Source organism: Microbacterium sp. (genome assembly GCF_041641055.1).
Classification (GTDB): Bacteria; Actinomycetota; Actinomycetes; order Actinomycetales; family Microbacteriaceae; genus Microbacterium.
The window spans coordinates 1-100,179 of record NZ_JBEPZB010000013.1; the positions used below are offsets into that span (position 1 = coordinate 1).

At 69.1% G+C, this 100,179-nt stretch carries 96 protein-coding genes, 3 tRNA genes, 1 other RNA gene and 1 pseudogene; 70 read left to right on the plus strand and 31 right to left on the minus strand.

All coding sequences use genetic code 11. The features are described from left to right. From ACESK8_RS09835 to ACESK8_RS09850, 4 genes and pseudogenes are all read left to right on the plus strand, one after another. Window positions 1-376, plus strand: a pseudogene (locus tag ACESK8_RS09835) (50S ribosomal protein L1); the annotation flags it as partial. A gap of 158 nt (window positions 377-534) precedes the next feature. Beyond that, window positions 535-1,344, plus strand: a complete 810-nt coding sequence (locus tag ACESK8_RS09840; protein WP_372968428.1) for an amino acid ABC transporter substrate-binding protein — start codon at window positions 535-537, stop codon at window positions 1,342-1,344. Between the two features lie 3 nt (window positions 1,345-1,347). Beyond that, window positions 1,348-2,013, plus strand: coding sequence for an amino acid ABC transporter permease (locus tag ACESK8_RS09845; RefSeq protein WP_372968429.1), 666 nt, complete (start codon window positions 1,348-1,350; stop codon window positions 2,011-2,013). Continuing rightward, the gene (locus tag ACESK8_RS09850) at window positions 2,000-2,821 is read left to right on the plus strand and encodes an amino acid ABC transporter ATP-binding protein (RefSeq protein WP_372968430.1); all 822 of its coding nucleotides are present in this window, start codon (window positions 2,000-2,002) and stop codon (window positions 2,819-2,821) included. The genes ACESK8_RS09845 and ACESK8_RS09850 overlap by 14 nt, the downstream gene beginning before the upstream one ends. 16 nt (window positions 2,822-2,837) lie before the next feature. Here the strand turns inward: ACESK8_RS09850 and ACESK8_RS09855 are convergent, their stop codons facing one another. After that, a complete protein-coding gene (locus tag ACESK8_RS09855) occupies window positions 2,838-3,500 on the minus strand; it encodes a LysE/ArgO family amino acid transporter (protein ID WP_372968431.1) in 663 nt (220 codons plus the stop codon). Between the two features lie 70 nt (window positions 3,501-3,570). Between ACESK8_RS09855 and ACESK8_RS09860 the strand changes: the two genes are divergently transcribed. The 6 genes from ACESK8_RS09860 to ACESK8_RS09885 all read left to right on the plus strand — a co-directional run bounded on the left by ACESK8_RS09860 (window position 3,571) and on the right by ACESK8_RS09885 (window position 7,788). Then, window positions 3,571-4,446, plus strand: coding sequence for a LysR family transcriptional regulator ArgP (locus ACESK8_RS09860; RefSeq protein ID WP_372968432.1), 876 nt, complete (start codon window positions 3,571-3,573; stop codon window positions 4,444-4,446). A gap of 248 nt (window positions 4,447-4,694) precedes the next feature. Next, window positions 4,695-5,318, plus strand: coding sequence for a SipW-dependent-type signal peptide-containing protein (locus tag ACESK8_RS09865; protein ID WP_372968433.1), 624 nt, complete (start codon window positions 4,695-4,697; stop codon window positions 5,316-5,318). A 41-nt stretch (window positions 5,319-5,359) separates the two neighbouring features. After that, window positions 5,360-5,938, plus strand: a complete 579-nt coding sequence (locus ACESK8_RS09870) for a SipW-dependent-type signal peptide-containing protein (RefSeq protein ID WP_372968434.1) — start codon at window positions 5,360-5,362, stop codon at window positions 5,936-5,938. Window positions 5,939-5,981: 43 nt separating this feature from the next. Continuing rightward, entirely contained in the window at window positions 5,982-6,623 is a 642-nt protein-coding gene (locus tag ACESK8_RS09875) for a signal peptidase I (protein WP_372968435.1), read from the plus strand. A gap of 14 nt (window positions 6,624-6,637) precedes the next feature. Continuing rightward, complete coding sequence (locus ACESK8_RS09880; protein ID WP_372968436.1) at window positions 6,638-7,267, plus strand: hypothetical protein; 630 nt, start codon at window positions 6,638-6,640, stop codon at window positions 7,265-7,267. Then, window positions 7,264-7,788: a hypothetical protein gene (locus ACESK8_RS09885; protein ID WP_372968437.1), complete on the plus strand. Its 525-nt coding sequence runs from the start codon at window positions 7,264-7,266 to the stop codon at window positions 7,786-7,788. Before ACESK8_RS09880 ends, ACESK8_RS09885 begins: the two co-directional genes overlap by 4 nt. Before the next feature lie 22 nt (window positions 7,789-7,810). Here ACESK8_RS09885 and ACESK8_RS09890 read toward each other — a convergent pair whose 3' ends face one another. Together ACESK8_RS09890 and ACESK8_RS09895 are read right to left on the minus strand one after the other, a co-directional pair. After that, on the minus strand, window positions 7,811-8,503 hold the full coding sequence (locus ACESK8_RS09890; protein WP_372968438.1) for a YqaJ viral recombinase family protein: 693 nt from the start codon (window positions 8,501-8,503) through the stop codon (window positions 7,811-7,813). A 92-nt stretch (window positions 8,504-8,595) separates the two neighbouring features. Then, entirely contained in the window at window positions 8,596-9,960 is a 1,365-nt protein-coding gene (locus ACESK8_RS09895; RefSeq protein WP_372968439.1) for a glucose-6-phosphate dehydrogenase, read from the minus strand. 249 nt (window positions 9,961-10,209) lie between these two features. Here ACESK8_RS09895 and rplJ point away from each other — a divergent pair, with 249 nt between their 5' ends. Next, window positions 10,210-10,698, plus strand: coding sequence for a 50S ribosomal protein L10 (gene rplJ / locus ACESK8_RS09900; protein ID WP_060926675.1), 489 nt, complete (start codon window positions 10,210-10,212; stop codon window positions 10,696-10,698). Window positions 10,699-10,748: 50 nt separating this feature from the next. Next, on the plus strand, window positions 10,749-11,132 hold the full coding sequence (rplL, locus tag ACESK8_RS09905; protein WP_060926676.1) for a 50S ribosomal protein L7/L12: 384 nt from the start codon (window positions 10,749-10,751) through the stop codon (window positions 11,130-11,132). A 141-nt stretch (window positions 11,133-11,273) separates the two neighbouring features. Here rplL and ACESK8_RS09910 read toward each other — a convergent pair whose 3' ends face one another. Next, a complete protein-coding gene (locus ACESK8_RS09910) occupies window positions 11,274-12,278 on the minus strand; it encodes a LacI family DNA-binding transcriptional regulator (RefSeq protein ID WP_372968440.1) in 1,005 nt (334 codons plus the stop codon). 282 nt (window positions 12,279-12,560) lie between these two features. On the opposite strand from ACESK8_RS09910, the gene ACESK8_RS09915 reads away from it, so the two are divergent. The 8 genes from ACESK8_RS09915 (at window position 12,561) to ACESK8_RS09950 (ending at window position 21,735) form a co-directional block, all read left to right on the plus strand. Continuing rightward, the gene (locus tag ACESK8_RS09915) at window positions 12,561-13,880 is read left to right on the plus strand and encodes an ABC transporter substrate-binding protein (RefSeq protein ID WP_372968441.1); all 1,320 of its coding nucleotides are present in this window, start codon (window positions 12,561-12,563) and stop codon (window positions 13,878-13,880) included. Window positions 13,881-13,984: 104 nt separating this feature from the next. Next, the gene (locus ACESK8_RS09920) at window positions 13,985-15,124 is read left to right on the plus strand and encodes a carbohydrate ABC transporter permease (RefSeq protein WP_372968442.1); all 1,140 of its coding nucleotides are present in this window, start codon (window positions 13,985-13,987) and stop codon (window positions 15,122-15,124) included. Next, the gene (locus ACESK8_RS09925; RefSeq protein WP_372968443.1) at window positions 15,121-16,080 is read left to right on the plus strand and encodes a carbohydrate ABC transporter permease; all 960 of its coding nucleotides are present in this window, start codon (window positions 15,121-15,123) and stop codon (window positions 16,078-16,080) included. The genes ACESK8_RS09920 and ACESK8_RS09925 overlap by 4 nt, the downstream gene beginning before the upstream one ends. An 86-nt stretch (window positions 16,081-16,166) precedes the next feature. After that, entirely contained in the window at window positions 16,167-17,543 is a 1,377-nt protein-coding gene (locus tag ACESK8_RS09930; RefSeq protein WP_372968444.1) for a cystathionine beta-synthase, read from the plus strand. Between the two features lie 66 nt (window positions 17,544-17,609). Further along, window positions 17,610-18,761, plus strand: a complete 1,152-nt coding sequence (locus ACESK8_RS09935) for a cystathionine gamma-synthase (protein WP_372968445.1) — start codon at window positions 17,610-17,612, stop codon at window positions 18,759-18,761. Window positions 18,762-19,078: 317 nt separating this feature from the next. Beyond that, complete coding sequence (locus ACESK8_RS09940) at window positions 19,079-20,440, plus strand: multidrug effflux MFS transporter (RefSeq protein WP_372968446.1); 1,362 nt, start codon at window positions 19,079-19,081, stop codon at window positions 20,438-20,440. Between the two features lie 30 nt (window positions 20,441-20,470). Then, window positions 20,471-21,106: a phosphatase PAP2 family protein gene (locus tag ACESK8_RS09945; RefSeq protein ID WP_372968447.1), complete on the plus strand. Its 636-nt coding sequence runs from the start codon at window positions 20,471-20,473 to the stop codon at window positions 21,104-21,106. A 29-nt stretch (window positions 21,107-21,135) separates the two neighbouring features. Continuing rightward, window positions 21,136-21,735, plus strand: a complete 600-nt coding sequence (locus tag ACESK8_RS09950) for an N-acetyltransferase family protein (protein ID WP_372968448.1) — start codon at window positions 21,136-21,138, stop codon at window positions 21,733-21,735. A gap of 130 nt (window positions 21,736-21,865) precedes the next feature. On the opposite strand, the gene ACESK8_RS09955 is transcribed toward ACESK8_RS09950, so the two are convergent. Continuing rightward, window positions 21,866-21,953: transfer RNA gene (locus ACESK8_RS09955), tRNA-Ser, on the minus strand. Window positions 21,954-22,160: 207 nt separating this feature from the next. Here ACESK8_RS09955 and ACESK8_RS09960 point away from each other — a divergent pair. Together ACESK8_RS09960 and ACESK8_RS09965 are read left to right on the plus strand one after the other, a co-directional pair. Beyond that, on the plus strand, window positions 22,161-23,039 hold the full coding sequence (locus tag ACESK8_RS09960) for a hypothetical protein (protein WP_372968449.1): 879 nt from the start codon (window positions 22,161-22,163) through the stop codon (window positions 23,037-23,039). A gap of 9 nt (window positions 23,040-23,048) precedes the next feature. Beyond that, entirely contained in the window at window positions 23,049-23,939 is an 891-nt protein-coding gene (locus ACESK8_RS09965) for a rhodanese-related sulfurtransferase (protein WP_372968450.1), read from the plus strand. Window positions 23,940-23,965: 26 nt separating this feature from the next. Here ACESK8_RS09965 and ACESK8_RS09970 read toward each other — a convergent pair whose 3' ends face one another. The 3 genes from ACESK8_RS09970 to ACESK8_RS09980 are packed head-to-tail and all read right to left on the minus strand — an operon-like array spanning window position 23,966 to window position 28,438. Then, the gene (locus tag ACESK8_RS09970) at window positions 23,966-26,230 is read right to left on the minus strand and encodes a transglutaminaseTgpA domain-containing protein (protein WP_372968451.1); all 2,265 of its coding nucleotides are present in this window, start codon (window positions 26,228-26,230) and stop codon (window positions 23,966-23,968) included. Further along, window positions 26,227-27,432 carry a DUF58 domain-containing protein gene (locus ACESK8_RS09975; RefSeq protein WP_372968452.1) on the minus strand — a complete coding sequence of 402 codons (1,206 nt, stop codon included), beginning with the start codon at window positions 27,430-27,432 and terminating at the stop codon, window positions 26,227-26,229. Before ACESK8_RS09975 ends, ACESK8_RS09970 begins: the two co-directional genes overlap by 4 nt. A 16-nt stretch (window positions 27,433-27,448) precedes the next feature. Further along, the gene (locus ACESK8_RS09980; protein ID WP_372968453.1) at window positions 27,449-28,438 is read right to left on the minus strand and encodes an AAA family ATPase; all 990 of its coding nucleotides are present in this window, start codon (window positions 28,436-28,438) and stop codon (window positions 27,449-27,451) included. A 178-nt stretch (window positions 28,439-28,616) separates the two neighbouring features. On the opposite strand from ACESK8_RS09980, the gene ffs reads away from it, so the two are divergent. The 17 genes from ffs to ACESK8_RS10065 all read left to right on the plus strand — a co-directional run bounded on the left by ffs (window position 28,617) and on the right by ACESK8_RS10065 (window position 49,597). Next, window positions 28,617-28,713: signal recognition particle sRNA small type (gene ffs, locus ACESK8_RS09985), an RNA gene on the plus strand. A gap of 44 nt (window positions 28,714-28,757) precedes the next feature. After that, window positions 28,758-29,369 carry a rhomboid family intramembrane serine protease gene (locus ACESK8_RS09990; protein ID WP_372968454.1) on the plus strand — a complete coding sequence of 204 codons (612 nt, stop codon included), beginning with the start codon at window positions 28,758-28,760 and terminating at the stop codon, window positions 29,367-29,369. After that, a complete protein-coding gene (locus ACESK8_RS09995; protein ID WP_372968455.1) occupies window positions 29,366-30,067 on the plus strand; it encodes a hypothetical protein in 702 nt (233 codons plus the stop codon). Before ACESK8_RS09990 ends, ACESK8_RS09995 begins: the two co-directional genes overlap by 4 nt. Before the next feature lie 61 nt (window positions 30,068-30,128). Continuing rightward, on the plus strand, window positions 30,129-32,252 hold the full coding sequence (pta, locus tag ACESK8_RS10000) for a phosphate acetyltransferase (RefSeq protein ID WP_372968456.1): 2,124 nt from the start codon (window positions 30,129-30,131) through the stop codon (window positions 32,250-32,252). After that, window positions 32,249-33,469 carry an acetate/propionate family kinase gene (locus ACESK8_RS10005; protein ID WP_372968457.1) on the plus strand — a complete coding sequence of 407 codons (1,221 nt, stop codon included), beginning with the start codon at window positions 32,249-32,251 and terminating at the stop codon, window positions 33,467-33,469. Before pta ends, ACESK8_RS10005 begins: the two co-directional genes overlap by 4 nt. Window positions 33,470-33,571: 102 nt before the next feature. Then, window positions 33,572-34,360 carry an HAD family hydrolase gene (locus ACESK8_RS10010; protein ID WP_372968458.1) on the plus strand — a complete coding sequence of 263 codons (789 nt, stop codon included), beginning with the start codon at window positions 33,572-33,574 and terminating at the stop codon, window positions 34,358-34,360. Next, window positions 34,357-36,861, plus strand: coding sequence for a glycoside hydrolase family 65 protein (locus ACESK8_RS10015; protein ID WP_372968459.1), 2,505 nt, complete (start codon window positions 34,357-34,359; stop codon window positions 36,859-36,861). The genes ACESK8_RS10010 and ACESK8_RS10015 overlap by 4 nt, the downstream gene beginning before the upstream one ends. Before the next feature lies 1 nt (window position 36,862). Beyond that, window positions 36,863-37,942 carry a hypothetical protein gene (locus ACESK8_RS10020; protein ID WP_372968460.1) on the plus strand — a complete coding sequence of 360 codons (1,080 nt, stop codon included), beginning with the start codon at window positions 36,863-36,865 and terminating at the stop codon, window positions 37,940-37,942. Between the two features lie 104 nt (window positions 37,943-38,046). Further along, window positions 38,047-40,395, plus strand: a complete 2,349-nt coding sequence (locus tag ACESK8_RS10025) for a DNA polymerase III subunit gamma and tau (protein WP_372968461.1) — start codon at window positions 38,047-38,049, stop codon at window positions 40,393-40,395. Beyond that, a complete protein-coding gene (recR, locus tag ACESK8_RS10030) occupies window positions 40,395-40,988 on the plus strand; it encodes a recombination mediator RecR (protein ID WP_060926698.1) in 594 nt (197 codons plus the stop codon). Before ACESK8_RS10025 ends, recR begins: the two co-directional genes overlap by 1 nt. Beyond that, entirely contained in the window at window positions 40,985-41,923 is a 939-nt protein-coding gene (locus ACESK8_RS10035; protein ID WP_372968462.1) for a DMT family transporter, read from the plus strand. Before recR ends, ACESK8_RS10035 begins: the two co-directional genes overlap by 4 nt. Window positions 41,924-42,557: 634 nt before the next feature. Continuing rightward, on the plus strand, window positions 42,558-43,841 hold the full coding sequence (locus tag ACESK8_RS10040; RefSeq protein WP_056313625.1) for an aspartate kinase: 1,284 nt from the start codon (window positions 42,558-42,560) through the stop codon (window positions 43,839-43,841). Between the two features lie 234 nt (window positions 43,842-44,075). Beyond that, window positions 44,076-45,146, plus strand: coding sequence for an aspartate-semialdehyde dehydrogenase (locus tag ACESK8_RS10045; protein ID WP_372968463.1), 1,071 nt, complete (start codon window positions 44,076-44,078; stop codon window positions 45,144-45,146). 83 nt (window positions 45,147-45,229) lie between these two features. Further along, window positions 45,230-46,702, plus strand: coding sequence for a malate:quinone oxidoreductase (locus tag ACESK8_RS10050; protein WP_372968464.1), 1,473 nt, complete (start codon window positions 45,230-45,232; stop codon window positions 46,700-46,702). 6 nt (window positions 46,703-46,708) lie between these two features. Beyond that, complete coding sequence (locus ACESK8_RS10055; protein WP_372968465.1) at window positions 46,709-47,362, plus strand: thymidine kinase; 654 nt, start codon at window positions 46,709-46,711, stop codon at window positions 47,360-47,362. Between the two features lie 241 nt (window positions 47,363-47,603). Then, a complete protein-coding gene (locus tag ACESK8_RS10060) occupies window positions 47,604-48,326 on the plus strand; it encodes a FadR/GntR family transcriptional regulator (protein WP_372968466.1) in 723 nt (240 codons plus the stop codon). A gap of 11 nt (window positions 48,327-48,337) precedes the next feature. Then, window positions 48,338-49,597, plus strand: a complete 1,260-nt coding sequence (locus ACESK8_RS10065) for an alpha-hydroxy-acid oxidizing protein (RefSeq protein ID WP_372968467.1) — start codon at window positions 48,338-48,340, stop codon at window positions 49,595-49,597. A gap of 84 nt (window positions 49,598-49,681) precedes the next feature. On the opposite strand, the gene ACESK8_RS10070 is transcribed toward ACESK8_RS10065, so the two are convergent. The 5 genes from ACESK8_RS10070 to ACESK8_RS10090 form a co-directional block, all read right to left on the minus strand. Beyond that, window positions 49,682-50,437 (minus strand): HAD-IIB family hydrolase, encoded by a 756-nt coding sequence (locus ACESK8_RS10070; RefSeq protein WP_372968468.1) that lies wholly within the window; start codon window positions 50,435-50,437, stop codon window positions 49,682-49,684. Further along, entirely contained in the window at window positions 50,434-50,910 is a 477-nt protein-coding gene (locus ACESK8_RS10075; RefSeq protein ID WP_372968469.1) for a VanZ family protein, read from the minus strand. The genes ACESK8_RS10070 and ACESK8_RS10075 overlap by 4 nt, the downstream gene beginning before the upstream one ends. Before the next feature lie 65 nt (window positions 50,911-50,975). After that, window positions 50,976-51,052: transfer RNA gene (locus tag ACESK8_RS10080), tRNA-Pro, on the minus strand. A gap of 53 nt (window positions 51,053-51,105) precedes the next feature. Next, complete coding sequence (locus tag ACESK8_RS10085) at window positions 51,106-52,041, minus strand: metallophosphoesterase (RefSeq protein WP_372968470.1); 936 nt, start codon at window positions 52,039-52,041, stop codon at window positions 51,106-51,108. Continuing rightward, window positions 52,038-54,602, minus strand: coding sequence for a transglycosylase domain-containing protein (locus ACESK8_RS10090; protein ID WP_372968471.1), 2,565 nt, complete (start codon window positions 54,600-54,602; stop codon window positions 52,038-52,040). Before ACESK8_RS10090 ends, ACESK8_RS10085 begins: the two co-directional genes overlap by 4 nt. Window positions 54,603-54,680: 78 nt before the next feature. On the opposite strand from ACESK8_RS10090, the gene ACESK8_RS10095 reads away from it, so the two are divergent. Both ACESK8_RS10095 and ACESK8_RS10100 read left to right on the plus strand, forming a co-directional pair. Then, window positions 54,681-54,908: a hypothetical protein gene (locus ACESK8_RS10095; RefSeq protein ID WP_060926708.1), complete on the plus strand. Its 228-nt coding sequence runs from the start codon at window positions 54,681-54,683 to the stop codon at window positions 54,906-54,908. Further along, window positions 54,905-55,363, plus strand: a complete 459-nt coding sequence (locus tag ACESK8_RS10100) for a RidA family protein (RefSeq protein WP_372968472.1) — start codon at window positions 54,905-54,907, stop codon at window positions 55,361-55,363. Before ACESK8_RS10095 ends, ACESK8_RS10100 begins: the two co-directional genes overlap by 4 nt. 72 nt (window positions 55,364-55,435) lie before the next feature. Here the strand turns inward: ACESK8_RS10100 and acs are convergent, their stop codons facing one another. After that, entirely contained in the window at window positions 55,436-57,403 is a 1,968-nt protein-coding gene (gene acs, locus ACESK8_RS10105; protein ID WP_372968473.1) for an acetate--CoA ligase, read from the minus strand. Between the two features lie 413 nt (window positions 57,404-57,816). Between acs and ACESK8_RS10110 the strand changes: the two genes are divergently transcribed. The 12 genes from ACESK8_RS10110 (at window position 57,817) to ACESK8_RS10165 (ending at window position 68,467) form a co-directional block, all read left to right on the plus strand. Continuing rightward, window positions 57,817-58,830 carry a TadA family conjugal transfer-associated ATPase gene (locus ACESK8_RS10110; protein WP_372968474.1) on the plus strand — a complete coding sequence of 338 codons (1,014 nt, stop codon included), beginning with the start codon at window positions 57,817-57,819 and terminating at the stop codon, window positions 58,828-58,830. Then, window positions 58,824-59,732 carry a type II secretion system F family protein gene (locus ACESK8_RS10115; protein WP_372968475.1) on the plus strand — a complete coding sequence of 303 codons (909 nt, stop codon included), beginning with the start codon at window positions 58,824-58,826 and terminating at the stop codon, window positions 59,730-59,732. The genes ACESK8_RS10110 and ACESK8_RS10115 overlap by 7 nt, the downstream gene beginning before the upstream one ends. 68 nt (window positions 59,733-59,800) lie before the next feature. Beyond that, entirely contained in the window at window positions 59,801-59,998 is a 198-nt protein-coding gene (locus tag ACESK8_RS10120; RefSeq protein ID WP_372968476.1) for a DUF4244 domain-containing protein, read from the plus strand. Further along, a complete protein-coding gene (locus tag ACESK8_RS10125) occupies window positions 59,995-60,342 on the plus strand; it encodes a TadE family type IV pilus minor pilin (RefSeq protein ID WP_372968477.1) in 348 nt (115 codons plus the stop codon). The genes ACESK8_RS10120 and ACESK8_RS10125 overlap by 4 nt, the downstream gene beginning before the upstream one ends. A 25-nt stretch (window positions 60,343-60,367) precedes the next feature. Further along, entirely contained in the window at window positions 60,368-60,697 is a 330-nt protein-coding gene (locus tag ACESK8_RS10130; protein ID WP_372968478.1) for a helicase, read from the plus strand. 99 nt (window positions 60,698-60,796) lie between these two features. After that, on the plus strand, window positions 60,797-63,655 hold the full coding sequence (gene topA, locus ACESK8_RS10135; RefSeq protein WP_372968479.1) for a type I DNA topoisomerase: 2,859 nt from the start codon (window positions 60,797-60,799) through the stop codon (window positions 63,653-63,655). Then, the gene (tmk, locus tag ACESK8_RS10140) at window positions 63,652-64,281 is read left to right on the plus strand and encodes a dTMP kinase (RefSeq protein ID WP_372968480.1); all 630 of its coding nucleotides are present in this window, start codon (window positions 63,652-63,654) and stop codon (window positions 64,279-64,281) included. Before topA ends, tmk begins: the two co-directional genes overlap by 4 nt. A gap of 138 nt (window positions 64,282-64,419) precedes the next feature. After that, a complete protein-coding gene (locus ACESK8_RS10145) occupies window positions 64,420-65,577 on the plus strand; it encodes a DNA polymerase III subunit delta' (protein WP_372968481.1) in 1,158 nt (385 codons plus the stop codon). Then, window positions 65,574-67,130, plus strand: coding sequence for an alpha/beta hydrolase (locus ACESK8_RS10150; RefSeq protein WP_372968482.1), 1,557 nt, complete (start codon window positions 65,574-65,576; stop codon window positions 67,128-67,130). Before ACESK8_RS10145 ends, ACESK8_RS10150 begins: the two co-directional genes overlap by 4 nt. 51 nt (window positions 67,131-67,181) lie before the next feature. After that, window positions 67,182-67,257: transfer RNA gene (locus ACESK8_RS10155), tRNA-Thr, on the plus strand. Window positions 67,258-67,340: 83 nt separating this feature from the next. Beyond that, window positions 67,341-67,943, plus strand: coding sequence for an isochorismatase family protein (locus ACESK8_RS10160; RefSeq protein WP_372968483.1), 603 nt, complete (start codon window positions 67,341-67,343; stop codon window positions 67,941-67,943). Next, entirely contained in the window at window positions 67,940-68,467 is a 528-nt protein-coding gene (locus tag ACESK8_RS10165; RefSeq protein ID WP_372968484.1) for a DUF1697 domain-containing protein, read from the plus strand. Before ACESK8_RS10160 ends, ACESK8_RS10165 begins: the two co-directional genes overlap by 4 nt. Here ACESK8_RS10165 and ACESK8_RS10170 read toward each other — a convergent pair. Beyond that, complete coding sequence (locus ACESK8_RS10170) at window positions 68,457-68,678, minus strand: hypothetical protein (protein WP_372968485.1); 222 nt, start codon at window positions 68,676-68,678, stop codon at window positions 68,457-68,459. The genes ACESK8_RS10165 and ACESK8_RS10170 overlap by 11 nt on opposite strands. 25 nt (window positions 68,679-68,703) lie before the next feature. On the opposite strand from ACESK8_RS10170, the gene ACESK8_RS10175 reads away from it, so the two are divergent. Beyond that, on the plus strand, window positions 68,704-69,225 hold the full coding sequence (locus ACESK8_RS10175; RefSeq protein WP_372968486.1) for a CGNR zinc finger domain-containing protein: 522 nt from the start codon (window positions 68,704-68,706) through the stop codon (window positions 69,223-69,225). Between the two features lie 23 nt (window positions 69,226-69,248). On the opposite strand, the gene ACESK8_RS10180 is transcribed toward ACESK8_RS10175, so the two are convergent. The 3 genes from ACESK8_RS10180 to ACESK8_RS10190 form a co-directional block, all read right to left on the minus strand. Further along, entirely contained in the window at window positions 69,249-69,797 is a 549-nt protein-coding gene (locus ACESK8_RS10180) for a type 1 glutamine amidotransferase domain-containing protein (RefSeq protein WP_372968487.1), read from the minus strand. Window positions 69,798-69,917: 120 nt separating this feature from the next. Beyond that, complete coding sequence (locus ACESK8_RS10185; RefSeq protein WP_372968488.1) at window positions 69,918-70,421, minus strand: hypothetical protein; 504 nt, start codon at window positions 70,419-70,421, stop codon at window positions 69,918-69,920. A gap of 525 nt (window positions 70,422-70,946) precedes the next feature. After that, the gene (locus tag ACESK8_RS10190; RefSeq protein WP_372968489.1) at window positions 70,947-71,603 is read right to left on the minus strand and encodes a fasciclin domain-containing protein; all 657 of its coding nucleotides are present in this window, start codon (window positions 71,601-71,603) and stop codon (window positions 70,947-70,949) included. Between the two features lie 223 nt (window positions 71,604-71,826). Here ACESK8_RS10190 and sigK point away from each other — a divergent pair, with 223 nt between their 5' ends. The 4 genes from sigK to ACESK8_RS10210 all read left to right on the plus strand — a co-directional run bounded on the left by sigK (window position 71,827) and on the right by ACESK8_RS10210 (window position 74,967). Then, window positions 71,827-72,426, plus strand: coding sequence for an ECF RNA polymerase sigma factor SigK (sigK, locus tag ACESK8_RS10195; protein ID WP_372968490.1), 600 nt, complete (start codon window positions 71,827-71,829; stop codon window positions 72,424-72,426). After that, window positions 72,423-73,241, plus strand: coding sequence for an anti-sigma factor domain-containing protein (locus tag ACESK8_RS10200; RefSeq protein ID WP_372968491.1), 819 nt, complete (start codon window positions 72,423-72,425; stop codon window positions 73,239-73,241). Before sigK ends, ACESK8_RS10200 begins: the two co-directional genes overlap by 4 nt. Before the next feature lie 28 nt (window positions 73,242-73,269). After that, window positions 73,270-73,899 (plus strand): DNA-directed RNA polymerase subunit beta, encoded by a 630-nt coding sequence (locus ACESK8_RS10205; protein ID WP_372968492.1) that lies wholly within the window; start codon window positions 73,270-73,272, stop codon window positions 73,897-73,899. Between the two features lie 183 nt (window positions 73,900-74,082). Then, window positions 74,083-74,967, plus strand: coding sequence for an aminotransferase class IV (locus ACESK8_RS10210; protein ID WP_372968493.1), 885 nt, complete (start codon window positions 74,083-74,085; stop codon window positions 74,965-74,967). A 205-nt stretch (window positions 74,968-75,172) separates the two neighbouring features. Here the strand turns inward: ACESK8_RS10210 and ACESK8_RS10215 are convergent, their stop codons facing one another. From ACESK8_RS10215 to ACESK8_RS10250, 8 genes are all read right to left on the minus strand, one after another. Further along, window positions 75,173-76,060 carry an endonuclease domain-containing protein gene (locus ACESK8_RS10215; protein WP_372968494.1) on the minus strand — a complete coding sequence of 296 codons (888 nt, stop codon included), beginning with the start codon at window positions 76,058-76,060 and terminating at the stop codon, window positions 75,173-75,175. A gap of 247 nt (window positions 76,061-76,307) precedes the next feature. Then, the gene (gene pstB, locus ACESK8_RS10220; protein WP_372968495.1) at window positions 76,308-77,087 is read right to left on the minus strand and encodes a phosphate ABC transporter ATP-binding protein PstB; all 780 of its coding nucleotides are present in this window, start codon (window positions 77,085-77,087) and stop codon (window positions 76,308-76,310) included. Window positions 77,088-77,121: 34 nt separating this feature from the next. Beyond that, the gene (gene pstA / locus ACESK8_RS10225) at window positions 77,122-78,219 is read right to left on the minus strand and encodes a phosphate ABC transporter permease PstA (protein ID WP_372968496.1); all 1,098 of its coding nucleotides are present in this window, start codon (window positions 78,217-78,219) and stop codon (window positions 77,122-77,124) included. A gap of 1 nt (window position 78,220) precedes the next feature. Continuing rightward, the gene (pstC, locus tag ACESK8_RS10230) at window positions 78,221-79,186 is read right to left on the minus strand and encodes a phosphate ABC transporter permease subunit PstC (RefSeq protein WP_060926584.1); all 966 of its coding nucleotides are present in this window, start codon (window positions 79,184-79,186) and stop codon (window positions 78,221-78,223) included. A 129-nt stretch (window positions 79,187-79,315) separates the two neighbouring features. After that, a complete protein-coding gene (gene pstS / locus ACESK8_RS10235) occupies window positions 79,316-80,419 on the minus strand; it encodes a phosphate ABC transporter substrate-binding protein PstS (protein ID WP_372968497.1) in 1,104 nt (367 codons plus the stop codon). A gap of 171 nt (window positions 80,420-80,590) precedes the next feature. After that, the gene (locus ACESK8_RS10240) at window positions 80,591-81,568 is read right to left on the minus strand and encodes an NUDIX domain-containing protein (protein ID WP_372968498.1); all 978 of its coding nucleotides are present in this window, start codon (window positions 81,566-81,568) and stop codon (window positions 80,591-80,593) included. Then, window positions 81,565-83,730, minus strand: a complete 2,166-nt coding sequence (locus ACESK8_RS10245; protein ID WP_372968499.1) for an RNA degradosome polyphosphate kinase — start codon at window positions 83,728-83,730, stop codon at window positions 81,565-81,567. The genes ACESK8_RS10240 and ACESK8_RS10245 overlap by 4 nt, the downstream gene beginning before the upstream one ends. Before the next feature lie 54 nt (window positions 83,731-83,784). Beyond that, the gene (locus ACESK8_RS10250) at window positions 83,785-84,468 is read right to left on the minus strand and encodes a winged-helix domain-containing protein (protein ID WP_372968500.1); all 684 of its coding nucleotides are present in this window, start codon (window positions 84,466-84,468) and stop codon (window positions 83,785-83,787) included. A gap of 74 nt (window positions 84,469-84,542) precedes the next feature. Here ACESK8_RS10250 and ACESK8_RS10255 point away from each other — a divergent pair, with 74 nt between their 5' ends. The 3 genes from ACESK8_RS10255 (at window position 84,543) to ACESK8_RS10265 (ending at window position 86,723) form a co-directional block, all read left to right on the plus strand. Then, window positions 84,543-84,830, plus strand: coding sequence for a hypothetical protein (locus ACESK8_RS10255; RefSeq protein WP_372968501.1), 288 nt, complete (start codon window positions 84,543-84,545; stop codon window positions 84,828-84,830). A gap of 167 nt (window positions 84,831-84,997) precedes the next feature. Further along, entirely contained in the window at window positions 84,998-85,600 is a 603-nt protein-coding gene (locus ACESK8_RS10260) for an FABP family protein (protein WP_372968502.1), read from the plus strand. Window position 85,601: 1 nt separating this feature from the next. Then, on the plus strand, window positions 85,602-86,723 hold the full coding sequence (locus ACESK8_RS10265; RefSeq protein WP_372968503.1) for a folate-binding protein YgfZ: 1,122 nt from the start codon (window positions 85,602-85,604) through the stop codon (window positions 86,721-86,723). 23 nt (window positions 86,724-86,746) lie between these two features. Here ACESK8_RS10265 and ACESK8_RS10270 read toward each other — a convergent pair whose 3' ends face one another. Then, entirely contained in the window at window positions 86,747-87,571 is an 825-nt protein-coding gene (locus ACESK8_RS10270; protein WP_372968504.1) for a class I SAM-dependent methyltransferase, read from the minus strand. 60 nt (window positions 87,572-87,631) lie between these two features. Between ACESK8_RS10270 and ACESK8_RS10275 the strand changes: the two genes are divergently transcribed. Continuing rightward, a complete protein-coding gene (locus tag ACESK8_RS10275) occupies window positions 87,632-88,381 on the plus strand; it encodes a phosphoglyceromutase (RefSeq protein ID WP_060926592.1) in 750 nt (249 codons plus the stop codon). 63 nt (window positions 88,382-88,444) lie between these two features. Here the strand turns inward: ACESK8_RS10275 and phoU are convergent, their stop codons facing one another. Continuing rightward, the gene (gene phoU, locus ACESK8_RS10280; protein WP_060926593.1) at window positions 88,445-89,143 is read right to left on the minus strand and encodes a phosphate signaling complex protein PhoU; all 699 of its coding nucleotides are present in this window, start codon (window positions 89,141-89,143) and stop codon (window positions 88,445-88,447) included. A 221-nt stretch (window positions 89,144-89,364) separates the two neighbouring features. On the opposite strand from phoU, the gene ACESK8_RS10285 reads away from it, so the two are divergent. Beyond that, window positions 89,365-90,582, plus strand: coding sequence for a sensor histidine kinase (locus tag ACESK8_RS10285; RefSeq protein WP_372968505.1), 1,218 nt, complete (start codon window positions 89,365-89,367; stop codon window positions 90,580-90,582). Then, the gene (locus tag ACESK8_RS10290) at window positions 90,579-91,262 is read left to right on the plus strand and encodes a response regulator (RefSeq protein WP_372968506.1); all 684 of its coding nucleotides are present in this window, start codon (window positions 90,579-90,581) and stop codon (window positions 91,260-91,262) included. The genes ACESK8_RS10285 and ACESK8_RS10290 overlap by 4 nt, the downstream gene beginning before the upstream one ends. A 91-nt stretch (window positions 91,263-91,353) precedes the next feature. On the opposite strand, the gene ACESK8_RS10295 is transcribed toward ACESK8_RS10290, so the two are convergent. Beyond that, a complete protein-coding gene (locus ACESK8_RS10295) occupies window positions 91,354-91,893 on the minus strand; it encodes a DNA modification methylase (protein ID WP_372968507.1) in 540 nt (179 codons plus the stop codon). Window positions 91,894-92,029: 136 nt separating this feature from the next. Between ACESK8_RS10295 and ACESK8_RS10300 the strand changes: the two genes are divergently transcribed. The 6 genes from ACESK8_RS10300 to ACESK8_RS10325 all read left to right on the plus strand — a co-directional run bounded on the left by ACESK8_RS10300 (window position 92,030) and on the right by ACESK8_RS10325 (window position 97,629). Next, the gene (locus ACESK8_RS10300; protein WP_056312597.1) at window positions 92,030-92,512 is read left to right on the plus strand and encodes a CarD family transcriptional regulator; all 483 of its coding nucleotides are present in this window, start codon (window positions 92,030-92,032) and stop codon (window positions 92,510-92,512) included. Between the two features lie 73 nt (window positions 92,513-92,585). Further along, window positions 92,586-93,815, plus strand: coding sequence for a 2-C-methyl-D-erythritol 4-phosphate cytidylyltransferase (gene ispD / locus ACESK8_RS10305; protein ID WP_372968513.1), 1,230 nt, complete (start codon window positions 92,586-92,588; stop codon window positions 93,813-93,815). A 91-nt stretch (window positions 93,816-93,906) separates the two neighbouring features. Continuing rightward, entirely contained in the window at window positions 93,907-94,497 is a 591-nt protein-coding gene (locus ACESK8_RS10310; protein WP_372968508.1) for a short chain dehydrogenase, read from the plus strand. A 72-nt stretch (window positions 94,498-94,569) separates the two neighbouring features. Continuing rightward, window positions 94,570-95,973, plus strand: coding sequence for a cysteine--tRNA ligase (gene cysS, locus ACESK8_RS10315; protein ID WP_372968509.1), 1,404 nt, complete (start codon window positions 94,570-94,572; stop codon window positions 95,971-95,973). Then, complete coding sequence (gene rlmB / locus ACESK8_RS10320; RefSeq protein ID WP_372968510.1) at window positions 95,966-96,973, plus strand: 23S rRNA (guanosine(2251)-2'-O)-methyltransferase RlmB; 1,008 nt, start codon at window positions 95,966-95,968, stop codon at window positions 96,971-96,973. The genes cysS and rlmB overlap by 8 nt, the downstream gene beginning before the upstream one ends. A 14-nt stretch (window positions 96,974-96,987) precedes the next feature. After that, window positions 96,988-97,629, plus strand: coding sequence for an NAD(P)-dependent oxidoreductase (locus ACESK8_RS10325; protein ID WP_372968511.1), 642 nt, complete (start codon window positions 96,988-96,990; stop codon window positions 97,627-97,629). Between the two features lie 5 nt (window positions 97,630-97,634). Here ACESK8_RS10325 and ACESK8_RS10330 read toward each other — a convergent pair whose 3' ends face one another. After that, a complete protein-coding gene (locus ACESK8_RS10330) occupies window positions 97,635-98,942 on the minus strand; it encodes a DUF4032 domain-containing protein (RefSeq protein ID WP_372968512.1) in 1,308 nt (435 codons plus the stop codon). 78 nt (window positions 98,943-99,020) lie between these two features. Beyond that, on the minus strand, window positions 99,021-100,124 hold the full coding sequence (locus ACESK8_RS10335; RefSeq protein ID WP_060926602.1) for an ABC transporter ATP-binding protein: 1,104 nt from the start codon (window positions 100,122-100,124) through the stop codon (window positions 99,021-99,023). Window positions 100,125-100,179 lie beyond the last annotated feature (55 nt).

Sequence of the window (100,179 nt, forward strand, 5' to 3'; positions counted from 1 at the left end):
CGCAGGCTGGACCGCGTTCGACGCGGCCGTCTCGACCCCGGAGCTCATGGGCCAGGTCGGTCGTCTCGGAAAGGTCCTGGGTCCGCGTGGACTCATGCCGAACCCGAAGACCGGCACCGTGACCCCGAACACGGCCAAGGCCGTCGAGGAGATCAAGGGCGGAAAGATCGAGTTCCGCGTCGACAAGCACGCCAACGTGCACTTCGTCGTCGGCAAGTCGTCGTTCTCCGCCGAGCAGCTGAACGAGAACATCGGCGCAGCGCTCGAGGAGATCGTCCGCCTCAAGCCGTCGAGCTCGAAGGGCCGTTACATCCAGAAGGGCGCCGTGTCGACCACGTTCGGCCCCGGCATCCCGCTGGACGTCAACGCCATCTGAGTGTGATCCTGAAAGGCCCCCGCATCACGCGGGGGCCTTTCTGCATACCGGTCCCGACATCCTGCGTCATCCGATGTGGGATGCTGGCTCGAAGCCACGTACTGTAAGTGAGTTCCGCGCCACAGCACTCGCGCCTCACCGCACCCCAGGAGGGTCACATGTCCCGTCGCCTCATCGCCGTCACCGCACTCGTCGTCACCGCCGCAGCCCTCACCGCCTGCAGCGGCAGCACGGCTCCCGAGAGCTCGAGCGCGGAGGGCGGTCCGGACTACGGCCTCGTCAAGGACGGCACCCTGACGGTCGCCACCGAGGGCACCTACCGCCCGTTCAGCTTCCACGAGGACGGCGGCACCGGCGACCTCACCGGATTCGACGTCGAGATCATCCAGGCGGTCGCCGACAAGCTCGACCTCGAGGTCGAGTTCCAGGAGACCCAGTGGGATGCGATCTTCGCCGGCCTCGACGCCGACCGCTTCGACGTGATCGCGAACCAGGTGAGCATCAACGAGGAGCGCCAGGAGAAGTACCTCTTCAGCACCCCGTACACCGTGTCTCCGGGAGTGATCGTGGTCGCCGAGGACGACGACTCCATCTCGTCGTTCGACGACCTCGAGGGCAAGACCACCGCGCAGTCGCTCACCAGCAACTGGTACGAGCTCGCCACCGAGTCCGGTGCCAAGGTCGAGGGCGTCGAGGGGTGGGCCCAGGCGGTCGAGCTGCTGCGTCAGGGTCGTGTGGACGCGACCGTCAATGACAAGCTGACCTTCCTCGACTACGAGACCACGAACAGCCCGACCGGGCTCAAGATCGCGGCCGAGACCGATGAGGCCGGCGAGCAGGCCTTCGTGTTCACCAAGGACAAGACCGATCTGGTCGAGGCCATCGACGGTGCCCTCGAGGAGCTGCGCGCGGACGGCACCCTGGCCGAGATCAGCGACAAGTACTTCGGCGCCGACGTCACCGAGTAATCGATGGAGAACCCCTGGCAGCTGTTCTTCGATTCGCTCGGTCCCATCGCGCTCGCGGGGGTGACCGTGACGGTCCCTCTCGCGCTCGTGTCGTTCGCGTTCGGACTCGTGCTCGCCATCGGCGCGGCGCTCATGCGGATCTCGGTCAATCCCGTGCTGTCGGGCATCGCCAGGTTCTACATCTCGATCATCCGCGGCACGCCGATGATCGTGCAGCTGTTCGTGATCTTCTACGGGCTCGGATCGATCGGACTCAAGCTGGATCCGTGGACCAGCGCGATCATCGCGCTGTCCCTGAACGTCGGAGGCTACGGAGCGGAGGTGGTGCGCGCGGCCATCCTGTCCGTCCCGAAGGGGCAGTGGGAGGCGGCGTACACGGTCGGCATGAACCGGACCCGGACGCTCACCCGGGTCATCCTGCCGCAGGCCGCCCGGGTCTCGGTTCCGCCGCTGTCGAACACCTTCATCTCGTTGGTGAAGGACACGTCCCTCGCCTCGCTGATCCTCGTCACGGAGCTCTTCAAGGTGGCCCAGCAGATCGCGGCGGCGACCCTGCAGTTCATGGTCGTGTACCTGGCGGCCGCGCTGGTGTACTGGGTGATCTGTCTCGTGCTGTCGTTCGGACAGAGCGCACTCGAGAGGAGACTCGATCGCAATGTCGCTCACTGATCCCGCGCGCTCGCGCGCATCCACCGCCGACGCCCTTCTCACGGCGCGCAGCCTGCACAAGCGCTTCGGCGAAAACGAGGTGCTTCGCGGGATCGACCTGACGCTGCACCGCGGTGAGGTGGTCGTGCTGATCGGCCCCAGCGGCTCGGGCAAGACGACGGTGCTGCGCGCGCTCAACGGACTCGAGACGCCGGATGCGGGCACGATCGTCGTCGCCGGTGGACCGGACATCGACTTCGCTCCGCGCGATCCGGTGTCCAAGCGCTCGCGCGCGCAGAAGCGTCTCGCGCTCCGCGACCGCTCGGCGATGGTGTTCCAGCATCACAATCTCTTCCCGCACCTCTCCGTGCTCGAGAACGTGATCGAGGGACCGTGGCGGGTGCAACGCAGGCCCAAGGCCGAGGTGGTGGCCGAGGCGCGCACGCTCCTCGCCAGGGTGGGTCTGGAGGACAAGGAGGATGCTCGCCCGCACGAGCTGTCCGGTGGTCAGCAGCAGCGCGTCGGGATCGTCCGAGCGCTGGCGCTGCGTCCCGACCTCCTGCTGTTCGACGAGCCGACCAGTGCGCTCGATCCCGAACTCGTCGGCGAGGTGCTCCTGGTCATCAAGGAGCTCGCGGACGAGGGGTGGAGCATGGTCGTGGTCACGCACGAGCTGAGCTTCGCCCGTGAGGCCGCCGACCGGGTCCTCTTCATGGATGCGGGCGCTGTGGTCGAGGAGGGGTCGCCCGCCGAGATCTTCGGGGCCCCGACGCACGAGCGCACGAAGCGGTTCCTCACCCGCATCCTCCGTCCGCTCGACGGGGACTGACCTCGGCCCGAGCGCCTCAGGCGCCGAGCACCGGGAGCACCAGGCTCACCGCGAGCGTGATCATCACGACGGCGATGAGGGCGTCCAGGATCCGCCACGACCGCTCGGTGCGCAGCCAGCGTCCGAGGAATCGCGCTCCGAACCCCAGGGCGGTGAACCAGAGGATGCTGGCGGCGATGGCCCCGGCGGCGAAGAGCCAGCGCTCCTCGCCGTGTGTGGCCGCGATCGACCCCAGCATCAGGACCGTGTCGAGGTAGACGTGCGGGTTGAGCCAGGTGAGCGCGAGAACAGTGGCGATCACGGGAGCGAGAGCCGTCCGGGTCGCCATGGCTGTCCGAGCGGATCCGGTCGACGCGGAGGCCGCACCGGCATCCGGGGTCTCGACGCGCAGCTGCTCGCCGCCCCGCCACGCTCGTCGGGCGGCGAGCAGGCCGTAGGCCAGCAGGAACAGCGCGCCCGCCCACCGGGCGACGACCACGAGCCAGGGGGCGGCCGAGATCACGAAGCCCAGCCCGGCGACGCCGGCGGCGATGAGCAGCGCATCCGACACGGCGCAGATCAGGACGACCGCCAGGACGTGCTCTCGACGGATGCCCTGCCGCAGCACGAAAACGTTCTGGGCGCCGATCGCGACGATCAGGGAGAGGCCGAGTCCGAGGCCGGAGAAGACGGAGAGCATGGTTCCACGGTAGACAGGCGCGAACATCACCACCAGCGAAGATTGCTTGTGAACCATTAGCATCGCTAATGTGCGTATCGATCCGGAACTCGCCGCCACCGTCGCCGCCGTCGCCGACGAAGGGACGCTGGATGCGGCGTCGCGCCGCTTGCGGATGACACCCTCCGCGGTGAGTCAGCGGCTGAAGACGCTCGAGCAGCAGCTCGGCCGGGTCCTGGTCGTACGGAGCAAGCCGGTGCGTCTCACGGAGGCCGGTGAGACGGTGGTGCGTCTCGCGCGTCAGATGGCACTCCTCGAGCACGATGCGTGGGGCGGACTGGGCCTCGACGAAGGGGATGCCGGGCGGACGCGCATCCCGCTGGCGGTGAACGCCGATTCGATGGCGACGTGGTTCCTGGCACCGCTCGCGCGGCTGTCGGCCGGTCACGGTCTGGACTTCGATCTGCATCGTGACGATCAGAACTTCACCGCGCGGCTGCTCGAATCCGGCACGGTGATGGCGGCTGTGACGAGCGAGTCGGTGCCGGTCGCCGGGTGCTCCGTGTCGCCCCTCGGGGTGCTGGAGTATCACGCGATGGCCGAGCGCGGCTTCCGTGAGCGCTGGTTCGCGCAGGGAGCGACCGAAGAGGCGCTCAGCGCAGCCCCCTTCGTGGACTTCGATCGTCGCGACACGCTCCAGCACGACTGGCTCGACGCGATGGGCGTCCCGCATCAGGGTGTGCCGAGGCACTACGTGCCGGCGTCCGCGGACTACGCCCTCGCGATCCGGCTGGGGCTCGGATGGGGGATGGTCCCCGTGCTGCAGCAGACCGAGGGGCTGGTTCCCCTCGGCGGTCCGCCGCTGCGGGTCAGCCTCCACTGGCAGCAGTGGAACCTGCGATCTCCTCTGCTCGACACGATCGCCGCCGAGGTCGCCGCCGAGGCGAGGCGCGTGCTCTCGCGCTGAGCGTCGTGGCGTGAGCGGTCGCTGCAGCGCCGCCGGCGACGTCCGTGCGATGACCGACGGGTCCGCGAGATCATTGGACGTTTTTCATCGCGGTTGCGAGATAGATGCGCGCTCGTGATCGAGATGCCCTTGTTCTCGGCGATATCTTGGACAAAACTGACCGGACCACCTGAACACGCTGGTGCAGGTCCCGGAAGGGCGGCCACTCCCAGGCATCCGCGGTTCGTGAATTCCTGAGGGGGAATGTCATGGCTGACAAGGACACGCAACGCAAGGTTCTCGCCGTACTCGCCGGAGGCCTCGTGCTCGGAGTGGGGATCGGGGTGACGCTGGCCGCCTGGAACGATTCGGAGTTCGCGACCGGCACCTTCACCGCCGGATCGTTCAACCTCGAGGGGTCGACCACGAGCGCCACGACCGGATACGCCGATCACAACGTCGACGACGGAGACACCGCGGCATCGCTGGTCTTCCAGCTGCCGGCCGTCGCCTCGTCACTGTCGCCGGGCGACGTCGTCTACGCGCCGTTCTGGGTGCGCCTGGACAGCACCACGACGAACAGTGCGACGCTGCTGCCGACCGGGATCACGGCTGGAAGCGGGGGGAACGAGGCCAACCTCGCGTACACGGTGACCGCGATCGCCGCCGGAGCCACCTGCGGGGTCGGCGCGACCGGCACCGTGGTGGCGAGCGGGTCGACCCTGAGCGCGCAGACCGGCGCCACTTCGGTCGCCCTGGCTGAAGGCACCCCGGCCGGCACCGCCGGCACACCCGTGCAGCTCTGCTTCGCCGTCACCGCCGGAGCCGGGCTGACTCAGGGAGACGCAGCGACAGCGACCTGGGAGTTCACGGCCACCTCGACCGCGGGCTGATCATGACCGGCACCCGCAGAAGCATGCGGGAGGGGAAGCGGATGCTCTCCCGACGGGTTCGCGCCGTGCTCGCGGGCGGACTCGTGCTCGGCGTCGGCGCCACGATGACGCTGGCCGCGTGGAACGACTCGGAGTTCGGCGGAGCGACCTTCACCGCCGGACGCTTCGACATCGTGGGCGCCATCGACGGCACGACGTTCTCCAGCCATGCGTCGACGGCTCCGGCGGCCCTGAGCTTCACGGCACCGTTCAGTGCGATCGCTCCGGGCAACACAGTGCATGCGCTGTTCAGCGTGCGCACCGCGAATCCGTCCGTGGCGGGCGCACTTCAGCTGAGCGTGACCTCGACGGCCGGGACGGGGCTCGGCTCCTTTCTGCGGTACGGGGTGCGGACCATCGCCGGCACGACCTGCAACGCCACCACGTATGCGGCGGGCACAGCGGTCGTGCCGGACAACTCCACGATGTCGACCGGCGGCACGGGAATCCAGGCCGTCGCCGCGAACGGAGGGTCGACCGTCCACTACTGCTTCGCCGTCACACTGCCCGTCGGCACCGACAACACGGCGCAGGGGCTGACGGCGATCCAGACCTGGCAGGTGGCCGGCGCCTCGACCTGACGGTGCGGGCGAAGGCGTCTGGGATGGCGAAGGGAGGGGGAACATGAGCACACAGACGAGGCGGAGCCTGCGCGAGCAGCGGTCCTCGGATGCCGGCCTCAGTGCGCCCTCGGCATCCGCTCCGTCCCCCGCCTCCGCCGCCGCGCCCGTCGCAGCACCCCGCCGAGGCGCGGGCCGGGTGCTCGCCGACGGGCTGCTGTGGGTGGCCGCGATCGCGGGGACCGCGTGCATGGTGCTCGTCATCCTGGCGTTCACCGCGAACATCACACTCATCATGTTCCGCACGGGATCCATGTCACCCACCATCCCGGCCGGGTCGGTCGCCGTGGTGCAGCGCGTGCCGGCCGCGGACATCGAGGTTGGAGACGTCGTCACTGTCGACCGCGAGGGCGCGTTGCCGGTGACGCATCGCGTGACCTCGGTCGCGCCGGGCAGCGGAGGGGCGGAGCGGGTGATCACGATGCGGGGCGACGCCAACGCGGCTGACGATCCGTATCCCTACACCGTGCGTTCCGTGCGCGTCGTGCTCTTCTCCGTCCCCGGCATCGCCACCGTCATCGTCGCGATGGGGCACCCGTATGTGCTCGGCGGGCTGACGCTCGCCGCCACCGCACTGGTCGTCTGGGCGTTCTGGCCTCGGTCGGGGAGGATCCGGCCCATGAAGAGGGTCGAGGACGACAGATGAGCCCACGGAGGATCGTGACCGCAGTCGGGGCGGCTGCCGCGCTCGGCGTGCTCGCGGCGGCTCCGGCGTGGGCGGCGCCCTCGACGCAGGTCGTGCAGGGCGAGGTGCTGCGCCTCGTCTCGATCGCCGACTGGGATGCCGCGTCGAGCCTGTTGCCGGGGCAGCCGGTGCGGTGGGACGTCACGGTGAGTGCGGAGGCACCGGATCCCGGCACCGTCGCGGTCGGCATCAGTGCCGCCGGTGACGCGGCGCTGCTCGTCGACGCCGCCCTCTGCGCGCAGCCCTGGAGTGAGAGCGGATGCGAGGGAGGGGCGACTCCGCTGAAGACGGGCTGGGCAGTTCCGCTCGACGGCGTGGAGAACGCGCTCCTCGACATGTCGGACGAGGACGTCGCGCATCTGCGGTTCACGGTGACCCTCGGCGACGGCGGCGGAAGCACCCGGGTGCGGGTGCATGCGAGCGGCGCCGGGGAATCCGCGGTCATCGGGCCGGAAGGCGGCCTCGCGACGACCGGCGGCACGGGCGTTCCCGTGGGGGTGCTCGCCACCGGTCTCGGTCTGGTCGCGGTCGGCACCGCGCTGAGTGCGTCGCGCCGTCGGCGGCGTCTGCAGCGGGTCCGGCGCGATCGGAGGGTCCGGCCATGAGAGCGCGTCGGCGACACCGCATCCTGGCCGGGGCGGCCGGGATCGCGGTGCTGTGCGGGGTGGGGCTGATGCCCCCGGCGCAGCTCACGGACGCGGCGTTCACGGATTCGGAGCACGCAAGGGCCACGATCACCGCCCTGCGGCTCGTCCCCCCGCAGGTCACGAGCTTCGCCACCTGCATCCGGCCCCCGCTCGCCGGCGGTACCTTCCTGCAGGTCGTATTCCAGTGGCCGAGTGCGACCGCGCCCTACACGACCATGACGGCGAGCAACGTCCAGTGGCGGGTCGGCACCACGGTCATCGTTCCGACCGTGACGGGGCCGAATGCGCAGGGGAGATACACCGCGACGATCACGACCGGCCTGCTCAGCGGTCTGCTGGGGTCGCTGCTCGGCGCGGACGTGCTCATCGACCTGCGCAGCACCTACAGCGGATGGACCTCGCCGGGATTCAGCAGAGTGACGTACAACGCCCCTTTGGTCATCGGGGCTCCGAGCTGCACGTTCTCGAACGGGACGTGACGCGGCCCCGGATGCTGTGGGCTCAGTCGGCGAGGGCCAGGGCGCGGAACGCGTCGCGCTCGCGCAGGTGCTCCCGACGACTCGCCGCAGCGGCGGCCGTGGCCTCCGCGATCCGGGTGGGGATCTGCTGGCCGGTGGTGCGACGGTAGAGCTCGTCGATCAGGTCCGTGGCGAGGCCGACGAGCTTCGCGATCTCACGGTCGTCGCGGTCGATCCACACGCAGCGGGGCTCGTCGTGGATGGGGGAGAAGTCGACATGCTCCTCCCACACGAACAGCGTCCGCTCGGCTCCGAGCACGTGCTGCTGCCACCACACCTGACGTAGGTAGGTACGAGGGATGCCGCGGAACGCCTTGTTCGTCGTCTTGATCTCGGCCAGCTCGATGCGTCCGGCTGAGTCCACGGCGATGCCGTCGGGTGTCGCCAGATGCCGGTGCTCCACCTCGGCGCGGAACAGGGCGGACGAGGGGAGGATGCCGTGCGTCGCCGCCACCCAGGCCGCGATCTCAGGCTCCCGACGTCGCCCGTGGTCGGTGTAGGCGTTGCCGCCGAAGCGCGGACCGCCGCCGAGCTTGGAGTCCGCAGCGCGGGCGATCGACCTCTCGCTGGTCAGCCCCGCCACGTCGGTCGCCGTGATCCCGCGCGACCGGGCCCGCATCCAGGCCACGCGGTCGCGGGAGTCCGCGACGATGCGTGCGTGGAGTTCGGGGGTCACCTATCGAGCGTAACCCCGGCCGGGGACTCTCGATCCCCGTACACGCCGCTCCGCGGCATCCCTCCCGGACGGAGACGTGTGCGGCACGCGGCTCAGCGGTACGCGGGCCATCCCTCGGGGCCGAGGGAGCCTGCGACGTACTCGTCCATCGGCACCTCGTCGCGCTGCCAGGCTTGGAGGATCGGGGCGACGATCCGCCAGCACTGCTCGGCGGCGTCGCCGCGCACGGCCAGCATCGGATCGCCGTCGAGGACGCCGGAGAGGACCTCGGCGTACGCCTTGAGAGCACCTTCGCCGAGTTCGGCCGACAGCGTCGCGCGCTCCAGCTCGAACGGGTCCTCTGCGGCGTTGAGGTTGAGCTCGAGCGCCATCCGGTCGGGGCCGAGCGAGAACCGGAGGATCGCGCCGTCGAACGAGCCCGTGAGTCCCTGCGGCACATGCCGCACAGGTCGGAAGTGCACGACGATCTCCCTGGCGGGCGTGCCGATGGCCTTGCCGGATCGGAGGCGGAACGGCACCCCCGCCCAACGGGCGTTGCGCACCTCGAAGACCGCCTCGGCGAGTGTCTCGGTGTGGCGGTCGGGATCGACCCCCGGCTCGTCGACGTACGAGGGCTTCGTCGTGCCGTCGATCTCGCCTGCCGTGTAGCGCGCTCGACGAGACGATGCCGCAGGGTCGTCGCCCCACACGGCGGTCGCGCGCAGCACGGCACCGGTCGCGGCGCGGAAGTCGACCTCGTCGAGGCTCGCAGGCTCGTCCATCGCGAGTACGGCGAGCACCTGGAGGAGGTGGCTCTGGATCATGTCGACCAGCGCACCCGCCTTGTCGTAATATCCGGCGCGCCCCTCCAGTGCGAGCGACTCGTCGTAGACGATGTCGACGGACTCGATGCTCTCGGCCGACCACAGCGGCTCGAGGATGCGGTTGGCGAACCTCGCCCCGAGGAGGTTCAGCGTGGTCGAGCGGCCGAGGAAGTGGTCGACCCGGAAGACCTGGCTCTCCGGGACGAGCGCTGTGAGCGTCCGGTTCAGCTCGCGGGCACTGGCCTCGTCGGTGCCGAAGGGCTTCTCCATCACGAGCATGGTGCCGTCGGGCAGCATGTCGGGTGTGAGCGTCGAGATGCATGCGGCGGCGACCGAGGGCGGCACGGCGAAGTACAGCGCGACCCGCCCGGTCAGGTCCGCCGTGAGCGCACGCAGGTCATCGGCCTGCGTGATGTCGGTGCGGACGTAGGTGACGTCCACACGTGCGGCCGCGTCTTCGGCATCCATCGATGCGAATGCCGTGCGCACGACGACCGCGAGCTCGGCATCCGTCCATTCCTCCCGGTCAGCGCCGATGATGCGCACCGCGCGGTCGGGCTCGCGGACCAGCAGCTGGCCGAGGGCGGGGAGAAGGAGCCGGGACGTGAGATCGCCGCCGGCGCCGAGGATAACGAGCGTCGTCGCATCGGTCATGCTCTCACCGTAACCGCTCCCGCCGATTTGGGGGAGCGCCGCCGATGGGGTAGCCTGGACTCAACCGAAGACCGCTGGTCATCGTCGTGCGTGAGAACGCGAGGCGATCGAAGCTCTGCTCAGCAGGGGCCCGCGCAGGACACGAACTTCTCAAAGCTCCGTGCGCTTGCGCCGGAGCTTTTCTGTTGCATGCGGTCCGAGTCGGTGCCTCACCGCCGTGAGGCACCTCGTACACACCAAGGAGTGACCATGGCGCAGAAGGATGCATCGGTCGCCGAGCTCACGAAGTCATTCGAGGACTCGACTGCCGTTCTGCTGACCGAGTACCGCGGTCTGACGGTTGCCCAGCTCAAGGAGCTGCGCAACAGCATCCGTCAGGACGCTGAGTACGCCGTGGTGAAGAACACGCTGACCAAGATCGCCGCCAACAAGGCTGGCATCACCGCGCTGGACGACGACCTCAAGGGTCCGTCGGCCGTCGCGTTCGTGCACGGTGACTTCGTCGCCACTGCCAAGGCTCTTCGTGACTTCGCCAAGGCCAACCCGCTTCTCGTGATCAAGTCCGGCATCTTCGAGGGCAACGCCCTCTCTGCCGACGAGGTCAACAAGTACGCCTCGCTCGAGAGCCGTGAGGTTCTGCTGGCGAAGGCTGCGGGCATGATGAAGGCCACGATGGGCAAGGCTGCCGCCACCATCGATGCTCTTCGCGAAAAGCTGGAGACCGCCGAGGCCGCGTAAGCGACCTGACGTTCTCGATCAACAAACCCCATCAATCTAGGAGATACATCATGGCTAAGCTCACCACTGAGGAGCTGCTTGAGCAGTTCGCAGGCCTGACCCTCGTCGAGCTCAACGACTTCGTCAAGGCGTTCGAGGAGAAGTTCGAGGTCACCGCTGCTGCCCCCGTCGCCGTCGCAGGTGCCGCTGGTGCTGGCGCAGGTGCCGAGGCTGAGGAAGAGAAGGACTCCTTCGACGTCATCCTCGAGGCTGCCGGCGACAAGAAGATCCAGGTCATCAAGACCGTCCGCGAGCTCACCTCGCTCGGTCTCGGCGAGGCCAAGGCTGTCGTCGACGGCGCTCCCAAGGCCGTGCTCGAGGGCGCGAACAAGGAAGCCGCCGAGAAGGCCAAGGCTGCCCTCGAAGAGGCAGGCGCCACGGTTACCCTCAAGTAATCCGTTCCAGGTCGCGGCGTGATGCCTCGCCCTGGAAGCGTCTGAACGCTACACGAAAGCCCCGGGTCCGCCCGGGGCTTTCGTGCGTCCGGGGCCTTGCATCCCGGCAGCGGGACCGGAGTGTCGGCGGCCGGTCAGGAGTCAGCGGCGGAGGGCGGTGGAGCTGCGCACCACGAGAGCGGATGCCGTGACGGTGCGCTCCTGCGGCGCATCCGGTCGGTCGATCCGCTGCTGCAGCAGCCGGACCGCCTCATGCCCCTGCTCGCGCGGCGACTGCTTGATGGTGGTGAGGGCGAACATCTCGGCGTGCTGGTGATCGTCGACGCCCACGATGCTGAGCTCGGTCGGCACCGCGATGCCGAGCCGGCGTGCCGCGATCATCGCTCCGATCGCGGCTTCGTCGCACACTCCGACGATGGCCGTGGGGCGCCCGCGCCGATCGCCGAGCAGCTCGACGGCCGCGGCGTAGCCGCCCGGCATGGTCGGGGGAGCGTCGGCGATGCGCGCGATCGCCTCGAGGCCGGCGGCGGCCAGGGCCTCGAGGTATCCCTCGACCCGCTGGGCGTCGCCGTAGCTGAGCTCGTCGGCATCGGATGCGCCGCCGACGAACGCGATGTCGGTGTGCCCGAGCTCGATCAGGTGCTCGGTCGCGATGCGCGCTGCGCCGACGTCGTCGATCGACACGGCGCTCGAGCCCTCGCTGTAGGGCCCGACGCTGACCAGCGGACGCTCCCACCGGTGCAGGCGCTCGAGCTCCTGCGCGCTGGGCTGGATGCCGACCGCGATGATGCCGTCGAACCGACGGCCAGGCAGCACCGTGTGGAACAGCCGCGCTCTCGTCTCGGTTCCCTCGCGCACTCCGTAGAGGGCGAGCTCGTAGTCGAGTGCGAACAGCGACTCCTGGATGCCGGCGAGGAGCTCGGAGAAGAACCAGCGGTCGACCGGGGGCATGATGACCCCGACGGTCTGGGTCCGTCCGGTGGCGAGACTCGTCGCCGACGAGTGGGCGACGTAGGCGAGGTCGGCGGCCGCCGCCACGACGCGATCCCTGGTGCCTGCGGAGACGTATCCGCGGCCGGTCAGCGCACGACTCGCGGTCGCCTTCGACACGCCGGCGCGCGCCGCGACGTCCGCGATCGTGCTCATCGGTCCTCCTCGACCATCCCCTCGGCGCTCGGGCTCCCACCCTGCGCCGATGACAGCGTAGCCCGTGGAGCGCGCGAAGGGAACCGGTTCCAGGTCGAGAGTGAGGGAGCGCTCCCATCATCGGTCGATGTCGCCGGCGGAAAGGTTGCGAGCTTGTGATCCTGGCTTATTGTGCCGGGCTGGCGCGCACCGGTAGGTTGGCCTGGAATCGGTTCCCGATTCCGTGCCGAGGGGCGGCGCGGAATGAGCAAGGGGCCGTGAAACTCGAAGAGGAGAATTCACATGGGTCTGTCACAGCGTTCCCGGCGTTACGCGCCAGTCGCTCTGCTGGGAGTCGCAGGCATCGCGCTCGCCGGCTGTGGTGCTCCCGGCGGCACGGACGGCGGCGGAGGCGGCGGAGGCGGCGGAGACAACACCGTCACCATCTACGGGACGATCGTGGAGGGAGAGGCAGAACTCCTCGCGCAGTCGTGGGCGGACTTCGAGAAGGAGAACGACATCACGATCAAGTACGAGGGCAGCCAGGACTTCGAGACGCAGCTCGGCACGCGTGCTCAGGGCGGCAACCCGCCGGACATCGCGATCTTCCCGCAGCCCGGTCTGTTCGCGGACTACGCGGCTCGCGACTTCCTGAAGCCGGCTCCCGACGCGGTCAAGAAGAACGCCGAGGAGTACTGGACCCAGGGCTGGGTCGACTTCGGCACCTACGAGGACACGTTCTACGGTGCGCCGCTGATGGCGAGCGTCAAGGGCTGGGTCTGGTACTCGCCGACCAAGTTCGCCGAGTGGGGCGTCGAGGAGCCCACCAGCTGGGACGAGCTGCTCACCCTCACGCAGACCATCCAGGAGAAGAGCGGTGCCGCCCCGTGGTGCGCCGGCTTCGAGTCGGGTGTCGCGACCGGCTGGCCGGGAACGGACTGGATCGAAGACCTCGTGCTCCGCAACGCCGGTGCCGACGTCTACGACCAGTGGGTGAAGAACGAGATCCCCTTCACCGACCCGCAGATCAAGGAGGCGTTCGACGCGACGGGCGAGCTGCTGCTCAACCCGGAGTACGTCAACGGCGGCTTCGGTGACGTGCGCTCGATCAACTCGACGGCGTTCGGCGACGTGGCTCCCGCGGTCGCGAGCGGCGAGTGCGCGCTGACCCACCAGGCGTCCTTCCTCTCGGGCTTCTTCCCCGAGGGCACGGACATCTCCGAGGACGGCGACGTCTGGGCCTTCCTGCTCCCGAGCCAGAGCGAGGACGAGACCTTCATCACCGGTGGTGGCGAGATCGTCGGCGCGTTCAGCGACGACGAGGCGACCCAGAAGGTGCTCGAGTACCTCTCCAGCCCCGAGTGGGCTGACAGCCGTCTGGCGCTGGGCGGCGTCACCTCCGCCAACAAGGGCGTCGACATCGAGGCGGTCGAGAACCCGATCCTCCAGGAGTCGATCAAGCTCCTGCAGGACGACTCGGTCACGTTCCGCTTCGACGGCTCGGACCAGATGCCCGGCGCCGTCGGCTCCGGCACGTTCTGGAAGGGCATGGTCGCCTGGATCAACGGAACCTCGACCGACGAGGTGCTGACCCAGATCGAGACCGGCTGGCCCTCCAGCTGATCGGATGAGGTGGGCCGCCCCTCGGGGCGGCCCACCTTCTCACACTCCGGTTCGCGCATCGCCGCGCGGACCGTCGATCAGCTCCGTCTCATGAAGGGGATTCCATGAACGCGACTGTGTTCTTCCAATGGATCGGGTCACTGCCCCCGATCGCCCAGGCTCTCGCCGTGGTCATCGCGTTCGCGGTGGTCGTCGTCGTCATCCTGCTGCTCGTCGACATCGCGCCGCGCAGGGGCGCGCTCTACACCGGCATCCGCCTCGCGATGTGCCTGCTCATCCCGCTCGCGGTGATGTGGTTCTTCAGCTCCTATTACTGGGCCATGGGAGTCGCCGTCGCCGTAGGCGCACTGTTCTTCTTCCTGGACTACCGGTCCCGCGACGGTGCGGGCTACCTGATCCAGCTGGTCGCCTTCATGGCGCCGGCCATGCTGCTGCTGCTCGCCGGACTCATCCTGCCCTCGATCCAGACGGTGTACGCGTCGTTCTGGAACTCCACCGGCAGTGACTTCGTCGGATTCTCGAACTACCTGTGGATCTTCACGCAGTCCGACGGCGTGACCTCGGTCGTGAACACGATCGTGTGGGTGCTGCTCGTGCCGACGCTGTCGACGCTGATCGGCCTCGCGTACGCGGTGTTCATCGACAGGACCCGCGGCGAGAAGATCTACAAGCTCCTCGTCTTCATGCCGATGGCGATCTCGTTCGTGGGCGCCAGCATCATCTGGCGCTTCGTGTACGCATACCGCGGTCCGGAGTTCGAGCAGATCGGTCTCCTGAACCAGATCCTGGTCTGGTTCGGCGGAGAACCGCAGCAGTTCCTCCTGAACGGGCCGTGGAACAACCTCGCGCTCATCGTGGTGCTGATCTGGGTGCAGACCGGTTTCGCGATGGTCGTGCTCTCGGCCTCCATCAAGGGCGTTCCCGCAGAGCTGCTGGAAGCGGCCGAGCTCGACGGCGCGAACGCCTGGGAGCGCTTCTGGTCGGTCACGATCCCCGCGATCCGGCCGGCGCTCATCGTCGTGCTCACCACGATCTCGATCGCCTCGCTGAAGGTGTTCGACATCGTGCGCACGATGACCGGTGGAAACTACGGGACGTCGGTGCTGGCGAACGAGATGTACACCCAGTTCTCCAAGTTCGAGGCGGGACGCAGCGCTGCGCTCTCCGTCATCCTGTTCATCCTGGTGCTGCCGATCGTCATCTACAACGCGCGCCAGATCAAGAAGCAGCGGGAGATCCGATGACCGACACCGTGAAGTCAGATTCCGCGCAGAGCACGAGGGCGATCACGACCGCCGGGCGCTTCGAAGCCTCGGCGGGCCGTGCGCGCAAGCGTCTCAGTCGTCCGTGGGCGACCGTCGCCTCGATCGTGATCGCGGTGGTGTGGACCATTCCGACCCTCGGGCTGTTCCTCTCGTCGTTCCGCGAACGGGACGCGATCGAAACGTCCGGGTGGTGGACGATCTTCACCAACCCGCAGTTCACGCTCGACAACTACTCGGCCGTGCTGCAGTCGGGCACCACGCAGCTCACGATCCTGGAGTCCTTCTTCAACTCGATCGTGATCACGATCCCGGCCACGATCATCCCGCTGATGATCGCAGCGATGGCGGCGTACGCGTTCTCCTGGATCGAGTTCAAGGGGCGCAACGCGCTGTTCATCTTCGTGTTCGCGCTGCAGATCGTGCCGATCCAGATGGCACTCGTGCCGCTGCTGTCGTCGTTCTCGCGCGGCATCAACCTGTTCGGCGTCCAGGTGACCCAGGGTCTCGACATCTCGGGCGGCTACGCGCAGGTGTGGATCGCGCACTCGATGTTCGCGCTTCCGCTGGCGATCTACCTGCTGCACAACTTCATGTCGGAGATCCCCGGCGAGATCATCGAAGCGGCTCGGGTCGACGGTGCCTCCCGCGGGCAGATCTTCTTCCGGGTCGTGCTGCCGCTGACGATGCCCGCGATCGCGTCGGTGGCGATCTTCCAGTTCCTCTGGGTCTGGAACGATCTGCTCGTCGCTCTCGTGTTCGCCGATGGCGCCGCCTCGCCGATCACCAAGGTGCTCGCCGAGATCACCGGTCGCGGCGAGGGCTGGTACCTGCTCACCGCAGGAGCCTTCGTGTCGATCATCGTCCCGCTGATCGTGTTCTTCTCGCTCCAGCGGTACTTCGTCCGAGGACTCCTGGCCGGGTCCACCAAGGGCTGACCGCCACCGGCGACGACTGTCGAAATGATGCCGCGATCGGGTGCAACACAGTCCGGTCGCGGCGTCGTCGCACGTACGCTGTGAACATGAAGTACGCGAACTCCATCGTCGACCTCGTCGGCGACACCCCTCTCGTGAAACTCCAGCACGTCACCGAGGGTGTGGAGTGCACCGTGCTGGTGAAGCTCGAGTACCTCAACCCCGGTGGGTCGGCGAAGGACCGCATCGCCACCCGCATCATCGACGCCGCCGAGGCGTCGGGGGAACTGCAGCCCGGGGGCACGATCGTCGAGCCCACGAGTGGCAACACGGGAGTGGGACTCGCGCTGGTGGCCCAGCAGCGCGGCTACAAGTGCGTGTTCGTGCTGCCGGACAAGGTCGGCGAGGACAAGATCGACGTGCTGCGTGCGTACGGCGCGGAGGTCGTGGTCACCCCGACCTCGGTCGCGGCCGACAGCCCCGAGTCGTACTACAGCGTGAGCGATCGCCTCGCCCGCGAGATCCCCGGGGCGTTCAAGCCGAACCAGTACGAGAACCCGAACGGACCTCGCAGCCACTACGAGACCACCGGCCCCGAGATCTGGCGCGACACCGACGGTCGCATCACGCACTTCGTCGCCGGAGTCGGCACCGGAGGCACCATCACCGGAACCGGTCGCTACCTGCGCGAGGTCTCGGAGGACCGGGTGCGCATCGTCGGGATCGACCCCGAGGGCAGCGTCTACAGCGGAGGCACCGGCCGTCCGTACCTGGTCGAGGGCGTCGGGGAGGACATCTGGCCAGGAGCCTATGACCCGACCGTGCCGCACGAGATCGTCGCCGTCGACGATGCCGAGTCGTTCGCGATGACCAGGCGGCTCGCCCGCGAGGAGGGGATCCTCGTCGGCGGCTCCAGCGGCATGGCCGTCGTCGGGGCGCTGCGCATCGCACGGGAGCTCCCCGCGGATGCGGTCATGGTGGTCCTGCTGCCGGACGGCGGTCGGGGCTACCTCGGCAAGATCTTCAACGACGGCTGGATGCGGTCCTACGGGTTCAGCGACGTGGAGGAGGGCGAGACCGTGGCCGATGTGCTCGCCACCCGCGCCGGCCGCCAGAGCGGTGGCATCCCCGATCTCGTGCACGCGCATCCCACCGACACGGTGCTGGAGGCCATCGGCATGATGACCGAGTACGACGTGTCGCAGCTCATCGTGCTCAGCGCGGAGCCGCCGGTCATGATGGGCGAGGTCGTCGGCACCGTCGACGAGAAGGGGCTGCTCGATCTCCTCTTCCGCGGAGAGGCGAAGCCGGCGGATGCCGTGGGGACCCATGTGGGGGAGAGGCTGCCGCTGATCGGCATCCATGCTCCGCTGGCCCAGGCGAGGGCCGCGCTCGCCGATGTCGACGCCCTGCTCGTGACGGCCGACGGCAAACCGCACACGGTGCTCACCCGGCAGGACCTGCTGTCGTACATCTCGCGCTGACCGTGTGACGACGTCCGGCGTAACAGGCACGCCGGGGCCGGCGGCGTCGGACGTAGGCTGAGGGGCATGTCCGAGCACGCATTCGCCACCCGAGCCATCCACGCCGGTCAGGCCCCCGACCCGACCACGGGTTCGATCATCCCGCCCATCTACCAGGCGTCCACGCACGTCCAGGACGGGATCGGCGGCTTCCGCGAGGGCTACGAGTACAACAGGGCGGGCAACCCCACCCGTTCGTCGCTCGAGACCCAGCTCGCGGCGCTCGAGGGTGGGGCGAACGCCCTGTCGTTCGCGTCGGGGCTCGCCGCGGAGGACGCGCTGCTGCGCGGCATCCTGAAGCCCGGCGACCACATCGTGCTGGGCGACGACGTCTACGGCGGCACCTACCGACTGCTCACGAAGGTGCTCGCACCGTGGGGGATCGAGACGACGACCGTCGAGCTGTCGGATGTGGATGCGCTGCGCGCTGCGATCCGTCCCGAGACCAGGATCGTCTGGGTCGAGACCCCCAGCAACCCGCTGCTGAAGATCGTCGACATCGCACTGATCGCCGAGATCGCGCACGCCGCCGGAGCGATCGCCGTGGTCGACAACACGTTCGCGTCGCCCGCGCTGCAGCAGCCGCTCTCGCTCGGCGCCGACCTCGTCGTGCACTCGACCACCAAGTACCTGGGCGGCCATTCGGATGTGCTCGGCGGCGCCGTGGTGTTCGGCGACGACCGGTTCTTCGAGTCCGTCAAGTTCCAGCAGTTCGCGGTGGGGGCGGTCTCCGCGCCGTTCGACGCGTGGCTGACGACCCGGGGCATCAAGACCCTCGCCGTGCGGGTGCGCCAGCACTCCGAGAACGCGCAGGCGATCGCCGAGTGGGCCGCCTCGCGGTCCGAGTTCGCGACCGTCTACTATCCGGGCCTCGCCTCGCACCCCGGCCACGACGTCGCGGCCCGGCAGATGAGCGGATTCGGCGGGATGCTGTCGCTCGGCCTGTCCGCCGGAGCCGACGCGGCGAAGTCGTTCGCCGAATCCACCGAGCTCTTCCAGCTGGCGGAGTCGCTGGGTGGCGTCGAGTCGCTCATCGGGTACCCGCCCGACATGACGCACGCCTCGGTGCGCGGCACTGCGCTCGCCGTGCCGGAGAACGTCGTCCGGCTGTCGGTCGGCATCGAAGGCGTGGACGACCTGATCGCCGACCTCGAGCAGGCGCTCGCCCGCCTGCGCTGAACCCCGGGGCGTACCCCGCCGGGCTGCGCCGGCCCCGCTGACTGGCGGCTGCTGGCTGCTGGTGCCTGCTGCTGCCGGACGTCTGCTCAGATGACGGATGCATGCCGAAAACAGCTGTTCTCGGCATGCATCCGTCTTCTCGGCATGCAGGTGCGTGCGCCCGAGGGGTAGCATGGAGACTTCGCCCGCATCGAATCGATTCGGCTTGACAGCGACTCGGCCCGACCGCGATCCGGTCCTGGTGGTCGACTCGGCCAGCGCGGATCCCTGCCCGCTGCGGCTCACACCAATCCCCCTCGAACTCCGGAAGGACCGTCGTGCCCGACGCTCCACGCACTGACTCCCTGCCGACCGCACCCACCGAGCGGACGGCCACCGGCAGCATCCGCATCCCGTCGTCCACCGGCGCGATCCGCACGCTCGGCTCGAACCCGGCCACAGCGCCGATCATGCTGCACCCGGGCGACTCGATCTCGAACGGGCGCCGTGCCCTCTACATCGTGCTCCTCGGAGCGCTGACGGCGCTCGGCCCGTTCACGATCGACCTGTATCTGCCCGCGTTCCCCGTGCTCGAGCGCGACTTCGAGACGACGGCCGCGGCGATCCAGCTGACGCTGACCGGCACGATGATCGGCTTCGCACTCGGCCAGCTGGTGGTCGGCCCGCTCAGCGACAAGGTCGGTCGGCGGATCCCGCTGATCGTCGTCACGGCGCTGCACGTGCTCGCCAGTGCGGCAGCGGCCTACGCCCCGACCCTTCCCCTGCTCAGCGGTGCCCGCGTGCTGATGGGCGTCGGTGCGGCAGCGGGAGGTGTCGTCGCGATGGCCATCGTGCGCGATCTGTTCGGGGGTCGGCGACTGGTGGTGATGCTGTCCCGCCTCGCGCTGGTCTCGGGCGTCGCACCGGTCATCGCGCCGCTGATCGGTTCCTGGCTGCTCACCCTCATGCCGTGGCGGGGCATCTTCGTCTTCCTCGCGCTGTACGGCGTCGTCATGCTCGTTTCGACGGTCGTCTTCGTCCCCGAGACGCTCCCGATCGCCCGTCGGCAGGAGAAGGGCGGCGCGACGGTCCTGCAGCGCTACCGCTCGGTGTTCTCCGATCGGGTGTTCGTCGGCGTGCTGATCATCGGCGGCATGACCTTCTCCGGCCTGTTCTCGTACCTGTCGGCATCCCCCTTCCTGTTCCAGGAGACGCATGGCCTGGATGCTCAGCAGTACGGGTTGCTGTTCGCGGTCAACTCGCTCGGGGTCGTCGCCGGTGTGCAGACCGCCTCGCGGCTCGCGGCGCGCTTCGGCCCGCAGTGGGTCATGGCCTACTCGACGGCGGTGCTGCTGCTGGCGGGGATCGCGATCATCGTGACCGACCAGCTCGGCCTCGGGCTGTGGGGCACGGTCATCCCGCTCTTCTTCTTCATGACGGCGTGCGGTTTCACGTTCCCCAACGTCCAGGTGCTCGCGCTCGACCGACACGGCAAGGCGGCGGGAACTGCGGCGTCCGTCATCGGCGCGACGAACTTCGGTGTCGCCGGACTCATCTCGCCCGTGGTCGGCTGGATCTCGCACGGCGCCGGAATCACGGCGACGACGATGGCCTCGGTGATGGTCGGATGCGCGGCGATCGGCATCCTCTCGCTGTGGTTGATCGTGCGCCCGCGCACCGTCGGCATGCTCGCTCCCTGATTCTCAGCCATCGACAGGCAGAATGGTGCGATGAGAAGACGAACGCTGCTGTGGTGGGGGACAGGGATGCTCGTCGCGGCGACGCTCCTCGGAGCGGCGATCGTGTTCGGGTACACCGAGCCCCCGGCGTTCGACCGCTGGTGGAACGACGCGGTCGACATGTACCGCACCGACGCCGTGCTGTCGTTCGCCCTGCTGCTCAACAGCATCGGCGGCGGGTGGATCGCGATCCTCCTCGTGCCCCTGCTGCTGATCGCCGCCCTGCTGATCGCACGCCGATGGCGGGCAGCGGTGTTCGCGGCGGCGGCGTTCCTCGCGAGCGCCGGTGCGGTGCAGTTGCTCAAGCAGCTCTTCGGTCGTGCGCGCCCCGAGGACATGATCGTCGTCAGCGACTACGGCTCGTTCCCCTCCGGTCATACCGCCAATGCCGCGACCATCGCCGTGGTGCTGTGGCTCGTGTTCCCGCGGGTGTGGACCGCCCTGCTCGGCATCCTCTGGGTCATCGCGATGGCGCTCTCACGCACCCTGCTCTCCGTGCACTGGGCGACCGACACCCTGGGTGGGGCGCTGGTCGGTGCCGGCGTCGTGCTCGTGCTCGGAGCCTGGCTGTTGCCGTGGGTGCAGACGCACTCGCGACGGGATGCTGAACGCGCGTCGATAGGCTGACACCACCCCATCTCATCGAGGAGTTCGTCGTGTCCCGCATCCGCCCGTATCGCCCGTCCGATCGAGCCGCTCTGTACGAGGTGTGCGTGCGCACCGCCGACGCCGGAGCGGATGCGACCGGCCTCTTCTCGGATGACGCGCTGTGGGGCGATCTCTTCGCGGTGCCGTACGTCGAACGGCATCCGGACCTCGCATGGGTCGTCGAGACCGACGACGAGCGGGTCATCGGGTACATCGTCGCCACCGACGACACCGAGGCCTTCGTGACCTGGTTCCGGGACGAGTGGTGGCCTTCTCTGCAGCAGCGCTACCCGAAGCCGGCCGAGGCCCGCACGCGCGAGGAGCGGATGATCGACTACGGCTACAGCCAGGGCCCGGGGAAGAACGCGAATGCCGCGGCGTACCCCGCGCATCTGCACATCGACCTGCTGCCGGAGACGCAGGGGCAGGGACTCGGGCGGCAACTGATCGAGACGCTCTTCGCCGAGTTGCGGCGCAGAGGAGTGCGGGGCCTTCACCTCGGCATGGACCCGAACAACACGGGAGCCGCCGCGTTCTACACGCGGCTCGGGATGACGCCGCTGTCGGCCGAACCCGGCGGGCAGAGCTTCGGCGTGCTGTTCGACTGAGCGGGAGTACCTGTCGGAGTGGCGGTGACGGCGGGACTCCGGTGCTCGCTGGCGCTCGCGCCTCCCCGAATCCCCAGCGCTCGATAAAAGCACGAAGGGCCCCCGCTGGCGCGGAGACCCTTCGTGCTTTTGGCGGTGACGGCGGGATTCGAACCCGCGGTTGCTTGCACAACACACGCTTTCCAAGCGTGCTCCTTCGGCCGCTCGGACACGTCACCAAGGAACAACCTGAACAGTCTATCCGATCGCGTGGAGCGCCCATGACCAGCCCCCGCGCACGCCGGCCAGCGGATGACCCGGATGCCGTCGCACCGGTATGCGATGCGCAGGGGCCTTGTCCTGCGGATCTCCGTCTGGCTAGCCTCAAATGAACCCGTTGCTACTTCATATGGCTACGACATCTGCTCGCACTCGGAAGGACATCGATGACCACTGTCGAGACCGCACGCTCCCTCGGGACACTCCTCCGCGCCGTGCTCCGGATGGCGCACGACCATGCGGTCGCGGAACTGGGAGTGGCAGCGTTGGGGCGCGTGCGATTCGGGTGGCGCGATCGCTCCATCGGCTCCGTCGTCGAACGCGCGGGCTGCCGTCTCTGGCTTCGTGTGGTCTGGGCTCGACGAGAGCAGGCGCGGGGCGACTGGTGGACGGGCAACCAGGAGGCGTCCGGCATCGGCGGCGTGCCGAAGCCACGCGTGCTCGATGCGCGCGCATGGGAGGATGGCCCGCTCGTCTATCGAGCCGAGCTCATGAGCCTCCTGCCCGGCACCGCATGCGCGCCGACAGCGATGCTCGAACGGGCGCCACGGCTGGACTCGACCTGGTGGCAGGGACTCGAGAACAGCCTGGCCGCACTGTCGGAGGTCGAGACCGATCGCAGAGTGCTCGACCCCGACGTCGTCCGCCGCCGCATCACGGTGTTCTTCGGTATCGAGGTGGAGGTGGACGAGGATCGATGGACGCCCAGCCACGGCGATCTGCACTGGAACAACCTGCATCGAGAGCCGTTCGGGATCGCGGACTGGGAGGCGTGGGGACTCGCGCCGCGTGGTTACGATGCCGCGTTCCTGCTCGGTCACTCGCTCGCCGTGCCGCAGATCGCCGAACAGGTGACACGACGGTTCCGCGACGACCTCGAATCCGACGGGGGCATCGTCTCGCAGCTGTACGTGATGACGAAGCTGCTGACCCGGGCGGATGCAGGGGAGCACACGCAGGTGCTCCCGTTCGTGCACCGTCACGTCGGGCAGCTGCTGGGCGCCAGAAGGCCCCTCGAGCGGAGCGCCTCCGTGTGGACGACGTAAAATCACTGGGTGGCAACCCCCAAGATCGTCCTGTTCTACGTCTTCACCCCGCTCGCCGACCCCGAGGCCATCCGGGCGTGGCAGCGCGACCTGGGCGACGCCCTCGGGCTGCGCGGACGAGTGCTGATCTCGAAGGACGGGGTCAACGGCACCCTGGGCGGCGACCTTCCGGTGCTGAAGAAGTGGGCCCGCTCCTTCCGCTCGTACGCGCCCTTCAAGAACGCGGACATCAAATGGAGCGAGGGGAGTGGGGTCGACGACGACGGACGCAGCCTCGACTTCCCCAAGCTGAGCGTGAAGGTGCGCGACGAGATCGTCTCCTTCGGCGCTCCGGGCGAGCTGCAGGTCGACGAGCACGGCGTCGTCGGCGGCGGCACGCGGCTGAGCCCCGACGAACTGCACGAACTGATGGCCGAGCGTGGTGAGGATGTCGTCTTCTTCGACGGACGCAACTCCCTCGAAGCGCAGATCGGTCGCTTCCGCGGAGCCGTCGTGCCGGACACCGAGACGACCCGTGACTTCGTGCAGCTGCTCGACTCCGGCGCCTACGACGACCTGAAGGGCAAGCCCGTCGTGACCTACTGCACAGGCGGCATCCGATGCGAGGTCCTGTCGAGTCTGATGACCTCGCGTGGGTTCGGAGAGGTGTACCAGCTCGAAGGCGGCATCGTCCGCTACGGCGAGAAGTACGGCGACGACGGGCTCTGGGAAGGATCGCTCTACGTCTTCGACAAGCGCGGATCCGTCGACTTCTCCGACCATGCGGCCGTCATCGGCGAGTGCGTCGGATGCGGTGCGGCGACCAACCGCACCGCGAACTGCCCCGACCTGTCGTGCCGCACCCAGTTCGTGGTGTGCGAGAACTGCCAGTCGGTTCCCTGCGTGCAGCACGCAGCCTGAGGGCGATCGGAGCGAGCGGGATCGGCTCAGCCCACGCCCGCGGTCAGCGCCAGGTCGGTCCGGCGACTGGCGAAGAGCGATCGCGGAACCAGTGCGGCCCGCACGCGCGGCCACCGATCGACGCTGCGTCGCAACTGCCCGAGCACCGCTCCCAGCGCGTCATCCAGAGCAGCGGATTGCTCTGACGACGGGCGCGCGTAGCTCGCCCGTTCGATGGCGGCGACGAGGACCTGCATGGCTGCGGCATCCACCCGGTTGTCCCTGATCAGGTCGTCGCCGCGCATGCGCGGGGTCTCCGCGTCAGAGAGCGGCAGATGCAGATCCTGCATCGTGGCGCGCAGCTCGGCCCAGGCGGATGCGGCGTCGCCCCGTCTGGCGGCGGCCCGTCGCGAGGCGGCGATCCCGAAGCGGACGAGGGCCGGGAGCAGGAGCACCACGAGCACGCCCAGCGTCGTCAGCAGCACAGGTGTCGGGTCGAGCCTGCGGAGCTCGCCCGTGCCACCCGCATCGTCGCCGACATCCTCACGCTCGACCTCGGGACCCGTGGTCGCCTCGGAGCTCGGCGCGGCGGACGGAGCGGGAGTCGCCGAGCCGCCTGAGCCTCCCTCCGTGGTCGATGCCGCCTCGAACGCCGTCGGCACGCCCAGCGATGCGGTGGGCTCGAACGGCACCCAGCCGACACCGGGGAAGAGGACCTCCGGCCAGGAATGCAGTTGATCGCTCGAGACCGAGTAGACCGACTCGTCGCCGCGGGTGTTCTCGGTCAGGACTCCCGGCAGGTACCCGACGACGATCCGCACCTCCATGTCGAGGCTCTCGGCCATCAGCGCGAAAGCGCCGGCGAAGTGGATGCAGTAGCCGGAGCGCACGTCGAGGAACTGCGTGACCGCGTCGACCCCGGTGCCGTCGAAGCCCTCGTCGACAGGGGTCTCGAGCGAGTAGGCGAACTCGGTGCGGAACCACGACTGCAGAGCCACCAGTCGGTCATAGTCGTTGGTGGCGCCGTCGGTCACCTCTTCGGCGGTCTCCCCGATCACCGCGGGCAGATCCACAGGCTCCGATCCCGCGTCCACGACCGGCTCGGCCGCGGGTATCGCACGGATCTGCTCCAGCGTCGGCGTCACCTCCAGGGAGCGCACCGTGTAGTCATTGCCGACGGCATCCGCAGTGCGAGAGGTGATGGTGCGGTTGTCCTGGCTCAGCCGCCAGGCGGAGGGGACGCCCTGCACGCTCACGGCGGGATACGGCACCGGCAGCCACGCGCTCGACATCCGGATCACACGGATCGACGTGCTCGTCTCCGTGGTCGTGACATCCTCACTCCACTCGTCGGGGCCGAACCCGTCCCGCTGCGGCCGCAGCCCGCCGCGGTCCGGTTCCCACACCCGGCCGTTGAACTCCGACAGCGTCGTGAGCCTGAGGTAGGGCGCGGTGTCGGCGGTGGTGGCCATCGTGAGCACCTCGACCGGGTTCGGCTGGCGCAGGTCGTCGCCGAGTCGCAGCGACGCGTCGACCGTGACGCCGACGCCCGTGCCCGCGAGGCTCGCCGCCACCGGGAGCCCCGGCGCCACGAGCACCGTCGCAGCGAGAGCGGCCACACCGACGCCGGAGGCGAGCGCGAGCGACGGGCGTCGCGGCGAGTCGGAGTTCTGCGCGGCCGTGTGGTGCAGCAGCACCAGCATGAGGATGCCGAGCATGATGAACCACACGATGTTCACTCCGCCGAGCGTGACGATCATCGGGACCGAGCCGATCACCGCGGTGAGCACGCAGGCCAGAATCGCACCGCGCAGCGTCACGAGCTGGTCGAGAAGGATGGCGACGAGGGCGAATCCCATGCCCATCATCGCCTGGAGTCCTGGCGAGGCGGCGAGCGGAGCCGACCCGAAGGCGACCTCCTCCCACGCCGCGGCGGCCAGCGCCTGGAAGGTGAACACGGTGGCATCCGTGGGGATGACGCCGAAGAGAGCGGTGTCGCCGGCGACGAGCAGGGTGACGGTGCCGACCGCCGCCAGGATCTGCGCCGCGAGGGTGCCGAGGTCGCGCACCCACTGCGGTCGCCGCCTCAGCATCGTGCGCATGACCATTCCGACGAGGGCGGTGACGACGATGACGCCCAGCACGGCCAATGACCAGCTGCCCGGTTCGATGACGGAGGTGTACGGCCACATGGCGACGATGCCGGCGGCTGCCGCGAGGACCGAAGGCAGCACTGTGCCCTGGGGCAGCTCGTGCTCACGATGCCAGGTGAGGCGACGTGCGCGCGCCTCTCGACGCTCGGCGGCGCTCACCGGGCACGCCCCTGCGGCTCGGCGGGGGCGAGTCCCACACGATCGGGCAGGACGTCCTCCCACGCCTCCGTGATGTCTTCACCGAGGTCCGCGACTCGCCACCCCTGCTGCGCGGCGACATCCTTCGCGCCCGGCTCGAGGGCGGTGGCGAACAGCAGAGGCGCTGCTGCTCCCGCGGGGCGCAGGCGGGCGGCATCCTCCTCGTCGATCCGTCCGGTGATGTAGACCAGCGGACCGGGCGGCGTGCCGCCGACCAGGGTGACGACGTCGCGCGCCTCCCCTCGTGGCGCCGTCAGCGCGAGCGCGACCAGCAGGCCGTCCCGGTCGTCCTCGTGGCCGCGCAGCGTGCCCAGGAGCGTTCCGGCGCTGTCGATCACATCGACGCCGTAGCCCTCCTGCACGAGATGCACGGCCACGGAGGCGCACATCGACACTGCTGTCTCGAAGGCGGGGTCGGCCTCGTCACCGGGACGCTCCCAGCGCGAGGCGCTGCGGTCGAGGATGACGAGCGCATCCGGGCTGGATTCCTCCTCCTCCTGACGCACCATCAGCTGGCCGCGGTGAGCGGTGGCCCGCCAGTGGATGCGGCGCATCGAGTCTCCGGAGACGTACCGGCGGGGGGAGAGGTTGTCGCTTCCCTGACCCAGTCGACTCGACGAGGTGTGCGCCGTGCCTCCGGCGGCTCCCACCTTGACCGTGAGGGGAGCGAGGGTGAAGACCTCCGGCACCACCGTGACGGTCCGCGTGTCGCCGAAGGCCTGCTCGCGCTGGGCGAGCCCGAACGGGTCGACGGTTCGGAGCACCAGCGGGCCGATCGGCCAGACACCCCGTCGCACTCCGGTGATCAGGTAGCTGAGCTGACCGGTCTCGGACGGGTATTCACCGGCCGAGTCGCCGGTCACCGCTTCGGGCAGCACGTCCCGCCAGAGGGCGCGGGGCACGCGCAACGCACGCAGCGAGAACCGCACCGTCACGCGGGAGGTCTCGGAGACGGTGAGCAGGTCGGTCGAGATCTGTCGGGCCACGGTGCCGGAGCGGCGCGGCACCCTGACCGCGATTACGGCGAAGGCCGTGACGGCGATCAGCAGGACGCCGATGTACAGGAGGATCGGAGCGCCGACGAGGTTGGCCGCGATCAGGCAGCCGAGCCCGGCGAGGAGCGCACCGATCCCTCGCGCGGTGAGCGATCGACGACGGGGCATGATCGGACGCAGCGGGTCAGGATCGGGCCGTGACGGGGACGCGTACCCGCTCGACGATCTGACGGAGGGCGGCTTCGACGGGCTGCGCCCCCGCCCGATGCGCGCCGCGGGCGGGCAGCAGCCGGTGCGCGAGCACGGGGATCAGCAGAGCGGTGACGTCGTCGGGGATGACGAAGTCGCGTCCGTCGAGGGCCGCCCACACCTTCGCCGCCCTGATCAGCTGCAGGGTCGCCCGAGGGCTCGCCCCCAGGTGCAGATTGGGATCGGCGCGGGTCGCCTGAGCGAGAGCCACCGTGTACTCCTCGAGAGCCGGAGCCACGTGCACGGAACGGGCCCAGGCGATGAGTCCGGAGATCGAGGCGGCGTCGGCGACGGCGGTGACCGCGGCGAGCGGGTTCACGGTATCGCGCTGTCGCAGCATCTCGGCCTCTGCCGCCGCATCCGGATAGCCCATCGAGATGCGCATCATGAAGCGATCGCGCTGGGCCTCCGGGAGGGCGTACGTGCCCTCCATCTCGAGCGGGTTCTGGGTGGCCACGACGAGGAACGGATCCGGCAGCATGTGCGTCGACCCGTCGACCGTGACCTGTCCCTCCTCCATCGCCTCGAGCAGGGCGGACTGGGTCTTGGGCGACGAGCGGTTGATCTCGTCGGCGATCACGATGTGCGCGAACACCGCGCCGCGCTTGAACTCGAACTCGCGATCGACCGGGTTGTAGACGCTCACCCCGGTCACGTCTCCCGGCAGCAGGTCGGGGGTGAACTGGATGCGCCGCACGGTCGCATCCACGCTCGCCGCCAGCGCGCGGGCCAGCATCGTCTTGCCGACGCCGGGGACGTCCTCGATCAGGAGGTGGCCCTCGGCGAGAAGGCACACGAGGGCGCTGCGCACGGCATCCGGTTTCCCGTCGATCACCCGGCTGACGGAATCGACGATCGCCGACGTCTGCACCGCGAACTGCTCGGCGTCGACGACGGTCGGGATCAGGGTCGGATTCTCTGGCATGCGTTCCCTCTCACTGGGCGCTGCGGTGCGCGTGAACCGATCGTAACCCGGCTACCACCCGATGGGGTGAGAACGGCTGACGCGCGGATGCCGCTGAGGACGCGGCCGTGCCGCTGCGCCCGGCCCCGAGAGTCGGCAGCCTGTCGAAGAGCACGTCCGGACATCGGCTAGACTTGTCGACGGCTCTCCGCGTGGCGGCATCCAGGCCAATTCCCCCAGGGCGGAAACGCAGCAAGGGTAACCGGGCTCTGCTGGGTGCGCGGAGGGTCACTTTCTTTTCTGTCAGCGTCCTCGGGGGCAGCCCTGCCAGGATCGAGACGTGACAAGGCGAGACGTGAACCGCACCCCTGACTCTCCGCGCTCGGGTGCGTTCAGCCGTTTCCTGTCGCCGCTCCTGCTGCTCGCGCTGATGTGGGCGATCCAGTTCGCCGACGCGGTCCTGCCGGGCTCGTTCACCGGCTTCGGGCTCCGTTCGTGGGATCTCTCGGGCCTCGGCGGCATCCTCCTCGGCCCCCTGCTGCACGCGAACTGGGCGCACCTCGTCGCGAACTCGGTGCCGCTGCTGGTGCTCGGCTGCCTGGTCGCGGTCGAGGGCACGCGCAGGTTCTGGACCGTCACGGTCATCGTCGCCGTGATCGGAGGCCTGGGCACCTGGCTCGTGAACGCGCCCGGTGCGCTGACGGTGGGCGCATCCGGACTCGTGTTCGGCTACTTCGGCTACACCGTGATGCGCGTGTTCGCCCCCGGCCGGGTGGCGCACCGGGTGCTCTATGCGCTCATCGCGCTCGCGGTGATCAGCGTGTACGGCGGCTCCATGCTCGCCGGGGTCGTCGGGGTGCGTGAGGGCATCTCGTGGCAGGCCCACCTCTTCGGTGCGATCGGAGGAGGCCTCGCCGTCTTCGTCGGGCGGAACAGGTCAGGACGCCCGTGAGCACCACACGGGGGAGCCGGGCGCCCGCGACCCGCGCGCCCGCGCGCCGGGCGAAGAAGCGCTCGGGGCGGCGTCGGGGGCGTGCGCGACGGATGTCACCGCGACGGCGAGCCCAGCTGCGGATGCGGCGCGTGCGCCTCCTGCGGCGGATCGCCCTGTCCGCCGCGGCCGTCGTCGTCGTCGCGCTCGCCGCGGTGCTGATCCCGCTCGGGCTCGCGCACGAGAAGCCGGTCGCGATCTGCCTCGGTGATCCGAGCACGTTCCCCGAGGCGGGGGTCGCGGGGTGGCACGGCGAACAGCTCGAGAACGCCGCCACCATCATGCAGACCGCGACCTCCATGGGCTTCGGACGAGACGGCCAGGTACTCGGCGTGATGACGGCGATGGGGGAGAGCAGCCTGCGCAACATCGACTACGGCGACTGGGAGACCAGCGGATTCACGAATCCCGACGGCAGCCGCACGACGAGCATCGGCCTGTTCCAGCAGCAGGACTGGTGGGGCACGCCCGAGGAGCGGATGGATCCGGCGACCGCAGCGACGCTGTTCTACGAGCGCTTGGCGCGGGTGCGCGGATGGCAGTCCATGGAGCCCTCGCTCGCCATCCATCGCGTGCAGATCAACCTCGACCCCACTTACTACACGCGGTACTCCGAGGACGCCGTCGCCGTGGTCGACGCCCTCTCGCACACCTGCTGATCCGGGTTCGCACGGCCATCCACCCAGCGCCCTCCGGGCGAGGTGCGCCTAGGGTGTAACCGTGGCGCAGAGCATCTACATAACCTCGGCCGAAGGTCATACCGGCAAGTCCACCATCGCCCTCGGCGTGCTCGACGCGCTCATGCGCGTGACACCCAGGGTCGGCGTCTTCCGACCGATCGCCCGGTCGGTGACCGAGCGCGACGACGTGCTCGAGCTGCTGCTCGCCCACGACGGCGTGAATCTCGACTACGACGACTGCATCGGGGTGACCTACGACGACGTGCGAGACGATCCCGACCGTGCCCTGTCGACGATCGTGGCCCGGTTCAAGGCGGTCGAGAGCCGATGCGACGCGGTCGTCATCATCGGCAGCGACTACACGGATGTCGCGAGCCCTGCGGAGCTGGGGTACAACGCCCGGATCGCCGCGAACCTCGCAGCCCCCGTGCTGCTGGTGCTGAGCGGCCGCGATCAGCAGCGGCAGGCCGAGCAGCTGGGCACGACCACCGCCCGCACTCCCGCCGCCGTGGGTCAGATCGCTGCTCTCGCGCTCTCCGAGCTCGAGATCGAGCGGGCCGAGCTGTTCGCCGTCGTGGTCAACAGGGCCGACCGCGAGGCTCTCGGCGAGATCGAATCGGCCGTGGCGGCCATGCGACCGCAGAAGACCACGCCCGTCTGGGCGATCCCCGAGGACCGCACCCTCGTGGCGCCATCGATCAGCGGCATCCTCACCGCGGTCGACGGGCGTCTCATCAAGGGCGATCACGACCGCCTGGCACGCGAGGCCCTGACCATCGTCGTCGCCGGCATGTCGATGGTGAACGTGCTGCCCCGACTGACCGAGGAATCAGTGGTGGTGATACCGGCCGACCGCACGGAGGTGCTTCTGGCGACGCTGCTCGCCGACGCCTCCGGCACCTTCCCGCGGGTCGCCGGCATCATCCTGAACGGACCGTTCCCGCTGCCGGAGCCGATCGTGCGGCTCCTCGACGGCTTCCCCTCGACCGTGCCGATCATCGCGACCGACCTCGGGACGTACGACACCGCGGTGCGGGTGATGGGCGCCCGCGGACGCATCTCGCCCGACTCCCGCGGCCGCTACGATCGCGCACTCGGCCTCTTCCAGACCCACGTCGACGTCGCCGAGCTCACCACTCAGCTCGGCCTCGCCGAATCTCGCGTGGTCACACCCCTGATGTTCGAGTACGGACTGATCGAGCGCGCCCGCGCTGATCGCCGCCACATCGTCCTGCCCGAGGGCGACGACGACCGCATCCTGCGCGCCGCAGCCACGCTGCTCGCCAGAGACGTCGCCGACCTCACCATCCTCGGCGACGAGGCAGCGGTGCGAGCGCGTGCGGTCGAACTGGGCGTCGACATCACGACGGCTCAGGTGATCAGCCCGAACGACCCCGAGCACGTCGAGCGCTTCGCTGCCGAGTACGCACGGCTCCGCGCGCACAAGGGCATCACCCTCGCCCAGGCGGCCGACACCGTCACGGACGTGTCGTACTTCGGGACGATGATGGTGCACCTCGGTCTCGCCGACGGCATGGTCTCGGGGGCGGCGCACACGACGGCGCACACCATCCGGCCCTCGTTCGAGATCATCAAGACCAAGCCGGGGGTCGACGTCGTCTCGAGCGTGTTCCTCATGGCGCTCGCCGATCGGGTGCTCGTCTACGGCGACTGCGCCGTGATCCCCGATCCCACCAGCGAGCAGCTGGCCGACATCGCGATCTCGTCTGCCGCGACCGCCCGGCAGTTCGGCATCGAGCCGCGCATCGCGATGCTCTCGTACTCGACGGGCGAGTCGGGGACCGGCGCCGACGTCGACAAGGTCAGGGCGGCGACCGCTCTCGTGCACGAGCGCGCACCCGAGCTGCTCGTGGAGGGTCCGATCCAGTACGACGCGGCCGCCGATGCCGCGGTCGCGAAGGCGAAGCTGCCGGACTCCGCCGTCGCCGGGCGGGCGACGGTGTTCGTCTTCCCCGACCTCAACACCGGCAACAACACGTACAAGGCGGTGCAGCGGTCGGCGGGCGCCGTCGCGATCGGACCGGTCCTGCAGGGGCTCAACAAGCCGATCAACGACCTGTCGCGCGGCGCCCTGGTCGACGACATCGTCAACACCGTGGCCATCACCGCCATCCAGGCACAGGCGGCGGAGGCGACGGCATGAGCGCGATCCTGGTCATCAACAGCGGATCGTCGTCGCTGAAGTACAGCCTGATCGACATCGAGAACGAGAACGAGCTCGCGGCAGGGCTCATCGAGCGCATCGGTCAGGACATCAGCGCGATCACGCACACCGTTCGCCCCGACACCTCGACCGGCGGGCTCGTCGCGATGCTCGACGCGTCCTACGAGACGGAGCGGCCCGTCGCCGACCACGACGCCGCGTTCGGGGTCATGCTCGAGCAGTTCGAGGAGCACGGACCGGTGCTCGCGGAGCATCCTCCCGCCGCCGTCGGCCATCGCGTCGTGCACGGCGGCGCCCGCTTCTACGCGCCGACCCTCGTGACGGCCAACGTCGAAGAGCAGATCGAGGAGCTGGCGGTGCTCGCTCCGCTGCACAATCCGGCGAACCTGGCGGGGATCGTCGCGGCCAAGGCCGTGTTCGCCGACGTACCCCACGTCGCGGTGTTCGACACCGCCTTCCACCAGACGCTCCCACCCGCGGCGTACACCTACGCGATCGACGCCGACCTCGCCGCGGAGCACCGGGTGCGCCGCTATGGTTTCCACGGCACGAGCCACCAGTTCGTCAGCGAGTCGGCCGCCGCCTTCCTCGGGCGCGATCTCGGCACGCTCCGTCAGCTCGTGTTCCACCTGGGAAACGGGGCATCGGTGACCGCCGTCGACGGCGGGCGATCGGTGGAGACCTCGATGGGGCTCACCCCGCTCGAGGGTCTCGTGATGGGCACGCGATCCGGAGACCTCGACCCCGCCGCCCTCGTGCACCTCTCGCGGCGCGCGGGCTACTCCATCGACGACCTCGATGTGCTCCTGAACTCCCGCAGCGGACTCCAGGGGCTCGCGGGGCGCAGCGACATGCGCGACATCCTCGCCGGGAGGGATGCCGGTGACGCGGCGGCGACGCTGGCGTTCGACGTGTACATCCATCGGCTGCGCGCCTACGCGGGCGCGTACATCGCCCAGCTGGGTGGCGTCGACGTGATCTCCTTCACGGCCGGCGTGGGGGAGAACGCCGCGGCAGTGCGCGCCGAGGCGATGGCGACCCTCGGATTCGCGGGGGTCGAGATCGATCCGGGACGCAACGCCGCGCGTCAGCGGGGCATCCGTCGGATCTCCACCGACACGTCGAGCGTCGAGGTGCTCGTGGTGCCGACGAACGAAGAGCTCGAGATCGCCAGGCAGACCTCGCGCCTGCTCTGATCCATCCGCCCTCGGGGGTTACCGACGGTGCCGCGCCGCACTACGCTTGCACAGTGGCACGGAGAGGTGCCGGAACCCCTCGTCCTTCTCCTGGAGGCTGCTGTGCCCGAAGCCCTGCCCGATCCGCTCCGCGCCGATGGCGTCCTGTTCGACCTCGACGGCGTGCTGACGCCGACCGCCGAGGTCCACATGCGCGCGTGGAAGGTCGTGTTCGACGACGTCTTCGAGCGCTGGGACATCACCCCGCCGTACTCGGACGCCGACTACTTCGACTACGTCGACGGCAAGAAGCGCTATGACGGCGTGGCGAGCCTGCTGCACAGCCGCAACGTCGAGGTGCCGTGGGGCGCGGTCGACGATCCGCCCGAGGCCGAGACGATCTGCGGCATCGGCAACCGCAAGAACGCCGCCTTCGCCGAATCGCTGCGCGCCGAGGGCATCGCGCCGTTCCCCGGCTCGCTCGCCCTGATCGAGAAGCTCTCCGCCGCAGGGGTGCCCATCGGCGTCGTGTCGAGTTCGAAGAACGCCGAGGAGGTGCTGACCGCCGCCGGCATCCGCTCGTTCTTCCCCGTCGTGGTCGACGGCGTCGTCGCCGAACGCGACCACCTCTCGTCCAAGCCCGCCGCCGACATGTTCCGCGCCGGCGCCGTCGCGCTCGGCGTGGATCCGGCGCGCAGCATCGCCGTCGAGGACGCGACGTCCGGCGTCGCCTCCGCCGCGGCGGCAGGTTACGCGACCGTCGTCGGCGTCGACAGAGGTGCGGGCGCCGATGCCCTGCGCGCGGCCGGGGCGACCGTCGTCGTCGACGACCTCGCCGTCTTCCTCTCGGACTCCGAGTCCGCAGATCTCTCCCACAAGGCCACCCCCTCCGACACCGAGGAGACCGCATGATCGACCGCGACCGCTTCCCCGTCGACCCCTGGCGCCTCATCGAGACGCGCTACTCGGAGGACGGAGTGGCCGAGACGCTCTTCGCCGTCGGCAACGGGTACCTCGGACTTCGCGGCAACCACATCGAAGGACGCGGCGCGCACGAGCACGGCACGTTCATCAACGGACTCCACGAGACCTGGCCGATCCGCCACGCCGAGCAGGCCTTCGGGTTCGCCGAGGTCGGCCAGACCATCGTCAACGCGCCGGATGCCAAGGTCATGCGTGTCTACGTCGATGACGAGCCGATCTCGTTCGACGAAGCGGACGTGCGCGAGTACCGCCGCACGCTCGACATGCGGACCGGGGTGCTGGAGCGCATCGTGGTGTGGGAGACCCCGTCCGGCAAGCGGGTGCGGATGCGCGACGAGCGCATCGTGAGCTTCGAGGAGCGCCATCTCGCGATCCTCCGCCTCGAGGTCGTCGTCGAGAACGCAGACGCCCCGGTGACCGTCAGCTGCCAGATGATCAACCGCCAGGACGGCGCAGGCGTGTACGCGGGCACCCCGAACCAGGCGAAGAGCGGGTTCGACCCCCGCAAGGCCGAGCGGATCGCCGAGCGCGTGCTCGAGCCGGCCGAGCACTGGCAGGACGACCTGCGCTCCGCTCTGTCGTACACGGTCGCGGCCTCGGGGATGACCGTCGCCGTCGTCGCCGATCACGTCATCGAGACGGAGAACGACTACACCTCGCGCACGCTGATCGAGGAGGACATCTCCAAGAACGTGTTCCGGGTGCAGGCGAAGGCCGGCGTGCCGATCTCGGTCACCAAGCTCGTCAGCTACCACACGTCGCGGGGCGTGCCGCCGCGGGAGCTCGTCGACCGCTGCCGTCGGTCGCTCGACCGTGTCGCCTTCGAGGGCGTGCAGGCGCAGTTCGACCGGCAGGCCGAATGGCTCGCCGCGTTCTGGGCGCGCAGCGACGTGCAGATCGGCGGACACGAGGACATCCAGCAGGCGACACGCTGGTGCCTCCTGCAGCTCGCTCAGGCCTCGGCGCGTGCCGACGGCACCGGAGTGCCGGCGAAGGGCGTCTCCGGTTCGGGGTACAGCGGGCACTACTTCTGGGACACCGAGATCTACGTGCTCCCGTTCCTCACGTACACGTCGCCGCAGTGGGCGCGCAATGCGCTGCGCGCCCGCGTGCTCATGCTCCCCGCCGCTCGCCGCAGGGCCGCGCAGCTCAACGAGGCGGGCGCGCTGTTCCCGTGGCGCACGATCAACGGCGAGGAGGCCTCGGCCTACTACGCCGCCGGCACCGCGCAGTACCACATCAACGCCGACGTCAGCTTCGCGCTCGGCAAGTACGTCCGCGCCACCGGCGACGACGACTTCCTGCGTCGCGAGGGCATCGACATCGCGATCGAGACGGCCCGTCTGTGGGCGACGCTCGGGTTCTGGCGCACCTCGCGCCTCGTCGCCGACACGACCGACGACGACGGCATCGAGACGTTCCACATCCACGGCGTCACGGGGCCGGACGAGTACACGACCGTCGTCAACGACAACCTGTACACGAACGTCATGGCGCGCTACAACCTCCGCTACGCCGCGAAGGTCGTCCGCGAGGCGCAGGAGGCGAACGGCGAGGAGTTCGCCAGGGTCGTCGAGCGCACCGGACTCGCCGAGGGTGAGGCCGAGGGATGGGAGCGGGCAGCGGATGCCATGTTCATCCCGTTCAGCGAGAACCTCGGCATCCATCCTCAGGACTCGCTGTTCCTCGAGCGCGAGGTGTGGGATCTCGCGCACACCCCGCCGGAGCAGCGCCCGCTGCTGCTGCACTTCCACCCGCTGGTGATCTACCGGTTCCAGGTGCTGAAGCAGGCGGATGTGGTCCTCGCGCTGTTCTTGCAGGGCAACCACTTCACGCCGGAGGAGAAGAAGGCCGACTTCGACTACTACGACCCGCTGACCACGGGCGACTCGACGCTCTCTGCAGTCGTGCAGTCGATCCTCGCCGCCGAGGTGGGCTACCAGGATCTGGCGCTGCAGTACTTCCGCCAGTCGCTGTTCGTCGACCTGCACGACCTGCACCACAACGCGGCGGACGGCGTGCACGTCGCCTCGGCCGGTGGGGTCTGGACCGCTCTCGTCTGCGGCTTCGGCGGCATGCGCGACTACGCGGGGGAGCTCAGCTTCGACCCGCGCCTCCCGGCGGACTGGCCCTCGCTGTCGTATCCGCTCCAGTGGCAGGGATCGGCGCTGCAGATCACCCTCACCACGGGGGAGCTGCGCGTGCGCGTGCTCACCGGCGACCCTGTGCCGTTCACGGTGCGCGATGCCGCGTACATCGCGACGGTCGAGCAGGAGGTCGTCGTCCCGCTCGCCGATCAGGGACCGCTGATCCCCGGTCGGCCATCGCTGCGGCAGTTCGCCGACGCGCTGCGGGAGGACGGGACGCGGCTGTCGGCATCCGTGCCGGTGATCACGACCGCCATCCCGATCATCGAACCGATCGACTGAGGTGCTGATCACCGCAGCGCTGTTCGGTCTGGCACCCGCCCTGCTGCTGCTCGTTCTCGCGATCGTCGAGCGTGCGCGCTCGGTGCAGCGGGTGTCGTCGCCCGGGCCGCGGTTCGCCCCCGCGCCCGGCGCGACCGTCCTCTACGACGCGCTGCTGCTCGACGCGGATCGCCGGGCGATCGCGGCGGCGCTGATCGATCTGGCCGTGCGACGCAAGGTGCGGCTGCTCGTCGATGCGGATGCCGCCGCGCAGGGTGGCGGTCGGAAGCGCGCTCCCGTCGCGATCGAGGTCGTCGACGGCGCGACGTTCACGCCGGAGGAACTCGGCGTCCTCGAGGCGCTGTTCGGACCGGACCACACGTCCGGACGCGTACGGCGCTTCAGCTCGGACGGCAGGGCGCTGCACCGACGCGTGCGTGCGGTGCTGGAGAAGACGGAGTCCGGACTCGCCGCTGCCGGTCTCCTCGCGCGCGGCCGGCGCGGGTGGGCGACCTACCTGCTCCGCGTCGCGGCCACTCTCGTCGCCGGAGTGTGCCTGCTGCTGCTCCTCGCCGCCTGGGCCGTGAGCGAGCCGGGCACGGCGCTGTATGTCGTGCTGTTCGTCGGGCTCGCGGTCGCGATCGCCACCATGGTCGTCGCGCCGGCCCCGTGGCGCCGGTTCCGTCCGGCCGCGGAGCCGATGCGCGCCCATCTCGCCGGGATGCGCGAGTACATCGCGCTCGCCGAGGCGGAGCCGTTGCGTTTCTCGCAGTCGGCGCAGGGGGCGGAGCTGCGGCAGGATGTCTCTCCCGAGGCGGCGAGCGAGCGCCTGCAGCGATTCCTCCTGAACGAGAGGCTGCTGCCCTATGCGGTGCTCTTCGGGCTCGAGCGCTCCTGGACGTCGGTGCTGCGCACGGAGTCCCAGGAGCTGCGCCTCGCCGACGGCGTGGACGGCGCGCTCGAGGTGATCGGAGGTGTCATCGAGGTGATCGAGCTCGTGGGAGGAGTCGTGCATCTCGTGACCGCGGTCGGTGATCTGATGGATGCCGGCGGCGGTGTCGTCGAGGTCGTCGGGGGCGTCTTCGAGGCCGTGTCGTCGTGATCTCCGGGCCGCGACGCCCGTGCGGACCGGTCGATGAGGCCCGCCGCGGTCGATCGGGCTGTTCCGCCTGCCTGAACGTCCGTGGCACGCCGTAGGCTGTTCTGGTGACCACAGCCCTCTACCGCCGCTACCGCCCCGAGTCGTTCGGCGAGATGATCGGGCAGTCCCAGGTGACCGAACCGCTGATGACGGCCCTCCGCGGCGACCGTGTCGGCCACGCCTACCTCTTCTCCGGGCCGCGCGGCTGCGGCAAGACGACCTCCGCGCGCATCCTCGCCCGCTGCCTGAACTGCGCCGAGGGGCCGACCGACGTGCCGTGCGGCACCTGCCCGAGCTGCGTCGAGCTGTCGCGTGCCGGCGGCGGATCCCTCGACGTGGTCGAGATCGACGCCGCCAGCCACAACGGCGTCGACGACGCGCGTGACCTGCGCGAGCGCGCGACGTTCGCTCCCAGCCGCGACCGCTACAAGATCTTCATCCTCGACGAGGCGCACATGGTGACGCCGCAGGGATTCAACGCTCTGCTCAAGCTCGTCGAGGAGCCGCCGGAGCACGTGAAGTTCATCTTCGCGACGACCGAGCCCGAAAAGGTGCTCGGCACGATCCGCTCGCGGACGCACCATTACCCGTTCCGGCTGGTCCCGCCCGCTGCGATGCTCGAATACGTCGAGAAGCTGTGCACCGAAGAGGGTGTGATCGTCGAGAAGGGCGTGCTGCCGCTCGTGGTCCGCGCCGGAGGCGGGTCTCCTCGCGACACGCTGTCGCTGCTCGACCAGCTCATCGCCGGCTCCGACTCCCCGGCAGGATCCGAGACCGTGACCGTCGCGTACGAGCGCGCCGTCGCGCTCCTCGGGTACACCCACGCGGCGCTGCTCGACGAGATCGTCGACGCCCTGGCATCCGCAGACGCGGCGGCGGCTTTCCCCGCGATCGATCGTGTCGTGCAGACGGGCCAGGATCCGCGGCGCTTCGTCGACGACCTGCTCGAGCGGCTGCGGGACCTCATCGTGATCGCCGCCGTCGGAGCCGGAGCATCGTCGGTCCTGCGCGGTATCGCCGAAGACGAGCTGGCCCGCATGCGGACGCAGGCGGATGCCTTCGGCGCGGCGCGCCTGTCGCGTACCGCCGACGTCGTCAGCGCCGCCCTCGACGACATGTCCGGTGCGACCTCGCCGCGACTGCACCTCGAGCTCATGGTGGCACGCGTGCTCGCCGCGGCGAACGACGTTCTGGCCGCGGGAACGCCGGCGGGTGCGGCTGCTCCCGTTCGGGCGAGTGCTCCGGCATCCGCTCCGGCTGCTGCTCCTACCCCCGCTGCTGCTCCTGCTGCCGCTGCTCCTGCGGCTGCTGCTGCTCCGGCTGCTGCTTCTGCTGCCGCTGCTCCTACTCCTGCTTCGTCCGCGGCGACCTCGGCGCACGATGCCGCAGCGACCACGTCCGCAGAATCGACGTCGTCGGAGTCCGCCGCGGCTCCGGCCGCAGCCGTGCCGACCGTCGAGCCTCAGGCCGCAGAGCCGGTCGCCGCACCTGTGGGACCTGTGACGCTCGAGCACGTCACTGCGGCGTGGCCCGCGGTCCTCAAGCGCCTCGAGAGCATCAGCCGCACGTCCTGGCTCCTGGCGACTGCCGTGCAGCCGCTCGCGTATGTCACGGACACCGAGGTGCTCACCCTCGGGTTCGCGAGCCAGCACGACGTGGCGAAGTTCAAGGGCACCACACCGGGATCCGGCCCGTCCGACCATCTGCGCACCGCCATCGAGCAGGAGGTGGGCGTGCGGGTGAAGTATCTCCCGGCCCCCATGCCCGCGGGCGGCGCGCCTCGTCAGCCCGCGACGTCGTCGTCGGGTGGCCCCGCCGACGAGGCGCCTGCATCGGAGCCTGCGTCAGCGGGTTCCTCCCGTTCACAGAGCCGAGGTGCGTCCGCAGCATCGGTGACCGAGTGGGCGGTCGCCCCGATCCCGGCATCGGCTGAGACCGTGGCTGCTCCCGCGGCGGTGTCGGCACCGGCATCCGCGCCTGCGGCCATGGCCGCGCCCGACGCGGCCGTGTCGGCAGGGGATGCACCCGCAATCCCGACGCCCGCGCCGCGCGACCGTGACGAGGCGCCGCCTCCCGTCGACGAGGAGCCCCCGTACTACGACGACGAGCCTCCGTACGATCCGGCCTACGAGCCCGCCCCGCAGGCGACCGCTCCTTCCGGCCGTCCGGCGGGCGGGGGATCCGCTTCCGCCCGGTCGGCTCCCGCCCAGTCGGCCTCCGTGCGGCCTTCGCCGATGCAACCCACCCCTGTGTCCGCCGCTCCCGCGCGGGCATCATCGGCGGCCGCACCGGTCATCACCGAGCGCACCCCCGCCGGGGGAGTCCAGCGCTACGGAGAGGCCGTGATCCGCCAGGTGCTCGGCGCGACGTTCGTGCGCGAAGAGCCCTACGAGCCCCCGACGAGGTTCTCCTGATGTATGACGGCATCGTTCAAGAGCTGATCGACGAGTTCGGTCGCCTTCCCGGTATCGGGCCCAAGTCCGCACAGCGCATCGCGTTCCACATCCTGCAGACGCCGACGTTCGACGTCGCGCGCCTGTCCGAGCTGCTCGTCGAGATCCGGGTACGCGTGCGCTTCTGCGAGATCTGCGGCAACGTCGCAGAGCAGGAGCGCTGTGCGATCTGCCGCGACCCCCGACGCAACGCGGCGCTGATCTGCGTGGTCGAAGATGCGAAGGACGTCGCGGCCATCGAGCGCACCCGCGAGTTCCGCGGCCTGTACCACGTGCTCGGCGGGGCGATCAGCCCGATCGCCGGCATCGGCCCCGACGACCTGCGCATCGCCCAGCTCATGACGCGACTCGCCGACGGGACGGTGCAGGAGGTCATCCTCGCGACCAACCCGAACCTCGAGGGCGAGGCCACGGCGAGCTACCTCAGTCGACTGCTCACGACGATGCAGATCACGGTGTCGCGTCTCGCCTCGGGTCTCCCCGTCGGAGGCGACCTCGAATACGCGGACGAGGTCACCCTCGGTCGCGCCTTCGAGGGCCGGCGCGTGCTGTGAACGCGCAGGGCGGCTTCTCGCGACGCGGCTGGCTGCTCTTCGGTGCGATGGCCCTGCTGTGGGGCGTGCCCTACCTGTTCATCAGAATCGCGGTCGAGTCGATCTCGCCGCCCGCGATCGTCGCAGGACGCACGCTCATCGCTGCCCTTCTGCTCCTGCCGTTCGCGATCCGCGGAGGTGCGCTGCGCGCCGCCCTTCGACACTGGCCGTGGGTGCTCGCCTTCGGGATCATCGAGATGGCGGGCCCCTTCGTGCTGCTCGGTCACGCCGAGATGACGCTTCCCTCGGGCATGACGGGCCTGCTCGTCGCCACGGTGCCGCTGTTCGCCGCGCTCATCGCTCTCGGGGGAGGCGATCGGGCGGTGCTGCGTCCGTCCCGCTCGATCGGCCTGCTCGTCGGATTCCTCGGAGTGGCGATCGTCGTCGCCGGTCCCGGACTCTTCGGAGGGCAGGTGAGTCTGCTCGCGGCGGGCGAGGTGCTGCTGGTCGCGATCCTGTACGCGATCGCTCCGTTCATCGTCGCGCGCAAGCTCAACGACGTCCCCTCGTTGGGAACGATCGTGCTGTCGCTGCTGATGATCGGAGTGATCTACCTGCCGATCGGCATCCTCACTCAGCACGAAGTCCCCACGCTGCCCTCGCTCGGCGCACTTCTCGCGCTCGCCGTCATCTGCACGGCCGTCGCGTTCCTCGCCTTCTTCGCGCTGATCCGCGAAGTCGGCCCCGTGCGCGCACCGCTGTTCACGTACGTGAATCCGGTCGTCGCGATCATCCTGGGTGCGCTCGTGCTCGCCGAGCCGCTGACTCCTGGGCTGCTGATCGGCTTCCCGCTGATCATCGTCGGATGCTGGTTCGCCGCCACCGGCGGTCGCTTCCGCCCTCCGGCATCCTCTGCACCCGAGCTCGTCCCCGCTCCGCTGCCTCCCGCGCCCTGACACACCCCTCCGTCCCCGTCTGTTTCTCGTCGTCCACCCTCCTCCGTTCCAGGCCCCCGTTCTGCGGGCACAACTTCGGATGCCGAGGCCGGCGCGCCGCCGCATCCTGCAGTCGACCGGCGTGTCCGTCGCCGTCTCCGAAGCTGTGCCCGGCGCGGACGCCGGCAGGATGCCCCACGGCCCACGGCCCACGGCCCACGGCCCACTGCCCACTGCCCACGGGCCGCTCCTTTGCCCCCGTTCTGCGGGCACAACTTCGGATGCCGAGGGCGGCGCGCCGCCCCATCCTGCAGTCGACCGGCGTGTCCGTCGCCGTCTCCGAAGCTGTGCCCAGGGGCGGACGTCGGCAGGATGCCCCACGGCCCGCGGCCCACTGCCCACGGGCCGCTCCTTTGCCCCCGTTCTGCGGGCACAACTTCGGATGCCGAGGTCGGCGCGCCGCCGCATCCTGCAGCCCTCCGGCGTGTCCGTCGGCGATCTCCGAAGCTGTGCCCAGGACGGACGCCGCCGCGCACGCCATCACCAGGACGCCGGCCGCCGCCGACAGGGAGGGGGCGTCACATGCGACGCAGGGCATATGCGCCGATCGTAGAATGAGCGTGGGCGGATCCGCCCGACATCCCAGGGAGTGATCGTGGCCCTCATCGTGCAGAAGTACGGCGGCTCCTCCGTCGCCGACGCAGAGAGCATCAAGCGCGTCGCCAAGCGCATCGTCGACACGCGTCGTGCAGGCCACGACGTCGTCGTCGCCGTGAGCGCGATGGGCGACACCACCGACGAGCTGCTCGACCTCGCGAACGAGGTCGCGCCGATTCCCGCTCCGCGTGAGCTCGACATGCTGCTCTCGAGCGGTGAGCGCATCTCGATGGCGCTCCTGGCCATGGCCATCCACTCCATGGGCTTCGAGGCGCGCTCGTTCACCGGCAGCCAGGCCGGCATGATCACCGACTCGCAGCATGGCGCCGCCCGCATCGTGGATGTCACCCCGATCCGTCTGCGCGAAGCGCTCGACGAGGGGGCCATCGTCATCGTCGCCGGCTTCCAGGGCTTCAACCGCGACACCCGCGACATCACCACGCTCGGACGCGGCGGCTCGGACACGACGGCCGTCGCTCTCGCCGCGGCCCTCGACGCCGATGTCTGCGAGATCTACAGCGACGTCGACGGGATCTTCACCGCGGACCCGCGCGTCATCCCCAAGGCGCAGAAGCTCGACCACATCGGCAGCGAGGAGATGCTCGAGCTCGCCGCCAACGGAGCCAAGGTGCTCTACATCCGTGCCGTCGAATACGCACGCCGGCACGGCGTCCTGATCCACGCCCGGTCGACCTTCTCGTCGTCCGAGGGCACTTACGTTCTGGGCGAGGGCATGAAGAACCCTCGCGAAGCCGAGGGAGCAGCAGCCATGGAAGAACCCATCGTCGCCGGTGTCGCCACCGATTTCGGCCAGGCCAAGATCACGGTCGCGGGCGTCCCTGACGTCCCCGGCAAGGCGGCCGAGATCTTCAAGATCGTCGCCAAGTCCGGCGCGAACGTCGACATGATCGTCCAGAACGTGTCGGCGACGGGACGCACCGACATTTCGTTCACGGTTCCCAAGGCGGATTCGGCTGCAGCGCTCAAGGCGCTCGCCGGTGAGCAGACCGAGGTCGGCTTCCAGAATCTCGTGCACGACGACCAGATCGGCAAGCTCTCGGTCGTCGGTGCCGGAATGCGCACGCACTCGGGTGTCTCGGCGGTGCTGTTCGAGGCGCTGTCCGCCGGCGGCATCAACATCGAGATGATCTCGACGTCCGAGATCCGCATCTCGGTCGTGCTGCGCGACACCGACCTGGCCGAGGCCGCCCGCACCGTGCACACCGCCTACGGCCTCGACGGTGACGCCGAGGCGACGGTCCACGCCGGCACCGGTCGCTGACCCACCCTCGCGGTCACGGTCTGCGGACGACGGGTCGATCTGCGGAGGCATCCAGCGGTTCCGGCCGCGAATCGTGACCCCGTCCGCGAATCGCCACCCCGCACCGCGAGTCTCGACCGTCGCACGGCACGGTAGACTCACCGAAACCCTGACATCGGCGCCAGGCGCGGCATCCGCATCCCGACGTCGCGCCTGAAGCCTCGACTGCTGCACTGCACGACGCCAAGGAACATCATGACCCGCATCTCCGACTCAGGACTCTCCGTCGCCATCGTGGGCGCCACCGGCCAGGTGGGCACCGTGATGCGCGAGATTCTCGCCGAGCGGTCCTTCCCGATCCGGGACCTGCGCCTGTTCTCGTCGGCGCGCTCCGCGGGGACTGCGATCGAGTTCGGTGGCGCGACCGTCATCGTCGAGGACGTGGAGACGGCGGATGCGTCGGGGATCGACATCGCTCTCTTCTCCGCCGGCGCGACCGCGAGCCGTGCGTACGCGCCGCGCTTCGCCGAGGCGGGAGCCGTCGTCGTCGACAACTCCAGCGCCTGGCGCAACGACCCCGAGGTTCCGCTGGTCGTCAGCGAGGTCAACCCGCACGCGATCGACGACCGCCCGCGGGGGATCATCGCCAACCCGAACTGCACGACGATGGCCGCGATGCCGGTGCTGAAGGCTTTGGATGCCGAGGCAGGCCTCGAGCGTCTGATCGTCTCGACCTACCAGGCGGTCTCAGGCTCCGGCCTCGCCGGCGCCCAGGAGCTCCTCGGCCAGGTCGAGGGCGTGCTGGCTCAGGGCGACACCCTGCGCCTCGTGCATGACGGATCCTCGATCGACTTCCCCGAGCCCGAGAAGTACGTCGCCCCGATCGCCTTCGACGTGATCCCGTTCGCCGGGAACCTCGTCGACGACGGACAGAACGAGACCGACGAGGAGAAGAAGCTCCGCAACGAGAGCCGCAAGATCCTCGAGCTCCCCGATCTGCGCGTCGCGGGCACCTGCGTGCGCGTGCCGGTGTTCACGGGCCACTCGCTCTCGATCAACGTCGAGTTCGCGAACGACATCACCCCTCAGCGTGCGGCCGAGGTGCTCGCCGCCGCACCGGGCGTCGTCCTCGACGAGGTGCCGACCCCGCTCCAGGCAGCCGGCAAGGACCCGAGCTTCGTCGGCCGCATCCGCGCCGACCAGTCCGCTCCTGAGAACAAGGGCCTCGTGCTGTTCATCAGCAACGACAATCTCCGCAAGGGCGCAGCGCTCAACGCCGTGCAGATCGCGGAGATCCTCGCCAAGCGCCTGGCCGTCATAGCCTGAGAGCATCTCCGCGATACCGAACCGGTCTGGCCGAGGGGGCCCGTCTGGTCAGTGGTGCCGCGACCTCGAACTAGACTGTCCTGGTGACCGAAACCGTCGATGTCGTCTTGATCGGTGGTGGCATCATGAGCGCCACCCTGGGTACCCTGCTGCACGAATTGCAGCCGGATTGGAAGATCGTCGCGTTCGAGCGACTCTCCGATGTGGCGCAGGAGTCTTCCAACCCCTGGAACAACGCGGGCACCGGTCACGCGGCACTCTGCGAGCTGAACTACATGCCGCAGCAGAAGGGCGCTCCGCTCGACCCCGCCAAGGCCGTCTCGATCAACGAGCAGTTCCAGCAGAGCCGGCAGTTCTGGTCGTCGCTGGTCGATCGCGGTGTGCTCGATGAGCCGTCGACATTCATCAACGCGACGCCGCACATGACGTTCGTCCGCGGTGAGAAGGATGTCGCGTACCTCAAGGACCGCTACGAGGTGCTCAAGAAGCAGCCGCTGTTCGCAGGGATCGAGTACAGCGAGGACTCTCGCGTCATCAACAAGTGGGCGCCGCTCCTCATGCAGCAGCGCCGCAAGGGCGAACCGTTCGCCGCGACCCGTGTGCCCGCGGGCACCGACGTCGACTTCGGTGCGCTCACGCATCAGCTCTTCGGCCACCTCACCTCCAGCGGGGTCGCGCTGCGCACGAACCACGAGGTGAAGAGCCTGAAGAAGCAGAAGGACGGCACCTGGCTCATCAACTACCGCACGACCATCGGACGCACGCCGAACCGGATCAAGGCACGGTTCGTGTTCGTCGGTGCCGGCGGATGGGCGCTCAAGCTGCTGCAGCGCTCCGGCATCCCGGAGATCAAGGGCTACGGCGTGTTCCCGATCGGCGGTCAGTTCCTCAAGACCACGAACCCGAAGGTCGTCGCGCAGCACAAGGCGAAGGTCTACTCGCAGGCGTCCGTCGGCGCTCCTCCCATGTCGGTGCCGCACCTCGACACGCGCGTGGTCGACGGCGAGGCCTCGCTGATGTTCGGCCCCTTCGCGACCTTCAGCCCGAAGTTCCTCAAGAACGGGTCGATGCTCGACATCGTGTCGCAGGTGCGCACGCACAATCTGTGGCCGATGCTGCGCGTGGCGTTCGCGAACCCCGACCTCATCACCTACCTCGTGGGTGAGCTGCTGAAGAACCACAAGAAGAAGGTCGACAGCCTGCGGACGTTCATGCCGACCGCGAAGGACGAGGACTGGACTCTGATCGACGCGGGCCAGCGCGCCCAGGTCATGAAGAAGGACCCCAAGAAGGGCGGCATCCTGCAGTTCGGCACCGAGGTCGTCTCGGCGGCCGACGGCTCGATCGCCGGACTCCTCGGCGCCTCGCCCGGTGCCTCCACCGCGGTGCCGATCATGCTCGATCTGCTGAAGAAGTGCTTCCCCGACGAGTACCCCGGCTGGGAGTCCGAGCTGCGGGATCTCATCCCGACCTTCGGTGAGCAGCTCAACAAGAACCCCGAGCTGGCGGCGACGTCGACGGCGGCCACCGCAGCCACCCTCGGCATCAACGAGTAGCGGCCGGTGGCCAAGCTCTACTTCCGCTACGGGGCGATGAACTCCGGCAAGTCGACCTCGCTGCTCCAGGCCGCCTACAACTACGAGGAGCGCGGGCAGCACGTCCTGCTCGCGAAGCCGGCGATCGACACCAAGGGTGCGTCGGAGATCGCGAGTCGGCTGGGCGTGACCCGTGAGGTCGACTTCCTGATCGCTCCGGATGCGGACGCGCGAGCGCTGTTCGCCGAGCACCGCGAACGCGTTCGGCGTGCCGCCGAGGACGAGCTGATCCCCAGCGGGCCGGTCGACGTGGCCTGCCTCCTGATCGACGAGGCCCAGTTCCTCACGGCGGCGCAGGTCGACGATCTGTTCCGGATCGCGATCGAGGACGGCATCCCGGTGATGGCCTACGGCATCCGCAACGACTTCCTCACGCATGCCTTCCCCGGCTCGGCGCGCCTGCTCGCGATCGCGCATTCGCTCGAGGAGCTCAAGACGATCTGCCGCTGCGGGCGGAAGGCCGTCTTCAACGGTCGGGTGATCGGCGGGCGCTTCGTCTTCGACGGCGACCAGGTCGCGATCGACGAGGGGGCAGACGGGTCCGCCGCGCCGGAGCTCACCACCTACGAATCGCTGTGCGGTGCCTGCTACCTCGAGGAGTCCGGCGGACGCCTGGGCTGAGCCCGCCCCGCCCACGTCCCGGAGTCGCGGGGACGGCTCCCTGTGCACAACTCAGCATGGATCGGCCGGAGGTGGCGATTCTGCTTCGTCCGCGGCGTCGTGTGGTCGGACTGTGCTGAGAAGTGAACGGCGCCGCCGGTCTTCGACTTTCCGATTGCGTGGTCTGACCACACGCGCTACTGTGGTCAGACCACACACCGCGTCGTTCGCAGGCGCCGCCCGCCGACGACGAGGAGACCGGATGCCGGAGCAGCCCGCCCGCGCCTGGCGCCTCGTGCTCGAGCACATCGAGCGCGATCTGCTCGACGGCCGCATCGGTCCCGGCGATCGACTCGCGTCCGAGCGCGACCTCGCCGCCGACCTCGGCGTCGGTCGGTCCAGCGTCCGCGAGGCGTTCCGTGTGCTCGAGGTACTCGGACTGATCCGCACGTCGACCGGCTCCGGACCGCAGTCGGGGGCCATCGTGATCGCGACCCCGACCGGCGGCATGTCGACGCTTCTGCGCCTCCAGGTCGCCGCGCAGGGCTTCCCGCTCGCCGACGTGGTGCAGACCCGTCTGCTGCTCGAGGATGCCGTCGTGGCCGCTCTCGCGGGTCAGCGGACTCCGGATCTCACCGCCGCGCACAGCGTGCTCGATGCGATGGACGTCAACGCCCTGACGCCTGACGAATTCCTCGCCCTCGACGCGCAGCTGCACCTGGCTCTCGCGGAATCCAGCGGCAACACCGTGGTCGCGGCGATCATGGCGGGCCTGCGCACCTCGATCGAGTCCTACGTGCAGGAGGGGGCGGCGGCGATCGGCGACTGGGATGCGATGGCCGACGTCCTGCGTGCCGAGCACCGCGCCATCATCGACGCCATCACTGCGGGCGAGGAGGCGGCCGCGCGGTCGCTCGTGCGCGCGCACATCACCGGCTACTACACCGCGGCGGGGCTGACCCGCAGCACCCGACCGATCGACTGAGAGGACACGACATGGTCCAGCGCCAGGTTCCCAACCCCAAAGAGCTGCTCGAGCTGATGAAGTTCAAGAAGCCCGAGCTCGACGGCAGGAAGCGCCGCCTCGACGGCGCCCTGACGATCGACGATCTGCGCACCATCGCGAAGCGCCGCACGCCCAAGGCGGCGTTCGACTACACCGACGGTGCGGCCGAGGGCGAGCTGTCGCTGACCCGCGCACGCCAGGCGTTCCAGGACGTGGAGTTCCATCCCGGCATCCTGCGTCCCGCGCCGACCGTCGACACCTCCGTCGAGATCCTCGGCGGCCCGTCGGCGCTCCCGTTCGGCATCGCGCCCACCGGTTTCACCCGTCTCATGCAGACCGAGGGCGAGGTCGCGGGGGCCGGGGCGGCAGCCGCAGCGGGCATCCCGTTCACCCTGTCGACCCTGGGAACCACCTCGATCGAGGGAGTGAAGGCCGCGAACCCGCACGGGCGCAACTGGTTCCAGCTCTACGTCATGCGGGACCGTGAGATCTCGTACGAGCTCACCCGTCGTGCCGCCGCCGCAGGCTTCGACACCCTGCAGTTCACGGTGGACACCCCGGTCGCCGGCGCCCGGCTGCGCGACAAGCGCAACGGCTTCAGCATCCCGCCGCAGCTGACCCTGGGCACGATCATCAACGCGATCCCGCGCCCGTGGTGGTGGTACGACTTCCTGACGACGCCGAAGCTGGAGTTCGCGTCGCTGAGCACTACGGGCGGCACCGTCGGGGAGCTGCTCGACGCGGCCATGGACCCGACGATCAGCTACGACGACCTCGCGGTCATCCGTGACATCTGGCCGGGCAAGATCGTGATCAAGGGTGTGCAGAACGTCGAGGACTCGGTGCGCCTCCGCGACGCCGGCGTCGACGGGATCGTGCTGTCGAACCACGGCGGGCGCCAGCTCGATCGCGCGCCGATCCCGTTCCACCTGCTGCCGGAGGTCCGCGCGGCGGTGGGGGAGGACTTCACGGTCATGATCGACACCGGCATCATGAACGGCGCCGACATCGTGGCGGCGGTCGCCCTCGGCGCAGACTTCACCCTGATCGGCCGTGCCTACCTGTACGGGCTGATGGCGGGCGGGCGCGAGGGCGTCGACCGGACGATCCAGATCCTGCGCACCGAGATCGAGCGCACGATGCGCCTGCTGGGGGTGGCGTCGCTCGCCGAGCTCGAGCCGGCGCACGTGACGCAGCTCACACGGCTCGTGCCGGTGACGCGGGCGGCTTCCGACGCGGTCGTGCGCTGAGCTCGGCCGCCCCGAGGCGGCGGCGGCCGCGGTCGCCTTCGAGCGGCCGCCTCACGGCCACGGCCGCTCGAAGGCGGCGGACCGTCAGAGCGTCTTGAGCAGCTCGTCGAGCTTGGCGGCGGTGTCCTCCCAGCCCTCCACGGCGACGGAGGGCACGCCGATCGCCAGCACGGGGTAGTCGTTGCCGCCCTCGTCGAGACGGTCCCCGTAGAAGAGCATCGAGGACAGGGGGATGCGGGTGTGCTCGGCGAGCTTGCGCATGCCGTAGGCCTTGTCGATGCCGGCGAGGGTGATGTCGATCGAGGTCGAACCGCCGGAGCGCACCTCGAGGTCGGGAAGGCGCTCTGCGACCGCATCCCGCAGCGCCTCGCGCTTCGACCCGCTCGGGTCCCAGTCGTGCTTCGCGTCGCGCGGCGCCTTCTGGCCGAGGGCGGAGAAGGTGATCTGCGAGCCCCGATCCTCGAGGATGTCGCCCCAGGGCTCCGTCTCCCACAGTCCCAGTCGCTCGGCCTCCTCGCGGAGGGCCGTCAGGGCGTCATCCTTCTGCTGGGCCGAGAGATCGTGCGCGTAGAGGGCGGCGAAGTCGGTCCCGTCGTGGCGCAGGTAGCGGGTGCCGCAGGTCGGGAGCAGGTGCAGCCGCGCGGCGATCGCGTCATCCATCTCGCCGAGCCGTGCGATGACCTGGGCGCGGAACTGGGTCTCGTTGCCGCCGGAGATGATGGCGACGTCGACTTTCGCCAGCAGTGCGTGCAGCTGCGCGGCGATGCGCGCATCGATGGGGCCCTTCGACGGGGCGAGCGTGTCGTCGAGGTCGAAGGCGACGAGTGCAGGCGAGGTCATGATGCTTCCAGGGTACGGGGCGGATGCGGAGGGGTATGCGGGGCGAACAGCAGAGTGCCCACCATGGCCATGAAGACTCCGATCAGCGCCCCGCCCGAGTTGGCGATGACATCGGTGACCGTGGCGGCGCGATGCGGCAGTGCGACGCGCTGAGCGACCTCGATCGAGAGCGACAGGACAGGACCGAGCGCGACGGCCAGCGGCCAGAGGCGCCGGGGCACCAGGAGGAAGGCCAGGATGCCGGCGGGCACGAACACCAGGACGTTGGCGATGATCTCGAGGCGCGTGAAGTCGAGCGATTCCCAGCCGAGCCGGTGCGCCCAGGACAGCACGAGGTCGAGAAGGTTCGGCATCGACTGCTCGACCCGTGCAGGTGTGAGAGTCAGCAGGGCGAGGGCGATGAGGAACGGGATGCCGAGAACCAGGGCGATGCCGCGGGTGACGCGCCCAGGGGGAGGGAACCAGCCGCTCACGCTGTGCCTTTCGCCTCGGTCGTGTACAGAGAAGGCCGCCCGTGAGGGCGGCCTTCCGGTGTTACTGGTCGGGGTGACAGGATTTGAACCTGCGACCTCTTCGTCCCGAACGAAGCGCGCTACCAAGCTGCGCCACACCCCGTTTTGCAACCCTCCGAGTCTACAGCGAAATGCCCGCAGCGCCGAATCGAGGGCTCAGCCGCGCGCCGTGAGCGTCAGCAGCGTCGCCTCGGGGCGGCACGCGAAGCGCACGGGGGCGTAGATGGAGTGCCCGCAGCCGGCGCTGACGTTGAGCGGCACCGTCCGCTCGCCCTGCGTCCAGGTGCTCAGACCCTTGGCCTGCTTCAGGGGGATGTCGCAGTTGGCGACGAGCGCGCCGAACCCGGGCAGGCAGACCTGGCCGCCGTGAGTGTGCCCGCCGAAGATGGCATCGGCGCCGAGCTCGACGAAGCGGTTCATCACGCGCTGGTACGGCGCATGGGTGACGCCGAGCACCGACGTTCCGGGAGTCTGCGGGCCGAGCGCATGGATGGCGCCGGGGAGATCCTCGAGTCGATCCCACTCACGATGAGCGTCGCTGACTCCGAAGAGGTCGATCGGGTTCCCGCCGACGCTCAGCCGAGCGGCCCGGTTGTTCAGGTCGGTCCACCCGAGCTCGTCGGTGAAGAACGCATCCATCGCGTCGGTGTCGAGGAAGGTCGGCTCGTGATGCCGCTGCGAGGGCCCGGCGAAGTAGCGGATCGGGTTGCGCGGGGAAGGTCCGTTCACATCGTTCGACCCGTGCACGAAGACCCCGGGGATGCCGGCGAACGGCTCGAACGCACGACGGATGCCGTCGAGACCGTCCCGGTGGCCGAGGTTGTCGCCGGTGTTGATGACGAGGTCGGGCTTCAGTTGCGCGAGCGAGGCGAGCCAGTCCTGCTTGCGATGCTGCCACGGTGCCATGTGCGCGTCGGAGACGTGCAGCACGCGAAGGGGAGCGGAGCCGGGGGCAAGAGCGGATGCCGTCGCCTCGCGCACCGTGAACAGGTAGCGCTCGATGCCGATGCCCCAGATGGCGGCCGCAGCACCAGCGGCCCCCACCGCGCCGAGCGCGATGAGGGCCGGGTGTGCCGTCGGGCGTGAGGTCACTTGCAGGCGACCTTGATGGTCGTGCTCTTGTTCGCGGCGCTGTTGGCGGCCGGAGTGGTCGAGGCGACCTTCGCTCCGTTGCCGTTGCAGGACCCGTCGAAGTCGATCGAGGTGAACCCTGCGCCGAACAGGGAGTTCTGCGCCTCAGCCTGGGACTGACCCGTGATGTCCGGGACCGTCGCCCCCTGGCCGTTGCTGGGCGACAGGGTGATCGTCGCGCCGCTCGGGGCCTGGCCTGCCGGGTCCTGCTTCACGACGATGTTGGCTGCCTTGTCGCTGTCGACCGGAGCGCCGACGGTGACCTGGAACCCGGCACCCTTCAGCGTCGCCGTCGCCTGATCGACGGTCTGGCCGACCACGTCCGGGACGTCGGTCAGCACCTGACGGATCAGCTTGTTGTCGGGCTCAGGGAAGCGATCGCCGCCGTAGATCGCGTTGGCGGCCTGCTGTGCTGCGCGCGCGACCGGGTAACGGAGGTCGCTGAGCTTCCAGCCGTTGTGGTAGCTCCGGTTGATCGGGACCTCGCCGAGCGTGCGGCCGACCCAGACGGCCGTCGTGACCTTGGTGCTGGACTCGATCATCATCGTGCCCCAGCCGTTGTGGGTACCGGTCTTGCCGATCAGCGGCGTGCCGTCGTCGGTGTTGGCGCGCGCGCCGGTGCCGCCGTTCATGACGCCCTGGAGTGCGTAGGCGGCGGTCGCCGCGACCTCAGGGGAGATCACCTGGGAGCACGTCGACTTCGGCACCGGAAGCTCGTTGCCGTCTCCGTCGACCACTCGCTCGATCGCGACGGGCGTGCAGTGGACGCCCTTGTTCGCGACCGCGGCGTAGGCACCGGCCATCGAGAGGGGCGAGATGTACTTGGAGCCCAGGACGTCGAACGGGCGGTTCTCATCCGTGGTCTTGCCGCCCTTGGCAGGGGTGACGCCCATCCGGTCGGCCACCTTGTTGATGTCGCAGAGATCGAGCTTCTCCGCCATCGCGAAGAACCCTGTGTTGAGCGAGTTGCGCGTGAACGTCATCACACTCCCGGTGTAGCCGGGGTCGCGGTTGAAGTTACCCACCTCCTTGCTGTCGAAGGTGAAGGGTCCGCCCTCGCACTCGGCGGGAATCGTCATCCTGCGGGTAGTGCCATTCAGGGTCTCTCGGACCGAGTGCCCCTTCTCCAGCCAATCGATCAGGGTGAAGAGCTTGTAGGTCGATCCCACGGAGAACCCACCGGAACCACCGTGCGCCTGGTCGGATGCCCACACGAGCGCGGAGTACGCCTGGTCGTTCTGCACCGTCTCGCTGAAGGTCGTGTTCTGCGTGATCGCGAGAACCTTGCCCGTGCCGGTCTCGATCGACACCCCGGCGGCACCGAAGTACTGGTTGTCGGGGTTCGCAGGCACGAACTCGGCCATCGCGTTGGCGGATGCGGTCTGGATGTCGATGTTCATCGTCGTGTAGATCTTCAGGCCGCCCTGGCGCAGCAGATCCTTGCGTGCCGTCTCATCCGCGCCGAAGGCGGGATCGGTCAGCACGACCGACTTCACGTATTCGCAGAAGTAGGCGCTGCGCGCCACCTTGCCGGCCGAGACGCACCCCTGGGTGGGCTGCGTGATGGCGGGGGTGATCGGCGAGGCATCCGCTTCGTCGTACTGTGCCTGGGTGATCTTGCCCAGCGTGAGCATGCGCTGCAGCACGTAGTGACGACGCTCCAGCGTCATCGCATAGCCGTCTTCGGCGGTGTTGTGGGCGACGCCGTCCTTGTCGGTCCACGTGCCGGCGGGCCGGTCGATGCGATACAGGTTCGGGTTCTGCACCATGCCGGCGATCGTGGCGGCCTGAGCGGCCGTCAGCTTCGCTGCGCTGGTGGAGAAGTAGTAGTTCGCGGCCGACTCGATGCCGTAGACGGTGCCGCCGAAGTTGGCGATGTTGAGGTACCCGAGGAGGATGTCGTTCTTCGAGTACTCCTTCTCGATCTGCAGCGCGTAGCGCATCTCCTGCAGCTTGCGCTCGATGCCCTCGGCGCCCTTCGCGTTGGTGGCGGCCTCCCAGCACGCCTGCAGGTCGTCCGCGTAGGTGCCGGATGCGGGATCGGCCTCCTGCTCGCACTCCTGGATCAGCACGTTCTTGACGTACTGTTGCGTGATCGTCGATGCCCCTCGGTCGTCGGTGCCGCGCAGGTTGTCGACCAGCGCCTTCGCCGTCGCACCGACGTTGATGCCGCCGTGGCTGAAGTAGTCCTTGTCCTCACTCGACAGGATCGCGTCGTAGACGACCGGGTTGATCTGGTCGTAGGTGACAGGGATGCGATTCTGCTCGTAGAAGGAGGCCAGCTCGACCGGCTTCTTGTCGGCGTTCATCGCATAGATCGTCGACTGCTCCATCGGCCGGTTCACCTGGAGGTTGGCGGGGAGCTTGTCGAAGATCGTGAGAGCTTGCGACCCGGCGATGCCGGTCATGGCGAGGACCGGGGTGACGCTGGCCGCGACGAGGAGGCCGGCGACGGCGCTCAGCCCGACGAGTCCGAGGACTCCGCCGAGCGCACCTTTCACCGTGCGATTCTTTTGAGGCATACGCTTGATCGTAGGGGAGTTCCCTGAATACCGCCTTTGACGCATCCGCACGCGCTGATGCGGCCAGACAGGAGTGCCATGACCACGTGGGAGTACCTGACCACGCCTCTGCTGATCCACAACACCGCCGCGATCCTCAACAACTGGGGCAAGCAGGGCTGGGAGCTCGTGCAGGTCGTCCAGGGGCCGGAAGGCGGGCTCGTCGCCTACTTCAAGCGCCCGGTGACCGCGGATGCCACGGGCAACGCCGCAGGGCTCGCGGCCGCCGCCGAGGCATCGCGCCAGTTCGAGGGAGGCGCGGCATGAGCGTCTCCGCACGCCTGACCGAGCTCGGCATCGAGCTGCCGACCGTCGCCGCCCCGGTGGCGGCGTACGTTCCCGCCGTCGTCCACGACGGTCTCGTCTACACGTCGGGTCAGCTGCCCTTCACGGACGGCGCCCTGCCTGCGACGGGGAAGGTCGGCGCCGAGGTCTCGGCCGATGACGCCAACGCCTATGCCCGCACCTGTGCGCTGAACGCGCTCGCCGCGGCGGCCGATGCGGCGGGCGGTGTGGACCGGATCGCGGGAGTCCTGCGGGTCGGCGGATTCGTGGCATCCACCCCGGAGTTCACGGGCCAGCCGGGCGTCATCAACGGCGCGAGCCTGGTGCTGGGCGAGATCTTCGGCGACGCAGGACGCCACGTCCGCGCGGCCGTCGGCGTGCCGGTGCTTCCTCTCGACAGCCCGGTCGAGGTCGAGGTCTCCTTCATCCTCGCCTGACGCATCCATGCAGAACGCCCCCTCCCGGATCGGGAGGGGGCGTTCTGCATCCGGTCCTGTTCGACCTGGGCCTTACTTGACCTGCGCCGAGATGATGCTCATCACTGCGGTGTCGGCGAGCGTCGTGGTGTCGCCGACCTCGCGGCCCTCCGCCACGTCTCGCAGCAGTCGCCGCATGATCTTGCCCGAGCGGGTCTTCGGCAGCTCGCCGACGATGTAGACGTCGCGGGGGCGGGCGATCGCGCCGATCTGCTCGCCGACCCAGAGGCGCAGCTGCTGCGCGAGACCGGCCGGATCATGCGCCGAGAGGTAGCTCTCCTTGATGATGACGAAGGCGACGACCGCCTGACCCGTGGTCTCGTCGGCGGCGCCGACGACTGCGGCCTCGGCCGTCGCCTCATGTGCGACGAGCGACGACTCGATCTCGGCGGTCGAGAGGCGATGGCCCGACACGTTCATGACGTCGTCGACGCGTCCCAGCAGCCACAGGTCGCCGTCGTCGTCGAGGCGCGCACCGTCGCCGGCGAAGTAGTACCCCTGCTTCTCGAACTTCTCCCAGTAGGTCTCCTTGTAGCGCTCGGGGTCGCCCCAGATGCCACGGAGCATGCTCGGCCAGGGCTCGGTGATCACGAGCAGGCCGCCGTTGCCGTTGCCGACCTCTTCGCCGGATTCGTCGACCACGTCGATCGATATCCCGGGCAGCGGGACCTGCGCCGAGCCGGGCTTGGTCGCCGTCACGCCGGGCAGTGCCGAGACCATGATCGCGCCGGTCTCCGTCTGCCACCAGGTGTCCACGATCGGCGTCGTGCCGGCACCGATCACGTCGCGGTACCAGATCCAGGCCTCGGGGTTGATCGGCTCGCCGACCGAGCCGAGCAGACGCAGCGACGACAGATCGAACTTCGCGGGAACGCTGCGGCCGATCTTCATGAAGGAGCGGATCGCGGTCGGCGCGGTGTAGAAGATCGAGACCTTGTACTTCTCGATGATCTCCCACCAGCGACCGGGGTGCGGGGAATCGGGGGTGCCCTCGTAGATCACCTGGGTCGCGCCGTTCGCCAGCGGGCCGTAGGTCACGTAGCTGTGCCCGGTGATCCAGCCGATGTCGGCCGTGCACCAGTAGACGTCGGTCTCGGGGTGCAGGTCGAACACGTACTTGTGCGAGTAGGCCGCCTGGGTGAGGTACCCGCCGGAGGTGTGCAGGATGCCCTTCGGCTTCCCCGTCGTGCCCGAGGTGTAGAGGATGAAGAGCGGGTTCTCGGCCGGGAACGCCTCGGCGGTGTGCTCGGCGGATGCCGCGGGCACCACGTCGTGCCACCACAGGTCACGGCCTTTCTGCCACTCGACCTCGTTCTCGCCGCGCTTGACGACGAGGACGTGCTCGACCGTCTGCTGCTCGCCCTCGCCGCGGTCGGCGAGAGCCTGGTCGACGGCAGGCTTCAGCGCGGAGACCCGGCCCTTGCGGTAGCCGCCGTCGGCGGTGATGACGAGCTTGGCGCCCGCGTCGTCGATGCGAGAGCGCAGGCTGTCGGCGCTGAACCCGCCGAACACGACGGAGTGGATCGCGCCGACCCTGGCGACCGCCAGCATCGCGGCGACGGCCTCGGGGATCATCGGCAGGTAGATGGCGACGCGGTCGCCGTGGCCGACGCCGAGTCCCTCGAGCACGTTGGCGACGCGCTTGACCTCCTCGGTCAGCTCGGCGTACGTGAGGGTGCGCGAGTCTCCGGGCTCGCCCTCCCAGTGCAGCGCGACGCGGTCGCCGTTGCCGGCCTCGACATGGCGGTCGAGGCAGTTGTAGGCGACGTTCAGCTCCCCGTCGTCGAACCACTTCGCGAACGGCGGTGTCGACCAGTCGAGCACCTGCGTGAACGGCTTGTGCCATTCGAGGAGCTCGCGGGACTGCTCGGCCCAGAACGCCTCACGGTCGGCAGCGGCGCTCTCATACAGGGCGGGTGACGAGACCGATTGCGCGACGAATGCCTCGGAGGGCGGGAACTGGCGGGTCTCATCGAGAAGATGGTCGATCTGGCTGCTCATCGGCAGGCGCTCCTTTGCGGCATGGCAGGTCGTGCGGGCATGGTCGCGCGGGGGCGCGATCAGGTCAGGGCGAATCTAGTCTCGGCCACCGACAGCGCATACTGCCGAAAGTCGGTAGTGCGACGGGTTTTGTCAGGACGGTCGCCTTGCGTACACTCGACGACAGCCGAATTCTCATTCTGGCCTTGGCGCGCCCGATGCCCCCATCGTGCGTCGCGCCGTGGGCGGCATCTCATTCCCCCCGTGAGATGCCGCCCATCTCTTTGGGAGCGCTCTCGGCTCTCCCTCGACGCAGAGCGGGTCGACGCGTTCCCCCTCTGCACTGATGCCGCGTCTTCGGGGTTGCTCACAACCGCTGAAGGGCCGAGGTTTCTCGTCCTCGCAGCGCCGGCTCGCGCGCCTAGCTTCAGGGGATGCCCGATCCCTTCGTCATCCGACCTCGCGGCGAGTCGCCGTGGGATGCCGGTGTCGTGCGTGAGGGCCAGCAGCCTCTCGACCTCGACCCGGTGTTCGGTCCGCTCATCGAGCACTGCGCCGATGAATCGGTGACGGACGTCTTCGTCAACGGCGCGGCAGGACTCTTCGTCGACAGGGGGCACGGCACGGTGCGGGTGCCGTCGTGGAGCGCGTCCGAACGCGAGGTCCGAGATCTCGCAGTCGCCCTCGTCGGTCTCGGCGGTCGACACCTCGACGACCAGGCTCCCTGCGTCGATGTCAGGCTGGACTCCGGCATCCGGGTGCACGCCGTGCTCGCGCCCGTCGCGACGTCCGGCACGGCTCTGTCGATCCGGATTCCCCGTGTGCGCGCGGCCGATCTCGCCGCACTCGCCGCGCTCGGTGCCCTCGATCCGGGGCAGCACGAGTGGCTGCTGGAGCTGGTGGCTGCGCGAGCGAACATCCTCATCACGGGTGGCACGGGCACAGGCAAGACGACGCTGCTGTCCGCGCTGCTGACCGAGGTGCCGGCGGACGAGCGCATCATCACGATCGAGGACGTCGCCGAGCTGCGCCCACGACATCCGCACCACGTCGCCCTCGAAGCCCGACAGCCCAACCTCGAGGGAGCAGGCGGCATCACGCTGTCCCGCCTGGTGCGCGAATCGCTGCGGATGCGTCCGGACCGTCTCGTGGTGGGGGAGTGCCGAGGCGAAGAGGTCAGAGAGCTGCTGACCGCGCTGAACACCGGCCACGACGGAGGTGCCGGCACCCTGCATGCCAGCGGGCTGAGCGATGTACCGGCGCGGCTCGAAGCGCTGGGCGCGCTGGCCGGGATGGATGCCACCGCCCTCGCTCGCCAGGTCGTGAGCGCTATCAGCGTCGTCCTGCATCTGGAGCGCGGCGCCGGTGGACGGCGGCGGGTCGCGAGGGCGGGAACATTCGCGCTCGCAGGGGAACGTCTCGCGATAGAAGAGGTGCATCCGTGGTGAGGTGGCGGCGGCGCGCGCACCGAGCAGCGGATGCGGATCCCGCGGCCTCCGTGCAGACGCTCGCCGTGCTGCTCCAGGCAGGTGCTGCACCGCACGCCGCCTGGCGACATCTCGCCTCGATCAGCGACCCGAGCGCCGAGAGCATCGTGCGGCGGCTCGATGAGGGAGCACCCCTGGTTCCGGCCATCGAGGCGGAAGGTGGGCATTGGCGGGACCTCGCCGCGGCGTGGGAGGTCGCGACCATCGTCGGCGCACCACTCGTCGACGTGCTGCGCGCGATCGCGGAAACCCTGCGCGACGCCTCGTCCGCCGCCGACGACGTGCGCATCGCGCTCGCCGAACCGGCCGGGACGGCCAGGCTGCTGCTGTGGATGCCGTTCGCCGGTCTGCTGCTCGGCTTCGCGCTCGGGTTCGACACCCTCGCCGTGATCGGCACTCCCCTCGGAGCAGCCTGTGTCGGAGGAGGACTGCTGCTCGTCTTCGCGGCGCGGGTGTGGACGCGCCGCCTGCTGAGTCGGGCGCAGCCCAGCCTCGGCACACCGGGAATGCAGGAGGAGCTCCTCGCGGTGGCGTTGTCGGGCGGGGCGTCGATCGAACGGGCTCTGAGCCTCGTCGGCGTCAGCGCGGTGCCCCGCGACGGCGCTGACGGGGGTACGGGCGACGACTCGCGCATCCGGTCGGTCCTGGAGCTCTCTCAGACGGCCGGCGTCCCCGCCGGCGAGCTGCTGCGTGCCGCTGCGGGACAGGCACGCCACTCGGCGCGGATCGAAGGCCGGCTGCGGGCAGCGAAGCTGTCCACCGCGCTGCTGATACCCCTGGGCGTCTGCACGCTCCCGGCGTTCCTGCTCCTCGGCGTCGCGCCCCTGCTGTTGAGCGTTCTCGCATCGACCCCGCTGCCGTGATGCACAGTCATTCGTCGACCCTGACCACACCCCAGGACGCGCCGCGTCCGCCAGAGAAAGAAGGACACATGAACACCCTCCCTCCGCTTACACATCGCCGCTCGGCCGCCCTGTTCGGCGACGACGGCGGCGCCGCCACGGCGGAGTACGCCATCACCACCATGGCCGCCGTCGCGTTCGCCGGCATGCTCGTCGTGATCATGAGGTCGGACGAGGTGCGGGGCATCCTCACCGATCTCGTGCGCCGCGCTCTCACGGTGTCGTGAGATACGCACGGCAGAGCGACGACCGAGGCTCCGCAGCGGCCGAACTCGCGTTGGCGCTCCCTGCGGTGGTGCTCGCACTGCTGCTCGGAGCGGGAGCCCTCGGAGCGGCGTCGCGCCAGGTCGCCCTGCAGGACGCGGCGGCCGATGCTGCGCGCCTGCTGGGGCGAGGAGAGGGTGCGGGGGCTGCGATCCGCGTGGTCTCCGCCGCCGTGCCGGGAGCCGGCATGTCGAGCCGCACCTCGGACGACCTCGTCTGCGTGAGCGCGCGCTCCGTCGTGGCGATCGGCGGGCTCATCCGCATCCCGCTCGAAGCGTCGAGCTGCGCGCTCGCCGGGGGACTCTGATGCGGACCGCCGAGAGGGGGTCGTGATGGCGGGTTCCGCACTCGCCGCAGGAATCCTGTCGGTCGCCGCAGCGTTGTCCCTCGGCCTCGCCGCCGTCGGAGGTGCCGCCGTCACGGCGCAGCGAGCAGCGGGTGCGGCCGACGCCGCGGCTCTCGCAGCGGCCGACGCGGCCAGCGGGGCGGTCGCCACCGCGGAGGCCCCGTGCACGCTCGCCGCCCGCGTCGCCGCCGCCTCGGCGGCGACGCTCACGGAGTGCTCGCTCGACGGCTTCGTGGCGACCGTGCAGGTGAAGGCGGCGTACGCTGGACTCGCTGCCGTCTCCCGAGCCCGTGCTGGGCCACCCGAGGGGACATGACGGCGGCGCGAAGCACTTTCCCGCGAAAATGCAGGCGATCTCCGTGGACCAACCCATCACGGCGGTGTGTATGGTGTGCTTCGAAGAAAGGATGCTCCCTTGGCTGAAGGCAAGAAGCTCGTCATCGTCGAGTCTCCGACGAAGATGCGGTCGATTCAGGGGTACCTCGGCGACGGCTACGAGGTGCTCAGCTCCGTCGGCCACATCCGCGACCTCGCAGACAAGAAGGACATCCCCGCCGCCGACAAGCAGGCGTACGGGAAGTACTCCATCGACGTCGACAACGACTTCGACCCTTACTACGTCGTCTCCGATCGCAAGACCAAGACGGTCGCCGAACTCAAGCGCGCGCTCAAGACGGCGGACGAGCTCCTGCTCGCCACTGATGAGGACCGCGAGGGCGAGGCAATCGCGTGGCACCTGCTGGAGACGCTGAAGCCCAAGGTGCCCGTCAAGCGCATGGTCTTCCACGAGATCACCAAGGACGCGATCCAGGCGGCCATCGGCAACACCCGTGAACTCGACACCGACCTCGTCGATGCGCAGGAGACCCGCCGCATCCTCGACCGGCTGTACGGCTGGGACGTCTCCCCGGTGCTCTGGTACAAGGTCAAGACCGGCCTCTCCGCCGGACGCGTCCAGTCCGCGGCCACCCGCATGATCGTCGAGCGGGAGCGCGAGCGCATGGCGTTCGTCTCGGCCGAGTACTGGGATGTCGAGGCGCTCGCCTCGTCGACGTCCGGGTTCACGGTGCGGTTGGTCAGGGTCGACGGCGGGCAGCTCGCCCGAGGCACCGACTTCGACGACGACGGAAAGCTCAAGAAGGCCGTCGTCATCCTCGACGAGCAGAAGGCCGCCCAGCTCGCGCTCGCCGTCGACGCGGCCGGCACCGGTGCGGTCACCAAGGTCGAGGCGAAGCCCGGAACCCGCAGCCCCTACGCCCCTTTCACCACCTCCACCATGCAGCAGGAGGCGGGCCGCAAGCTCTCGATGAGCGCCAAGCAGGCGATGAGCGTCGCTCAGCGACTGTACGAAAAGGGTTACATCACCTATATGCGAACCGACTCGGTCGCGCTGAGCACCCAGGCGGTGCAGGCTGCTCGCAGCCAGGCCGTCGCGCTCTACGGTGACAGCGCCGTGCCGCTCAAGCCGCGCGTCTACAAGTCCAAGAGCAAGAACGCGCAGGAGGCGCACGAGGCGATCCGTCCCTCGGGAGAGACCTTCCGCACGCCCAAGTCCGTCGCCTCGGAGCTCGACCGCGAAGAGCACCGCCTCTACGACCTGATCTGGAAGCGCACCGTCGCCAGCCAGATGGCCGACGCGAAGTACGAGACGACGACCGTCACCATCGCGGTCGACGCCGCGGGGCAGAACGCCGAGTTCACCGCATCCGGAACCGTGTACACGTTCAAGGGCTTCCTCGAGGCGTACGAGGAAGGGCGCGACGAGAAGCGCAACGACAAGGACGCCGAGGCGAACCAGTCTCTGCCCGCCGTCGCCGTCGGCGACCGGCTGCGCATGTCGGACTCGGAGGCGAAGGGTCACCGCACCACCCCGAAGCCGCGCTACACCGAGGCCTCGCTCGTCAAAGCCCTCGAGGAGCACGGCATCGGCCGCCCGTCGACCTTCGCGAGCATCATCGGCACCGTGATCGACCGCGGCTACGCGACCAAGCGCGGCCAGGCGCTCGTGCCCACCTGGCTCGCGTTCAGTGTCGTCAGACTGCTCGAGGAGCACTTCGCCGACCTCATCGACTACGACTTCACCGCCGCACTCGAAGACGACCTGGATGCGATCGCCCGGGGCGAGCAGAAGCGCGTCGAGTGGCTGCGTTCCTTCTATTACGGCTCCGACTCGCACGTCGGCCTCCGTCAGGTCGTCGACAACCTGGGTGAGATCGACGCCCGTGCGCTGAACTCGACGCCGATCACAGAGAACGCGACGCTGCGCTTCGGCAAGTACGGTCCCTACCTCGAGGTCGCGAACCCCGAGGCGCCGGACGAGAAGCCGCGCATCGTGAACGTGCCGGAGGACCTCGCGCCCGACGAGCTTACGGCGGCCAAGGCGCAGGAGCTCATCGACGCCCCCGTCGCGGGAGACCGTGTGCTCGGCACGAACCCCGACAACGGCAAGATCGTCGTCGTGAAGGACGGCCGGTTCGGCCCCTACGTGCAGGAGAACGACCCGGTGTCCGAGGACGCCGCCGTCGACGAGGCGACCGGAGAGGTCGTGGAGGCGCCCAAGCCGAAGCGCGGAGGGAAGAAGGATGCCGCGCCGAAGCCGCGCACGGCGTCGCTGTTCCGCTCGATGTCGGTCGACACCATCGACCTCGACACGGCGCTGCAGCTGCTGAGCCTTCCGCGCGTCGTGGGCGCCGACCCGGAGACGGGCGACGAGATCACCGCGCAGAACGGTCGATTCGGGCCGTACCTGAAGAAGGGCACCGACTCCCGGTCGCTCGAGAGCGAGTCGGAGATCTTCGACGTGACGCTCGAGAAGGCACTCGAGATCTACGCCCAGCCCAAGTACGGGGCAGGATCGCGCCGCGCGTCGAGCGCTCTCGCCGAGTTCGAGGCCGACCCGGTCAGCGGCAAGCCGATCCGCATCCGCGACGGCCGCTTCGGCGCCTACGTCACCGACGGCGAGACGAACGTGACCATCCCGCGCGGTCAGAAGGTCGAGGACATCACCTTCGAGACCGCCGTGCAGATGCTCGCCGACAAGCGCGCGAAGGGGCCGGCGCCCAAGCGCGGTGCCGCGAAGAAGGCACCGGCCAAGAAGCCGGCCGCGAAGAAGCCGGCGGCGAAGAAGCCCGCCGCGAAGAAGCCGGCCGCCAAGAAGGCTCCCGCCACGAAGACAGCCGCGAGCGATGCCGAGAAGGCTGCGGCTCGGTCGGCTGCCGCCAAGAAGGCAGCGGCGACGCGTGCGGCGAACGCGGCGAAGAAGGCCGGTTCGTGACATCGGACCCCGGTCTCTGGATCACGCTCGAGGGCGGCGACGGCTCGGGCAAGACCACGCAGTCGAACCTCCTCGCGGACTGGCTCGTGGAGACCGGCCGCACCGTGCTTCGGACGCGTGAGCCCGGAGGTTCGGACGTCGGTCAGCTGATCCGCGAGATCGTGCTGCACCACCGAGGCGACATCGCTCCCCGCGCCGAGGCGCTGCTGTACGCGGCGGATCGTGCGCACCACGTGGCCACGGTCGTGCGTCCGGCGCTGGCGCGGGGCGAGGTCGTGCTGCAGGACCGCTACCTCGATTCATCCGTCGCCTACCAGGGCGCCGGCCGCGTGCTGGACGGTGCGGAGATCCGCGACCTGTCGCTCTGGGCCGCCGAAGGGGCGCTGCCCGACCTCACCGTGCTGCTCGATCTCGACCCGGAGGCGGCGCGCGTGCGCCTCGACTCGGCCGACAAGCCGTTCGATCGCCTCGAGGCGGAGAAGACCGAGTTCCACGCTCGGGTGCGTGATGCCTACCTCGACCTCGCAGCCGCGGAACCCGATCGCTTCCTCGTACTCGACGCGGCCGGAACCGCTGAGTCGATCGCCGATCGGATCCGCGAGCGCGTGTCCGCTCTGCTCGACTGAGCGCCGGGGTCGCCCGGCTGAGCGCCGGCATCGCCACGGCTGAGCGACGGCGTCGCCACGGCTGAGCGCCGGCATCGCCACGGCCGCCGACCTTGCCCGCATGCCGTGCACGTCGGTGCTCCCGATTAGGCTGAGGGAATGCCCCAGACTGTCGCCGCTCCGTTCCCGTGGGCTGACGTGTGGGGGCAGGATGCCGCCGTCGAGACGCTGCGGAGCGCGGCATCCGATCCGTCCGCGCTCTCGCACGCGTGGCTCATCACCGGGCCGCCCGGTTCCGGGCGCTCCACGCTGGCGTACGCCTTCGCGGCAGCGCTGATCGCCGACCACCCCGATGACGAGGCGGCGATGCGCCAGGTCCTCGCCGGCACGCACCCCGATGTGACGGCGCTGCGCACCGACAAGGTCATCATCACGATCGCCGAGGCCCGCGCTCTGGTCGAGCGCTCCTACTTCGCGCCATCAGCCGGACGCTACCGCGTGATCGTGGTCGAGGATGCCGACCGCATGGTCGAGCGCACCTCGAACGTCCTGCTGAAGGCACTGGAGGAGCCGCCGGAGCAGACGGTCTGGATCCTGTGCGCGCCCAGCGAGGCCGACCTGCTCCCGACCATCCGCTCCCGGGTCCGCTCGCTGCGGCTGCGAGAGCCCGACGTGGCCGACGTCGCCCGCCTGATCACGCTGCGCACCGGGGTCGACGAGGTCGTCGCCGAGCAGGCCGCACGTCACGCCCAGCGGCACATCGGCATGGCCCAGCGCCTCGCCACCGACGATGCTGCGCGCCGGCGGCGAGACGAGACGCTGCGGTCGGTGCTCGCGGTGCGCGGCGTCAGCGACGCGGTCGAGGTCGCCGGGCGCATCATCCAGGCCGCGACCGACGACGCCAAGGCGCTGACGGCCGAGCGTGACGCCGCCGAGCGTGCCAGCCTGCTGCGCACGGTGGGCATCGCCGAAGGGCAGGCGGTCCCGCCCGCTCTCCGCTCGCAGATCTCTGCCCTCGAAGACGACCAGAAGAAGCGTGCGACCCGCAGCCTGCGCGACGGCATCGACCGTGTGCTCACCGATCTGCAGTCCCTGTTCCGTGACGTCGTCATGCTGCAGTTCGGCCGGGGAGACGCCCTCATCAACCGTGAGCTGCGCGAGGACTTCGAAGCGCTCGCTGCCGCCTGGCCCGAGACCCGTACGCTTGTCGTACTCGACCACCTTGCCGATACGCGCCAGTCGCTGGAGCGAAACGTCGCACCGCTGCTCGCCCTCGAGAGCTTGCTCGTGACTGTCACGAGCGGGAGGACACCGTGAACAATCGACCGACTTCCCGTCTGCGCCGCGCCGTCGCGGTGATCGCAGGGCTGGCCGCCGCGTCCGTCGCACTCTCCGGGTGCCTCTACGCGATGATCCCCGAGCAGGCCGATCCCCAGCCCTCGGTCACGAACGCCCCCGACACCGACGGCGTCGCGGAAGACCTGATGCCCTTCTACGGGCAGACCCTGACCTGGACGGAGTGCGGTACCGGCTTCGACTGCACGGATGTGACCGCGCCGCTCGACTGGGAGAATCCCGGCGAGGGAGACATCACCCTCTCGGTCGTGCGCCATCAGGCGACCGGCACCGCGCAGGGCTCGTTGCTCACCAACCCCGGAGGGCCGGGCGCCAGCGGTGTCGAGCTGATCCGCGACAGCCTCGACTTCGCGGTGGGTGCCGATCTGATCGAGAACTACGACGTCATCGGGTTCGACCCGCGCGGCGTCGGGGAGTCGACCGCGGTGACCTGCTTCGACGCGGCCGACATGGACGACTACCTCTACACGATCCCGGAGGCGAAGCGAGGCAGCGCCGAGTGGGAGGCCGAGCTCCTCGAGGCTCACCAGGAGTTCGCCGACGCGTGCGAGGCCAACAGCGACGGCATCCTGCCGTACATCACGACGATCAACGCGGCACGCGACATGGATCTGATCCGCGCGGTCCTCGGCGACACGGAGCTGAACTACCTCGGCTACTCGTACGGCACGTTCCTCGGTGCCACCTACGCGAGCCTGTATCCGGAGAAGGCCGGACGCCTGGTGCTGGACGGCGCGATCGATCCCGCGGTCTCCGGCCTCGAGGTCGGCGCGACGCAGGCGCTCGGCTTCGAGTCGGCGTTGCGCGCGTACATGCAGGACTGCCTCGACTCGGGGGAGTGCCCGTTCAACGGCTCGGTGGATGAGGCGATGACCGATCTCGGCGCGCTTCTCGCGAGCGTCGACGCGTCGCCTCTGCAGAACGGCGACGGACGGATGCTCGGGGCCGATGCGCTCATGACCGGCATCATCGCCGCACTGTATTCGGCGGACAGCTGGTCGTACCTCACGCAGGCGTTCGACGAGGCGCTGCAGGGCGACCCGACGACCGCGTTCGTCCTCGCCGACTTCTATAACGGCCGCGAGAACGGCTCTTACCTCGACAACTCGAGCGAGGCCTTCCGCGCCTACAACTGCATGGACTACCCCGTGGAAGACGACCCGGCGGCGGAGGCGGCGACCGAGGCGGAGATCACCGAGGGCGCCCCCACGATCGCGCCGTACTGGAACGGTCCGGACTCCTGCTCGGTGTGGCCGTACCCGCCCACCGGAACGCGTGGCGAGATCACCGCAGAGGGCGCAGGCCCGATCCTCGTCGTGGGCACCACGAACGATCCCGCGACGCCGTACCAGTGGTCCGAATCGCTCGCGAAGCAGCTCGAGGAGGGCGTCCTCATCACGCGCGTGGGCGAAGGCCACACCGGATACAACAAGGGCAACGTGTGCGTCGACGACGCCGTCGAGGCCTTCCTGCTCGACGATGTCGTGCCCGAGACCGACGTCCGCTGCGAGTGAGACGGGCTCGATTCGCGGTGCGGCTCCGGAACGGGTAATATCGTTCATCGCGCCGCTTTAGCTCAGTCGGCAGAGCATTTCACTCGTAATGAAAAGGTCGTCAGTTCGATTCTGACAAGCGGCTCCAGCAGGCCCCGTGATGCGAAAGCATCCCGGGGCCTTTTGGTTTCCATCTTGGGGAGCTCGCGTACTGCGGCGTACGCTCGGTGCATGGGCAGAGCGCTTCTCATCGTCGACGTGCAGAACGACTTCACCGAGGGCGGTGCGCTGGCCGTCGCCGGCGGGGATGCCGTGGCATCCGCCATCTCCGCCTTCCTCTCGGCGCACGCGGGCGACTACCGCGTGATCGTCGCCTCCCGCGACTGGCATGACGCGGAGGGCGACAACGGCGGTCACTTCGCCGAGGATCCGGACTACGTTGACACCTGGCCGGTGCACTGCGTCGCCGGCACGCCAGGAGCGGACTACGACCCGCTGCTCGTGACGGACGCCGTCACGCACCACGTCCACAAGGGGCAGGGGCGGCCCGCGTACTCGATGTTCGAGGGAGCGACGGATGCCGGTGAGACGGTCGGCTCGATCCTGACCGCTGCCGGTGTCCTGCAGGCTGATGTGGTCGGCATCGCCACCGACCACTGCGTTCGCGCATCGGCCCTCGATGCGATCGCGCACGGTGTGCAGGTGCGTGTCCTCACCGACCTGATCGCGGGGGTGGCGTCGGAGCCGAGCGCGGCGGCACTCGCCGAACTCGCCCACGCCGGTGCCGAGCTCGCCCAGGCGAACCCCGAGTCGGCGGAGAGCGGGACTGCGTGACGCGCAGCGTCCTGCTCCTGCGGGCCGTCAACGTCTCCGGCCGCAATCGCGTGCCCATGGCGGAGTTGCGGGCGTTGCTCGCCCCTGACCTGGGCGAGGTGTCGACCTACATCGCGAGCGGCAACATCGTCTGCGACCATCCGTCCGATCCAGCGGCGGCCTGCGCGCGTGTGCGTGCCCTGATCGCTGCGGAGTTCGACGTGGGCACCCCGGTGGTCCTCCGCACGCACGATGCGCTCGTCGCGTCGGTGCAGCGGCAGCCCTTCACGGACGCCTCAGAGAAGATGCTGCACGCCATGTTCCTTGAAAGCCCCGCGTCGTCCGGCGCGGTCGAGGCTCTGCAGGAGCGTCTCGTGCCGGGGGAGCGGATCGCGCTCGTCGGCGATGACCTGTGGATCGACTACGGGGAGGGCGGGGTGCACAGCACGAAGCTCACCAAGGCCGTGCTCGATCGGGTGCTGGGTGTCGCCGGCACGGCCCGTAACCTCCGCACGGTGCGCCGGCTCATCGAGCTCACGGCCTGAACGCGTCGGGATCCCCGGTCGTCTCGCGGCTGAGCGCCGTGGGCGGCGTCTGCGAGTGCGTCTGCAGGTCGACACGGTGCGCCGAGCATCCGGTGCAGCTGACGTACACGACGACGCCCTCGCTGGTCGGATGCCGCGAGTCGACGACCCACGCGTGCTCGTGCGGCCGAGCGGTCTGGCGGGGGATGGGGAGGGTGTGCAATGAGGTCATGCATCCAGCGTGATGTAATGGCCTTATGCATCTCAACCCTTACGGCGAGTACGCCGTGCTGCTGGCCGCATCACTCGCGGACGAGTTCCCCGCCGACCGGGCCGGCATCGAGGAGCGCACCCTGCGGATGGGGATGACGATGACCTTCCCGCCCGCGCCCGACGACCACGAGCGTGTGCGGGAGGTCGTCGACGACTGGCTGCGGATCGTCGACGCGGAGGATCCTGCTGCGCGTGCGGAGATCCTCAACGCGCAGATGGTGCAGGCCGCGGCGTATCCCCGTCTGACGAACCACGACGGAGAGGGCTGGCACCTGCACTATCGCGACGATGTGCAGTCGCTGCCGTACGTGCTGCGCGCGATCTTCGCCGTCGGCACGTCACTGCACCTGGTGACGCGGGGGATGGATCGGCTGAGCCGCTGCGAGGCGTTGCCGTGCACGAACGTGGTCGTCGATGTGACCCGTAACGGCCGTCAGCGCTTCTGCTCGGTGCGCTGTGCGAACAGAGCGGCGGTCCGGCGTCACAGGGCGCGCGCAGGCGCCTGACACCGGACCGCCGGAGGCTCGGATCACGCGGTCTGTTCGGCGTGCTTCCCCTCGGCGACCTCTTCGATCAGCTTCGCGTTGAAGGCAGGGAGGTCATCGGGGGTGCGGCTCGACACGAGTCCGGCGTCGACCACCACCTCTTCGTCGACCCAGGTGGCTCCTGCGTTGCGGAGGTCGGTCGCGAGGCTCGGGTAGCTCGTCAGCGTGCGTCCGTCGACCACACCGGCCTCGATCAGGATCCAGGCTCCGTGGCAGATGACGGCGACGGGCTTGTGCTGCTCGAAGAACGAGCGGGCGAGGTCGATCGACGGCTTGTCGAGCCGGAGGTGATCGGCGTTCACGACGCCGCCCGGCAGCACGAGCGCGTCGAACTCGTCGGCCGTCGCCTTCTCCGAGGTGAGGTCGACGTGCTGCACGTGACCGTTCTTGCCGGTGATCTGCTGTCCGTCCGGCGCGATGAGCGTCGCGCTCGCGCCTTCGCCCTGCACCGCCTCCCACGGACTGGTCAGCTCGCTGTCCTCGAATCCGTCTGTCGCGAGGAATGCCACTCGGCTGTCGGTGAGAGTCGCCATGATGCGTCCTTTCGTGGGGATGGATGTCCCGGATGGGGACGCCACGACTCTCTCGCACCGGACGGATGCCGTTAAGGGGCTGGCCGGATCCGGTCGGCGGTGATAACGGTGGGCCTGCGGTCAGCGCGGGGCGAGACGGCCGGCCATCGCACGGGTACGCCAGTCGCCGTCCATGCGCTCGTAGGTGACGATCGCGTGACAGTTGCGGCAGCGCACGTCGCACTGGCGGATCTCCTCCGCGATCGTGCGAATGCTGAATCCGTTCCGCACCAGCTGCATCACCGCGTCGCGTTTGGGTGCACCGGGCCGGTGGTCGAAGTCGAGGACACGGAGATCTCCGACGCCACAGTCCGCGCAGGGGTGGGCGAGCAGGTACTGGGCGATGAAGGACAGGCTCCTCGCGCGCTGCGCATCTGTCCTGGCGCGGATCACTGCGATGTGGTGCTCGCGCCTGTGGGCGTCGTACCGGCGGGAGGACTCACGATTGCAGTCGCGGCACACCTCTTGCAGGCCGTCCGCTCGCGAGGACTTGCGGTTGAAATCCGTACCCGGCTTCGACGTACCGCACGTCCCGCAGCGCTTGAGCGACGCAGGTGATACGCCGACCGATGCCTCATCGCTCATCTCGCCTCCCGGAATGGAGCGAGGGTACCGCGAGGTACCGACACCGACATCGGTCTGCGACGCGCGGTGAGTGGTCTCACATGGTGGGCCCTGTGGGGATCGAACCCACAACCCGCGGATTAACCTGCCACTTCGACTTTCGCCGCCATCCTCACGGATGTTCGTGGTCTGGACTGTCCCTTCACCATGGCTCTCGCCGTAGGTGCCACCCGTCCAGTCTCTACACCTTCCGGACTTGCGTCCGGCTTGGCTCGGGATCGCCATCTGTCTCCAGGAAGGGTTCCCCGACTTTGAGTGGTGTCATCCCCGGAGTTTCCCCCGGGGCGCTCCTATTTCGTTGAAGTCCGCTGCTCTGCCAATTGAGCTAAAGGCCCGTACGTCGGCCCGAAGGTCGACCGTTTCATCCTAGCTTGCGCAAAGAAGGAGCCGCTGACGACGTATCGTCAGCGGCTCCTTCTCCATCTCGCCGACCTCCCCCGATCGGCCAGATGGCTTACCGAGTGTCCGTCTCGGCGTTCCCGTGCCTTACTCGGCCGGGGGCATCAGCACCGAGTCGATGAGGTACACGGTGGCGTTCGCGGTCTGGACTCCACCGCAGATGATGTTGGCGTCGTTGACCATCAGCTCGTCGCCGCTGCCGGTGACCTCGAGGTCAGCACCCTGGACGGTGGCGTGGGTTCCCACGATGTCCTCGGGCATGACCTGGCCGGGAACCACGTGGTACGTCAGGATCGAGCTCAGCGTGGCGCTGTCGGTCTTGAGTGCCTCGATGGTGGCGGGGTCGATCTTCGCGAAGGCGTCGTCGACCGGTGCGAAGACCGTGAACTCGTCGCCGTTGAGCGTGTCGACGAGGTCGACATCCGGGTTCAGCTGACCGCTGACTGCCGCGGTCAGGGTCTTGAGCAGGGGGTTGTTGGATGCGGCGGTGGCGACCGGGTCAAGAGCCATGCCCTCGACGGATCCTGCGCCGTCCGGCACAGCCTCGGCGTATGCCGCGCAGCCGGGGCCGACGAGGTTGGCTGCCGGGTCCATCGTCTCGGGGGCCGTCGTCTCGGACGACTCGGGGGCCGTCGACTCTGCCGGCTCGTCGGTGGTTCCACCCATGGAACATGCGGAGAGCAGGAATGCGCTCGCCAGCCCGAGGGTGATCGCTGCGGTGACCTTCTTCTTGGTGCTGAACATCTCAAGCTCCTTCAGAACTCAGCCACGGCCTCTCCGTGGCGTTGACAGTCGTTCGGAGCCCCCCGGAGATCGGATGGGAAGAATCGAGAACTTTTTTCGCGGACGCGGATTCCAATCCGTCTCGGGGGGTCACAGCGAACAGCTTTCGACGACGAGCACTTAAGAGGACTCGTTTCCGTCTCTTTCGGGCGTCGGATGCAGGGGAAAGCGTGGTGGATGCGGCATGCTGGTAGAGATGGTCATCGATGGGATGGACGTACCGGAAGACGGTACGGCACGGGATGCTGTCGCTGACCTGCTCGTTCGCATCGGCGACGGTGACCAGCGCGCATTCGCGGAGCTGTACGACTCGCTCTCCTCCCGCGTCTTCGGCCTCATCCTCCGGGTCCTCGTGAACCGCTCGCAGAGCGAGGAGGTGCTCCAGGAGGTCTTCCTGGAGATCTGGCAATCCGCTTCGCGGTTCGCTCCGAACAAGGGGCAGGGAAGAACCTGGGTGATGACGATCGCGCACCGTCGTGCGGTCGACCGGGTACGGGCATCCCAGTCCAGCGCGGACCGGGATGTGCGGGCCGGGTTCAGGGATATCGGGGTCGCGCATGACAGTGTCGCGGAGACGGTGGAACTGGGCATCGAGGGCGAGAAGGTCGTTCACGCACTCTCAGGCCTTCCTGAGGCACAGCGCGAAGCTCTCGTCCTGGCCTACTACGGCGGTTACAGTCAGAACGAAGTCGCGGCGCTCGTCGGAGCACCGCTGGGGACCATCAAGACACGGATGCGAGACGGACTCTCGCGCCTCAGGACCGCTATGGGGGTGACGGCATGAACGAGCAGGAATTCGCAGAACTGGCAGCAGGCGCGGCACTCGATGCGCTGTCGCCCGACGACCAGCAGCGGTACCACGCTGCGCTCGCGGCGCATCCTGAATGGCAGCGCATCGCAGACGAGGATGCCGACAGCGTCGCGTTCCTCGCCGAGGGCACGCCGCCCGCCGCTCCTTCGCCCGACATCCGCGCCGCGCTGCTCGCTCGCATCGCCGTGACGCCGCAGGGTGGCGACGTGATCGTCCCCGACACGGTGCCGGATGTCGTTCCCGAGACCTCTTCCGCCTCCGCAGCGGATGCCGGTGGCACGGCTGACACGCCGCCGAGCGCCGACGGGGCCGCAGCCCCGAAGGCTCCGGCCCATCGACTGCGCATCCTGTTCGCGCTCGCCGCATGCCTCGCGCTGCTCGTCGGCGTGGGTGCCGGCGCCGTCGCGATCAACTCGTACGTGAACCGGCCCGCCAGCGTCGTGGCGCTGGAGGACATCCAGGCGGCCGGAGACGCGCAGCAGGCCAGCGTCCCGATCGAGGGCGGCGGAACGGCGACGGCGCACTGGTCGGCGTCGCTCGGCAAGTCGGTGCTGGTCACCGACGGCATCCCCGCGCTCTCCGAGGGCGAGACCTATGAGCTCTGGTACGTCCGAGGCGAGACTCCGGTCTCCGCGGGTGTCTTCGCGGCGGATGACGGGGAGGCGACAGCCGTCCTCGCGGGCGACATGCAGGCCGGTGACGTCATCGCGGTGACGATCGAGCAGGACGGCGGATCTCCCTCCGGACTCCCCACCACTGATCCGGTCCTCGCGATCCCGACGGCCTGACGCCTCGGATGGCGCGTACCCTGGACTGATGCCTGAGCAGTTCTCCCGTCCCGTGCGGCGTCCTACGAGCGCCTTCGACAACATCGTCGGCAGTCATGACCCGGCGGAGGAGTCACGGATCGCGCATGCGACCGCATCCGCTCTGCTGACCCGGGTGCGCGCGGACGAGAGCGGCGTGAGCGCCGATCGTCTCGTCGCGTTCACGGATGAGCACGGCATCGACGAGATCGCGGAGCTGTGGTCGAAGTCGCCGTCGCGTACCCTTCCGGGGGCGCTGTGGCGGTTGTATCTGCTGCAGCTCGCGATCCACGGCGACCCGCAGACGGCTGCCCTGCTCTACGAGCGGGGGAGAGTGGAGCTGCCCTCGGTCGATGCCGCGATCGCCGGTGCGCCGGTACCCGCGAACCCTGACGAGCTCGTGGCACTCATCGATGCGATCCTGCGCGGAGCGTTCCGGGGCGATTTCGCCGTGGCCCTCGATCGAGCTGCGGCGTTCTGCAGGGTGCAGGCCTCCGGAGCCACTCACACGGCGGACGACTACGAGCCGACCGAGCCCGCGCGTGCCACGGAGCTCACGACCCGGGCGCTTCGGTTGAGCAGCTACGCCCAGGACCTGTCGGCCTCGGCCGTGCTCTGGCGCATGGATGCGCTGTCCTGACGGGTCCGGCCGACCGGTGCAGGCGGCGATGCGCCCCGGACATGAGAAGACCGGGCCGCAAGAACGCCTCTCGGCGGAAGGCCGCTCGCAGCGGCAATATTTGGAGCCCGGGGTTATGCGGCCCGGCCATTCCAGTGTAACAAGATCACCGCGTACCTATTCCCGGCCCCCTAGGCTCGGAGCATGACCCGGCGCTTCGCACTGATGATCGATCCCGCGGCTGCGGACGACAGCCGCTCCGACTTCGCCGACACCTTCACTCTGGTGGATGCGGCGGCCCCGGCGCTGAGCGTGGGGGAGCTGAGCACGCAGCGCGGAGACGGAGTCTTCGAGTCGATCGGGGTGGTGGACGGCCACGCACAGGAGGTCGTGCCTCACCTCGAGCGGCTCGCGCACTCGGCGCAGCTGTGCGACCTGCCGATCCCGCATCAGGCCCAGTGGCGGCAGGCCGTCGAGCGTGCGGCGGCACACTGCGAGGAGGGCGAGTATGTCATCAAGCTCATCCTCAGCCGCGGGGTCGAGCACGGACCGACGCCGACCGCCTGGGTGACGGCGGCTCCGGCATCCGACTTCTCCGTCGTCCGTGACCGGGGGATCCGCGTGGTGACTCTCGACCGCGGCTACGACCTCGACATCGCCGAGCGTGCGCCATGGCTGCTGCTGGGCGCCAAGACGCTGTCATACGCGGTGAACATGGCCGCCCTGCGCGAGGCGCACCGGCGCGGGGCCGACGACGCGATCTTCCTCTCGCGCGACGGCTTCGTGCTGGAGGCGCCGACCGCCTCCCTGATCCTGCGTGTCGGCGACCGATTCGTCACGCCGGAGCCCAATGGCGGCATCCTGCACGGGACGACGCAGCTCAGCGTCTACGAACACCTCGCCGGGCGGGGCTTCGCGGTGGAGTACGGGCGGATCCCGGCATCCGATCTGCCCCGAGCGGATGCCGCGTGGCTGGTCTCGAGCGTGCGCCTCGCCGCCGCGATCACCGCCGTCGACGGTGTGGACCTGCCGGTCGATCGCGCCCTCACCGCCGAGCTGAACGAGTACCTCCTCTCGCCGCGCGACTGAGCGCGTCGGGCGTTGCCCGGACAACCCGATGCCCGTGCCCCTGCACCGGCGTGCCGCATCTCCGTGCGAGCACAGCTTCGGAGATGGCCCGCGACACGCGGTGTTGCAGAGCCTTGGGCCGGCGCGTCTCGGTGTCGCATCCGAAGTTGTGCCCGCACGAAGGCGGGGCTGATCTCGCCGTCGGCTGGCGTGACGCCAGGAACGGTCAGGGCGTCCGCCGGAGTGCCATGGTCGCGACGATCGCGCTCTCGACGAGCTCCCAGTCGTGGACGACCATCGCGTAGTCGAAACGCAGCGTCGGATGCCCCCATCCGGCCGACGACGCGTCGCGGGTCAGATCCCGATGTCGGTGCGACTCGGAATCATGGTTGCCTTTGCCGTCGGTCTCGATGATCAGCCACTCCTCGATCATCAGGTCGACGATGCCGGTGCCGATGACCCGTACTTGCGCGCGCACCGTCCAGCCGAATCGCCGCAGCCGGAGGCGGACCAGCGACTCCAGACCGCTGTCGGCGTCCGCACGGGAGAACGTGACGAGGTCTCGCACTGCGGCATTTCCGTGGCTCTTCAGCCAGGAGAGGTCGCGCTCCGTGACAAGACCGAGACGACGGGCGGACTCCAGTACGACGAAGAACGCTTCATCCCCGACGCACCCGTGGATCTGAAGGAGAACTCGAGTGATCGGAGGGAGGGCGAAGTTCTCCGGGGAGGGTCCTGCATCCCAATGGCGGACGCAGTCGCACTCCCCGCTGGCACCTGTGTGGTGATGCCGATCGGAGCGGAGCCAGACATGCATCCGGGGCCTGCTCAGCACCCAGAGGCCGAGGTGTCGCGCCGCAGACTCGCATCCGAGCGATCCGCCGTGCTCTGCAGCCTCGACGGCGGCGATGCAGGCGGTCGACGATGCGTAGATCCCGCGGCGCACGCGTCGAAGCTCACCCCGTCGCACGGCCCCTTCCAGATCGCGCCGTGACCGGCGCGCCCGCAGCTCTCTCCAGGTCCAGATCTCCACAGATGACGAGGCGCACATCGCGACATCATCGCTCCGTGCGGCACCCATCAGCTGCCGCGCGAACGGCCTCTGTGTAGACAACCTCCGCCTTCCTAGGTGTGCAGAAGGAGTGCCGTCGTGCGCTCTCCGAGCACGGCTTCGGAGGAGAGACAGGAAACGCCGTGCATCCAGACGGATGCACGGCGTTTCTGTAGCCGGGTCCGAAGTTGTGCCCGGGAAAAGAGAAAGGGAGGAGAGGGAAAGGGAGGAGAGGGAAAGGGAGGAGAGGGAAAGGGAGGAGGGGGGAAAGGGAGGAGGGGGAGGAGGGGGAGAAGGGAAGAGGGGATGCTCAGCCGAAGCGGCCGGAGACGTAGTCCTCGGTCGCCTGCACCGACGGCGTGGTGAACATCGTGCGGGTGTCGTCGTACTCGATGAGCTTGCCCGGCTTGCCGGTGCCCGCGATGTTGAAGAAGGCGGTCTTGTCGGAGACGCGGCTCGCCTGCTGCATGTTGTGGGTGACGATGACGACCGTGTACTGGGTCTTGATCTCGGCGATGAGCTCCTCGATCGCGAAGGTCGAGATCGGGTCGAGCGCGGAGCACGGCTCGTCCATCAGGATCACGTCGGGGGAGACGGCGATCGCCCTGGCGATGCACAGACGCTGCTGCTGGCCGCCGGAGAGGCCGGAGCCCGGACGGTCGAGGCGGTCCTTGACCTCGTTCCACAGGTTCGCGCCGCGCAGCGACTTCTCGACCAGCGCGTCCTGATCGCTCTTGGACATGCGCGTGTTGTTCAGCTTCACGCCGGCGAGCACGTTCTCCTTGATCGACATCGTGGGGAACGGGTTGGGGCGCTGGAAGACCATGCCGACCTGACGACGCACGAGCACCGGGTCGACGCCGGCCCCGTAGAGGTTCTTGCCGTCGATCAGCACCTCGCCCTCGACGCGAGCCCCGGGGATGACCTCGTGCATGCGGTTGAGGGTGCGCAGGAAGGTGGACTTGCCGCATCCGGACGGGCCGATGAAGGCCGTGACGGTGTTGGGCTTGATGTCGATGCTGACGCCTTCGACGGCGAGGAAGTCGCTGTAGTAGACGTTGAGGTCGTTGACTTCGATGCTCTTGGACACGAGAGGGATCCTTTGTTTCAGTCGGGGAGACGGCTCAGCGGCCGTTGATCTTGGGAGCGAACACCTTGGCGATGATCCTGGCCAGCAGGTTCAGCGCCATAACGATGACGATCAGGGTGAGGGCTGCGGCCCAGGCCCGCTCGAGGTAGGCATCGACGGGGATGCCGGGGTACTTGGCCTGCATGTACGAGAACACCGGCAATGTCGCCATCTGTCCGCTGAACATGTTCAGGTTCATCCCCTGCACGATGCCGACGGTCAGCAGCAGCGGCGCGGTCTCTCCGATCACTCGGGAGATCGCCAGCATGATGCTGGTCAGGATGCCGGCGATGGCCGTCGGCAGCACGACCTTGATGATCGTCAGCCACTTCGGCACACCGAGCGCGTAGGCGGCCTCGCGGAGCTCGTTCGGCACGATGCGCAGAAGCTCCTCCGACCCGCGCACGACGACCGGGATCATCAGCACCGAGAGCGCCAGCGAGCCCATGATGCCCATTCGAGTACCCGGCCCGACGATGATCGAGAAGACCGAGTAGATGAACAGACCGGCGACGATCGACGGGATTCCCGTCATGACGTCGACGAGGAAGGTGATGCCGCGGGCGAGCCTGCGACCTTCGCCGTACTCGACGAGGTAGATCGAGGTCATCAGACCGATCGGCACCGAGATGATGGTCGCGCCGAGCGTGATCAGGAGCGTTCCGTAGATGGCATGGATCGCGCCGCCGCCCTCGCCCACGATGTTGCGCATCGAGAAGCTGAAGAACTCCCCGTCGAAGCGCATGAGGCCGTTGATGACCACGGTGTACAGGAGCGAGATGAGCGGCAGGAGGGCGACGACGAAGGCCCCGGAGACGAGCGCCGTCATGAGCCGGTCGATCGCGTGACGGCGGCTTTCGACCACCGACGAGATGACGAAGATCAGCACCATGTAGAACACGAGCCCGACGACGAGCGTGAGAGCGATGTTGAAGTCGGCGGGGTCGTTGCCCGCGTTGACGAACGCGAAGACCGTTGCCGACACCGCGAACGCGCCCAGCAGGAGCGCCCACGGGGCCCACTTGGGCAGGTGGCCGGCCGACGTGATGTGCGTCGGCGTCGCGACAGGGGTGGGAGTGAGTGTGGCGGTCATGTCAGTTGGCTCCCGAGAACTCGGCACGGCGCGAGACGATCCAGCGGGCCACGAAGTTGACCGCGAAGGTGACGATGAACAGGATCAGACCGGCGGCGATGAGCGTGTTGACGCCCTCGTCGTGAGCCTCGGGGAACCGCAGGGCGATGATCGCGGGGATCGTCGTGGGGTTCTCGGGGTTGATGAGGTTGAACGTGACGATGCCGAGCGGCGAGAGGACGAGCGTCACGGCCATCGTCTCACCGAGGGCGCGTCCGAGGCCGAGCATCGCGCCGGAGACCATGCCGCTGCGGGCGAAGGGGAGCACGGCCATCCGCACCATCTCCCAGCGCGTCGCGCCGAGGGCGAGCGCCGCCTCCTCGTGCAGCTTCGGGGTCTGCAGGAAGACCTCGCGGCAGATGGCGGTCATGATCGGCAGGATCATCACGGCCAGGACGAGGGATGCCGTGAGGATCGTCTTTCCCGTCCCGGACGGGGTGCCGCTGAAGAGCGGGATGAATCCCAGGTTCTCGTTGAGCCACTTGTAGAAGGGCACGAGCATCGGGGCGAAGGTGAGAGCACCCCACAGACCGAAGACGACCGAGGGGACGGCGGCCAGCAGGTCGATGATGTAGCCGAGGAAACCGGCGAGCCGGCGCGGGGCGTAGTGCGAGATGAAGAGCGCGATGCCGATGGCGATCGGGGCGGCGATGACCAGCGCGATGAAGCTCGACCACAGCGTGCCGAAGACGAAGGGCCAGACCCACGACAGGAACGACTGTCCTTCGAGGATGTGGTTGCCGCTCGTGTCGGCGGAGAGCGCCGGGATGGCCTGGACGATGAGGAAGACGGCGACGGCGGCGAGGGTGACGAGGATGATGATGCCCGCTGCCAGCGCCGTGCCGGAGAAGACGAGGTCGCCCCGACGGCGCGGGGTGCGAGACCCGGTGGAACGGGTGGTATCGGGACCCGTTGTGGTTGTGGTCATCGGAGCGACTCCAGGCTCTGAGGGACTTTCGGGGTTTTCATGCGGGTGCCCCCGCGGTGTCGGTCGAGTCCTACGACCGACACCACGGGGGCGTCGGGACCGGAGCTCAGCTGGTTGCTGAGCCCGCGGTCACTCCGTGACGATCGCGTCGATCGCCGTGTTGATCTGGTCGCGCAGGCTGTCCGAGATCGGGGCGCTGCCCGCGGCCTCTGCGGCGGCATCCTGGCCCTCTTCCGAGGCGACGTACTCGAAGTACGCCTTCACGAGGCCGGCGGTCTCGGCGTCGTCGTACTCGACGCAGCCGATGAGGTACGAGACGAGTGCGATCGGGTACGAGCCGGCCGGCGCTGCAGCGGGGTCGACCGCGTACGCGAGGTCGTGGTCGGAGCGACCCTCTTCGAGCGGCGACGCCTCGACGAGGGCAGCGGCTGCCTCGGCGGAGTAGGCGACGTACTCGCCCTCGACCTCGACGGCGACCTGACCGAGCTCGGCGGTGCGCGACGCGTCGGCGAAGCCGATGTATCCCGAGCCGTTCGTGATCGCGTCGACGACGCCGGAGGTGCCGTCGCCGGCCTCACCGGTCTGCAGCGGCCACTCGTCGCTGGCCTCGTGGGTCCACACGTCGGGGGCGACGGCGCTGAGGTACTTGGTGAAGGTCTCCTGCGTGCCGGAGGGGTCCGAGCGGTGCACGGGGACGATCGCCTGATCGGGAAGGTCGACGTCCTCGTTCTGCGACGCGATCGCGTCGTCGTTCCACTTGGTGATGGCGCCCGAGAAGATCTTGGCGATGGTCTCGCCGTCGAGGTTCAGCTTGTCGACACCCTCGAGGTTGAAGGCCACGGCGACCGGGGAGATGTAGACGGGGATCTCGACGATCTCGTCCGAGGCGCAGGAGCCGAAGCCGCCGGCGGTGATCTCGTCGGCGTTGAACGCGCGGTCCGAGCCGATGAAGTTGGAGGATCCCGCGATGAAGTTCTCGCGGCCGGTGCCGGAGCCCGTCGCGGTGTAGTTGACGGTGGTGTCGGGGTTCGCGGTCTGGAAGGCGGCGACCCAGGACTGCTGAGCGGCCTCCTGCGAGGAGGCGCCGGTGGCCTCGATGGTGCCGGAGAGCGTGGACTCGCTCGGCGCGTCGGTGGAGCCGCCGGTGCCGCCTTCGTTCGCGGCACAGCCGGCGAGAGCGAGAGCGGCGACGGCGCCGATGGCGCCGATTCGTGCGATTCGGGAGATCTTCACTGTGGATCCTTCGATCTTTGATGGGTGGGGCCCGGTGCAGGGCACACAGTGACGCTAAGTGCGGCGGTTAACGAGACTCTCCCGCGCAGGTGAACGGAAGGTGAACGGCGGTCGACTCTCTGGGGCGGATGCCAGAGGGCACACGGGTGCGCGGCAGCCGCGAGCGTGCCGTCAGACCTTGGGGATGTGCGTCTCGATCGCGATGATCCCCGACCCTGGGTGCGAGGCAGAGACGTGCACGACCGAGAAGGCGGCCGGTTCGAGGTCGGCCGCGCTGTTCACGTACGACCCCCGGATCGTGCCGGTGGCGAGCGCGATCTCGGTCAGGATGCCGGGGAGCACCGGCCCGTGGCTGCACAGCACTGCGGGCTTGCCGGCACGGACCCGTCGTCCGATCACGGAGCGCAGGTCGTCCTGACCGTCCTCCCAGGCGTCCTGGCTGATCTTCTCGGTCTTGACGGGTTTGCGTTCCAGTGCCTTCGCGAGCGGGGCGACCGTCTGCACACAGCGCACCGCGTCGCTGGTGATGATCTTGCGCACGCCGAAGGCGCGCAGGGGGCCGACGATCGACTTCGCCTGCTCGCGCCCGCGGGAGGTCAGCGGGCGCGCGGCATCCGCACCGTCCCAGTCCGACCGTGCGAGCGCCTTCGCGTGACGCAGCGCGATGATCGGGAACGTGCGCAGCGCGCCGTCCTCGACCAGCTTCTCGAAGAAGTCCAGGATCTCCAGGTCCACCGGGTAGCTGAGTCGCGCGCGGGCCTTCTTCAGGCTGACCCATTCGAGCGCGGCGATCTCGCGATTGGGCACGAAGGTCGAGGCGCGGATGGCGTCGGGGGTCGCCTCGGCGGCCCAGTAGTGCACGACCTTCTGCTTGCTGGAGGGCAGGTGATAGCGGCTCACCCCGACCGGCACGCCGAGGGAGACGCGGATGCCGGTCTCCTCGTGCACCTCGCGCACCGCGGTCTCCGCGAGCATCTCGCCGGGGTCGACCTTGCCCTTGGGCAGCGTGATGTCACGGTACTTCGTGCGATGGATCAGCAGGATCCTCAGCTTGTCGTCGACGATCCGCCAGACGACGGCTCCGGCCGCGTACACGGCCTTGTCCGTCCACTTCGACCGCTCCGTCTCGGCGGTCGACGGCCGGCTCATCGGACCGCCCGTGCGCGACGGCGCCGCTGGATCAACCCCATGGTCTTGTCCTGCAGGTCGATCAGGGGCTTGCCGTCGGCATCCTCGGCGTGCCGCGTCCAGACGCCCTCGGCCCCCAGATGCCAGGACGTGGTGCCGGGGTCCATCGCGAGGTCGAAGAAGTCGAGCAGGTCCTTGAGGTGCACGGGATCGGTGACCCGCACCAGAGCTTCGACGCGGCGGTCGAGGTTGCGGTGCATCATGTCGGCGCTGCCGATGTAGACCTGCGGGTCGCCATCGTTGTGGAAGGCGAAGATGCGCGAGTGCTCCAGGTAGCGGCCGAGGATGCTGCGCACCGTGATGTTGTCGCTGATGCCGTCGAGGTCTGTGCGCAGGCTGCAGATGCCGCGCACCCACACGTCGACCTTCACTCCGGCGGCGCTCGCGCGGTACAGCGCGTCGATGACCTCCTCGTCGACCATCGAGTTCACCTTGATGCGGATGCCGGCGGGCTTGCCCTCCTCCGCGTTGCGGCGCTCGTGGTCGATCTGGCGGATGAGTCCCTTGCGCAGGTGCAGGGGAGCGACGAGGAGTCGCTTGAACTTCTTCTCGATCGCGTAGCCGCTGAGCTCGTTGAACAGTCGCGTGAGGTCCTTGCCGACCTGAGCGTCGGTGGTGAACAGCCCGAAGTCCTCGTAGATGCGGCTGGTCTTCGGGTTGTAGTTGCCGGTGCCGATGTGCGAGTAGTGGCGCAGCACGCCGTCCTCCTCGCGGATCACCAGCGCGAGCTTGCAGTGGGTCTTCAGGCCCACCAGGCCGTAGACCACGTGCACGCCGGCCTTCTCGAGCTTGCGGGCCCAGACGATGTTGTTGGCCTCGTCGAAGCGCGCCTTGACCTCGACCAGTGCGAGGACCTGCTTGCCCGCCTCTGCGGCGTTGATCAGCGCCTCCACGATGGGGCTGTCGCCCGAGGTGCGATAGAGGGTCTGCTTGATGGCGAGCACGTGGGGGTCGCGCGCGGCCTGCTCGAGGAACGAGACGACGCTCGTGGTGAACGACTCGTACGGGTGGTGCACGAGCACGTCCGACTTGCGGATCGCCTTGAAGATGTCGGCCCTGGTGTTGCTGCCGGTGGGCTGGAAGGCGACCGCCGTGGTCGGCAGGTGCGGCGGGTACCGCAGGTCGGGGCGGTCGATCCTAGACAGGTCGAACAGGCCGCGCAGGTCGAGCGGTCCGGGGAGCCGGTAGATCTCCTGGTCGGTGATCTCGAGCTCGCGCACGAGGAGGTCCATCGTGACCTCGTCCATGTCGTCCGTGATCTCGAGGCGGATCGGCGGGCCGAAGCGACGTCGGAGCAGCTCGGCCTCGAGGGCCTGGATGAGGTTCTCGCTCTCGTCCTCCTCGATCTCGACGTCCTCGTTGCGGGTCAGGCGGAAGGCATGGTGGTCGAGCACCTCCATGCCGGGGAAGAGATCGCCGAGGTGGTTCGCGATGAGCTCCTCGAGGGTGAGGAAGCGCTTGATCTCGCCGGACCCGGGAACCTCGACGAAGCGGGGCAGCATCGGCGGCACCTTGAGGCGGGCGAACTCCTGACGCCCGGTGCGGGCGTTGCGGATGCGGATCGCCAGGTTCAGCGAGAGGCCGGAGATGTACGGGAACGGATGCGCGGGGTCGACCGCGAGCGGCATCAGCACGGGGAAGACCTGAGCGCCGAAGTACTCGGACAGCTTCGAGCGCTCGTCGTCGGTGAGCTCGGACCACTCGGTGATCTCGATCCCGGATTCCGCGAGGGCCGGGCGCACGAGCGACTTCCAGGCCTCGGCGTGGCGCAGCTGCAGCGCGTGGGCCTCGCGGGCGATGTCGGCGAGAGCGTCGGCGGGGGAGCGGCCGATGTTGGTCGGGACGGCGAGCCCCGTCACGATACGACGCTTCAACCCGGCGACGCGCACCATGAAGAACTCGTCGAGGTTGCTCGCGAAGATGGCGAGGAAGTTCGCGCGCTCGAGTTCCGGCAGCGACGGATCCTCGGCGAGCTCGAGCACACGCTGGTTGAACGCGAGCCAGCTCAGCTCGCGATCGAGGTAGCGGTGGTCGGGGAGGAGTGCGTCCGGCGACTCGATGGCGTCGAAGTCGTCGTCTTCTGCGTCACCGAGACCTGCGTCGGCGAGTGCGGGATCGATCATGGGGTACATCTAAGCACCGTGAGATGACGCACGCGTGAACGGGCGCCGGATCCGTCACAGTGCGGCGGGCACCGTCTCGTCGTCGTACACGTTGAATCGGTACCCGACGTTGCGCACGGTGCCGATGATCTGCTCCTGGTCGCCGAGCTTCGCGCGCAGGCGTCGCACGTGCACGTCCACCGTCCTGGTGCCGCCGAAGTAGTCGTATCCCCACACCTCGCTGAGCAGCTGCTCGCGGGTGAACACGCGAGACGGATGCGTGGCAAGGAAGTGCAGGAGCTGGAACTCCTTGTAGGTGAGATCGAGCGGACGACCGCGCAGCTTCGCGGAGTAGGACTGCTCGTCGATCGTGACGCCCGAGGCCTGGACCCTGGAGGGCTCCGCGACCTCATCACGGCGGGCGAGGGCCAGGCGGACCCTGGCATCCGTCTCGGCCGGACCGGCGGTGGAGAGCAGCACGTCGTCGATGCCCCATTCGCCGGAGAGGGCGCTCATGCCGCCCTCGGTGACGACGAGCAGCAGCGGGGCATCCTGTCCCGTCGCGCGCAGCAGCCGGCACAGCGACTTGGCCCCGACGAGATCGGTGCGGCCGTCGACGATCACGATGTCGTAGTCGGGGGCGCTCACCAACTGGGCCGGCTCCGCCGGGATCTGGCGCACACGGTGACTGAGCAGTTCGAGAGCGGGCAGCACCTGCGCCGTCAGTGGAGCATGGGTCAACACCAGGACCTGAGCCACACGCACTCCTTCCGCACGGCGGGGGGAACGCCGTGCGGCAATGATACCGGGCGCTGATGGGTCACAATGGAGTCATGTCGCAACCAGCGCTCGCACCGCGTAACGCGTTCGTCGGCGTGCTCGTCGTCTGGGCGGTCGCCTTCCTCGCCGCGATCGCGGTGGGCATCTTCGTCGCCGAGGAGTGGCGTGTGCCGTGGCTCCTCGTGGCGTTCGGCGGCGTCGTGCTGCTGTCCTTCGCGGTGCAGCTGCGCTACGGCCGCACGGAGGGGTTCATCTTCCGGGTCGGGGGCAGCGCTCTCGGCGCTCTCCTGCTGATGGGCGTCATCTCGGTCGGCTTCGGGCTCGCCGCCCTGGTCGCCTGACCCGCAGGCGAGACAGTCCTCCCGCGCGGAGGGTAAAGTGGTGCCCATGGACCTCATGGCGCTCGAACTCTTCTTCATCGGCCTGCTGGGCCTGGCGAGCCTCGCGATCGCGTTCGTCTCGGTCGTCGTGCTGCGCAACCTCTTCCGCGGTCAGCGCTGAGCGCACCGTGCTCGAGCTGCCCACCGATCTTCCCGCCGACCTCGCGCCGCTGGCGTGGCTCGTCGGCGTCTGGGAGGGAACCGGGGTCATCGACTACCCCGTCGGCGACGACCGTCTGCAGGGCGAGTTCACCCACCGGGTGAGCTTCAGCCATGACGGCGGACCCTTCCTGAACTACTCCGCGACGGCGACCTTCACGGGTGAGGACTCCGCGGTGTCCATCCCGCTCGTCGCCGAGACGGGCTTCTGGCGTCTGAGCCGTCCGGCGACCGACGCCGATCCGGGCCCAGGACTGCTGCCCCCGCGCGCCGAGCCGGTGGTGCGCACGGTCGACGACGTCGAGGCGCTGCGGGCCGCATCCGGCGGATTCCCGATCGAGGTGTCGATCGCGCACGCCGACGGGATGCTCGAGCTCTACCTCGGCGAGATCAACGGACCCCGCGTCGACATCGCCTCGGACGCGATCGTCCGTGCCGCGGGCGCGAAGGAGTACGGCGCGGCGACGCGGCTGTACGGCCTCGTCGACAACCACATGCTCTGGGCCTGGGACATCGCGGCTCTCGGCACTCCTATGCGGGCGCACGCGTCCGCGCGATTGGCCAAGGTCTGACATGACCGGTTTCAGCGACATCCCCGGCGCGGTGCGCAGCGACGACGGGATCGCCCACTTCGGCGACGCCTTCCGCGAGCAGCGCCGACTCGCCGCCGGCGCGGCCGTCGTGCCGCTCGACGACCGCACCGTCATCGAGGTCGCCGGCCCCGAACGACTCACCTGGCTCGACTCGATCACCTCGCAGGCGGTGGGTCGCCTCGCACCCGGCGAGAGCACCGAGCTGCTGGTGCTCGACCCCCAGGGGCGGGTGGAGCACGCGGCGGGCGTCGTGGACGACGGCTCGTCGACGTGGCTGATCGCCGACTCCGGCGACGCCGATGCCCTCGCGACCTGGCTGACCCGCATGAAGTTCCGCACGCAGGCCACGGTCGACGTGCGTCTGGACCTCGCGCTCCTCGGCTTCGTCGACGGCGGCACGGCGGCGCAGCGCGCGCTCGCCGCAGCATCCGCTCCGACCGGTGCTGCACTGGTCTGGGCCGACCCGTGGCAGCAGGTCAGCGCGGGCGGGCACCAGTACGCCGAGATCTCCGAGCACCCCGGTGCCGAGCTCGCATGGCGCGTCGCGATCGTCCAGAGGGATGCCGCCGATGCGCTCGCCTCGACCCTCTCGGCCGACGAGGTGGCGGGACTCCTCGCCGCCGAGGCTCTGCGGGTCGCCGCCTGGCGCCCCCGCTGGTCGGCGGAGGTCGACGAGCGCTCACTGCCGCACGAATCCGACTGGATCCGCACCGCCGTGCACCTGAACAAGGGCTGCTACCGCGGTCAGGAGACGGTCGCGAAGGTGCACAACCTCGGACACCCGCCGCGTCGCCTGGCCGCCCTGCACCTCGACGGCAGTGAAGCGGTGCTGCCGGCCGTCGGCGATGCCGTCTTCGCCGGCGACGACGAGGTCGGACACATCACCTCGGTCGCCAGACACCACGAGGACGGCCCGATCGCCCTCGCGATCCTGTCGCGACGGACGCCGGTCGGCGACCTCGTCGTCCGCGCCGAGGGGGCGGACATCGCCGCGACCCAGCAGGTGATCGTCCCGGCCGACGCGGGAGCCATGGCCGAAATCCCGCGCATCACGCGTCTGTCTCGGCGGCCCAGCGCACCGGACCCCCGCCAGGTCGGCTGAGCCGGCCCCACCGGACCCCGGAGTCAGATCAGCGGCGCCACCGCGCTCCACGGGAGCGTGAGCTCTCCGAGCCGCCAGCGGCTCCTGCCTCCGAGGACCGGCCAGCCCTGATCGCGCAGAGCCGAGACGACGGCGAGGAACCGCTGGGTCGCCCCGAATGTCGACAGCGACGCGGCGCGATCCCACTCGCGGTCGAGATCGACGAGCAGGGAGTGCACCCGCTCGCCCGGGATGTTGCGGTGGATCAGCGCCTTCGGCAGCCGTTCGGCGACGATGCTCGGATGCTCGAGCTCGGCCAGCCGCAGTGAGAGGGTGAGACGCAGCGGTGCCCCCGTGGGGTCCACGTCGACCCAGCTCGCGACACGGCCGATCTCGTCGCACGTGCCCTCGACCAGCAGTCCGCCGGTCGAGAGGCGGGACGCCATGGTCCGCCAGGCCGCGGCGACATCCGCCTCGTCGTACTGGCGCAGCACGTTCATGGCGCGGATCACCGCGGGACGCCGTCCTGAGGGGACCGGCACCTCGAAGCCGCCGCGCGCGAACGAGACCCGCAGGTCCCGTGCGAAGGGCGTGTGCCCCGCCCGCACCTCGGCGAGCTGCCCGTCGGCGGTGGCCACCCTCTCCTTGTCGAGCTCGAGGCCCCGCACCTCGGCGTCAGGCCGCACGCGTTGCAGGCGGGTCGCGAGCTCGAACGCGGTCACACCGCTCGCTCCGTAGCCCAGATCGATGACGAGCGGGTCGTCGGCGCGACGGAAGGCCGGGCTCGCCGCGATCCAGCGGTCGTTGCGGCGCAGGCGGTTCGTCCCGGTGGTGCCGCGGGTCGGCCGACCGAGAGGAGATGACGCCATGCGTCAATCCTCGCAGGGCCGCGGCATGGACGCGTCGACCTCCGCCGATAAACTGGGCCCATGACTGCGAAGCGCACCCTGATCCTGCTCCGTCACGGCCGGAGCGAGTGGAACGAACTGAACCTCTTCACCGGCTGGGTGGATGTCCGCCTGAACGAGCAGGGCAGGAACGAGGCCCGTCGCGGTGGCGAACTGCTGGCCGAGGCCGGCATCCTGCCCGACGTGCTGCACACGTCGCTGCTCAGCCGCGCCATCCAGACGGCGAACATCGCCCTCGACGCGGCCGACCGTCTGTGGATCCCCGTCACGCGCTCGTGGCGCCTGAACGAGCGTCACTACGGCGCTCTGCAGGGCAAGGACAAGGCGCAGACGCTCGAGGAGTTCGGCCCCGAGCAGTTCCAGCTGTGGCGTCGTTCGTTCGACGTGCCGCCGCCCCTGCTCGACGACGACAGCGAGTTCAGCCAGGTGAACGACGTGCGCTACGCCGGGATCGACGGCGAGGTGCCCCGCACCGAGTCGCTGAAGCTCGTCATCGATCGCCTGCTGCCGTACTGGGACAGCGCGATCGTCCCCGACCTCGAGGCAGGCAAGACGGTGCTCGTCACCGCGCACGGCAACTCGCTGCGCGGCCTCGTGAAGCACCTCGAGGGCATCAGCGACGAGGACATCGCCGAGCTGAACATCCCCACCGGCATTCCGCTCGTCTACGAGCTGGACGAGAACAACGTGCCCACGGGCCCCGGTCGCTACCTCGACCCCGAGGCCGCCGCGGCCGGAGCGGCAGCAGTCGCCGCGCAGGGCAAGAAGTAGCACGGTACGACGAAGGGGGCGGATGCTGACAGCATCCGCCCCCTTCTCGCGTCCGTCGAGGACTCAGGCGTGACCGAACTCCTGCTGCTGCTCGATCGCCAGAGGGATGTCCTCCTCCTCGATGCGCCAGTCGCCCGTGGCCAGGTAGATGACCTTCTTGGCGACGGCGACCGCGTGGTCGGCGAAGCGCTCGTGGTAGCGGCTGGCGAGCGTGGCATCGACCGTCGCGGTGGCCTCGCCCTTCCAGTTGTCGCTGAGCACCTTCTCGAAGACGCTGGCGTGCAGCTCGTCGATGTCGTCGTCGGTGTTGCGGATCGTGTCGGCGAGCTTCAGGTCCTGGGTGCGCAGGAGCTCCGAGAGCGTGCGGGAGATCTCGACGTCCAGCTCGCCCATCTTCGTGAAGGTGCCCTTGAGGCCCTTCGGGATGGCGCGCTCGGGGAAGCGCAGGCGCGCGAGCTGGGCGATGTGCTCGGACATGTCGCCCATGCGCTCGAGCGAGGCGCTGACGCGGAGCGCGGTGACGACGACGCGCAGGTCGCGTGCGACCGGCTGCTGCCTCGCCAGGATCTCGATGGCCTGCTCGTCGAGGGCGACGGCCAGAGCGTCGATCTTCGCGTCGTCCGCGATGACCTCCTCTGCCAGCTCCACGTCGCTCGTCGCGAACGAGCGGGTGGCCTTGTCGATCGAGACCGTGACGAGGTCGGCGATCTCCACGAGCTGGGACTGCAGGTCCTCGAGGGACTGATGGAAGACTTCGCGCATGTCGGCGCAACCTTTCGTTCGGGTCTCGACTGTGATGCCAGCGCGAGACGGCTGGTGCGTTCGCGCGGGAGGAGAGCTCAGCGCTCCCGCACAGGCCCGAGAGCGATTGTCTGCTCCGAAGGTTAACGAACGGTGCCCAGCACGTGAATAGTACTTCTCGCGTCGGCGTGAGGGCCGGTGAACCCGCCGAATCGCAGGTGAACGCACTCTACGCTGGGGATATGACCCTGCCGCAGATCGCGCTGCTCGCGTTGGCCGCGGGACTCGTGATCGGCGTCGGCCTCTCGCTCCTGGTGGCCTGGGCGTACCGCGCGAGAGCCCGCGTCGCCGACGAGACCTCTCTCGTGGTCCCGGAGGGCGTGACGGCGGTGCTCGGCAGCATGGACGACGCCGCCTGCGTGGTGGATTCCTCCGGACTCGTCCTCGCCGTGTCGAAGGCGGCGACCCGCTTCGGCATCGAGGTGGGTTCTCCGCTGGAGAACCCCGAGCTGCGTCAGCTCGTGCGGGGCGGGCGCGCAGAGGGCGGCTCGGCCACCGAGTCGCTGCGGCTCACCCGAGGCGGACTCAGTCTCGACCCGCGCCTGGTGTCGGCACGCGCGAGTGTGATCAGCCCGCGCATGATCCTGCTGATCATCAGGGACGTCACCGAGCAGGAGCGTCTCGACCAGATGCGCCGCGACTTCGTCGCCAACACCAGCCACGAGCTCAAGACCCCGGTGGGTGCCGTCACCCTGCTGGCCGAGGCGATCGAGTCGGCGGCCGACGACCCCGCGCAGGTCCGCCACTTCGCGACGCGCATCTCCGCCGAGGCCTCGCGTCTGGGGCAGCTGACCGGCCGCATCATGAGCCTGTCCCGCCTGCAGGCCGAGGATGCTCTCTCCGACGTGCGTCCCGTCGCGATCGACGAGGTACTCGCGACGGCTCTCGAAGCCCACGTCGTGCAGGCCGATTCCGCCGGCGTCGAGATCGCCCGCGGCGGAGATCGCGGCGTGTGGGTCCGAGGCGACTCGCAGATCCTCATCGAGGCCTTCGGCAACCTCATCGCCAACGCCATCGCGTACTCGCCACGAGGATCCCGCGTCGGCATCGGCGTGAAGGCCGAGGAGGGCGTCGTCGAGATCGCCGTCTCCGATCAGGGAATCGGGATCGCCGAGGGCGACCGGGAGCGCATCTTCGAGCGCTTCTACCGAGCGGACGAGGCCCGCTCCCGCCGCACCGGCGGCACCGGCCGCGGGCTCTCGATCGTCAAGCACGCCACCCAGCGACACGGCGGCGAGGTGCGGCTGTGGTCACGCCCCGGCCGCGGATCGACCTTCACCATCCGACTTCCGAGGATCGACGCTCCACCGAGCATCGACAAGGACAAGAAGAGCAAGAAGAAGCGCGAGCGCAAAGAGGCGAAGGCCTCCGCTCGCGTCCGAAACGGAGAGAACGCATGACCCGCATCCTTCTGGTCGAGGACGAGCCCGACCTGGCCGAGCCGCTCGCCTACCTCCTGCGCCGTGAGGGGTACGAGGTCGAGATCGCAGAGGACGGCCCCGGCGCCCTCACGGCGTTCCGCGAGCGCGGGGCCGACGTCGTGCTGCTCGACCTGATGCTCCCCGGCATGCCGGGCACCGAGGTGTGCCGGCAGATCCGCTCGACCTCCGCCGTGCCGATCATCATGGTCACCGCGAAGGACTCCGAGGTCGACATCGTGGTGGGCCTCGAGCTCGGCGCCGACGACTACGTCACCAAGCCCTACTCGTCGCGAGAGCTGCTCGCCAGGATGCGGGCCGTGCTGCGCCGCGTGGTCCAGGCCGACAGCGAGCTCGACGAGCGGGTCCTCGACGGGGGACGCGTCTCGCTCGACATCGACCGCCACACGGTCTCGGTCGCCGGTCAGCAGATCAACATGCCGTTGAAGGAGTTCGAGCTGCTCGAGGTGCTGATGCGCAATTCCGGTCGCGTCCTGACCCGGGGTCAGCTGATCGACCGGGTGTGGGGGAGCGACTACTTCGGCGACACGAAGACGCTCGACGTGCACATCAAGCGCATCCGCTCGCGCATTGAGGAGAACCCGGGTGAGCCGGTGATGCTCGTCACCGTGCGCGGCCTGGGATATCGCTTCGAGGGCTGAGTAGGGCTGAGCGTCGCTGCGCTCTCCCTGACGACCGAAGAGGCCGACACCCCGCGGGGTGTCGGCCTCTTCGGTCAGCGTGCGCTGTGGATCAGTTCTCGGGAGCCGGTGCTGCCGTGTCGGTCGGCATCGGCGTGGGCTCCGGCGTGCTCTCGGTCATGTCGGGCACGAGGTCGGCGTAGTACGGCAGCGAGCCGTCGAGCACAGGGACCTGCGTCTTGGTTCCGGCGCCGTCGCCGGACTGGAAGTGGATCTCGACGGTCGCGCCCGGCTTCGTGTCGAGTCCGACGATACGCAGCGGCTCGTCGTCGCCACCGAGGCTGATGGTCTTGCCGGCCGGCACCTGGACGGTGAGCGGGTCGTCTTCGACGCCCGAGACCGTGATCGTCAGTGTCGCCTTGTCGGAGGTCGGGTTGACGATCGCGCCGACGAAGTTGCCGACGGAGCCGTCTTCGGTCGCGACGACGAAGGCATTGCGCACGTCGATGGGGCCGTCCTTGTCTGAGACGTTGACGCCGTCGGAGGCGGAGTATTCGATCGTCGTCGCCTGCGGCGAGATGAACGTGCAGCCCGTCGCGCCGAGAAGAACGAGGGCGCTGATGGCGGCAGACGCAACAAGGCGCGATTTCACGGGTCCTCCTGAGGTCCGACGGGATATCCGCATCCCATTCTATGCGTATGCGAGGTGCGGCCAGAGGACGCGGCGGCGCGAACCTTAGCGCATGTCCCCTGTGGTATCCTTGAGGTTGCCGAAAGGACACGTTTTTATGCTTTTTGAGGTTGGCGAAACTGTCGTCTATCCGCATCACGGTGCTGCGACCATCATCGAGGTCAAGGAACGCATCATCAAGGGTGAGGCGAAGAAGTATCTGAAGCTCAACGTCACCCAGGGGGACCTCATCATCGAGGTGCCCGCTGAGAACGTCGATCTTGTGGGAGTCCGCGATGTGATCGGCCGGGAGGGCCTCGATCATGTGTTCGAGGTGCTTCGTGCTCCGTTCACGGAAGAGCCCACGAACTGGTCGCGTCGTTACAAGGCGAACCTCGAGAAGCTCGCCTCCGGCGACGTGATCAAGGTGAGCGAGGTCGTGCGCGACCTGTGGCGTCGGGATCAGGACCGCGGTCTGTCGGCGGGTGAGAAGCGGATGCTGGCCAAGGCGCGTCAGATCCTCATCTCCGAGCTGGCTCTCGCAGAGAAGACCGACGAGGACAAGGCGAGCGCACTGCTCGACGAGGTTCTCGCGTCCTGAGTGGATCGAGACGAGGCGGATGCTCCGGCATCCGCCTTTTTTCGTGCGCGCCGGTAACGTGAACAGGGTGAGCATGCTTCCCGTCCCCGACACCGCGATCATCGTCGTCGCCGCCGGCTCCGGCACGAGGCTGGATGCCGGAGCGCCCAAGGCGTTCGTCGGCATCGACGGCCACTCGATCCTCCGCCACGCGCTGGAAGGGGTCTTCGCTGCAGCGCCCGCCCAGGTGATCGTCGTGGCCCCGGCCGGATTCGAGGGCGATGCCGAGACCGAGCTGCGGGCGACGGCGGGCGAGCGCCGAGAGCTGGGCCGAGTGGTGACCGGGGGCGACACCCGCCAGCGGTCGGTGGCCGCGGGCCTCGCCGCGCTGTGGGGCGACGTGACCACGGTGCTGGTGCATGACGCCGCGCGGGCGTTGACTCCGCCCGCCGTCATCGACCGCGTGGCGGATGCCGTCGACGGTGTCGTCGGGGTCATCCCGACCCTTCCGGTGGTCGACACGCTCAAGCGCGTCGACGGCGCGGCGATCGTCGGTCCCGTCGATCGCGACGAGCTGGCGGCGGCCCAGACCCCGCAGGGATTCCCGCGCGCACTGCTCGAGTCCGCGTATGCGGCGGCGCTCGCGTCCGGCATCGAGTACACCGACGACGCGGCGCTGTATGCCGCAGCCGGCCACCGGGTCGGTCGTATCCCCGGTGACGACCGGGGATTCAAGATCACGACGCCGGCCGATCTCGAGCGCGCGAGGCAGCTGCTGGCTGCCGCCGGGACCGCGGCTGGAGCCGCCGCGGGATCCGCCGTCGCGGCAGCCGATCCGCCGCCGCGGGGGAGTCATCCCCGCATCGGCCTGGGGACGGACGTGCACGCGTTCGGCGGTGACGGCGATCTCTGGCTCGCCGGGCTCGCCTGGCCGGGGGAGCCCGCCCTCTCCGGGCATTCGGACGGCGATGCCGTGGCGCACGCGATCGTCGACGCCCTGCTGGGCGCCGCCGGCCTCGGCGACATCGGCGAGCACTTCGGAACAGCGCATCCGGAGTATGCGGGCGCGCACGCCGAGGTGTTCCTGGCTCGCACCCGGGAGCTGCTGTCGGAGGCGGGGTTCGCGATCGGCAACGTCTCGGCCCAGCTCCAGGGCAATCGTCCCCGCTTCAGTGGGCGCCGGGCGGAGGCCGAGCGGGTGCTGTCCACCGCACTCGGGGGAGCGCCGGTCTCGGTCACCGCGACCACCACCGACGGGCTGGGCTTCACGGGCCGGGGCGAGGGGATCGCGGTCACCGCCGTCGCGATGATCCATCCGCTGTGACGGAGGGGTCCGCGCGGCGGGGAATGCCCCGGCATCCGCACTCGTTGTCGCAGGAGGTCGTGCGGTCGTCGCACACGGAGAGGGAGGCATCATGAGGATTCTCGTCATCGGAGCCGGAGGGCAGGTCGGGCGTACCGCGGTCGAGGCCCTGGACGGCCACGAGGTCGTGGCGGCCTCTCGGAGCAGCGAGCCGTCGGTCGACATCACCGATCCGACCTCGATCGAGCGTCTCTTCGCCTCCACCGGACAGGTGGATGCCGTGATCGTCGCCGTCGGCGAGGTCCCGTTCCGTCCGCTCGCCGATCTCTCCCATGCCGACTACGAGTCGGCGTTCCGCGGCAAGGTGCTGTCGCAGCTCGATGTCGTCCGCATCGGCACCCCGTATGTGCGCGACGGCGGGTCGATCACCCTCACCTCCGGCATCCTGTCGCGCGAGCCGATCGCCACCGGCGCCGCCGCCTCGCTCGCGAACGGCGCCGTCGAGTCGTACGTCCGCGCCGCGGCGACCGAGCTCCCGCGCGGCATCCGCATCAACGCGGTCAGCCCCTCGGTGCTCGAGGACGCCCCGGGGTACCACTCGTCGTTCCCCGGCTTCGTGCCGGTGTCGTCGCACCGCGTGGGGCAGGCGTTCGTGAAGAGCGTGCTCGGCGTGCAGACCGGGCAGGTGTTCCCGGTCGACTGAGCCGGATGCGTCCCGATCTGCGGCCGGGGTCACACCCAGTCAACGCGACCGGCCGCCCGGTAGGCTTGTGCGGTGACTCTCCGCCTCTATGACACCCGCGCGCAGCAGCTGCGGGACTTCGTGCCTCTCGATCCCGAGAACATCACGATGTACGTCTGTGGCGCCACCGTGCAGTCGGGTCCCCACATCGGGCACGTCCGGGCTGCTCTGAGCTTCGATCTGCTCCGCCGCTGGCTGACGCACCGGTACGGTCGGGTCACGTTCGTGCGCAACGTCACGGACATCGACGACAAGGTGCTCGCGAACGCGACCGACGCCGAGCCGTGGTGGGCGCTGGCCTATCGGATGGAGCGGGAGTTCACCGCCGCATATGCCGGGATCGGCATCCTCGCGCCGACGTACGAGCCGCGGGCGACAGCGTCGATCCCGCAGATGCAGGAGATCATCGCGACCTTGATCGAGGGCGGTCACGCGTACCCTGCCCCGGACGGTTCCGGAGACGTCTACTTCGACGTGCGGTCCTGGTCGGACTACGGATCGCTGACGAACCAGTCCGTCGACGCGATGGAGGCGGCGGAGGACGCCGACCCCCGAGGCAAGCGCGCTCCGCAGGACTTCGCCCTCTGGAAGGGCGCGAAGGCCGGAGAGCAGGCGGATGCCACGTGGCAGTCGCCCTGGGGAGCAGGTCGCCCCGGATGGCACATCGAATGCTCCGCCATGGCGAAGCGGTACCTCGGCGCGGAGTTCGACATCCACGGCGGCGGACTCGACCTGCGCTTCCCGCACCACGAGAACGAGCTCGCGCAGTCGACCGCGGCCGGAGACGGCTTCGCCCGCTACTGGGTGCACAACGGCCTCGTGACGGTCGGCGGCCAGAAGATGTCGAAGTCTCTCGGCAACTTCACCCTCGCCGCCGACGTGCTCGCCGAACGCGATCCGCAGGTGGTCCGCTACGCGCTGGCGGCCGCGCACTACCGCTCGAGCCTCGACCTCTCCGAGTCGTCCTGGACCGAGGCGGAGGCGGCACTCGGTCGCATCCGCACGTTCGTCGAGCGCGCCGAGCGCATGCTTCCGCACACGGTCGACGGGGCGGGGCGGACACCGGTGCCCGAGGCCTTCGCCGCCGCGATGGACGACGACCTCGGCATCCCGCAGGCTCTCGGAGTCGTGCACGACACCGTGCGCGCCGGCAATGCGGCACTCGATGCCGCTGACCTCGACGGTGCGGCGACGGCGAGGCACCAGGTGCTCGCGATGCTCGACGTGCTCGGATTCGACCGCGTCGGTGCGGCATCGGCAGACGGTGCACAGGCATCCGCTCTCGATGTGCTCGTGCGCACGATGATCACCCAGCGCGCCCAGGCGCGCGCTGACAAGGACTGGGCGGCGGCCGATCGCATCCGAGATGCGATCGCCGCCGCAGGAATCACGCTGGAGGATTCTCCGGCCGGAACTCATTGGAGTATCGATGGCTAAGCCACAGCGCCCCGGCGCAAGCAACGGCAAGAAGAAGGGCCCCACCAAGGGCACCGGCGGACTCGGACGCAAGTCCCTCGAGGGTCGCGGACCGACGCCCAAGGCGGAGGACCGCGCCTGGCACCCCGCGGGCAAGCGCAAGGCCGCCGCCGAGCGCTACGCCGCCTCGGGCGGCAAGGGCAAGCCCGGGCAGCAGCGTCAGACGGGCGGGAGCCCGAACCGCTCCGCCCGTGCGAAGGACAACACCACGGATGTCGAGGTCGTCACCGGCCGCAACTCGGTGCTCGAGGCGCTGCGGGCGAAGATCCCCGCGTCCGCGTTCTACATCGCGCAGCGCGTCGAGATGGACGACCGGGTCAAGGAGATGCTGTCTATCGCGACGAACCGCGGCATCCCGGTGCTCGAGGTGACACGTCAGGAGCTCGACCGCATGGCCGGCTTCGACGGTGTGCACCAGGGCGTCGCCGTCAAGGTTCCTCCGTACGAGTACGCGCACCCGCAGGATCTGCTCGAGGCCGTCATCGACAAGGGCGAGGTCCCGCTGTTCGTCGCCCTCGACGGCATCACCGATCCGCGCAACCTCGGAGCGATCATCCGCTCGACGGGCGCCTTCGGCGGCCACGGCATCATCCTGCCGCAGCGTCGCTCGGCGGGAGTGAACTCCGCGGCCTGGAAGACCAGCGCCGGAGCGGCCGCTCGCGTGCCCGTCGCGCTGGCGACCAACCTCACCACGCAGCTCAAGGAGTTCAAGAAGCAGGGCGTCTTCGTGCTCGGCCTCGACGGCGACGGCGACGTGATGCTCCCCGAGCTGCAGCTGGCCGACCGTCCTGTCGTGATCGTCACGGGGTCGGAGGGCAAGGGCCTCTCCCGACTGGTGGCCGAGACGTGCGACCAGATCGTGTCGATCCCGATCTCGGCCGTGACCGAGTCGCTGAACGCGGGTATCGCGACGTCCGTCGCGCTGTACCAGGTGTCGACCATCCGCAACGCCAAGAAGTAGGGGAGAAGCGCATCATGGCTCGAATCGTCGTGCTCGGAGGAACCGGCTACGCCGGCCGTCACATCGTGTCCGAGGCGGTGAGCCGCGGTCATGACGTGATCGCGATCTCGCGCAGCACCCCGACGGACGGGGTCGAAGGCGCCTCGTACGTCCAGGGCTCCGCGCTCGACACCTCCTCGCTCGCCAACGCGTTCGACGGAGCGGATGCCGTGGTCTCGGCCCTCTCGCCGCGAGGCGACATGACCGACCAGGTGCTCGAGGCGCTCACCAACGTCATCGCCGAGCTCGCGGACACGAGCACCCGCCTCGGAGTCGTCGGCGGTGCCGGCGGAAGCCTGGTGGCGCCTGAGGGCCCGCGCCTGTTCGATCTCGACTTCCCCGAAGAGTACAAGCACGAGGCGCAGGTCGGCATCGACTCGCTCGCGCTGCTCGAGTCGACAGACGCGTCGCTGGACTGGTTCTTCATCCACCCGGCCGAGGTTTTCGGACCGTGGGCCGAGGGCGAGCGCACCGGTCACTACCGTGACGGCGGCGACGTGCTGGTGCGGGATGCCGAGGGCAAGTCGTTCATCTCCGGTGCCGATTTCGCGGTCGCCGTCGTCGACGAGATCGAGCGTCCGGCCCACCGCCGCGGTCGCTTCACCGTCGGCTACTGAACGGGTCAGACGAGGTCGCGCCAGTCGACCTCGTCGTCCTCGTCGTCTGACACCGGGTTCGCACCGGTGATGACGGGCAGGCTCATCGTCTCGGTGGGCGGCCCCATGATCGTGGCCTCGTCGCGCCGGTGCCGCAGCACCTCCTTGACGTAGCTGGTCAGCACCTCGGCGAGCGGCACGGAGCGCCCCTGCGCCTGAGACAGGTACCAGCGGTGCTCCAGCACCTGGTGGAACACCTCGGCGGGCTCGAGCTTCGCCCGCAGCTCGTAGGGGATCGCGCGCACGACGGGCTCGAACACGCGGGTGAGCCACTCGTGCGCGTACATCTCCTCGTCGGCCCATTGCTTCGTCGACCGGGCGCGGAACTCGTCGAGGTCGTTGAGCAGGCGGCGCGCCTGGTTCTCCTCGACGTCCAGGCCGGTGAGGCGGATCAGACGGCGCTGGTGATGGCCCGCGTCGACGACCTTCGGCTGGATCTCGACGACCGTCCCGTCGGAGGTGGTCGACATCGACATCTCGTCGATGTCGAACCCGAGCGCGTTGAGGCGTTCGACCCGCTCCGTGATCCGCCAGGTCTCCGCGGCGGAGAAGGACTCCTGGGCGGTCAGCTCCGCCCACAGCGACCGGTACGACGACACGATGCCGTCGGCGATCGCGATCGCGTCGACGCCGTGTTCGAGACGTCCGCCGGCGGCGAGGTCCATGACCTCCCCGGCTATGTTCGTGCGGGCGAGGTCGAGGTCGTAGGCGCGCTGGCCGTCGGTGAGGCCCTCCTCGTGCAGCTCACCCGTCTCGGCATCGACCAGGTACGCGGCGAACGCACCGGCGTCACGGCGGAACAGCGTGTTCGACAGCGACACGTCGCCCCAGTAGAACCCGACGTTGTGCAGCCGCACCAGGAGGACGGCGAGAGCGTCGACGAGCCGGTTGGCCGTGTCCGGGCGCAGCACCCGGGTGAAGAGCGCGCGGTAGGGCATCGAGAACCGCAGGTGCGAGGTGACGAGGGCGGCAGGCAGCGGCTCGCCGTCTGCATCCGTCCGTCCGGCGATCACGGCGACGCGGTCGACGCACGGGACGTCCAGGCGAGCGAGGTTGCCCAGCATCTCGTACTCGCGCCTGGCCATCTCGTCGGTCGTCTCCTTGACGGCGACGACCCGACCGGACAGGTCGGCGAACCGCACCAGGTGCCGGGAGAGGCCCTTCGGGAGCGACACGATCTTCTCGGACGGCCACTTCGCGAGCGGCGTCGACCAGGGCAGGGCCAGCAGGCCGGGGTCGATCGAGCTCGCGGTGATCCGCAGCGCATCCTGCATGACTCTCCAGGGGGTGGGGGTGAAACCAGAAGCGGCGCGGGCGACCGAAGTCTGCCCGCGCCGCGTCAGTGGATCCGATCAGGCGGAGACGATCGGCTTGTCGTTCAGACGGACACCCGACTCGATGTCGAAGGCGTGCACGTGGCCCGCGTTCGCGGCGAGGGTGACGGTCTCACCCGCGTTGGGGTGGCTGCGGCCGTCGACGCGGGCGACGAGGTCGGCGCGCTTTCCGTTGATCTCGGTGTGGCCGTAGAGGTAGCCGTCTGCGCCGAGCTCCTCGACGAGGTCGACGACGACCGAGAGGCCCTTGCCGTCGGCGGGGCCGACGGTGATGTCCTCGGGGCGCACACCGACGGTGACCTGCGAGCCGTTCGCACGACCCACGGTGTCGCGGTCGAGCGGGACGACCTCGGTGCCGAAGCGCACGCCGCCGTCGGCGAGGTCCGCGCTGAACAGGTTCATCGCGGGGGAGCCGATGAAGCCGGCGACGAACACGTTCTCGGGCTTCTCGTACAGGTCGCGCGGCGTGCCGACCTGCTGCAGCAGACCGTCCTTGAGCACGGCGATGCGGTCACCCATGGTGAGAGCCTCGGTCTGGTCGTGCGTGACGTAGACCGTAGTGACGCCGAGACGACGCTGCAGCGACGCGATCTGCGTACGGGTCTGCACACGCAGCTTGGCGTCGAGGTTCGACAGCGGCTCGTCCATGAGGAAGACCTGCGGCTGACGCACGATGGCGCGGCCCATGGCGACGCGCTGACGCTGACCACCGGAGAGCGCCTTCGGCTTGCGGGTCAGGTACTCCTCGAGGTCGAGCAGCTTGGCGGCCTCGAGCACGCGGGTGGCGCGCTCTTCCTTGCCGACGCCGGCGATCTTGAGCGCGAAGCCCATGTTCTCGGCGACCGTCATGTGCGGGTACAGCGCGTAGTTCTGGAAGACCATCGCGATGTCGCGGTCCTTCGGGGGCACGTCGGTGACGTCGCGGTCACCGATGAGGATGCGTCCCGCGTTGACCTCTTCGAGGCCGGCGAGCATACGCAGCGAGGTGGACTTACCGCAGCCCGAGGGGCCGACGAGAACGAGGAATTCGCCATCGGCGACCTCGAGGTTCAGCTTGTCGACAGCCGGGCGGGTTCCGCCGGGGTAGAGGCGGGTGGCCTCGTCGAAAGTCACAGATGCCATTGTGTTTCTCCTTCACCGGCAGGTACGTGCCGGACGATCCGTAGTGATAGAGCGG

Coding starts and splice junctions, on each gene's coding strand:
- ACESK8_RS09840 (WP_372968428.1), top strand. CDS start 535: ATGTCCCGTCGCCTCATCGCCGTCACCGCACTCGTCGTCACCGCCGCA.
- ACESK8_RS09845 (WP_372968429.1), top strand. CDS start 1,348: ATGGAGAACCCCTGGCAGCTGTTCTTCGATTCGCTCGGTCCCATCGCG.
- ACESK8_RS09850 (WP_372968430.1), top strand. CDS start 2,000: ATGTCGCTCACTGATCCCGCGCGCTCGCGCGCATCCACCGCCGACGCC.
- ACESK8_RS09855 (WP_372968431.1), bottom strand. CDS start 3,500: ATGCTCTCCGTCTTCTCCGGCCTCGGACTCGGCCTCTCCCTGATCGTC.
- ACESK8_RS09865 (WP_372968433.1), top strand. CDS start 4,695: ATGGCTGACAAGGACACGCAACGCAAGGTTCTCGCCGTACTCGCCGGA.
- ACESK8_RS09870 (WP_372968434.1), top strand. CDS start 5,360: ATGCTCTCCCGACGGGTTCGCGCCGTGCTCGCGGGCGGACTCGTGCTC.
- ACESK8_RS09875 (WP_372968435.1), top strand. CDS start 5,982: ATGAGCACACAGACGAGGCGGAGCCTGCGCGAGCAGCGGTCCTCGGAT.
- ACESK8_RS09885 (WP_372968437.1), top strand. CDS start 7,264: ATGAGAGCGCGTCGGCGACACCGCATCCTGGCCGGGGCGGCCGGGATC.
- ACESK8_RS09895 (WP_372968439.1), bottom strand. CDS start 9,960: ATGACCGATGCGACGACGCTCGTTATCCTCGGCGCCGGCGGCGATCTC.
- rplJ (WP_060926675.1), top strand. CDS start 10,210: ATGGCGCAGAAGGATGCATCGGTCGCCGAGCTCACGAAGTCATTCGAG.
- rplL (WP_060926676.1), top strand. CDS start 10,749: ATGGCTAAGCTCACCACTGAGGAGCTGCTTGAGCAGTTCGCAGGCCTG.
- ACESK8_RS09910 (WP_372968440.1), bottom strand. CDS start 12,278: ATGAGCACGATCGCGGACGTCGCGGCGCGCGCCGGCGTGTCGAAGGCG.
- ACESK8_RS09915 (WP_372968441.1), top strand. CDS start 12,561: ATGGGTCTGTCACAGCGTTCCCGGCGTTACGCGCCAGTCGCTCTGCTG.
- ACESK8_RS09920 (WP_372968442.1), top strand. CDS start 13,985: ATGAACGCGACTGTGTTCTTCCAATGGATCGGGTCACTGCCCCCGATC.
- ACESK8_RS09925 (WP_372968443.1), top strand. CDS start 15,121: ATGACCGACACCGTGAAGTCAGATTCCGCGCAGAGCACGAGGGCGATC.
- ACESK8_RS09930 (WP_372968444.1), top strand. CDS start 16,167: ATGAAGTACGCGAACTCCATCGTCGACCTCGTCGGCGACACCCCTCTC.
- ACESK8_RS09935 (WP_372968445.1), top strand. CDS start 17,610: ATGTCCGAGCACGCATTCGCCACCCGAGCCATCCACGCCGGTCAGGCC.
- ACESK8_RS09945 (WP_372968447.1), top strand. CDS start 20,471: ATGAGAAGACGAACGCTGCTGTGGTGGGGGACAGGGATGCTCGTCGCG.
- ACESK8_RS09960 (WP_372968449.1), top strand. CDS start 22,161: ATGACCACTGTCGAGACCGCACGCTCCCTCGGGACACTCCTCCGCGCC.
- ACESK8_RS09975 (WP_372968452.1), bottom strand. CDS start 27,432: ATGCCCCGTCGTCGATCGCTCACCGCGCGAGGGATCGGTGCGCTCCTC.
- ACESK8_RS09980 (WP_372968453.1), bottom strand. CDS start 28,438: ATGCCAGAGAATCCGACCCTGATCCCGACCGTCGTCGACGCCGAGCAG.
- ACESK8_RS10005 (WP_372968457.1), top strand. CDS start 32,249: ATGAGCGCGATCCTGGTCATCAACAGCGGATCGTCGTCGCTGAAGTAC.
- ACESK8_RS10015 (WP_372968459.1), top strand. CDS start 34,357: ATGATCGACCGCGACCGCTTCCCCGTCGACCCCTGGCGCCTCATCGAG.
- recR (WP_060926698.1), top strand. CDS start 40,395: ATGTATGACGGCATCGTTCAAGAGCTGATCGACGAGTTCGGTCGCCTT.
- ACESK8_RS10045 (WP_372968463.1), top strand. CDS start 44,076: ATGACCCGCATCTCCGACTCAGGACTCTCCGTCGCCATCGTGGGCGCC.
- ACESK8_RS10060 (WP_372968466.1), top strand. CDS start 47,604: ATGCCGGAGCAGCCCGCCCGCGCCTGGCGCCTCGTGCTCGAGCACATC.
- ACESK8_RS10065 (WP_372968467.1), top strand. CDS start 48,338: ATGGTCCAGCGCCAGGTTCCCAACCCCAAAGAGCTGCTCGAGCTGATG.
- ACESK8_RS10070 (WP_372968468.1), bottom strand. CDS start 50,437: ATGACCTCGCCTGCACTCGTCGCCTTCGACCTCGACGACACGCTCGCC.
- ACESK8_RS10090 (WP_372968471.1), bottom strand. CDS start 54,602: ATGCCTCAAAAGAATCGCACGGTGAAAGGTGCGCTCGGCGGAGTCCTC.
- ACESK8_RS10095 (WP_060926708.1), top strand. CDS start 54,681: ATGACCACGTGGGAGTACCTGACCACGCCTCTGCTGATCCACAACACC.
- ACESK8_RS10100 (WP_372968472.1), top strand. CDS start 54,905: ATGAGCGTCTCCGCACGCCTGACCGAGCTCGGCATCGAGCTGCCGACC.
- acs (WP_372968473.1), bottom strand. CDS start 57,403: ATGAGCAGCCAGATCGACCATCTTCTCGATGAGACCCGCCAGTTCCCG.
- ACESK8_RS10110 (WP_372968474.1), top strand. CDS start 57,817: ATGCCCGATCCCTTCGTCATCCGACCTCGCGGCGAGTCGCCGTGGGAT.
- ACESK8_RS10120 (WP_372968476.1), top strand. CDS start 59,801: ATGAACACCCTCCCTCCGCTTACACATCGCCGCTCGGCCGCCCTGTTC.
- ACESK8_RS10130 (WP_372968478.1), top strand. CDS start 60,368: ATGGCGGGTTCCGCACTCGCCGCAGGAATCCTGTCGGTCGCCGCAGCG.
- ACESK8_RS10145 (WP_372968481.1), top strand. CDS start 64,420: ATGCCCCAGACTGTCGCCGCTCCGTTCCCGTGGGCTGACGTGTGGGGG.
- ACESK8_RS10160 (WP_372968483.1), top strand. CDS start 67,341: ATGGGCAGAGCGCTTCTCATCGTCGACGTGCAGAACGACTTCACCGAG.
- ACESK8_RS10170 (WP_372968485.1), bottom strand. CDS start 68,678: ATGACCTCATTGCACACCCTCCCCATCCCCCGCCAGACCGCTCGGCCG.
- ACESK8_RS10175 (WP_372968486.1), top strand. CDS start 68,704: ATGCATCTCAACCCTTACGGCGAGTACGCCGTGCTGCTGGCCGCATCA.
- ACESK8_RS10180 (WP_372968487.1), bottom strand. CDS start 69,797: ATGGCGACTCTCACCGACAGCCGAGTGGCATTCCTCGCGACAGACGGA.
- ACESK8_RS10185 (WP_372968488.1), bottom strand. CDS start 70,421: ATGAGCGATGAGGCATCGGTCGGCGTATCACCTGCGTCGCTCAAGCGC.
- ACESK8_RS10190 (WP_372968489.1), bottom strand. CDS start 71,603: ATGTTCAGCACCAAGAAGAAGGTCACCGCAGCGATCACCCTCGGGCTG.
- sigK (WP_372968490.1), top strand. CDS start 71,827: ATGCTGGTAGAGATGGTCATCGATGGGATGGACGTACCGGAAGACGGT.
- ACESK8_RS10200 (WP_372968491.1), top strand. CDS start 72,423: ATGAACGAGCAGGAATTCGCAGAACTGGCAGCAGGCGCGGCACTCGAT.
- ACESK8_RS10205 (WP_372968492.1), top strand. CDS start 73,270: ATGCCTGAGCAGTTCTCCCGTCCCGTGCGGCGTCCTACGAGCGCCTTC.
- ACESK8_RS10210 (WP_372968493.1), top strand. CDS start 74,083: ATGACCCGGCGCTTCGCACTGATGATCGATCCCGCGGCTGCGGACGAC.
- pstA (WP_372968496.1), bottom strand. CDS start 78,219: ATGACCGCCACACTCACTCCCACCCCTGTCGCGACGCCGACGCACATC.
- pstC (WP_060926584.1), bottom strand. CDS start 79,186: ATGACCACAACCACAACGGGTCCCGATACCACCCGTTCCACCGGGTCT.
- ACESK8_RS10240 (WP_372968498.1), bottom strand. CDS start 81,568: ATGAGCCGGCCGTCGACCGCCGAGACGGAGCGGTCGAAGTGGACGGAC.
- ACESK8_RS10245 (WP_372968499.1), bottom strand. CDS start 83,730: ATGATCGATCCCGCACTCGCCGACGCAGGTCTCGGTGACGCAGAAGAC.
- ACESK8_RS10255 (WP_372968501.1), top strand. CDS start 84,543: ATGTCGCAACCAGCGCTCGCACCGCGTAACGCGTTCGTCGGCGTGCTC.
- ACESK8_RS10265 (WP_372968503.1), top strand. CDS start 85,602: ATGACCGGTTTCAGCGACATCCCCGGCGCGGTGCGCAGCGACGACGGG.
- ACESK8_RS10270 (WP_372968504.1), bottom strand. CDS start 87,571: ATGGCGTCATCTCCTCTCGGTCGGCCGACCCGCGGCACCACCGGGACG.
- ACESK8_RS10275 (WP_060926592.1), top strand. CDS start 87,632: ATGACTGCGAAGCGCACCCTGATCCTGCTCCGTCACGGCCGGAGCGAG.
- phoU (WP_060926593.1), bottom strand. CDS start 89,143: ATGCGCGAAGTCTTCCATCAGTCCCTCGAGGACCTGCAGTCCCAGCTC.
- ACESK8_RS10285 (WP_372968505.1), top strand. CDS start 89,365: ATGACCCTGCCGCAGATCGCGCTGCTCGCGTTGGCCGCGGGACTCGTG.
- ACESK8_RS10290 (WP_372968506.1), top strand. CDS start 90,579: ATGACCCGCATCCTTCTGGTCGAGGACGAGCCCGACCTGGCCGAGCCG.
- ACESK8_RS10300 (WP_056312597.1), top strand. CDS start 92,030: ATGCTTTTTGAGGTTGGCGAAACTGTCGTCTATCCGCATCACGGTGCT.
- ispD (WP_372968513.1), top strand. CDS start 92,586: ATGCTTCCCGTCCCCGACACCGCGATCATCGTCGTCGCCGCCGGCTCC.
- ACESK8_RS10310 (WP_372968508.1), top strand. CDS start 93,907: ATGAGGATTCTCGTCATCGGAGCCGGAGGGCAGGTCGGGCGTACCGCG.
- rlmB (WP_372968510.1), top strand. CDS start 95,966: ATGGCTAAGCCACAGCGCCCCGGCGCAAGCAACGGCAAGAAGAAGGGC.
- ACESK8_RS10325 (WP_372968511.1), top strand. CDS start 96,988: ATGGCTCGAATCGTCGTGCTCGGAGGAACCGGCTACGCCGGCCGTCAC.
- ACESK8_RS10330 (WP_372968512.1), bottom strand. CDS start 98,942: ATGCAGGATGCGCTGCGGATCACCGCGAGCTCGATCGACCCCGGCCTG.
- ACESK8_RS10335 (WP_060926602.1), bottom strand. CDS start 100,124: ATGGCATCTGTGACTTTCGACGAGGCCACCCGCCTCTACCCCGGCGGA.